Origin of the sequence: Xylophilus ampelinus (assembly GCF_003217575.1) — a bacterium.
Lineage (GTDB): Bacteria > Pseudomonadota > Gammaproteobacteria > Burkholderiales > Burkholderiaceae_C > Xylophilus > Xylophilus ampelinus.
In genome coordinates, this window is record NZ_QJTC01000018.1 from 1 (window position 1) to 87,024 (window position 87,024).

The 87,024-nt window shown below is 66.1% G+C and carries 97 protein-coding genes, 1 tRNA gene and 3 pseudogenes; 51 read left to right on the forward strand and 50 right to left on the reverse strand.

Annotated features, from left to right (window positions below):
* The first annotated feature begins 106 nt into the window (after positions 1 to 106).
* From DFQ15_RS11915 to DFQ15_RS11930, 5 genes are read left to right on the forward strand one after another with little or no spacing between them, the layout of a single operon-like run.
* Positions 107 to 2,047 carry a DUF927 domain-containing protein gene (locus tag DFQ15_RS11915; RefSeq protein WP_110466199.1) on the forward strand — a complete coding sequence of 647 codons (1,941 nt, stop codon included), beginning with the start codon at positions 107 to 109 and terminating at the stop codon, positions 2,045 to 2,047.
* The gene (locus DFQ15_RS11920) at positions 2,048 to 2,518 is read left to right on the forward strand and encodes a hypothetical protein (RefSeq protein ID WP_110466200.1); all 471 of its coding nucleotides are present in this window, start codon (positions 2,048 to 2,050) and stop codon (positions 2,516 to 2,518) included.
* A gap of 51 nt (positions 2,519 to 2,569) precedes the next feature.
* Positions 2,570 to 2,851, forward strand: coding sequence for a hypothetical protein (locus DFQ15_RS11925; protein WP_146228733.1), 282 nt, complete (start codon positions 2,570 to 2,572; stop codon positions 2,849 to 2,851).
* Positions 2,848 to 3,195, forward strand: a complete 348-nt coding sequence (locus tag DFQ15_RS17150) for a hypothetical protein (RefSeq protein WP_146228734.1) — start codon at positions 2,848 to 2,850, stop codon at positions 3,193 to 3,195. The genes DFQ15_RS11925 and DFQ15_RS17150 overlap by 4 nt, the downstream gene beginning before the upstream one ends.
* On the forward strand, positions 3,188 to 3,751 hold the full coding sequence (locus tag DFQ15_RS11930; RefSeq protein WP_110466202.1) for a hypothetical protein: 564 nt from the start codon (positions 3,188 to 3,190) through the stop codon (positions 3,749 to 3,751). Before DFQ15_RS17150 ends, DFQ15_RS11930 begins: the two co-directional genes overlap by 8 nt.
* A 1,435-nt stretch (positions 3,752 to 5,186) precedes the next feature.
* On the opposite strand, the gene DFQ15_RS17850 is transcribed toward DFQ15_RS11930, so the two are convergent.
* On the reverse strand, positions 5,187 to 5,357 hold the full coding sequence (locus DFQ15_RS17850; RefSeq protein WP_233504473.1) for a hypothetical protein: 171 nt from the start codon (positions 5,355 to 5,357) through the stop codon (positions 5,187 to 5,189).
* Here DFQ15_RS17850 and DFQ15_RS18140 point away from each other — a divergent pair.
* From DFQ15_RS18140 to DFQ15_RS17860, 3 genes and pseudogenes are all read left to right on the forward strand, one after another.
* A pseudogene (locus DFQ15_RS18140) lies at positions 5,280 to 6,844 on the forward strand (methyl-accepting chemotaxis protein). The gene DFQ15_RS17850 and the pseudogene DFQ15_RS18140 overlap by 78 nt on opposite strands.
* A gap of 194 nt (positions 6,845 to 7,038) precedes the next feature.
* Positions 7,039 to 7,245, forward strand: a complete 207-nt coding sequence (locus DFQ15_RS17855) for a hypothetical protein (protein ID WP_233504449.1) — start codon at positions 7,039 to 7,041, stop codon at positions 7,243 to 7,245.
* Between the two features lie 12 nt (positions 7,246 to 7,257).
* Positions 7,258 to 7,569: pseudogene (locus DFQ15_RS17860) on the forward strand (helix-turn-helix domain-containing protein); the annotation flags it as partial.
* Here DFQ15_RS17860 and DFQ15_RS11945 read toward each other — a convergent pair.
* From DFQ15_RS11945 to DFQ15_RS11960, 4 genes are all read right to left on the reverse strand, one after another.
* Positions 7,525 to 7,601, reverse strand: a tRNA-Arg gene (locus DFQ15_RS11945). The pseudogene DFQ15_RS17860 and the gene DFQ15_RS11945 sit on opposite strands and share 45 nt — an antisense overlap.
* A 517-nt stretch (positions 7,602 to 8,118) precedes the next feature.
* Complete coding sequence (locus DFQ15_RS11950; RefSeq protein ID WP_110466203.1) at positions 8,119 to 8,661, reverse strand: hypothetical protein; 543 nt, start codon at positions 8,659 to 8,661, stop codon at positions 8,119 to 8,121.
* Positions 8,662 to 8,674: 13 nt separating this feature from the next.
* Entirely contained in the window at positions 8,675 to 9,106 is a 432-nt protein-coding gene (locus DFQ15_RS11955) for a DUF1841 family protein (protein ID WP_110466204.1), read from the reverse strand.
* 26 nt (positions 9,107 to 9,132) lie between these two features.
* A complete protein-coding gene (locus tag DFQ15_RS11960; RefSeq protein ID WP_110466205.1) occupies positions 9,133 to 9,936 on the reverse strand; it encodes an IclR family transcriptional regulator in 804 nt (267 codons plus the stop codon).
* A 169-nt stretch (positions 9,937 to 10,105) separates the two neighbouring features.
* Here DFQ15_RS11960 and DFQ15_RS11965 point away from each other — a divergent pair, with 169 nt between their 5' ends.
* From DFQ15_RS11965 to DFQ15_RS11995, 7 genes are all read left to right on the forward strand, one after another.
* Positions 10,106 to 10,807: a 3-oxoacid CoA-transferase subunit A gene (locus DFQ15_RS11965; RefSeq protein ID WP_110466206.1), complete on the forward strand. Its 702-nt coding sequence runs from the start codon at positions 10,106 to 10,108 to the stop codon at positions 10,805 to 10,807.
* 29 nt (positions 10,808 to 10,836) lie between these two features.
* Positions 10,837 to 11,496: a 3-oxoacid CoA-transferase subunit B gene (locus DFQ15_RS11970; protein WP_110466207.1), complete on the forward strand. Its 660-nt coding sequence runs from the start codon at positions 10,837 to 10,839 to the stop codon at positions 11,494 to 11,496.
* Positions 11,497 to 11,527: 31 nt separating this feature from the next.
* Positions 11,528 to 12,733 (forward strand): 3-oxoadipyl-CoA thiolase, encoded by a 1,206-nt coding sequence (gene pcaF, locus DFQ15_RS11975; RefSeq protein ID WP_110466208.1) that lies wholly within the window; start codon positions 11,528 to 11,530, stop codon positions 12,731 to 12,733.
* Positions 12,730 to 13,554 (forward strand): 3-oxoadipate enol-lactonase, encoded by an 825-nt coding sequence (pcaD, locus tag DFQ15_RS11980; protein WP_233504451.1) that lies wholly within the window; start codon positions 12,730 to 12,732, stop codon positions 13,552 to 13,554. Before pcaF ends, pcaD begins: the two co-directional genes overlap by 4 nt.
* 76 nt (positions 13,555 to 13,630) lie before the next feature.
* Entirely contained in the window at positions 13,631 to 14,362 is a 732-nt protein-coding gene (locus DFQ15_RS11985) for an SDR family oxidoreductase (RefSeq protein WP_110466267.1), read from the forward strand.
* 211 nt (positions 14,363 to 14,573) lie between these two features.
* Positions 14,574 to 15,584, forward strand: coding sequence for a Bug family tripartite tricarboxylate transporter substrate binding protein (locus DFQ15_RS11990; RefSeq protein ID WP_110466210.1), 1,011 nt, complete (start codon positions 14,574 to 14,576; stop codon positions 15,582 to 15,584).
* A 38-nt stretch (positions 15,585 to 15,622) separates the two neighbouring features.
* The gene (locus DFQ15_RS11995; RefSeq protein WP_110466211.1) at positions 15,623 to 16,627 is read left to right on the forward strand and encodes a Bug family tripartite tricarboxylate transporter substrate binding protein; all 1,005 of its coding nucleotides are present in this window, start codon (positions 15,623 to 15,625) and stop codon (positions 16,625 to 16,627) included.
* Positions 16,628 to 16,700: 73 nt separating this feature from the next.
* Here DFQ15_RS11995 and DFQ15_RS12000 read toward each other — a convergent pair whose 3' ends face one another.
* A complete protein-coding gene (locus tag DFQ15_RS12000; RefSeq protein WP_110466212.1) occupies positions 16,701 to 17,201 on the reverse strand; it encodes a pyridoxamine 5'-phosphate oxidase family protein in 501 nt (166 codons plus the stop codon).
* A gap of 183 nt (positions 17,202 to 17,384) precedes the next feature.
* On the opposite strand from DFQ15_RS12000, the gene DFQ15_RS12005 reads away from it, so the two are divergent.
* From DFQ15_RS12005 to DFQ15_RS12020, 4 genes are all read left to right on the forward strand, one after another.
* A complete protein-coding gene (locus tag DFQ15_RS12005; RefSeq protein ID WP_110466213.1) occupies positions 17,385 to 17,969 on the forward strand; it encodes a malonic semialdehyde reductase in 585 nt (194 codons plus the stop codon).
* A gap of 425 nt (positions 17,970 to 18,394) precedes the next feature.
* Entirely contained in the window at positions 18,395 to 19,021 is a 627-nt protein-coding gene (locus tag DFQ15_RS12010) for a ParA family protein (protein ID WP_110466268.1), read from the forward strand.
* Positions 19,022 to 19,095: 74 nt separating this feature from the next.
* A complete protein-coding gene (locus tag DFQ15_RS12015; protein WP_110466214.1) occupies positions 19,096 to 19,551 on the forward strand; it encodes a MaoC family dehydratase in 456 nt (151 codons plus the stop codon).
* Between the two features lie 84 nt (positions 19,552 to 19,635).
* Positions 19,636 to 20,067: a hypothetical protein gene (locus tag DFQ15_RS12020; RefSeq protein ID WP_233504453.1), complete on the forward strand. Its 432-nt coding sequence runs from the start codon at positions 19,636 to 19,638 to the stop codon at positions 20,065 to 20,067.
* A 252-nt stretch (positions 20,068 to 20,319) separates the two neighbouring features.
* On the opposite strand, the gene DFQ15_RS18275 is transcribed toward DFQ15_RS12020, so the two are convergent.
* From DFQ15_RS18275 to DFQ15_RS17165, 6 genes are all read right to left on the reverse strand, one after another.
* Positions 20,320 to 20,622 (reverse strand): hypothetical protein, encoded by a 303-nt coding sequence (locus DFQ15_RS18275; RefSeq protein WP_445585690.1) that lies wholly within the window; start codon positions 20,620 to 20,622, stop codon positions 20,320 to 20,322.
* Between the two features lie 24 nt (positions 20,623 to 20,646).
* Positions 20,647 to 20,871 (reverse strand): recombinase family protein, encoded by a 225-nt coding sequence (locus DFQ15_RS18280; RefSeq protein WP_445585689.1) that lies wholly within the window; start codon positions 20,869 to 20,871, stop codon positions 20,647 to 20,649.
* A 59-nt stretch (positions 20,872 to 20,930) separates the two neighbouring features.
* On the reverse strand, positions 20,931 to 21,203 hold the full coding sequence (locus DFQ15_RS12030; RefSeq protein WP_146228736.1) for a hypothetical protein: 273 nt from the start codon (positions 21,201 to 21,203) through the stop codon (positions 20,931 to 20,933).
* The gene (locus tag DFQ15_RS17160) at positions 21,181 to 21,576 is read right to left on the reverse strand and encodes an acyltransferase family protein (RefSeq protein ID WP_146228737.1); all 396 of its coding nucleotides are present in this window, start codon (positions 21,574 to 21,576) and stop codon (positions 21,181 to 21,183) included. Before DFQ15_RS17160 ends, DFQ15_RS12030 begins: the two co-directional genes overlap by 23 nt.
* 5 nt (positions 21,577 to 21,581) lie before the next feature.
* Complete coding sequence (locus tag DFQ15_RS12035) at positions 21,582 to 22,301, reverse strand: acyltransferase family protein (protein WP_110466216.1); 720 nt, start codon at positions 22,299 to 22,301, stop codon at positions 21,582 to 21,584.
* 561 nt (positions 22,302 to 22,862) lie between these two features.
* Positions 22,863 to 23,288, reverse strand: coding sequence for a hypothetical protein (locus DFQ15_RS17165; protein WP_146228738.1), 426 nt, complete (start codon positions 23,286 to 23,288; stop codon positions 22,863 to 22,865).
* Between the two features lie 372 nt (positions 23,289 to 23,660).
* On the opposite strand from DFQ15_RS17165, the pseudogene DFQ15_RS17865 reads away from it, so the two are divergent.
* Positions 23,661 to 23,892: pseudogene (locus DFQ15_RS17865) on the forward strand (IS5/IS1182 family transposase); the annotation flags it as partial.
* 343 nt (positions 23,893 to 24,235) lie between these two features.
* Here DFQ15_RS17865 and DFQ15_RS12040 read toward each other — a convergent pair.
* Together DFQ15_RS12040 and DFQ15_RS12045 are read right to left on the reverse strand one after the other, a co-directional pair.
* Positions 24,236 to 24,715 (reverse strand): tRNA (cytidine(34)-2'-O)-methyltransferase, encoded by a 480-nt coding sequence (locus DFQ15_RS12040; RefSeq protein WP_110466217.1) that lies wholly within the window; start codon positions 24,713 to 24,715, stop codon positions 24,236 to 24,238.
* 43 nt (positions 24,716 to 24,758) lie between these two features.
* The gene (locus DFQ15_RS12045) at positions 24,759 to 25,466 is read right to left on the reverse strand and encodes a ComF family protein (protein ID WP_110466218.1); all 708 of its coding nucleotides are present in this window, start codon (positions 25,464 to 25,466) and stop codon (positions 24,759 to 24,761) included.
* Between the two features lie 86 nt (positions 25,467 to 25,552).
* Here DFQ15_RS12045 and DFQ15_RS12050 point away from each other — a divergent pair, with 86 nt between their 5' ends.
* From DFQ15_RS12050 to DFQ15_RS12080, 8 genes are all read left to right on the forward strand, one after another.
* Entirely contained in the window at positions 25,553 to 26,503 is a 951-nt protein-coding gene (locus DFQ15_RS12050) for a class I SAM-dependent methyltransferase (RefSeq protein ID WP_110466219.1), read from the forward strand.
* Between the two features lie 145 nt (positions 26,504 to 26,648).
* On the forward strand, positions 26,649 to 27,125 hold the full coding sequence (locus tag DFQ15_RS12055; protein ID WP_110466220.1) for a DUF2244 domain-containing protein: 477 nt from the start codon (positions 26,649 to 26,651) through the stop codon (positions 27,123 to 27,125).
* 82 nt (positions 27,126 to 27,207) lie between these two features.
* Entirely contained in the window at positions 27,208 to 28,377 is a 1,170-nt protein-coding gene (gene coxB, locus DFQ15_RS12060; protein ID WP_110466269.1) for a cytochrome c oxidase subunit II, read from the forward strand.
* A 33-nt stretch (positions 28,378 to 28,410) separates the two neighbouring features.
* Positions 28,411 to 30,042, forward strand: a complete 1,632-nt coding sequence (gene ctaD / locus DFQ15_RS12065) for a cytochrome c oxidase subunit I (RefSeq protein WP_110466221.1) — start codon at positions 28,411 to 28,413, stop codon at positions 30,040 to 30,042.
* Between the two features lie 28 nt (positions 30,043 to 30,070).
* Positions 30,071 to 30,184 carry a cytochrome oxidase small assembly protein gene (locus DFQ15_RS17870; RefSeq protein WP_233504460.1) on the forward strand — a complete coding sequence of 38 codons (114 nt, stop codon included), beginning with the start codon at positions 30,071 to 30,073 and terminating at the stop codon, positions 30,182 to 30,184.
* A gap of 15 nt (positions 30,185 to 30,199) precedes the next feature.
* The gene (locus tag DFQ15_RS12070) at positions 30,200 to 30,826 is read left to right on the forward strand and encodes a cytochrome c oxidase assembly protein (protein WP_110466222.1); all 627 of its coding nucleotides are present in this window, start codon (positions 30,200 to 30,202) and stop codon (positions 30,824 to 30,826) included.
* A complete protein-coding gene (locus tag DFQ15_RS12075; RefSeq protein ID WP_055834910.1) occupies positions 30,826 to 31,020 on the forward strand; it encodes a DUF2970 domain-containing protein in 195 nt (64 codons plus the stop codon). The genes DFQ15_RS12070 and DFQ15_RS12075 overlap by 1 nt, the downstream gene beginning before the upstream one ends.
* A gap of 72 nt (positions 31,021 to 31,092) precedes the next feature.
* On the forward strand, positions 31,093 to 31,974 hold the full coding sequence (locus DFQ15_RS12080) for a cytochrome c oxidase subunit 3 (RefSeq protein WP_110466223.1): 882 nt from the start codon (positions 31,093 to 31,095) through the stop codon (positions 31,972 to 31,974).
* Positions 31,975 to 32,049: 75 nt separating this feature from the next.
* On the opposite strand, the gene DFQ15_RS12085 is transcribed toward DFQ15_RS12080, so the two are convergent.
* Positions 32,050 to 32,271 carry a twin transmembrane helix small protein gene (locus DFQ15_RS12085; protein WP_110466270.1) on the reverse strand — a complete coding sequence of 74 codons (222 nt, stop codon included), beginning with the start codon at positions 32,269 to 32,271 and terminating at the stop codon, positions 32,050 to 32,052.
* A gap of 15 nt (positions 32,272 to 32,286) precedes the next feature.
* Here DFQ15_RS12085 and DFQ15_RS12090 point away from each other — a divergent pair, with 15 nt between their 5' ends.
* The 5 genes from DFQ15_RS12090 to DFQ15_RS12110 are packed head-to-tail and all read left to right on the forward strand — an operon-like array spanning position 32,287 to position 36,537.
* Positions 32,287 to 33,126, forward strand: a complete 840-nt coding sequence (locus DFQ15_RS12090; RefSeq protein ID WP_110466224.1) for an SURF1 family protein — start codon at positions 32,287 to 32,289, stop codon at positions 33,124 to 33,126.
* Positions 33,068 to 33,802, forward strand: coding sequence for a hypothetical protein (locus DFQ15_RS12095; RefSeq protein WP_110466225.1), 735 nt, complete (start codon positions 33,068 to 33,070; stop codon positions 33,800 to 33,802). Before DFQ15_RS12090 ends, DFQ15_RS12095 begins: the two co-directional genes overlap by 59 nt.
* Before the next feature lie 28 nt (positions 33,803 to 33,830).
* A complete protein-coding gene (locus DFQ15_RS12100) occupies positions 33,831 to 35,030 on the forward strand; it encodes a COX15/CtaA family protein (RefSeq protein ID WP_110466226.1) in 1,200 nt (399 codons plus the stop codon).
* The gene (gene cyoE / locus DFQ15_RS12105) at positions 35,027 to 35,923 is read left to right on the forward strand and encodes a heme o synthase (protein ID WP_110466227.1); all 897 of its coding nucleotides are present in this window, start codon (positions 35,027 to 35,029) and stop codon (positions 35,921 to 35,923) included. Before DFQ15_RS12100 ends, cyoE begins: the two co-directional genes overlap by 4 nt.
* An 8-nt stretch (positions 35,924 to 35,931) precedes the next feature.
* On the forward strand, positions 35,932 to 36,537 hold the full coding sequence (locus DFQ15_RS12110) for an SCO family protein (RefSeq protein ID WP_110466228.1): 606 nt from the start codon (positions 35,932 to 35,934) through the stop codon (positions 36,535 to 36,537).
* A 178-nt stretch (positions 36,538 to 36,715) separates the two neighbouring features.
* Here DFQ15_RS12110 and rpoH read toward each other — a convergent pair whose 3' ends face one another.
* Together rpoH and ftsY are read right to left on the reverse strand one after the other, a co-directional pair.
* Positions 36,716 to 37,654, reverse strand: coding sequence for an RNA polymerase sigma factor RpoH (rpoH, locus tag DFQ15_RS12115; RefSeq protein ID WP_110466229.1), 939 nt, complete (start codon positions 37,652 to 37,654; stop codon positions 36,716 to 36,718).
* A gap of 243 nt (positions 37,655 to 37,897) precedes the next feature.
* A complete protein-coding gene (ftsY, locus tag DFQ15_RS12120) occupies positions 37,898 to 39,274 on the reverse strand; it encodes a signal recognition particle-docking protein FtsY (protein WP_199399866.1) in 1,377 nt (458 codons plus the stop codon).
* 29 nt (positions 39,275 to 39,303) lie between these two features.
* Here ftsY and DFQ15_RS12125 point away from each other — a divergent pair, with 29 nt between their 5' ends.
* The 4 genes from DFQ15_RS12125 to coaD all read left to right on the forward strand — a co-directional run bounded on the left by DFQ15_RS12125 (position 39,304) and on the right by coaD (position 43,418).
* On the forward strand, positions 39,304 to 40,788 hold the full coding sequence (locus DFQ15_RS12125) for a M16 family metallopeptidase (protein ID WP_110466230.1): 1,485 nt from the start codon (positions 39,304 to 39,306) through the stop codon (positions 40,786 to 40,788).
* A gap of 17 nt (positions 40,789 to 40,805) precedes the next feature.
* Positions 40,806 to 42,149: a M16 family metallopeptidase gene (locus tag DFQ15_RS12130; protein WP_110466231.1), complete on the forward strand. Its 1,344-nt coding sequence runs from the start codon at positions 40,806 to 40,808 to the stop codon at positions 42,147 to 42,149.
* Positions 42,146 to 42,808, forward strand: coding sequence for a 16S rRNA (guanine(966)-N(2))-methyltransferase RsmD (gene rsmD / locus DFQ15_RS12135; protein ID WP_374941029.1), 663 nt, complete (start codon positions 42,146 to 42,148; stop codon positions 42,806 to 42,808). Before DFQ15_RS12130 ends, rsmD begins: the two co-directional genes overlap by 4 nt.
* 103 nt (positions 42,809 to 42,911) lie before the next feature.
* Positions 42,912 to 43,418: a pantetheine-phosphate adenylyltransferase gene (gene coaD / locus DFQ15_RS12140; RefSeq protein ID WP_110466232.1), complete on the forward strand. Its 507-nt coding sequence runs from the start codon at positions 42,912 to 42,914 to the stop codon at positions 43,416 to 43,418.
* Positions 43,419 to 43,445: 27 nt separating this feature from the next.
* Here the strand turns inward: coaD and DFQ15_RS12145 are convergent, their stop codons facing one another.
* The 8 genes from DFQ15_RS12145 to DFQ15_RS12180 all read right to left on the reverse strand — a co-directional run bounded on the left by DFQ15_RS12145 (position 43,446) and on the right by DFQ15_RS12180 (position 48,874).
* A complete protein-coding gene (locus DFQ15_RS12145; protein WP_110466233.1) occupies positions 43,446 to 44,645 on the reverse strand; it encodes a zinc-binding metallopeptidase family protein in 1,200 nt (399 codons plus the stop codon).
* Positions 44,646 to 44,768: 123 nt separating this feature from the next.
* The gene (locus DFQ15_RS12150) at positions 44,769 to 45,083 is read right to left on the reverse strand and encodes a BON domain-containing protein (protein WP_110466234.1); all 315 of its coding nucleotides are present in this window, start codon (positions 45,081 to 45,083) and stop codon (positions 44,769 to 44,771) included.
* Positions 45,084 to 45,173: 90 nt separating this feature from the next.
* The gene (locus tag DFQ15_RS12155; RefSeq protein ID WP_110466235.1) at positions 45,174 to 45,737 is read right to left on the reverse strand and encodes a ferritin-like domain-containing protein; all 564 of its coding nucleotides are present in this window, start codon (positions 45,735 to 45,737) and stop codon (positions 45,174 to 45,176) included.
* A gap of 13 nt (positions 45,738 to 45,750) precedes the next feature.
* Positions 45,751 to 46,239, reverse strand: a complete 489-nt coding sequence (locus DFQ15_RS12160) for a hypothetical protein (protein WP_110466236.1) — start codon at positions 46,237 to 46,239, stop codon at positions 45,751 to 45,753.
* A complete protein-coding gene (locus DFQ15_RS12165; protein ID WP_110466237.1) occupies positions 46,236 to 46,607 on the reverse strand; it encodes a hypothetical protein in 372 nt (123 codons plus the stop codon). Before DFQ15_RS12165 ends, DFQ15_RS12160 begins: the two co-directional genes overlap by 4 nt.
* A gap of 70 nt (positions 46,608 to 46,677) precedes the next feature.
* Positions 46,678 to 47,076 (reverse strand): hypothetical protein, encoded by a 399-nt coding sequence (locus DFQ15_RS12170; RefSeq protein ID WP_110466238.1) that lies wholly within the window; start codon positions 47,074 to 47,076, stop codon positions 46,678 to 46,680.
* A gap of 64 nt (positions 47,077 to 47,140) precedes the next feature.
* Complete coding sequence (locus tag DFQ15_RS12175; RefSeq protein ID WP_082447885.1) at positions 47,141 to 47,305, reverse strand: DUF1328 domain-containing protein; 165 nt, start codon at positions 47,303 to 47,305, stop codon at positions 47,141 to 47,143.
* Positions 47,306 to 47,533: 228 nt separating this feature from the next.
* Positions 47,534 to 48,874, reverse strand: coding sequence for a CHASE3 domain-containing protein (locus DFQ15_RS12180; RefSeq protein ID WP_110466239.1), 1,341 nt, complete (start codon positions 48,872 to 48,874; stop codon positions 47,534 to 47,536).
* A 130-nt stretch (positions 48,875 to 49,004) separates the two neighbouring features.
* Between DFQ15_RS12180 and DFQ15_RS12185 the strand changes: the two genes are divergently transcribed.
* Positions 49,005 to 49,637, forward strand: coding sequence for a response regulator (locus DFQ15_RS12185; RefSeq protein ID WP_055834854.1), 633 nt, complete (start codon positions 49,005 to 49,007; stop codon positions 49,635 to 49,637).
* Positions 49,638 to 49,717: 80 nt separating this feature from the next.
* On the opposite strand, the gene DFQ15_RS12190 is transcribed toward DFQ15_RS12185, so the two are convergent.
* The gene (locus tag DFQ15_RS12190; RefSeq protein ID WP_374941028.1) at positions 49,718 to 50,152 is read right to left on the reverse strand and encodes a response regulator; all 435 of its coding nucleotides are present in this window, start codon (positions 50,150 to 50,152) and stop codon (positions 49,718 to 49,720) included.
* Between the two features lie 242 nt (positions 50,153 to 50,394).
* Here DFQ15_RS12190 and DFQ15_RS12195 point away from each other — a divergent pair, with 242 nt between their 5' ends.
* Positions 50,395 to 51,039 (forward strand): lipocalin family protein, encoded by a 645-nt coding sequence (locus tag DFQ15_RS12195; protein WP_233504462.1) that lies wholly within the window; start codon positions 50,395 to 50,397, stop codon positions 51,037 to 51,039.
* A 27-nt stretch (positions 51,040 to 51,066) separates the two neighbouring features.
* On the forward strand, positions 51,067 to 53,094 hold the full coding sequence (locus DFQ15_RS12200; protein ID WP_110466241.1) for an AsmA family protein: 2,028 nt from the start codon (positions 51,067 to 51,069) through the stop codon (positions 53,092 to 53,094).
* Positions 53,095 to 53,130: 36 nt separating this feature from the next.
* Here the strand turns inward: DFQ15_RS12200 and DFQ15_RS12205 are convergent, their stop codons facing one another.
* The 3 genes from DFQ15_RS12205 to gpmA all read right to left on the reverse strand — a co-directional run bounded on the left by DFQ15_RS12205 (position 53,131) and on the right by gpmA (position 56,263).
* Positions 53,131 to 53,898, reverse strand: coding sequence for a HesA/MoeB/ThiF family protein (locus DFQ15_RS12205; RefSeq protein ID WP_110466242.1), 768 nt, complete (start codon positions 53,896 to 53,898; stop codon positions 53,131 to 53,133).
* A 64-nt stretch (positions 53,899 to 53,962) separates the two neighbouring features.
* On the reverse strand, positions 53,963 to 55,402 hold the full coding sequence (locus tag DFQ15_RS12210) for a S41 family peptidase (protein WP_110466243.1): 1,440 nt from the start codon (positions 55,400 to 55,402) through the stop codon (positions 53,963 to 53,965).
* 117 nt (positions 55,403 to 55,519) lie between these two features.
* The gene (gene gpmA / locus DFQ15_RS12215; RefSeq protein ID WP_110466244.1) at positions 55,520 to 56,263 is read right to left on the reverse strand and encodes a 2,3-diphosphoglycerate-dependent phosphoglycerate mutase; all 744 of its coding nucleotides are present in this window, start codon (positions 56,261 to 56,263) and stop codon (positions 55,520 to 55,522) included.
* 117 nt (positions 56,264 to 56,380) lie between these two features.
* Here gpmA and DFQ15_RS12220 point away from each other — a divergent pair, with 117 nt between their 5' ends.
* The 4 genes from DFQ15_RS12220 (at position 56,381) to DFQ15_RS12235 (ending at position 58,762) form a co-directional block, all read left to right on the forward strand.
* Entirely contained in the window at positions 56,381 to 56,788 is a 408-nt protein-coding gene (locus DFQ15_RS12220; RefSeq protein ID WP_110466245.1) for a rhodanese-like domain-containing protein, read from the forward strand.
* Positions 56,789 to 56,836: 48 nt separating this feature from the next.
* Positions 56,837 to 57,103: a glutaredoxin 3 gene (gene grxC, locus DFQ15_RS12225; RefSeq protein WP_055834837.1), complete on the forward strand. Its 267-nt coding sequence runs from the start codon at positions 56,837 to 56,839 to the stop codon at positions 57,101 to 57,103.
* A 123-nt stretch (positions 57,104 to 57,226) separates the two neighbouring features.
* Positions 57,227 to 57,700, forward strand: coding sequence for a protein-export chaperone SecB (gene secB, locus DFQ15_RS12230; protein WP_110466246.1), 474 nt, complete (start codon positions 57,227 to 57,229; stop codon positions 57,698 to 57,700).
* Between the two features lie 57 nt (positions 57,701 to 57,757).
* A complete protein-coding gene (locus tag DFQ15_RS12235) occupies positions 57,758 to 58,762 on the forward strand; it encodes an NAD(P)H-dependent glycerol-3-phosphate dehydrogenase (RefSeq protein WP_110466247.1) in 1,005 nt (334 codons plus the stop codon).
* Positions 58,763 to 58,935: 173 nt separating this feature from the next.
* Here DFQ15_RS12235 and panC read toward each other — a convergent pair whose 3' ends face one another.
* A complete protein-coding gene (gene panC, locus DFQ15_RS12240) occupies positions 58,936 to 59,766 on the reverse strand; it encodes a pantoate--beta-alanine ligase (protein ID WP_110466248.1) in 831 nt (276 codons plus the stop codon).
* A 272-nt stretch (positions 59,767 to 60,038) separates the two neighbouring features.
* Between panC and DFQ15_RS17875 the strand changes: the two genes are divergently transcribed.
* The 4 genes from DFQ15_RS17875 (at position 60,039) to pabB (ending at position 63,747) form a co-directional block, all read left to right on the forward strand.
* Complete coding sequence (locus tag DFQ15_RS17875; RefSeq protein ID WP_233504464.1) at positions 60,039 to 60,230, forward strand: hypothetical protein; 192 nt, start codon at positions 60,039 to 60,041, stop codon at positions 60,228 to 60,230.
* Positions 60,227 to 61,354: a quinolinate synthase NadA gene (gene nadA, locus DFQ15_RS12250; protein WP_110466249.1), complete on the forward strand. Its 1,128-nt coding sequence runs from the start codon at positions 60,227 to 60,229 to the stop codon at positions 61,352 to 61,354. Before DFQ15_RS17875 ends, nadA begins: the two co-directional genes overlap by 4 nt.
* A gap of 297 nt (positions 61,355 to 61,651) precedes the next feature.
* Complete coding sequence (locus tag DFQ15_RS12255; protein WP_110466250.1) at positions 61,652 to 61,933, forward strand: hypothetical protein; 282 nt, start codon at positions 61,652 to 61,654, stop codon at positions 61,931 to 61,933.
* A 53-nt stretch (positions 61,934 to 61,986) separates the two neighbouring features.
* The gene (gene pabB, locus DFQ15_RS12260; protein WP_233504468.1) at positions 61,987 to 63,747 is read left to right on the forward strand and encodes an aminodeoxychorismate synthase component I; all 1,761 of its coding nucleotides are present in this window, start codon (positions 61,987 to 61,989) and stop codon (positions 63,745 to 63,747) included.
* 48 nt (positions 63,748 to 63,795) lie between these two features.
* Here the strand turns inward: pabB and DFQ15_RS12265 are convergent, their stop codons facing one another.
* The 9 genes from DFQ15_RS12265 to DFQ15_RS12305 all read right to left on the reverse strand — a co-directional run bounded on the left by DFQ15_RS12265 (position 63,796) and on the right by DFQ15_RS12305 (position 71,594).
* Positions 63,796 to 64,164 carry a 5-carboxymethyl-2-hydroxymuconate Delta-isomerase gene (locus tag DFQ15_RS12265; RefSeq protein WP_110466252.1) on the reverse strand — a complete coding sequence of 123 codons (369 nt, stop codon included), beginning with the start codon at positions 64,162 to 64,164 and terminating at the stop codon, positions 63,796 to 63,798.
* A 176-nt stretch (positions 64,165 to 64,340) separates the two neighbouring features.
* Positions 64,341 to 64,715 (reverse strand): 6-carboxytetrahydropterin synthase, encoded by a 375-nt coding sequence (locus DFQ15_RS12270; RefSeq protein ID WP_110466253.1) that lies wholly within the window; start codon positions 64,713 to 64,715, stop codon positions 64,341 to 64,343.
* A gap of 57 nt (positions 64,716 to 64,772) precedes the next feature.
* Positions 64,773 to 65,411 (reverse strand): 7-carboxy-7-deazaguanine synthase, encoded by a 639-nt coding sequence (queE, locus tag DFQ15_RS12275; RefSeq protein ID WP_110466254.1) that lies wholly within the window; start codon positions 65,409 to 65,411, stop codon positions 64,773 to 64,775.
* Positions 65,408 to 66,685 carry an 8-amino-7-oxononanoate synthase gene (gene bioF / locus DFQ15_RS12280; RefSeq protein WP_110466274.1) on the reverse strand — a complete coding sequence of 426 codons (1,278 nt, stop codon included), beginning with the start codon at positions 66,683 to 66,685 and terminating at the stop codon, positions 65,408 to 65,410. Before bioF ends, queE begins: the two co-directional genes overlap by 4 nt.
* A complete protein-coding gene (gene bioD / locus DFQ15_RS12285) occupies positions 66,682 to 67,401 on the reverse strand; it encodes a dethiobiotin synthase (RefSeq protein WP_110466255.1) in 720 nt (239 codons plus the stop codon). The genes bioF and bioD overlap by 4 nt, the downstream gene beginning before the upstream one ends.
* Entirely contained in the window at positions 67,398 to 68,723 is a 1,326-nt protein-coding gene (gene bioA, locus DFQ15_RS12290; RefSeq protein ID WP_110466256.1) for an adenosylmethionine--8-amino-7-oxononanoate transaminase, read from the reverse strand. The genes bioD and bioA overlap by 4 nt, the downstream gene beginning before the upstream one ends.
* Entirely contained in the window at positions 68,720 to 70,318 is a 1,599-nt protein-coding gene (gene nadB / locus DFQ15_RS12295; protein WP_110466257.1) for an L-aspartate oxidase, read from the reverse strand. The genes bioA and nadB overlap by 4 nt, the downstream gene beginning before the upstream one ends.
* A 123-nt stretch (positions 70,319 to 70,441) precedes the next feature.
* Positions 70,442 to 71,266 carry a segregation and condensation protein A gene (locus DFQ15_RS12300; RefSeq protein WP_199399869.1) on the reverse strand — a complete coding sequence of 275 codons (825 nt, stop codon included), beginning with the start codon at positions 71,264 to 71,266 and terminating at the stop codon, positions 70,442 to 70,444.
* Positions 71,267 to 71,381: 115 nt separating this feature from the next.
* Positions 71,382 to 71,594, reverse strand: a complete 213-nt coding sequence (locus tag DFQ15_RS12305; RefSeq protein WP_110466259.1) for a DUF3460 family protein — start codon at positions 71,592 to 71,594, stop codon at positions 71,382 to 71,384.
* A gap of 132 nt (positions 71,595 to 71,726) precedes the next feature.
* Between DFQ15_RS12305 and DFQ15_RS12310 the strand changes: the two genes are divergently transcribed.
* On the forward strand, positions 71,727 to 72,239 hold the full coding sequence (locus DFQ15_RS12310; protein ID WP_110466260.1) for an outer membrane protein assembly factor BamE: 513 nt from the start codon (positions 71,727 to 71,729) through the stop codon (positions 72,237 to 72,239).
* A 126-nt stretch (positions 72,240 to 72,365) separates the two neighbouring features.
* Positions 72,366 to 72,614: a GlsB/YeaQ/YmgE family stress response membrane protein gene (locus DFQ15_RS12315; RefSeq protein WP_110466261.1), complete on the forward strand. Its 249-nt coding sequence runs from the start codon at positions 72,366 to 72,368 to the stop codon at positions 72,612 to 72,614.
* A gap of 31 nt (positions 72,615 to 72,645) precedes the next feature.
* On the opposite strand, the gene metG is transcribed toward DFQ15_RS12315, so the two are convergent.
* From metG to DFQ15_RS17185, 11 genes are all read right to left on the reverse strand, one after another.
* Complete coding sequence (gene metG / locus DFQ15_RS12320; protein ID WP_110466262.1) at positions 72,646 to 74,853, reverse strand: methionine--tRNA ligase; 2,208 nt, start codon at positions 74,851 to 74,853, stop codon at positions 72,646 to 72,648.
* Positions 74,854 to 74,964: 111 nt separating this feature from the next.
* Positions 74,965 to 78,597: a calcium-binding protein gene (locus tag DFQ15_RS17570; RefSeq protein ID WP_199399867.1), complete on the reverse strand. Its 3,633-nt coding sequence runs from the start codon at positions 78,595 to 78,597 to the stop codon at positions 74,965 to 74,967.
* Between the two features lie 24 nt (positions 78,598 to 78,621).
* Positions 78,622 to 79,485, reverse strand: coding sequence for a hypothetical protein (locus DFQ15_RS12340; RefSeq protein ID WP_110466263.1), 864 nt, complete (start codon positions 79,483 to 79,485; stop codon positions 78,622 to 78,624).
* Between the two features lie 102 nt (positions 79,486 to 79,587).
* Positions 79,588 to 79,734 (reverse strand): hypothetical protein, encoded by a 147-nt coding sequence (locus DFQ15_RS17440; RefSeq protein ID WP_158529063.1) that lies wholly within the window; start codon positions 79,732 to 79,734, stop codon positions 79,588 to 79,590.
* 50 nt (positions 79,735 to 79,784) lie between these two features.
* The gene (locus DFQ15_RS17170; RefSeq protein ID WP_146228739.1) at positions 79,785 to 80,291 is read right to left on the reverse strand and encodes a hypothetical protein; all 507 of its coding nucleotides are present in this window, start codon (positions 80,289 to 80,291) and stop codon (positions 79,785 to 79,787) included.
* Complete coding sequence (locus DFQ15_RS12345) at positions 80,288 to 81,040, reverse strand: alpha/beta hydrolase family protein (RefSeq protein ID WP_146228740.1); 753 nt, start codon at positions 81,038 to 81,040, stop codon at positions 80,288 to 80,290. The genes DFQ15_RS17170 and DFQ15_RS12345 overlap by 4 nt, the downstream gene beginning before the upstream one ends.
* A 24-nt stretch (positions 81,041 to 81,064) precedes the next feature.
* Positions 81,065 to 81,601 carry a hypothetical protein gene (locus DFQ15_RS17175; RefSeq protein WP_146228741.1) on the reverse strand — a complete coding sequence of 179 codons (537 nt, stop codon included), beginning with the start codon at positions 81,599 to 81,601 and terminating at the stop codon, positions 81,065 to 81,067.
* Positions 81,602 to 81,721: 120 nt separating this feature from the next.
* Positions 81,722 to 83,953, reverse strand: coding sequence for a calcium-binding protein (locus tag DFQ15_RS18065; RefSeq protein WP_110466265.1), 2,232 nt, complete (start codon positions 83,951 to 83,953; stop codon positions 81,722 to 81,724).
* Positions 83,954 to 83,963: 10 nt separating this feature from the next.
* Entirely contained in the window at positions 83,964 to 84,389 is a 426-nt protein-coding gene (locus DFQ15_RS12355; protein WP_146228742.1) for a hypothetical protein, read from the reverse strand.
* A 5-nt stretch (positions 84,390 to 84,394) separates the two neighbouring features.
* A complete protein-coding gene (locus tag DFQ15_RS17180) occupies positions 84,395 to 85,510 on the reverse strand; it encodes a hypothetical protein (RefSeq protein WP_146228743.1) in 1,116 nt (371 codons plus the stop codon).
* Positions 85,511 to 85,552: 42 nt separating this feature from the next.
* On the reverse strand, positions 85,553 to 86,698 hold the full coding sequence (locus DFQ15_RS17185; protein WP_146228744.1) for a glycosyltransferase: 1,146 nt from the start codon (positions 86,696 to 86,698) through the stop codon (positions 85,553 to 85,555).
* A gap of 139 nt (positions 86,699 to 86,837) precedes the next feature.
* On the opposite strand from DFQ15_RS17185, the gene DFQ15_RS18145 reads away from it, so the two are divergent.
* On the forward strand, positions 86,838 to 87,024 hold a 187-nt coding region (locus tag DFQ15_RS18145; RefSeq protein ID WP_324998771.1), incomplete at its 3' end, for a hypothetical protein.

An 87,024-nucleotide genomic window follows, 5' to 3' on the forward strand; every position in this document is an offset into this window, starting at 1 on the left:
TCATCTGTCATCTACGTTCCCACGTTGTGTATGTGGGAACGTAGGCTGTCAGGTCATGAGGTGTGACTCAAGGGCGTGATTAATTGACCGCGTACCGGCGTTCCCCGTGCACGAGAGTGAAGAGAACCACGATTTCAACGACATGCATCGCCAACAGGGCCTGGGCGCGGTCGCTGCGTGCATAGCGGCGGCGCTTGAGGCCTTGTCGATCGCGCCGCCGAGGGTGCCAGCCGCGGCAGAAGTCGCAGGCGACCAAACCGACGACCCGCACGACCCTTTCACTGTCGATGCTGATGGCGTGTACTACAACGGGCGGGGCCGCGATGGCGAGCCGCTGCGGCCGCTGTGGATCTGCAGTCGCATCCACGTCGATGCGCGCACACGCGATCAAGAGGGCAACGCCTGGGGCTACCTGCTGTCTTTCGCAGATCCGCTCGGCAAGCCGCGCCAGTGGGCCATGCCGGCGCGCATGCTCGCGGCTGACGGTGGCGAATATCGCTCGGTGCTGCTGAACATGGGTTTGCGGATCGCCACGTCGTCAGCCGCCCGAAACCGGCTGACCGAATACATCCAGTCGCGCCGGCCCGCCGATTTCGCGTCGTGTACAGACCGCATCGGCTGGCATCACACGCCCGAAGGTGCCGCCTACGTGCTGCCGCATGAGACGTTCGGCGACAAAGCGGAGCGCATCGTTTTTCAGAGCGACAGCCAGATGGAAAACACGTTTCGCGTTCGGCGAGACGTAGCCCTTTGGCGTGAGCGCATCGGAGCCCTGTGCGTGGGCAATAGCCGCCTCGTGTTCGCGGTGGCATGCGCCTTCGCCGGCCCCTTGCTGCGCCCCGCCGGCATGGAGTCAGGCGGCTTCCATTTTCGGGGCGACAGCTCCAGCGGAAAGACCACTGCATTGCGGTTGGCGGCAAGCGTGAACGGCGGGCCGAGCTACATGCAGCGCTGGCGCACCACAGACAACGCGCTGGAGGCCATTGCGGCCCAGCATTGCGACGCGCTGCTGATCCTCGACGAACTGGCCCAAGTAGAGGGCAGGGTGGCGGGGGAGTGCGCCTACATGCTGGCCAACGAACAGAGCAAGGCGCGTGCGACGCGTGGCGGTGCGGCACGGGCGCGGCTGTCGTGGCGTCTGTTGTTCCTCTCCGCCGGCGAGCTGGGTTTGGCCGATCACATGGCCGAGGGCATGAAGCGCGCACGCACAGGGCAAGAAGTGCGGATGGCCGACATTCCCGCCGATGCCGGCGCCGGCCTTGGCGCATTCGAGCAGCTGCACGATTTTGCGGGCGGCGCAGCGTTTGCCAGCTACCTCGCCCGTGAGGCCGGGGCCACCTATGGCGCGCCAGGCCGGGCTTTCATCGAGTGGTCATGCGCTCAATGGAGCACCCTTCCGAAGAGGCTGCGCGCCGATATTCAGGCTATGCAGACGAAGTGGGTGCCGTCCGGTGCGTCAGGCCAGGTGGAGCGGGTTGCCGCACGGTTTGCCCTGGTAGGCGCCGCCGGCGAGATTGCGACTGAGGCCGGAATGACGGGCTGGCCTAAAGGCGAAAGCGAAGCGGCCGCACGGGTCTGCTTCGAGGCGTGGCTGGGTGCTCGTGGCGGTGCTGGGAACAACGAAGTTCGCAGCATGCTTCGGCAGGTACGCCGCTTCCTAGAGGCACATGGTGAGGGTCGCTTCACTTGGTGGCACCGTGCTGCCGACGACCACAGCGCCAAAACGCTACATCGTGCGGGTTTCCGCCGAATGGTCGATGCCGATGGCAAGCCGATCAAGAACGACGCCGAGCACCAGCGGGAGTATGGAGAACGCGTTAGTCCGCTGGCTGCTGAAGGCATCAGCATCGAGTATTTCATCTTGCCCGAGGTCTTCCGGATGGAGGTCTGTCAGGGCTTCGACATCGAGGCGGTTTGCCGCGTTCTGGTAGAGCATCAGTGCCTTGTAGTCGAAGCCGGTCGGCACACGGTTAGCGCCAGGCTGCCGGGCCTCGGCAAGGCCCGTTGCTACCGCATCCCGCCGAGCATTTTCGACATGGAGCCGTAAATGCCGGGCACCAAATCGAATGATCTTGTCGCGCTTGAACATGCCGCACGGGTTGCCGCTGGCCAGGCGGATCGCGGCGATGTGCAATGGCTGCAGCGAGGGTTCGAGGCCTGGGCCAGAAGCGGGGGCGCGGTGCCGTTGGAGCGCTGTCTGCACCTTCCGCGGACAGAGGCTCAAATGCTCCGTCTGCAGCGCGATACCTGGCTGTCGACTGTTGCTGCAGAGCTTAGAACGGATCCTGCGTTGCACGACGCTAGCACCTGGCTATTGGCCCGCCGGACGGCGGAAGAACTGGACCGCTTCGTGTCGCGTGGGCCATGGCGTGAATGGCGCACTGCCGGCCTGCCTGATGGCTCCAGTCGCTTGCGGGAGGCGCTCTACCACGTGGCGCTGGCCAACGCCGGACAGGACCTGTCAGCGCGCCAGGTGCTGCGCATTCTGGGACAGGCTTCCAGCGTGCTTTGTCATTGAGGGTCGGGGACAGTACATCCACGCGGCAATAGTGCAGCGAAAAGGATGACGATGAGCGGGAAGAAATTGACGTTGGAGGAGGCTAAGCGACTCTATCCAACGGAGTACGCGGCAGCCATGGCGCAGGGCGCGCACAACGAGCGTGAGCGATGGAAGGGCATCGAGGCGGTAGCCGACGACCTAGGCCCAGGCTACGAAGCCATGGTGCAAGCCTGCAAAGCGAATGGAAACTGCACTGGCGCAACGCTTGCGCAGTTGGCTTTGAAGCAGCGGCAGGGCCAGCTCGCCGCACAGGCCGCCTACCTGCAACGCGGTGGAGTGCCCCAGCCATGAACGTCACATTCAAAGACTCCGTGTTGCACTCCGGCCGCGCCTACAAGGTGGGCGATACCGCAACGCTGCCCGACCAGCAGGCGTACCAGTTGGTGGTGAGCGGAGCGGCAGAACCCGGCGACCGTCTGGCCCGCAAACGGGTGGACGAACTTGGTGGTCTGCCGAAGCCGAAAGCCGCTGCACCCGAGCAGTCCCCATATGCGCCCATGCTCACGCCGATTCTGCGGGATCCCGCTGTTGCGGCAGCGGCACGTGCTGCCCATAACCAAGCGATGAGTGATGCAACCCGGGAACGCAAGCAAAACTCGCTCGCTCGACTTTTGAAAGGTGGCCGCAATGTTTGAAGCTATTCGCCAAGCCATCACGGGCTATGCCCGCGAACTCAAGCAGGTCCGCGATGCGATCGAACGCGCAAGCCGCGAGCGGGAGGACCTGCTGTTTGCACCGCCGTCGAAGGCTGATCTGGCCGCCGCGCTGGAGCGCTGGCATACCGCGAACGTCCAGCGTTACCGTAGCCTGGTGGCGGCCAGCTTGGCCAAGCTGCGCACCAACCGCGAAGCACTTGACGACCTCACTGCATCCGACGATCTGACGGCACTGGATACCGGGCTGCAGCACTTGAACCTGTTCGGGCTCATTCGCAGTGGCCCCGGTGGCGTGATCGCATCAGAGACCACGGCTATCGAGCAATCGATGCTGGGGCTCTTCGGTGACTCGGTGTACCGCATCCTGCTTGCAGAGGTCGACAAAATGCCGGCGCTGCCCGATGAGCTGAGCACTGCCGAGCGTTCGCGGCGCCTTACGAAGATCGATGCCGAACTGAAAACGTTACGTGCCAAGGAAGAGACGCTGGTCACGGCCGCCGAAGAGGCGGGCATAAACGTCGAGGCCGTCGGCTAAAGGTTCTGCTGCGCAGCGCGAGAGCCGATGCTCATAGCGCTGCGGGCTTGCTTCTATGGGCATCGACCGGCACCAGCCGCACCGGGCTGGTGGGCGTCGTCCGGGCATGTGGCCGTCCCCTACGGGAGGGCTGATGGCACATGCGTAAGGCGCCACCTCACTTTGCGATTCTTCGCTTAAAACGCCCTCCGGCCTTCTTGCTGCTGCGGCCCTTATCTCAACGCATCGACCTGACATCACCCCTTGGTGCGTAGGTCTCTTTGACTCTTCCATTGACCTAACCATCAGTCGAATTCCTAGGTTTTGAACAACCGGAAGATGTGTCCCCGGCCCGCATTGGTGTGGCGAGGGAGAGTCAAATTTGCGATTTCATCCGGTTAATTACAGGTTCCAAGGACGAAACTGCACAATTAACAGGCAGTTTTCTGTGGATAACGTCTTTTGTCCCCGGTGTCCCCGGTGGATAACTGTTGTCCCCGCTTGTCCCGAGGGACAAAATTATCAATACGTGACAACAACTTACGAGCGTTATGAGCGAGTGTCCCCGGTGTCCCCGCTAAAACTATGGTGTTGCCGAAAATAAGTCGAGGTCTGCCCGTCATCATTTCATCGGCCAGGCTGACCCACATCGAACCCAGATTCGGGTCTGCCGGTGAGGTCGCCTCCGGTCAGGGGTGGGGTGGCCCGATGGTCACGGGTCCTCCTGGCAGCTCTCCGTATGCGGGTAATTCGAACCCCGTTCATCCGCTGTTGCGAGGGGCGTCTAAGGGGGTTAAGTGAAGTGGGAGGGCAGGGCGGCTGCCTGCTGGAATGGACTGACAAAGGGGGCATTTGGAATGTGCCCCCAGAATTCAGAAACGTGCCCCCAAATGTGCCCCCAGATGCCCCCGGATTGCAGCAAACTACCTTGGACGGTAGTGGAAGCGAAATGAAGAGTTTTGAGAGGGAGAGCAGGGCTAAATGGACTTTAGCGGACGCTATTGGATGAAAAAATGGTGCCCCCGACAGGAATCGGACCTGTGACCTATCCCTTCGTCCCACTTCGGCTTTCGCCGCCACATGGCGTGTTCGTGGGCTGGACTATGCCTTGACCATCGGCCGCACCGTCGCCGGTACGTCCTGCAGGCCTGAGCCGTCTAGTCTCTACACCTTCCCCGGCGAGGGGCTTGGCTCGGCGTTGCCACGGGCCTGCAGCCCAGAGGGTTCACCGAATTTGACTCAATTCACACGACGGCTTTCGCGCGCCGGTGCCCAAAATTGTCTAGGAGGGGATCGCTCTATCCACTGAGCTACGGAGGCACGTGGCTAGTGTACCAAGGCGGGCGAGCGGTACTTTCCCAGCCTTGAGGGTTGCAGGGCGCGTGGCTACACTGCACACGCCAGGTCGAGGGCTGGCGAGGGCGCTACCCGGCGCAGGCGCGCTGTGGCGTTTAATCTATTTTTCACAATCAAATTGCTCGAAATGAAATCCACAAACTTGACCGTGGGCAAACGCCTTGCCATTGGATTCGGCCTGCTCCTGACCATCCTGGTCGTCGTGGCGGTCGTCGCCATCGCGAAGGTTCGCAGCATCGACGCCGCGTTGCGAGCCAATAGCGAGGAGCACACCAGCATCCAGCGCTATGCCATCAATTTCCGCGGGTCGGCGCACGATCGCGCCATTGCCACCCGCGACGTGGTGCTCGCGGCGAATGCAGCCGATCGGCAGGCAGAGGTGGAAACCATTCAGCGGCTGGCCCGCTTCTATGCGGAGTCGGCCGGTCCGCTCGAGAAATCGATAGGGCCATCGGCGACGCTGCAGAGTTGCGTCGGCTCTACGGCGCGATCCAGGCCATCGAATCCAGGACGGTGGCGACCACGCAGGCGATCGTCGATCAGGCTGCCAAAGGCGATATCGCCACGGCCCGGAATGCGCTTTGGACGCAGGCCAAGCCGCAGTACGTGCAATGGTTGGCGGCGATCAACCAGCTGATCGATTTCGAGGAAGAACGCGTTCAGGAAAAGAACAGAGCCGCGTTGGGCCAGGCATCGGGATTCCTGACGGTGATGCTGATCGCCCTGGCGATTTCCCTCGCACTGGGTGTCGCCCTCGCGTCGTGGATATCCGCGAGCATCACGCGCCAACTGGGCGCCGAGCCCGATGCGCTGGGCGAAGCGGCCCGCCGTGTATCCGAGGGTGATCTTCAGCCGGTAGCCAACGCCCAGAAGGCGCCCGCAGGCAGCGTTCTGGCGTCTCTGGCGGCGATGCAGCGCAGTCTGGCGCAGGTGGTGGGCGACGTGCGCCAGGCGTCCGATTCGATCGCCACCGGTTCGATCGAGATCGCATCCGGCAACGCGGACCTGTCCCAGAGAACCGAACGGCAGGCCTCGAGCCTCCAACAGACCTCGGCCTCAATGGAGCACATGAACTCATCGGTGCAAAACAACGCGGATACGGCGCGCCAGGCGGCGCAGTTGGCGTCGTCGGCCAGCGCGGCGGCGGCCCGGGGTGGCGAGGTCGTCGGACAGGTTGTGTCCACGATGGAAGACATCAGCGGGAGTTCGCGGAAGATCGGCGACATCATCGGCGTGATCGACAGCATCGCCTTCCAGACCAACATCCTCGCACTCAATGCCGCGGTCGAAGCGGCGCGTGCGGGTGAACAGGGACGAGGCTTCGCCGTGGTTGCCAGCGAGGTTCGAAGTCTGGCCCAACGCAGCGCGGAAGCGGCCCGGGAAATCAAGGCGCTGATCGGGGCCAGCGTCGAAAGGGTCGAAGCCGGTTCGCGGCAGGTCGCCGACGCGGGAGCGGCCATGAACGCGATTGTGGGCGAGGTGCGCCGTGTCGCTGACCTGATCAACGAGATCAGCGCGACGACTCTGGAGCAGACCAAGGGGATCGGGATGGTCAGCAGTGCGGTCGTCGAACTGGACCAGTCCACGCAGCAGAACGCTGCGCTGGTGGAGCAGAGCGCGGCGGCTGCGGAAAGTCTGCGGCTCCAGGCATCGCGCCTAGCCGAAGTTGTACGGGTGTTTCGTTTTGGAGAGGTCGCACGGCCCGGCGCGGCGGCATCTGCCCGGATGCACGACGCATCCGTTTTGCGGCTGCGGTAGCCGCCACCGTGCGGGCAGGGCCCGCAGATCGGCGGTCCGCCGGTGCCTGAGGCTGTGCGCCCTGCGACACCGCCTCGGTGTGCGGTGCTGTTTTAAAAGCCGGGGGTGGGTGACCTGCGGGTGCTCTACCCAATCGAAAATGACCGCCTGGTGGTGCTGGTGGTTGCTGTGAAACCCCGTGAAGGTGCCTACCAATGAAGACCGTTCAATTGATCGAAACCAACGGCCGCCGCGAGTACGCGGTAGTGCCCATCGACCTGTGGGAGCGCTTTGCGGATCGCGCCGAAGATCTGGAGGACAAACTGCTGTTCGACCGAGCACGGGCCGCTGATGACGGCACCCGCATCCCCGGCGATGTGCGGGCGGCGGAATTGAGTGGGAACCATCCGGTCAAGGCTTGACGCACGCGTCGTGGCATGAGCCAGCAGGCGCTGGCCGATGCGGCACAGATCAGCAAGCCCTATGTCAGCCAGATAGAGACCCGCAACCGTGCCGACACGGCCGATGTGCTGGCAACACTTGCCGAGGCGCTGGGTGTACAGATGGAACTGCTGCGGGGGGCAGCCGCTTTGACCACTGGAAGCGGTTTGCGTGGCGAAAAGTCACGCGCAAGGGTACGGCCCAGACGCTACGCACAACAAAAAAAGCCCCAGAACATCGCTGTTCCAGGGCTATCCGTTTGGTGCGGCTGGCAGGAATTGAACCCACGACCCCTTGGTTCGTAGCCAAGTACTCTATCCAACTGAGCTACAGCCGCTAAGCCTCGTATTATAGCAGCAAAAAATTGGCGCTTTTTCGAACTGCCGACAAATCTTTCTTTCCATGCGCCGAGACCCTGGCGCTGCATACGGACCAAACCTTCCTCCGAAGGAGTCGGAACGGAAATTCGGGGTGGTAGGCCGTGTTGGACTTGAACCAACGACCAAAGGATTCGGGTTCGTGCAGGTTTCCCTGCTCCCTGGACTATCTCATCGCCCGCGCCGCGACTACCCACAAGGGTGTGTCGCGCGTTCGGGCGCCGGGCGCTCGTGGGGTGCTTATCGGATCGGCTCCTCGCACCCTAGTCTCTGCACCTTCCCGCCTACCGGTCTCGCGACCTGCCTTCGGCGGGCTTGGCTCAGGATTGCCGTGATGCCTCTTGCGAGGCCGACGGTTTCCCTGAATTCACCCGGTTTTCCGCTGGCGCTCTCGCGCCAGGGTCACCATTTCGATGAGTCCTCTGCTCTAACCAACTGAGCTAACGGCCCCCCGCCGAGATTGTCGCATGGCGGCGCTCAGTGTTCGGCGACCGCGCGGCCTATCTCGGGCCAGGCCCGGTGGACCACCATCCACGCCACCAGGCCGACGCCCATCAAGCAGAGCGAGGCGGTCGCCAGCAGCACGGTCGAGTGCATCACCAGCGGTGCCAGCACGCCGGCCACCACGCCGTTCGACGCGGATCCGATGACCGCCTGCAGCGACGAGGCCATGCCGCGCCGCTCGGAATGCAGGTCGAGCACCACCAGCGTCACGACCGGCACCACCAGCGCCCAGCCGAAGGCATAGAAGGCGATCGGCCAGATGGCCCACAGTGCATGCGCCTGGAACAGCAGGTTGGCGACGAGGCCGTGGAACAGGTTCATGAAGGCGAAGCCGAACAGGTAGGCCGACAGCGTCTGCTGCATCTCCACCGGCGAGGCGCCCAGCGCCTTCGAGATGCCCGAGAACGCCGGGATGTAGGTGTCGATCGAGAACGGCCCCAGCATGCCGAGCACCGCCAGCAGCACGGCCAGCACCCACTGGGGCGCCTTCCACAAGGTCTTCGCGTCGGGATGCATCGGTGCGCCGCCGTCAGTCGCGGGTGGCGCGGCGCTGCACGTCGGCGACGTAGGCGGCGCCGTCGGGCGGGCGGCCGGAGCGCTGGCTGTCCCACAGCATGGTGCCGAGGCTCTCCATCACTTCGTGGAGCGCCTCGTGCAGCGAGCCGCGGCGCGCGGCCAGCAGCTCGACCGCCTGGCGGATGCCGCGCGGCTGGTCGATCGATGCCTGCTCGCTGATGCTGAGGTGCATCGACAGGTGCAGGAACGGGTTCTCGCGGTCGGCGCCCGCGTAGACGCGCAGCAGGGCGGCATCGACGTCGGCCAGGTCGGCGTGGTACTCCGGGTGCTCGTCGACCCAGAGGGCGGCCAGGGTCTCGATGGCTTCCATCGGCGCGCCGGTGCGGGATTTGTCGTACACCGCGCAGAAGAATCGGCGCACGTCCTGTTGGGAGGGCTGGAACATCCGTCCAGCCTAGCACGCGGGCGCCGCTAGCCGCCCCGCGCCTGCAGCCGCTGCGAGATGGCGGCCGCCGCCGCGCGCAGCGGGGGCAAGAAATCGTGCTGCAGCACCTCCAGCCCGGTGCGGTTGATCTGCCCGCTCACGTTGATCGCCGCCACCGTGCGGCCGGCGCGGTCGGTCACCGGGGCGGCGATCGAGACCAGGCCTTCCTCCAGCTCCTGGTCCAGCAGGCACCAGCCCTGACTGCGCGCCTGGCGCACCCGGTCGAGCAGGGCGTCGATGTCGGTGACGGTGTGCGGGGTGTAGGCGGTGCGGCGGGAGCCTTCCAGCCGCGCGCGGACCTCCTTGTCGGGCAGGGCGGCCAGCAGCACCCGACCGAGCGAGGTGACGCAGGCGGGCAGCCGGGAGCCGACGCCCAGGTTGATCTTCATGATCTTGTGCGTCGGCACCCGCAGCACGTAGACGATGTCGCTGCCCTCCAGCACCGCGGCCGAGCACGACTCCTTCACCCGCTCCACCAGGTCTTCCATCAGCGGCTCGGCCACGTCCCACATCGGCATCGACGACAGGTAGGCGAATCCCAGGTCGAGGATGCGCGGCGTGAGCCGGAACAGCCGGCCGTCGCTCTCCACGTAGCCCAGCGTCTGCAGCGTCAGCAGGATGCGGCGGGCGCCGGCGCGGGTCAGGCCGGTGCGGGCGGCGACCTCGGTCAGCGTCTGGCGCCGGGCCTCGGCGCTGAAGCTGCGGATCACCTCCAACCCACGGGCGAACGACTGGACGTAGCTGTCGCCCGGCTTGGGGGGAATATCACCAGATGTATCGGGGAAAACCATGGGCTATTGCCGGGCAGGGGAATACCGTGAGGGCGGATCGCGGCGTAAACTTTGAAATTCATTATACGAACATAAGTTCGCTATAAGAACATTTTGGGTTGCCACCGGCCGTGCAGGCTGCGCGGCGCCCCACATCTCGTGGCCGGCATACGGCCATTTGGAGAAACACATGATCGACAAGATCGCCGCCAGCGTGGCCGAGGCCCTGGCCGACGTGCAGGACGGTGCCACGGTGCTCATCGGCGGTTTCGGCACCTCGGGCAACCCCGACGAGCTGATCGACGGCCTGATCGCGCACGGCGCCAAGGACCTCACGGTCGTCAACAACAACGCCGGCAACGGCGACACCGGCCTGGCCGCGCTGCTCAAGGCCGGCCGGGTGCGCAAGATCATCTGCAGCTTTCCGCGGCAGGTCGACAGCCATGTGTTCGACGCGCTCTACCGCAGCGGCCAGATCGAGCTGGAGCTGGTGCCGCAGGGCAAACTGGCCGAGCGCATCCGCGCGGCCGGTGCCGGCATCGGCGCCTTCTTCTGCCCCACCGCCTACGGCACCGACCTGGCCAAGGGCAAGGAAACCCGCGAGATCGACGGCAGGCACTACGTGCTCGAGTACCCGATCCATGCCGACGTGGCGCTGATCAAGGCCGAGGCCGGCGACCGCTGGGGCAACCTGACCTACCGCATGGCCGCGCGCAACTTCGGCCCGGTGATGGCCACCGCCGCCAAACAGACGATCGCCACGGTGCACGAGATCCGCGAACTGGGCCGGCTGGACCCGGAGGCCATCGTCACCCCCGGCATCTACGTCAGCCGGGTCGTGAAGATCGACCGGGTGGCCACCCAGGCCGGAGGTTTCAAGAAATCTGCATGAAATCGGCTCCGAGCCGTCAGGAATAAACGATGAATAGCTATAAAAAACGTAGCAAAGAGGAGTTGGCCCAGCGCGTCGCCCAGGACATCCACGACGGCGCCTGCGTCAACCTGGGCATCGGCCAGCCGACGTTGGTGGCCAACCACATCCCGGCGGGCCGCGAGGTGATCCTGCAGAGCGAGAACGGCATCCTGGGCATGGGCCCGGCGCCGGCCGCGGGCGCCGAGGACTACGACCTGATCAACGCCGGCAAGGCACCGGTCACGCTGCTGCCGGGCGGCGCCTTCTTCCACCATGCCGACAGCTTCGGGATGATGCGCGGCGGCCACCTCGACATCTGCGTGCTGGGCGCGTTCCAGGTGTCGGCCACCGGCGACCTGGCCAACTGGAGCACCGGCGAGGCGGGCGCGATCCCCGCCGTCGGCGGCGCGATGGATCTGGCCATCGGCGCCAAGCAGACCTGGGTGATGATGGACCTGCTGACCAGGCAGGGCGCGAGCAAGGTGGTGCAGGACTGCACCTATCCGCTGACCGGCATCGGCTGCGTCAAGCGCATCTACTCCGACATCGCCACCCTGGAATGCACGCCCGAGGGCCTGCGCCTGGTCGACGTGGTCCACGGCCTGTCGCACGCCGAGTTGGAGGCGCTGGTCGGCCTGCCGATCGCCGCCGCGCAGGCCACCTTCTGATCCGCTTTCTTCCCGCACCGGAAATACACCCATGACCACCCACGCCTTCATCTGCGACGCGGTTCGCACCCCCTTCGGCCGTTACGGCGGCGCGCTCTCCAGCGTGCGCACCGACGACCTGGGCGCCGTGCCGCTCAAGGCCCTGATGGCCCGCAACCCGAACGTCGACTGGGCGGCGGTCACCGACGTGCTGTACGGCTGCGCCAACCAGGCCGGCGAGGACAACCGCAACGTCGCCCGCATGGCCTCGCTGCTGGCCGGCCTGCCGACCGACCTGCCCGGCGCCACGATCAACCGCCTGTGCGGATCGGGCCTGGACGCGCTGGGCACCGCGGCCCGCGCGATCAAGTCGGGCGAGGCCGGCCTGATGATCGCCGGCGGCGTCGAGAGCATGAGCCGCGCGCCCTTCGTTAGCCCCAAGGCCGAGAGCGCCTTCAGCCGCGCCAACGCGGTCTACGACACCACCATCGGCTGGCGCTTCGTCAACAAGCTGATGCAGCAGATGTACGGCGTCGATTCGATGCCCGAGACGGCCGAGAACGTCGCCGACGACTATCGTATAGAGCGCGAGGCGCAGGACCGCATGGCGTTCGCCTCGCAGCAGAAGGCGGTCGCCGCGCAGAAGGCCGGGCATTTCGACACCGAGATCGTGCCGGTCACCATCCCGCAGAAGAAGGGCGACGCGGTGGTGGTCGGCAAGGACGAGCATCCGCGCGACACCACGATGGAGACGCTCGCCAAGCTCAAGCCGGTGGTGCGCGAGGGCGGCACGGTCACGGCCGGCAACGCCAGCGGCGTGAACGACGGCGCGGCGGCCCTGCTGCTGGCCGACGAGGCCGGCGCCCGGGCGCACGGCCTGACGCCGCGGGCCCGGGTGGTCGGCATGGCGACGGCCGGCGTGCCGCCCCGGGTGATGGGCATCGGCCCCGCGCCCGCCACCCGGAAGGTGCTGCAGCTGACCGGCCTGACGCTGGAGCGGATGGACGTGATCGAGCTGAACGAAGCCTTCGCCGCCCAGGGCCTGGCCGTGCTGCGCCTTCTGGGCCTGCAGGACGACGACCCCCGCGTGAACCCGTACGGCGGCGCGATCGCGCTCGGCCATCCGCTGGGCGCCTCCGGCGCGCGGCTGGCCACCACCGCCGTCAACCAGCTGCACCGCACCGGCGGCCACTATGCACTCTGCACCATGTGCATCGGCGTGGGCCAGGGCATCGCCGTGGTGCTCGAGCGGGTATGAGCATGGTCGCCGGCTCCGGAGCCTTCACCGTCGACACCGCCGCCGGCCGCTTCCGCATCCGGCTGGACGGCCCGGCCGATGCGCCGGTGCTGGTGTTCTCCAACTCGCTCGGCACCGTGCTGGAAATGTGGGACGCGCAGGCCGAGCGCTTCGCGCGCGACTGGCGGGTGCTGCGCTACGACACCCGCGGCCACGGCGGCAGCGAGGTCACCCCCGGCCCCTACGGCTTCGACCGGTTGGGCGGCGACGTGGTCGCGCTGCTGGATGCGCTGGGCATCGCGCGCGCCAGCTTCTGCGGCATCTCGATGGGCGGCTTCACCGGGCTGGGGCTCGGCCTGCACGCGGGCGATCGGCTGAATCACCTGGTGGTGGCCAACAGCGCGGCCCGCATCGGCACCGCCGAGGGCTGGCTGTCGCGGGCCGCGCTGGTCCGCGAGCAGGGCACGGCCGCGATGGCCGAGCTGGCCGCCTCGTCGCCCGGCCGCTGGTTCACCGACGCCTTCGCCGCGGCGCAGCCCGCCGTGGTGCGACGGGCACAGGCCTGGATCGCCGGCATCGCGCCCGAAGGCTATGCCGCCTGCTGCGAAGCCCTGGCCCATGCCGATCTGCGGCCGCGGATCGCAGGCATCCGCGTGCCGACCCTGCTGGTCGCCGGAGCCGCCGACCCGGTCACCACCGTGGCCGACGCACAGGCGATGCGGGCGGCGATTCCCGGCGCGCAGCTGGTCGAAGTGCCGGCGTCGCATCTCTCCAACCTGGAAGCGACCGCCGCGTTCGACGACGCGCTGCACCGCTTTCTCCACACGCAGGCGCCCCGCTGAGGCGGTGGCGGCTGCGCCCGGTTCAGACCGCATCGCGGGCCCCGGCACGGCGCCGGGCCCGCTGGAATCCATAGACATGAATACCCCTGCTTCTCCTTCCTCCAGCCCTGTCCGCGAGCGCGTGCTGATCACCGGCGGCGCCGCCGGCATCGGTGCCGCCACCGCCGAGCGCTGCTACGCCGACGGCTACGAGCCGGTCGTCGTCGACCGCACCGGCGACGGCATCCGCGCCGATCTGTCCGACGTGGCCGCCACCGCCGAGGCACTGCGCCAGGCGCTCGCCGACGGGCCGATCACCCGGCTGGTCAACAACGTCGGCATCGTCTGCCCGGCCTCGGCCGAAGCGCAGACGCTCGACGAGTTCGACCTGGCCGTCTCGCTCAACCTGCGCTGCGCGCTGCAGTGCATGCAGGCGCTGCTGCCGGGCATGAAGGCGGCGGGCTTCGGCCGCATCGTCAACATGTCGTCGCGCGCGGCGCTGGGCAAGGAGCTGCGCACCGCCTACTCGGCCACCAAGGCCGGCCTGATCGGCATGACCCGGGTCTGGGCGCTGGAGCTGGGCGTGCACGGCATCACCGCCAACGCGATCGGCCCCGGCCCGATCCGCACCGAGCTGTTCGACCGCGCCAACCCGCCCGATGCGCCGCGCACCCGCGCGATCGTCGATGCGGTGCCGGTCAAGCGCGTCGGCACGCCCGAGGACATCGCCCACGCCGCGGCCTATTTGCTCGACGCCCGCAGCGGCTTCGTCACCGGCCAAGTGCTGTACGTCTGCGGCGGCATGACCGTCGGCGTCGCCGGGGTCTGAGAAGCTGTGAACGACTCCCGCACGCCCGCTCGTGCCGCGCAGACACACCCCCTCGGCGTTGCAAAGCCTCGCCGCAGCCCGAGCTGCGCCTGCGTTTTGCGCCTTGAGGGGCCGCGCCTGCACGTCCCGCTCGGACGCGCCGGATTCATTCATAGCTTCTAACCCGAATGCGCCGATTCCGAATTTCAACCACCATCCAGGGATACAACCAATGAAGACGCTCGCATCCACTTCTTCTCTCCGACGCCGCTCCGCCGTCCTCGCGCTGGCCGCCGGCATGGCCGGCCTCGCCGGCCTGCCGGCCACCGCGTCGGCCCAGGCCGCCTATCCGAACAAGGTGATCACCATCGTCGTGCCCTTCGCGGCCGGCGGCACCACCGACATCCTGGCGCGCCTGGTCGGCCAGGCGCTGGGCACCGAGCTGGGCCGGCAGGTCATCGTGGACAACCGGGCCGGCGCGGGCGGCAACATCGGCAGCCAGCTGGTGGCGCGCGCCCCGGCCGACGGCTACACCCTGCTGATGGGCACCGTGGGCACGCATGCGATCAACGCGGCGCTCTACCCCAAGATGCCCTTCGACCACATCAAGGATTTCGCGCCGATCTCGCGGGTGGCCAACGTGCCGAACCTGCTGGTCGCCAACCCGCGGCAGCCGTTCAAGACGGTGCCCGAGCTGATCGCCTATGCCAAGGCGAACCCGGGCAAGGTCAACTTCGGGTCGTCGGGCAATGGCAGCTCGATCCACCTGTCGGGCGAGCTGTTCAAGAGCATGGCCAAGGTCGACATGGTGCACATCCCCTACAAGGGCAGCGCACCGGCCGTGGCCGACCTGCTGGGCAACCAGATCGCGATCATGTTCGACAACCTGCCCTCGGCGATGCAGCATGTGCGCTCGGGCAAGCTGCGGCCCATCGCGGTGACCACCGCCAAGCGCTCGCCCGAGCTGCCCGACGTGCCGACCATCGCAGAGGCCGGTCTGCCGGGCTACGAGGCCACCTCGTGGTTCGGCCTGTTCGCCCCGGCCAAGACGCCGGCCGACGTGGTCGACAAGATAGACGCGGCGCTGATCAAGGTGCTGGCCTCCGCCGACCTGAAGAAGCGCCTGAGCGAGCAGGGTGCCGAGCCCTATGCCGAGAAACCCGCGCAGTTCGCCGAATTCATCGAGACCGAGACCGCCAAGTGGGGCAAGGTGGTGAAGGATTCCGGCGCCAGCGTCGACTGACCCGATTTTTTCCTCAACGAAACCACAACGGAGACAACATGGCACAAGACCACCCCTTCACCCGCCGCGCCCTGGGCTGCGCGGCCCTCGGCCTGGCGGGCCTCCTGGCCACCGGCGGCGCCTGGGCGCAGGCCGCGGCCGCCTGGCCCACCAAGCCGGTGCGGATCATCACCCCGTTTCCGGTCGGCGGCGGCCCCGACGGCCTGGCGCGGCTGGTGGCCGACAAGCTGTCGCGCAAGTGGGGCCAGCCGGTGGTGGTCGAGAACCGCCCGGGCGGCAACGGCTTCATCGCGATCGACGCCTTCAAGCGCGGCGCCAAGGACGGGCACGACCTGATACAGCTCGACAACGTGCACCTGGCCGCCTACCCGGCCCTGTTCAAGAAGCTGCCCTACGACGCGGAGAAGGATTTCGATCCGATCCTGCCGATGTTCCGCACCTACTTCTTTTTCACCGTGCCCACCTCCAGCCCGTACAAGACGGTGGGCGACCTGATCGCCGACGCCAAGAAGAACCCCGGCAAGCTCAACTACGGCTCCTGGTCGGTCGGCAATCCGGTGCACCTGGGCTCGGAGCTGTTCGAGGCGGTCACCGGCACCCAGATGGAGCATGTGATCTACAAGGAGACGACCCAGCTCTACACCTCTGTGGCGACCGGCGAGCTGGCCTTCGCCCTCGGCTCCAGCGCCACGGCCGGGCCGCTGTACCGTGCCGGCAAGATCAAGCTGCTGGCCGTGGCGGCGCCGAAGCGCACCGTCGGCTACGAGGATGTGCCGACGGTCGCCGAATCCGGCGGCCCGGCCCACTTCGAGGTGATCGGCTGGAACGCCATCGCCGCGCCGCGCGGCCTGCCCGCCGCGGTGACCGACAAGATCAAGCGCGACGTGGAAGAGGCGCTGGCCGCACCCGACGCGAAGGAAAAGTTCCTGAGCTTCGGCTACGAGCCGTTCCCGCAGACGCGCGAGCAGTTCAACGCGTTCATCGCCAGCGAATCGAAGCGCTTCGGCGACGTGATCCGCAACGCGAACCTGTCGCTGGATTGACGGGCGAGCGCCCAGCAAAAAGCCGCACGGTGTGCGGCTTTTTTCATGGCGCGGTGCGCCTACCGGGTGCGGGTCACGACACCTTCAGCGTCTTGTGCTCGCCCAGGTCCGGCGGCGTCCCGGTGACGGCGGCCTTGGCCATCTTGAGCAGCTGGACCATCTTGCTGTCGGTGACGTCCCAGTATTCGGCGTCCTCGATGCGTACTTCGAGCAGACCCAGGTCCGGGTCGTTCACGCCACCCGAGAACCAAGCCTCGGCCTGCTTGTTCCACAGACGCTCGATGGTGGCGCGGTCCTGCGAGATGCGAGCGGTGCCGGTGATCGACACGTAGCTGTCCTTGCCGGGGTGGGCATAGGCCAGGTTGACATTGCCGTCGGCGGCCACGCGGGTGGCCACCTCGCCCGACCTGGGCACGAAGAAGTAGAGCATCGCGCCTTCGTCGATCGACTGGTTCTGCGTGGTCAGCGGGTGGCTGTGCAGCTTGCCGTCGGTGTGGCGGTGGGTGAACATGCCGAACTTGATGTCTTTGATCAGGTCCCAGAGCGTGTCGTGGGCCGAGGTGTCGTTGCGCATGGGTTCTCCGTGCATTGGAACAGACGCTCAGCATCGCCGCCATCGGCAGGGCGGGCGCGTCAGCCATCGGCCAACATCGGTGTGCGGCACGGCGCACATCGCTGCGGCGGCAGGGAGAGCGGGTAAGCTCTGGCGCCTCTTTCCGAACACCCTTTCCTCCCACCCCCATACCAGGCACACACCATGACCATCGATGCTTCCGCCCTCGACCTGCTGTTCCACAACGCCCGCACCGCCAACGGTTTTCTCGACAGGCCGGTGCCGGTCGAACTGCTGCGGCAGGCCTACGACCTGGCCAAGATGGCGCCGACGTCGATGAACACCCAACCGGCGCGCTACGTGTTCCTGACGACGCCCGAGGCCAAGGCCCGGCTGGCACCCGCGCTGTCGGCCGGCAACACCGAGAAGACGCAGCAGGCCCCGGTCACCGTGATCGTGGCCACCGACACCCGCTTCTACGAGAACATGCCGCTGGTCTGGCACGCCGAAGGCGCCAAGGAAATGTTCGAAGGCAATCCCGCCATGGCCACCGCCACCGCCACCCGCAACGGCACGCTGAGCGGCGGCTACTTCATCCTGGCGGCGCGCGCGGTGGGCCTGGACGTGGGCCCGATGAGCGGATTCGACATCCCGAAGGTCAACGCGGAGTTCTTCCCCGACGGCCGCTACCAGGCCAACTTCCTGATCAACCTGGGGTATGCCGACCACAGCAAGGAGTTCAACCGCAATCCTCGGTTGACGTTCGAGCAGGCGGTTGACGTTCTTTGATTTTTTTGGGGGATTTTGTCGGTGCGGACCGGGCTCGTGCCGACGGCGTACTCTGCTCCGCGAATGTCCCCCGCGACGGGCTGCGCCCGCCGCTCCTCCTTGATTTCGCTGCGCAGAGCAGGCCATCGACGCGATCCCTTTCGGGTGCTTGATCGACGCGGATGGAGCGGCCGCCTGGGATGGGCACGGCTTCCCTCGCCCTACATCGATGCAGACACAGCACCAACGACTAGCCCTAATCGCTGATCCGACCCGCACGACGCGACGCTTCCAGGGCCGGGAGTGCCGGGTGACCCCCGCAGCGAAATAAAGGGGGAGGCCGCAGGCCGGAGGACATTCGCGGAGGGGGTCACCCGGCGATCCCGGCCTCGCACACCACCCCGCCCGCTACCATGGCCGACATTGCCACCATCGGAGATGCTCCCATGCCCATCGTCGCGGTCGCCAATCCCAAGGGGGGTGTCGGTAAGTCGACCCTCTCCACCAACATCGCCGGCTACTATGCCAGCCGGGGCCACGAGGTGCTGCTGGGCGACGTGGACCGGCAGCAGTCGGCGCGGCTGTGGCTCGGCCTGCGGCCTCCGACGGCGCTGCCGATCGGCACCTGGGAGGCCAGCGATTCGCTCGTGACCCGGCCGCCCCGCACCGCCAGCCACGCGGTGCTCGACACCCCGGGCGGGCTGCACGGCTGGCGCTCGGCCGACGTGTTCAAGATGGCCGACAAGGTGGTCGTGCCGCTGCAGGCCAGCGTGTTCGACATCTTCGCCACCCGGGGCTTCCTCGACGAGCTGGCCGCGCTGCGCCGCGGCCCCGGCGGCGGGCCGGAGATCGGCATCGTGGGCATGCGGGTCGATGCGCGCACCATCGCGGCCGACCACCTGCAGACCTTCGTCGAAAGCCTGGGCCTGCCGGTGCTGGGCTATCTGCGCAACACTCAGAACTACGTCCACCTGGCCGCCCGCGGCCTGTCGCTGTTCGACGTGGTGCCCGGCCGGGTCGAGAAGGACCTGGCGCAGTGGGAGCCGATCGGCCGCTGGCTCGACGCGGCCTAGCGAACGGCCGGCGCCCGCCCGCCTTGTCGCGGCGCTGACATGCGGCGCGCGTACGGCGCCCTACAGTGGCCCGCATGAAAACCTTCAAGACCCTGGCCGACGTGGCCGCCCTCGTGGGGCAGGAGGTCGCCGCCAGCGACTGGACCACCGTGACGCAGGAGCAGGTCCAGCGTTTCGCCGACGCGACCCACGACCACCAGTGGATCCACCTGGACCTGGAGCGCGCGTCGAGGGGCCCATTCGGCGCGCCGATCGCCCACGGTTTTTTGACACTCTCGCTGCTGCCCGCGCTGATGCGGAGCACGCTCTCGATCGAGGAGGCGCGCATGGGCGTCAACTACGGCTTGAACAAAGTGCGGTTCCCGTCGCCGGTGCCTGTCGGCAGCCGGCTGCGCGCGCGCTTCGTGCTGCAGGCCGCCGAGCAGGTCGACAAGCACGGCTGGCAGTTCACCTGGGAGGCGACGATCGAGCGCGAGGGCGGCGCCAAGCCGGTCTGCGTGGCCGTAACGCTGTCGCGGCTGTATCCCTGAGCGGATGCGAGAAAAAGCCCGCCGGCATCGCGCCGGCGGGCTTCGACCGGCAGGGCGTGGGCGCCGGCCTGCGATCAGGCGTAATTGCTCACCGGCTCCGAGTTCGTCTACGTCGATCCGCCCTGCGTGATGGACAGCCGGCGCGGAGGCAAGCTCTACCGCCACGAATACGACGATGCCGACAACGTGCGGCTGCTCGACGTGCTGGCCGGCCTGCCGTGCGCGGTGATGGTGTCGGGCTACAGCTCAACGATCTATGACAGCTCTCCCTTGGCGTCATGGAGAACCATCGACTTCGACGAGATGACGCGCGGCGGCATCGCTATCGAACGGCTCTGGATGAACTACCCCGAGCCGGCCGAGCTGCACGATATGCGCTACCTCGGCAGCAACTTCCGCGAGCGCGAGCGCATCAAGCGTAAGAAGGCCCGCTGGCAAGAGAAGCTCGCCAAGCTCGATCCGCTGGAGCGGGCGGCGATCATGGAATGCCTGGGCGAACTGGAGGCGGCCGAGTAGGCGTCGACCGAAACGGGCAATTACTCGGCTGACTTTAAAAGTCTCTTCCATCGCGCCGGCTGCGACGTGTTGTGTTATATATTTGTAACTTGCTCCGAAATTGATTGCGGCAGAGACGTTCGGAGACTTACACGGCTCCCGGTTTGCTCAATGCCACAACTCTGCCTCTGCGCATGTCAGCCGAACTGATGTGCGGCTCATTTCGCCCCCTGGGGCGAAATATTGACGATCACTCGGATTCCAACGCCTTGTTCAGCGCTCATACCCGTTTGACTTGGCTATCGCAGCATTCGGCCAACTGGCCGTCTCTGGAATGCTGTGACCCGCCGTGCGCAGCGCCACAATGCGCTCATGCACCTCCGTGTTGACTCTGCGGCCGGTGTAGCGACCGGCTTTCCTCGCCAACTCGACGCCTTGCCGCTGACGCTCGCGGCGATTCTCATAGTCGTCACGCGCCATTTGCAAGGCCAGTTTCAAAAGCAAATCCTGTATTGACTCCAGCACCACATTTGGCACGCCCTGCGCCTCCGCGGACAGGTCGGTTAGATCAACCACGCCAGTAACAGCCAGACGCGCGCCCTAGGCGCGGATCGGCGCCACTAGGCGTTCGGCCTCGGTCAGCGGCAAGCGGCCGACGCGGTCGATTTTCTCCGCCACGACGACTTCACCGGGTTGCAGATCGCCGATCATGCACAACAACTCGGCGCGATCTGCGCTAGTGCCCGAGGCTTTCTCGCGGTAGATGTCGGCGACGTAAAAGCCGTTGGCCCTGGTGCTTTCTACAATGGCGGCTTGCCTGGTCAAGTCTTGCTCGTCGGTACTAACGCGCAGCTAGATGCGCGCGACCTTGGACGTGGTTGGAATTATTCTTCATTCAGCCATCGCGCTATGCGTAGAAGCCGGCGCTCTTCCTCCGTCAAGATTTGAGGCGGCTTCACTGCCAAGTCATTCAGCTCGCCCCGCTGCTCGCAGCAAACCGTGCGAACGATCCACGCTGACAGCTCGATACTCTCTTCCTCGGTCATCCGAGCTAAGTCGTGATCGAGCATCCACATCAGACGCTCATCGTCCAATAAATCAGGCGGTAGTGTGGCTGCCAAAGCATCATTTCTCTCATATTTTTGTAGGCCAATCATGCATAGGATAATTCTTGTTTGATTTTAGCGCGAAACTCATCAATGGCTTTTCTATAAGCTTAAACCAAATTATAGAAAAAGCGATTATTAACAATGGAAATATCATAGAATATAGCACCAATGTTAATTCGGATGATTCACTAAAATATTTATATCGAATTCTCCCCATTTTATCCAGCAAATAAGGATGAATTAAATAAAGGCTGAAAGATGCATCGCCGATAACCGCCAGCCGTTTTGGCGCAGCAATATTGGAAAACTGGATGTATAACATCAAAAATAAAATGGCAATTGCAGCCAAACCAAACGTACCAAGTCTCATGAAATCAATATGATCAAAATATCCCCATGTAGTACCAATTGAAAAAGCCATTAAAGCTAAAGAAATTCCTGCCGGTAAAAAATTTCACTAGGCGGGAGTCGGCGACCCCAATTTTTAGAAACTTCAGAAATTATTGCACCAGCAATGAACTCTACCCCATAAGCTGAAAAAGCAAAATGCAAAGGCTGCTTTCCAACCTTGATCACCTCAGGTTGAAAGAGAAGCCAATATGAATTCCATAGGACTACCGCAGCGCCAGTCCATGATAAAATTTGAAGGCGGCGCGCACCCGCAAGCAAACAAATCGCTGCCAAGCACAAGTAGAAATATAATTCGTAAGTCAGGGACCACGCTGTAGGCAGCCAGTTATCAGCGCCATTAGGGTATAAAAGCAAAACGCTTTTGATAATCTGTTTTGTAGTGCGCTCAACTGAACCATGAAGCACTGCGGGAAATATTGCAAATATTGCCAGAACAGGCCAATAACCCAAATAAATTCTTAAAACCCTTCGCTTTAAGAAATTTTTAATTTGAATGTAATTAATACATTTTTCAGCAGATGAAAATACCACAAATCCGCTTAGCACAAAAAACAAGTCAACCCCAAAAAAACCAAAATGCATCGCTTTGGAAATTTTTGCGAGAGCGGGAACCGCATTCCAGTGCGGTTCCATGTGAAAATACAGCACCAATATGGCAGCAATACCTCTGAGTATCTGCAGCCATTCAAGCTTTCTTCCTGCTGCCGAAAATCCCTTACCGACTGTATCTACCATATAAGCCCAATTGCAATCTACAATAGCATGCCCATTCAGCCTTGAGCATGAATAGCGCGGATAGGCACATTTGCCCCATCCACGCTATTATTCTAATAAGTTTTAGTCAGGAGCAGCTCTTACCTGTATCGCGATGATAGCAAGTTGTGCCTGAAGCCCCCCAGCCAGGTCCAGAGGGAGGGCCTTGATTGCAAACGAATTGCACCCGCGTTGCTCCGCCACAAAAGTTTCCACCTTGCATGGTTGATACACCTGGGGAATACCAGTTAGAAACTCCCCCCGCCTTCCCTTGAATTATCTGACCCATGTATATGCCGCTGAAATACCACCGTGACGGATCAGTATCTAGCCAAACATTCATCCCTTGTTTTTTATGTCCTTTGGTAATTGCTTCAAGAATTCGGGGCAGAAACTCGAAGTTATTCCAAACATCTCCCGTGTTAATAAGCGCGCCACCACTGTTTCGCACATCGTCATCTAGGCAGAAATAATTTCCCTGTCCATTTTCATATTCTGGACACCATGCAGGATCAGGACTTTGGTTCGAAAATCTTGTGTTGCCTAAATTGATTTGAAAAATATCAGTTGCCCGCCATCGGAACTAAATATTGCAGTGACAACTTGCTGAACCGAGTCCAGCCCATTTTCACCAGCGCACCGACTGGTGGCATCAAGAAATTGAACATTCACCCCTACTCTTATTTTTATTGAGCCAACTTGGTTTAACTTTGCAGTGCCGGTAAATCCGTTATTACCATTGGGCTGCAAAAACAGCTCCATCTCGTTATTGCATTTCCATCCCGACTGAGCCAGATTATAGACGTTGGTGTAATTTCCGTACTGAGAATAAAACCGCACCGAAGCATCTGAATTTCCAATTGACCATCCACTCGCAGCCCCTGGAGCTGGCACCATATCTTGGCCAATGCCCCATTGTGCTATTCCCCATGGAATGACCCCACTGGGATAGTTGTTGTATCCAGCCACTCCCATATTTTTCGCATTTCTATCGAGTACTGTTACCGCAGACCCCAATGGAGCCAAATGCTCTGTGTATTGAGCATTAGCTGCAAAACAAGTAAATGCCAAAATTAGGCACAATAAGTTTTTTAAATCTCTCTCCTAAGTTGAAAAATTATTTTTTTGTAAAAGAAAATATAATACACCACACCTGTTCGCACATTTTTACTCAAAAAGCAACAGAATGCATATTGCGATGAGTTATATAGAGGGTTTTTGAATTTCCATCACATGGTTGGTGGGCGCGATGCCTGGTACGGCTAGTCGCTGTCTGCAGTTATCCGACAAGCTGCGAGTTCGTCTTCACTGTTCGGCTTGAGCCGTTTTTTAAGTTAGGCGATATGCGCACGAAACAAGCAAGCCCTCGGCTTGGGCACCTCCACCAAACGCACCCGCAAGCGCGAGTCCTTGGCGAGACTGGGCGCGTGGTGCCGTGGTCGGACGTCGTGTCGCTCGTGGCCCTACCTACCCAAAGGCCGGGGTGGCCGCGCGCCGTTTCCCGTCAAAGCATTGTTGCGCATCCATTTCAGTAGCAGTGGTTACCCTCGGCGACCTAGCGATGGAGGAAGCCCCATGTAATTCTTCAGGCCAATAGGGCCTACCCAAATTAACCTGCCATGATAGCACCGGCCAAAAAGTCTGAGCACCGATTCAAATTGGCCGCTCTTCAACTGGCTATCCTATTGAGCCCCTCTTGCCCTTGCAGCTATCCAAGCCACGACAAAGCGAGGTTGTCTCCGAACCCTGGAGTGCATAGCTGTCGCATCCCCGATGATTGCATAGACGAGAAACGGTATCCCCTCTTCACGGCACGCGCCGCGACGCGGCTGCCTGCGCTGCAGGAATTCTGAGCCGAAAGTGGCTGCAGCCGGCGAACGGCGCCGACCAATAGCTATCGATTTAGTAGCATCGTGTCAGGCCTGCGCCACAGCGCCCGCGAAGCCGCACTGCCGCCAGGCCTCGAACACCGTCACCGCCACCGCGTTCGACAGGTTCATGCTCCGCTGGCCGGCCCGCATCGGCAACCGCAGCCGCTGCCCGGGCGCGAAACCTTCGCGCAGCGCGGGCGGCAGGCCGCGGGTCTCGGAGCCGAAGACCAGCCAGTCGCCGGCCGCGAACCCGGTGTCGTGGACCGGGCGGGTGCCGTAGGTGGTCAGGGCGAACATCCGGTCGGGCGCCGGCCGCTCCCGGCCCAGCAGCGCCTGCCAGTCGGCGTGGCGCCGCACCGCGGCGAACTCGTGGTAGTCCAGGCCGGCGCGGCGCAGAAGCCGGTCCTCCATCGAGAAGCCCAGCGGCTCCACCAGGTGCAGGGTGCAGCCGGTGTTGGCCGCCAGCCGGATCACGTTGCCGGTGTTCGGCGGGATTTCGGGCGAGACGAGGACGATGTGGAACATGCCGGCGATTGTCGCGTGGCGGCCAGCGGCCGGCGCTCGGCGCTCAGTCGGTGCGGGCCACCGCCAGCGCGGTGACGTGCGCCGCGCCGGCCAGCCGCAGCGCGGCGGCGGCGGCGTGGAACGAGGCGCCGCTGGTCATCACGTCGTCGACCAGCACCACCCGCCGGCCGGCGACGTCGGCGGCGCGCAGCGGATCGACGGCGAAGGCGCCGCGCACGCTGGCCAGCCGGGCGGCGCGGTCGAGGCCGCTCTGCGCCGGCGTGTGGCGGATGCGCAGCAGCAGCCGGTCGTCGAAGCGCTCGGGCGCCAGGTGCCGGGCCAGCAGGGCCGCCTGGTTGTAGCCGCGCTCCTGCAGCCGCCGGGGCGACAGCGGCATCGGCAGCACCCGGTCGGCCGCCTCCAGCGCCGGCTCCACCCAAGGCGTGCTGCGCAGCAGCAGCGCCAGCCACGGCGCCCAGCCGGTCTCGCCCTGGAATTTGAAGCGGGTGATGCAGCCGGCCCAGGGGAAGCCGTAGGAGACGGCGACATGGCAGGCGTCGAGCGGCGGCGGCGCCCGCAGGCAGGCGCCGCAGGTCTCGACGCCGGACGCCACCGGCAGGGCGCAGCGGCGGCAGCGCGGCACCGGCTGTGCGAAGCGCTGCACGCACAGGTCGCAGACCGGCCGGGCCGGCCAGGCGCCGCAGACGGCGCAGCGGGCCGGTACCGCGGCGGCGGTACGGGCCATCACACCGGTCACGAGCGCGCGGAACATCGCGCCAATATACTTCCGCGGCCCCGCCTTACCGCTCCCGGCACGCGCCGGTGCCGCCCCTGCGGCGCGGTGTTCGCGCCCCCCCGATGCCCCTCGATTCCCACGACCGTCCCCCCACCATCGACCCGCGCGCCGCCCAGCGCTGGGCCCGGCGTCCGCCCGAGGCGGCATCGCCCTGGCTGCACGAGGAGATCGGCCGGCGGATGGAAGCGCGGCTGGCGTGGATCACGCTGAAGACGCGGCGCTGGGCCGACTGGGAGCCGCTGCGCGGCGGGCGCGAGGTGCACGCGCTGCTGGCCCGGCGCTTCCCCGGCGCCGCCTGCGACGTGGTCGAGGCGACCGAGGCGCGTACCGCCGCCGCCCGAGCGGCGCTGCGAGTCCCCTGGTGGCAGCGCTGGCACGGGCCGGCCACCACCTTCGCCACAGGCGGCGACGCGCTGGCGGCCGGCAGCGTCGACATGCTCTGGGCCAACATGGCGCTGCACACCGCGGCCGATCCGCAGGCGCTGATCGCCCGGTGGCACCGGGCGCTGGCGGTCGACGGCTACCTGATGTTCTCCTGCCTGGGCCCCGACACGCTGCGCGACCTGCGGGGCCTGTACGCCCGGCTCGGCTGGCCCGCTGCCGGCCACGAGTTCACCGACATGCACGACTGGGGCGACATGCTGGTCCACGCCGGCTTCGCCGAGCCGGTGATGGACATGGAACGCACCGTGCTCACCTACGAAACGCCCGAGCGGCTGCTGCAGGAGCTGCGCGAGATCGGCCGCAATCTGCACCCGGCGCGTTTCCCGGCGCTGCGCGGCCGCGGTTACCGCACGCGATTGCTGGCGGCGCTGCAGGAGCGGCTGGTGCCGGCCGGCGGGGAAGGGCGGCTGTCGATCACCTTCGAGATCGTCTACGGCCATGCCTTGAAGCCGGTGCCCAGGCTCAAGCTGGCAGCCGAAAGCGCGGTGTCGCTGCAGGACATGCGCAGCATGCTCCAGCGGCCGCGCGGCGCGCGCGCGGGCCCCTCCGGCACGGCCGGGGCAGGGTAATTCCCACCCCCCACCCGCGTTAGAATGAGGGGTTATCGGGATTTCGGGAATCCTCCCCTGCAACGCTGGGTTTTCAGCGCATGCCGCCGGCCCGCAGCGGGCCGGCGGATGGGCGTTCAACACCCCTGGTTTTGGTGAATGGACGATGTCGAATGCCGCCTATCGTTTCGCCACGGTTTCGGGCCAGAACTTTCACTGGTTCCTGAAGCGCAACTGCTCGGTGACGCCTGCCCAGCTCGGCTGGATGTACGCGTCGCTCTGCACCGTGTCGCTCGGCATCGGCGCCCTGTTCTGGTGGCAGGGCGCGAAGATGGTGATGCCGTTCGCCTGGCTGGAACTGCTGGCGGTCGGCGTGGCCTTTCTCGCCTACGCCCGGCACGCCACCGACGGCGAGCGGATCGTGCTGCAGGGTACTTCGCTGGTCGTCGAGCGCGAGACGGCCGGGCGGCTGGAGCGGACGGAATTCAGGCGGGACTGGGTCCGGGTGGAGCCGAAGGTGGGCGACCGATCCTTGATCGAGCTTTCGGCGCAGGGGCGGTCGATGGAGGTCGGGCGCTTCGTGCGGCCCGAACTGCGGCCCGCGCTGGCGAGCGAGATCCGGATGGCATTGCGGACGACCTGAGGACGGTCCGGTCGGCACGGGTGGCGTGCATGGCAGGCTTGCGTCGGAAGCGTGGTTTGGAGGCAATTAACGAATGAAGACGATGAAGCGTATTTTCAATAAGCTCGCCCACGTGTCGCTCATGGCGGCTGCCGGCATCGGATCGCTCGCTCATGCGGCCAACGACCTGCCCGGCGGCCCCTCCGTCCGCCAGCTGAACCTGCAGGCCCCCGCCACCAGGATCGCCGAAGAGCAGTATTTCCTGCATACCATGATGCTGGCGATATGTACCGCCATCTTCGTGGCCGTCTTCGCGGTCATGTTCTATTCGATCTGGAAGCATCGCAAGTCGAAAGGCTACAAGCCGGCCAACTTCCACGAATCGGTCACGGTCGAGGTCGTCTGGACCATCGTGCCCTTCGTCATCGTGGTGCTGATGGCGCTGCCCGCCACCAAGGTGCTGGTCGCCCAGAAGGACACCACCAACGCCGACCTCACCATCAAGACCACCGGCTACCAGTGGAAGTGGGGCTACGACTACATCACCGGCGAAGGCCAGGGCCTGAGCTTCGTCTCGACCTTGCTCAACGAGCACCGGGTCATGTCCAACGAAGGTGCCAAGGGCACCATTCCCGACAACTACCTGCTGGAGGTCGACAACCCGCTGGTCGTGCCGGTCGACAAGAAGATCCGCATCATCACCACCGCCAACGACGTGATCCACGCCTTCGCGGTGCCCGCCTTCGGCATCAAGCAGGACGCGATCCCCGGCTTCGTGCGCGACACCTGGTTCCGCGCCGAGAAGACCGGCGATTTCTACGGCCAGTGCCAGGAACTCTGCGGCAAGGAGCACGCCTACATGCCGATCCACGTCAAGGTGGTCTCGGCCGAGGACTACACCCGGTGGGTCGACGGCGAGCGCAAGAAGGTCGCCGCCAAGCTCGACGACCCTACCAAGGTCTGGGCGCTGCCCGACCTGGCCAAGCGCGGCGAGAAGGTCTACGCGGCCAACTGCGCCGCCTGCCACCAGGCCAACGGCAAGGGCGTCGGTTCGATCAAGCCGCTCGACGGCTCTCCGGTGGTCCTGGCCGAGAACCACAACGAGCAGATCGACGTGCTCCTGAAGGGCCGGATGGACAAGGGCATGCCGTCGTGGAAGCAGCTCTCCGACACCGACATCGCGGCGGTGGCGACCTACACCAAGAACAACTGGTCCAACAAGACCGGGCAACTCGTCCAGCCGTCCGAAGTGCTGGCCGAGCGCAGCAAGTAAACCGCAAGCGGACAGGTTCCAAAGGAATGCAAGATGAGTGCAGTTCTCGACCCCCAAGGCCACGGACACGACGACCACTCCCACGACGAGCACCACCACGCGCCGACCGGCTGGCGCCGATGGGTGTTCGCGACCAACCACAAGGACATCGGCACGCTCTACCTGCTGTTCAGCTTCACCATGCTGATGGTGGGCGGCGTGCTGGCCCTCGGCATCCGCGCCGAGCTGTTCCAGCCGGGCCTGCAGCTGGTGAACCCCGAGCTGTTCAACCAACTCACCACGATGCACGGGCTGATCATGGTGTTCGGCGCGATCATGCCGGCCTTCGTCGGCTTCGCGAATTGGATGATCCCGCTGCAGATCGGCGCGTCCGACATGGCCTTCGCCCGGATGAACAACTTCAGCTTCTGGCTGATGATCCCCGCCGCGCTGATGCTGGTCGGCTCGTTCTTCATGCCCGGCGGCGCGCCGGCGGCCGGCTGGACGCTCTACGCGCCGCTGACGCTGCAGATGGGCCCGTCGATGGATGCCGGCATCTTCGCGATGCACATCCTGGGCGCCTCGTCGATCATGGGATCGATCAACATCATCGTGACCATCCTCAACATGCGCGCCCCCGGCATGACGCTGATGAAGATGCCGATGTTCGCCTGGACCTGGCTGATCACCGCCTACCTGCTGATCGCGGTGATGCCGGTGCTGGCCGGCGCGATCACCATGACGCTGACCGACCGCCATTTCGGCACCAGCTTCTTCAACCCCGCCGGCGGCGGCGATCCGGTGATGTACCAGCACATCTTCTGGTTCTTCGGCCACCCCGAGGTCTACATCATGATCCTGCCGGCCTTCGGCATCATCAGCCAGATCGTGCCGGCCTTCGCCCGCAAGAAGCTGTTCGGCTACGCGTCGATGGTGTACGCCACCTCTTCCATCGCGATCCTGTCCTTCATCGTGTGGGCGCACCACATGTTCACCACCGGCATGCCGGTGACCGGCCAGCTGTTCTTCATGTACGCGACGATGCTGATCGCGGTGCCGACGGCGGTCAAGATCTTCAACTGGATCGCGACGATGTGGCAGGGCTCGATGACCTTCGAGACGCCGATGCTGTTCGCGGTGGGCTTCATCTTCGTGTTCACCATGGGCGGCTTCACCGGCCTGATCCTCGCGATGGCCCCGATCGACACCCAGCTGCAGGACACCTACTACGTCGTGGCCCACTTCCACTACGTACTGGTCGCCGGCTCGCTGTTCGCGATGTTCGCCGGCGTCTACTACTGGATCCCCAAGTGGACCGGCGTCATGTACAACGAAGGCTGCGGCAAGCTGCATTTCTGGTGGTCGCTAATCTCGTTCAACGTCACTTTCTTCCCGATGCACTTCCTGGGCCTGGCCGGCATGCCGCGCCGCTATGCCGACTACTCGATGCAGTTCGCCGACTTCAACGCGCTGGCGTCGGTCGGTGCCTTCTTCTTCGGCTTCGCCCAGGTCTACTTCTTTTTGTTCATCGTGCTGCCGTGCATGCGTGGCAAGGGCGAACCCGCACCGCAGCGTCCGTGGGAAGCCGCCGAAGGCCTGGAATGGGAAGTACCGTCGCCGGCGCCGTTCCACACCTTCGAGACCCCGCCCAAGCTGGACGCGACCGCGACCCGCGTGATCGGCTGATCCCGTCGCCCCTCGCCGAGCCCCCGCCATGACGCCCGAACAGAAGAAGAACAACCGCCGCCTCGCGCTGATCCTGGCGTCGATCGCGCTGGTGTTCTTCATCGGCTTCATGGTGAAGATGACGCTGCTGTCGCAGCGCTGAAAGACCGGGCCGCCGATGCGCATGCGACGTGAAAACCTGAAGATGGTCGGCAAGCTGGGCGTGGTCACGCTCGGCATGTTCGCCTTCGGCTACGCGCTGGTGCCGCTCTACAACGCGATCTGCGAGATGACCGGCATCAACGTGCTGGCGATCACCGAGCGGCAGGTGCCGGGCAACGGCACCGCCGGCCGGGACGTGAAGCTGCCCGCCAATTCGCAGATCGACCGCAGCCGCACGATCACCGTCGAGTTCGATTCCAACGCCCGCGGACTCTGGGATTTCCAGCCGGCGGTGCGGTCGATGCAGGTGCATCCGGGCGAGCTGGCCACGGTGATGTACGACTTCCAGAACACGCAGAACCGCCGCATGGCCGCCCAGGCGATCCCCAGCTATGCGCCGCGCGAGGCCGCGCCGTATTTCAACAAGCTCGAATGCTTCTGCTTCACCCAGTACACGATGGATGCGGGCGAGAAGAAGCAGTGGCCGGTGGCCTTCGTGATCGATCCCAAGCTGTCGAAGGACGTGACCACGATCACGCTCTCGTACACCTTCTTCGAGGTCGGCGGCAAGACGCCGCCCGCGCCGGCGTCCACCCCCACCGCCGATGCGGCCGCCCACCTGCCGTCGGGAGTGGGATCGTGATGGCCGCACCGCAGCCGCGCGGTTCCCTGCTGCGCACCGTGCGGGCGGTGGCCTGGTCGTTCCTGGGCCTGCGCCGCGGCAGCGGGCTGGAGCAGGACGCCCGGCTCAACCCGGTCCATGTGATGGTCGTCGGCCTGGTGGCCGTCTTCCTGTTCGTATTGGCGCTGGCGGCCCTGGTCCACTGGATCGTCTAGCCCCCCGCCCCCGCTCCGCATCCGGCACCGCAGACACGAGAAATTCCAGAAGAGAGAGATTCAGGAGAAGCCATGAGTTCGACCCACACCAGCGCGACACCGTACTACTTCGTGCCCGCCGAATCGCGCCATCCGGCGATGGCGGCGGCCGGCCTGTTCTTCGTGATCCTGGGTGCGGGCCAGTGGGTCAACGGCCATACCTGGGGCATGTACTCGCTCGCGGTCGGCATGGTCTGGTGGCTGACGGTGCTGTTCCAGTGGTTCCGCGACTCGATCCGCGAAAGCGAGGGCGGGCTCTACGGCTACAAGATCGATCTGTCCTACCGCTGGAGCATGGCCTGGTTCATCTTCTCGGAGGTGATGTTCTTCGGCGCCTTCTTCACCGCGCTCTGGTGGGCCCGCGCCCATTCGGTGCCGGCTCTCGGCAGCCTGGACAACGCGCTGCTCTGGCCCGATTTCAAGGCCGTCTGGCCCAGCCTGGCCGCAGGCGTGACCGCGGCGCCGGCCGGCCACATCGAGCCCTTCCAGACGGTCGGCCCGTTCTGGCTGCCGACGATCAACACCGCGCTGCTCCTGAGCTCGGGCGTGACCCTGACCATCGCCCACCACGCGCTGCGCGAGAACCACCGCGGCCGCACCATCTCGTTCATGTGGGCGACGGTGGTGCTGGGCTTCGTGTTCCTGGTGGTCCAGGGCTACGAGTACCACCACCTGTACGCCGAGTTGAACCTCAAGCTCACCTCGGGCGTGTACGGCTCCACGTTCTACATGCTGACCGGTTTCCACGGCTTCCACGTGTTCATCGGCATGCTGATGCTGTTCTTCACCACGCTGCGGCTGCAGAAGGGCCACTTCACCGCGGAGCGGCATTTCGGCTTCGAAGGGGCGGCCTGGTACTGGCACTTCGTCGACGTGGTGTGGCTCGGCCTCTACGTGCTGGTCTACTGGCTGTGATCCGGCCGTCTTGCCGGCACGCAGCAAAAAGGCGCCGCGAGGCGCCTTTTTGCATCTGCCCGGCCCGGGTGCCGCTCAGCGCGCCACCGGCAGGCCGGTGGCGCGCACGTAGCCCAGCTTCCACGCCACCAGGATGCAGACGAACAGCAGGATCGACAGGCCGACCCGCAGCGCCAGTGCGCGGGCCATGTTGCTCGTCTTCGCCTTGCCGTTGCGGCCGTCGCGCATCATGAAGAACAGCGCCGTGCCCAGGCTGCCGAGGATGCCGACGAACGCGAGCAGGACGATGGTTTTCATGACCCGCATTATCCTGTGAGCGCCGCGTTGCATCCCCTCGGCCGGCGTTTCGTGCTGGCCACCGTGGCGGCGGTGGCGGGCGTCGCCGTCACCGTGTCGCTCGGCAACTGGCAGCTGTCGCGCGCGGCGCAGAAGGAGGCGATCCACGACGCGATCGCCCGGCGGCGCGCCGAGCCGATGCTCGACGGGCGCAGCCTGGCGGCCCTGCCGCCGCCGGAGCGAACCGTGCCCGCGGCAGCTGCTGTGCCGCCGGCTGCATCACCGGCACCTTCAGCCGACACGGCCGGCGCGGCCGCGCGCGAGGCGCTGGTGTACCGCCGCATCGCGCTGCGCGGCACCTGGCTGCCGCAGCACACCGTCTACCTCGACAACCGCCAGATGGACGGCCGGCCCGGCTTCTTCGTCGTGACGCCGCTGCAGATCGATCCGGGCGTGGCGGTGCTGGTGCAACGCGGCTGGGTACCGCGCAACTTCCAGGACCGGACCCGGCTGCCGCCGGTGGAGACGCCCACCGGCCCGGTGGAGATCGAGGGGCGCATCGCCGAGGCGCCGTCGAAGCTGTTTTCCTTCGCGGGCGGCGACCCCGGCCAGGGGTCTTCCCGCATCCGGCAAAATCTGGACCTCGCGGACTACCGGCACGAGACCGGTGTGCCGCTCGTCTCGCTGTCGGTGCTCCAGACCGGCGCGCCTGGCGAGGGTCTGCAACGGCGCTGGCCCGAGATCGCCAGCGGTGTCGAAAAACACTACGGCTACGCGTTTCAATGGTTCGGGCTGGCCGCCCTCATCGCAACCCTTTATGTCTGGTACCAACTTGTCCGACGCTTCGTTTCCCCGCGCCGGCGCACCCGCTCCTGAGCCGGACGGCGACCGGCCCCTGGTGCTGACGGTCCACGACATGCCCCGGCCCGCCGAGGCCGGAGCGCAGCAGCGCACGGTGCACGGCCGCTGGAAGATGCTGGCGGTGATGCTGGTCTGCGCGGCACCGGTGATCGCCTCGTACTTCACCTACTACGTCGTCCGTCCCGAAGGCCGTCGCAACTACGGAGAGCCGATCGCGCAACAGCCGCCGCTGCCCGACGTGCCGGCCACCGCGCTCGACGGCACCGTCCGCAGCCTGGCCGCCCTCAAGGGCCAGTGGCTGCTGGTCAGCGTGGCGGGCGGCGCCTGCGACGCGCAGTGCGAGCGGCACCTGTACCTGCAGCGCCAGTTGCGCGAGAGCCTGGGCCGCGAGAAGGACCGGCTCGACTGGGTCTGGCTGGTGTCCGACGACGCCCCGGTGCCCGCGCCCCTGGCCCGGACCGTCGGCCAGGCCCGGGCCACCGTGCTGCGGGTGCCGCAGGCCGCGTTGTCGGCCTGGCTGGCGCCCGCGGCCGGGCAAGCATTGCCCGAACACCTCTACATGGTCGACCCGATGGGCCGCTGGATGATGCGCTTCCCGGCGGCGATGGACACCGCCGGTGCCGCCAAGGCCAAGCGCGACATCGAGCGCCTGCTGCGCGCCGCCGCTTCCTGGGACGAACCGGGCCGCTAGGGCCCGCCGCGCCCCGACGATTTCCGCCATGGACCACCACTCGCTCTACGACCTGTCCCCCGCGCTGCAATTGCTGCTGGGCGGGCTGCTGATCGCCTGCGTGCCGCTGGGCTGGCTGTGGCTGCGCAACCGCCATGCTTCCGGCGCGCGCCGGCTGCAGGCGCTCACCGTCCTCACGCTCTTCCTGACCTTCGACCTGGTGCTGTTCGGGGCCTTCACCCGGCTGACCGACTCGGGCCTGGGCTGCCCCGACTGGCCCGGCTGCTACGGCCACGCGAGCCCGGTCGGCGCCCGCAGCCAGATCGCCGCCGCCCAGGACGCGATGCCCACCGGCCCGGTGACCCACGGCAAGGCCTGGGTGGAGATGGTCCACCGCTACCTGGCCACCGGTGTCGGCGGGCTGATCCTGGTCTCGACCATCGCCAGCGGGTGGCTGGCACGGCGGGCCCGGCGCGCAGGGCAGGGCGGCCTGGCGGTGCATCCGTGGTGGCCGACCGCCACGCTGCTCTGGGTCTGCCTGCAGGGGGCCTTCGGGGCGCTCACGGTGACGATGAAGCTGTTCCCCGCGATCGTGGTGATGCACCTGGCGGGCGGCATCGTGCTGCTGGCGCTGCTCTGCGTGCAGGCGGTGCGCCACGCGCAGGCCGCCGGCCGGCCGGTGGTGCGGCTGCGGCCCGCGCTGTGGCGCGGCATGGCGGTGGTGCTGGGGCTGGTGGCCCTGCAGATCCTGCTGGGCGGCTGGGTCAGCACCAACTACGCGGTGCTGGCCTGCGCCCAGTTCCCCACCTGCCAGGACAGCTGGTGGCCGGCGATGGACTTCGCCCAGGGCTTCCAGCTCTGGCGGCCGCTGGGACTGCTGCGGGACGGCGGCAACATCAGCTTCGCCGCACTGACCGCGATCCATTACGTCCACCGCCTCTTCGCCTATGTCGTCTTCGCCGCGCTCGGCCTGCTGGCCTGGCGGCTGTGGCGCGTCGCGGGCATGGCCGCGGCCGCCCGCTGGCTCGCCGGTCTGGCGCTGTGGCAGTTCGCGACCGGCCTCTCCGACGTGGTGCTGGACTGGCCGCTGGTGGCCGCGGTGTCGCACACGGGGGGCGCCGCCGCACTGGTCGTGGCCCTCACCTGGGCGCTGTGCGACAGCCGCGCCGCCCGGCGTGCCACCGCCCCTGTTCCGGGCAGCGCCGGTGCGCGCCCCGCCGATCCCGGCGTTTCCGGATTCTCTGCATGACCGTCGTTTCTTCCGCCCTGCCGTCTTCGCGGTTCCAGCAGTTCTACGCGCTGACCAAGCCCCGGGTGGTGCAGCTGATCGTCTTCTGCGCCCTGATCGGCATGGTGCTGGCCGTTCCCGGCCTGCCCACCTGGGCCGAGGTGCGGCTGGCGCTGGTGGCCTGCGCCGGCATCTGGCTGGTGGCGGGCGCGGCCGCGGCGTTCAACTGCCTGGTCGAGAAGGGCATCGACGCCAAGATGCGCCGCACCGCCTGGCGCGCCACCGCGCGGGGGGAACTGTCGGACCGGCAGGCGCTGGGTTTCTCGGCGGTGCTCTGCATCGCCGGCTCGCTGCTGCTCTACCACTACGTCAACCCGCTGACGATGTGGCTCACCTTCGCCACCTTCGTCGGCTACGCGGTGGTCTACACCGTGATCCTGAAGCCGCTGACGCCGCAGAACATCGTGATCGGCGGCGCCTCGGGCGCGATGCCGCCGGTGCTGGGCTGGTCGGCCATGACCGGCGACGTCGGCCCCGAGGCGCTGATCCTGTTCCTGATCATTTTCCTGTGGACCCCGCCGCACTTCTGGGCGCTGGCGCTCTACCGGGTGGAGGACTACCGCAAGTCGGGCCTGCCGATGCTGCCGGTCACCCACGGCAACGAGTTCACCCGGCTGCAGGTGCTGCTCTACACGCTGATCCTGTTCGCCGGCTGCCTGATGCCTTTCATCTACGGCATGAGTTCGTGGATCTACCTGGCGACCGCGGTGGTGCTGAGCACCGGTTTCTGCCTCTACGCCTTTCGACTGTGGCGCTCCTACTCCGACGCGCTGGCGCGGCGCACTTTCCGTTTCTCGTTGATCCACCTGAGCCTGCTGTTCGCGGCGCTGCTGGTGGACCACTACGTTCTCTAGGAGCCGCCGTGCCTCTCGACCGCCGCACCCTGACCGTCGCCGCCCTCGCGACCCTCGTCGCCGGGCTGTCCGCCTGCTCGAAGCCTGCCCCGAAGGCCGCTTTCAATGCGGTCGATGTGACCGGGGCCGACTATGCCCGCGACTTCGCGCTGACCGACCAGCACGGCAGGGCCCGCACCCTGGCCGACTTCAAGGGCAAGGTCGTCGCCGTCTTCTTCGGCTTCACCCAGTGCCCGGACGTCTGCCCCACGACCCTGGCCGAGCTGGCCGAGGTGAAGCGCCAGCTGGGCGCCGACGGCGACAAGCTGCAGGCGGTGCTGGTCTCGGTCGACCCGGAGCGCGATACGCCCGAGCTGCTGTCGGCCTACATGGAGAACTTCGACCCGAGCTTCGTCGGCCTGCGGCCCACCCTGGAGCAGCTTCCGGTGGTGGCCAAGGACTTCAAGGTCTACTACAAGAAGGTCGAAGGCAAGGCGCCCGGCAGCTACTCGATGGACCATTCCGCCGGCACCTACCTGTTCGATCCGCAGGGGCGGCTGCGGCTCTACAGCCGCTACGGTTCGGGCAAAGCGGCATTGCTGGCGGACATCAAGCTGCTGCTGTCGGGCGCCTAGTCGGTTTGCTATGAAATCGATAGCTTGAGGTCGGCGTCCCGCGCCGGCTACAGCTACGAAACGCTTGCAAAGTACACGATTCGCGCACCCGGTCGAAACGGGCCCTGAATGACGAAAGGGCTGCCCGCAAGACAGCCCTTTTGCATGGAGCCAGACGCCGATGGCACCACCGGTATCGTCAGGCGTATTCGGCCAGCGTCTTGCGCATCTTCTTCATCGCCGCCGTCTCGATCTGGCGAATCCGCTCGGCGCTGACCTGGTATTCGGCGGCCAGTTCGTGCAGCGTCATGCCGCCCGATCCGTCGTCGTTCACGTTCAGCCAGCGCTGCTCGACGATGCGGCGGCTGCGGGCGTCCAGCGCTTCCAGCGCGGTCGCGATGCCGTCGGTCGCCATCACGTCGCGGTCGCGCGATTCCAGCATCGCGGTCGGCTCGTGGGCGCCGTCGGCCAGGTAGGCGATGGGGCCGAAAGTCTGCTCGCCGTCGTTCGAAGGAGACGGATCGAGCAGCACGTCGCCGCCCGACATGCGGGTTTCCATCTCCATCACGTCTTCGCGCTTGACGTTCAGCCGCTCGGCGACCTTGTCGACCTGCTCGGGGCTGAGGGTGTCGCGCGGGACCACGTCGGCCTCCAGGCCGGCATTGGCCTTGAAGGACTGCTTCATCGACCGCAGGTTGAAGAACAGCTTGCGTTGCGACTTGGTGGTCGCCACCTTCACCATGCGCCAGTTCTTCAGGATGTACTCGTGGATCTCGGCCTTGATCCAGTGCATGGCATAGCTCACCAGACGCACGCCCTGGTCGGGGTCGAAGCGCTTGACCGCCTTCATCAGGCCGATGTTGCCCTCCTGGATCAGGTCGCCCTGGGGCAGGCCGTAGCCGATGTACTGGCGCGAGATCGACACCACCAGGCGCAGGTGCGACAGCACCATCCGGCCGGCGGAATCCAGGTCGTTGTCGTTGCGCAGCTTGCGGGCGTAGGTTTGCTCTTCCTCTGGCGTGAGCAAGGGCAGGCGGTTGATCGCCGAAATGTAGGCGTCCAGGTTGCCCAGCGGGGGCACCAGGGACCAAGGGTTCGCAGCCGCGACCGCCGTGGCGTTTCCAGTTTGAAGATTCATACCAGAAGTCCTTTCCTCTTGACTTTCATATTAGCACTCGATTGGAGAGAGTGCCAAAGCACAAGTTCCACGGCAGCCGCAATTCACGCTATCGGGTCGATAGCTGCGGCGTTTGCCGATGACCGGGCGCCATCGCCGGTCAATCCAGTGCTCGAACCTGCTACCCAGCTTAGAACCCGTGCCGCATGCACCGTGTCGGACAGCCCCAGGCTGCCGCTGTCGGAGGGCGCGACGCGGAAGGTCTCAATCCAGCAACGCCTGGGCGAACTCCCGTGCGTCGAAGGTTTCCAGGTCTTCCAGCTTCTCGCCCACGCCGACGAAGTACACCGGAATCGGCCGCTCCTGCGCGATCGCGGCCAGCACGCCGCCCTTGGCGGTGCCGTCGAGCTTGGTGACGATCAGGCCGGTGAGGCCCAGCACGTCGTCGAATGCGCGGACCTGGGCCAGCGCGTTCTGGCCGGTGTTGCCGTCGATCACCAGCAGCACCTCGTGCGGCGCGGTGCCGTCGGCCTTCTGCACCACCCGCTTGATCTTGCGCAGCTCTTCCATCAGGTGCAACTGGGTCGGCAGCCGGCCGGCGGTGTCGACCAGCACCACGTCCTTGCCGCGGGCCTTGCCGGCGGTGACCGCGTCGAAACTCACCGCCGACGGGTCGCCGCCCTGCTGGCCGACGATCTCGACCAGGTTGCGATCGGCCCACACGCCGAGCTGCTCGCGGGCCGCCGCCCGGAAGGTGTCGGCGGCGGCCAGCAGCACGCTGGCGCCCCCGTGCGCCAGGTGCTTGGTCAGCTTGCCGATCGAGGTGGTTTTGCCCGCGCCGTTGACGCCGGCCACCATGATCACCGTGGGCGTGTGCTCGCCGATCACCAGCGGTTTTTCCAGCGGCTCGAGCAGCGCCGCGATGGCGTCGGCCAGCAGCGCCTTCACCGCCGAGGGCTCTGTGGCGCGTGCGTCCTTCACCCGGCGCTTCAGGTCGGCCAGCAGGAATTGGGTGGCCTTGACGCCGGTGTCGGCCATCAGCAGGGCGTCTTCCAACTCCTCGTAGAGCGCGTCGTCGATCCTGGTGCCGGTGAAGACGGTGGTGATGCTGTCGCCGGTCTTGCGCAGGCCGGTCTTCAGCCGGCCCAGCCAGCCGGCACGGGCGGCTTCCGGGGTCGCACCCGGGGCCGCCACGGGCGGGCCTGGAGGCGCCGGCGCAGCCGGTGGCGGCGCGAAGGCCGGTGCGGGTGGCTTCGGCCGGGCCGCGGAAGGTGGGGCCTTCGGAACGAACGCGGCGGGTGCCGATAGTGCTGCCGTAGGAGTCGGCGGGGACGCGGGTGCCGGCGGTGCGCCTGTGGCGGCATCGCCGGGCAGGGCAGGGCGTGGAACGGCCGGCGCCACCGGTGGGGTCGCGTCGGACCATGGTGCCGACGCGGGGGGCGCTTCCCCAGGCTCTACCGGCGTCGCCACGCCGAACTGGGTCTTGAGCCAGGCCATGGCCGACCCGGTGACGCCGGCCGGTGCAGGAACCGGTGCCGGCGGCTGCACGGCGGCGGTCGAGGGCGGTGGGGCGGCGTCCGGCGGAGCGGTCGTCGCGGGCTCAGCGGAAGTCGGTGCTTTTTTCTTGAAGAAACTGAACATTGGAGCCGTTCTTAGAATCGTACCATTCTATGAAACGCGCTATTTCCCTTCTCGGCCTGCTGGCCGCGTTCGGCGCGGGTGCCCAGCTGCCCCCGACCGGCGATCCCACTCCCACCCCGGGCCCTACCTCTCCCACCGGCCCTTCGGACGCCATCCCGGGCGGCGCGGCGCCGGCGGGGGCCGAGGCGGTGCAGCAGTTCACGCTGGCCAACGGCATGTCGGTGATCGTCAATCCCGACCGGCGCGCGCCCACCGCGGTGCAGATGGTCTGGGTGCGCGTGGGCTCGATGGACGAGGTCGACGGCACCTCGGGCGTGGCCCACATGCTGGAGCACATGATGTTCAAGGGCACGCCCACCGTGCCGGCCGGCGAATTCTCGCGCCGGGTGGCCGCCCTGGGCGGCCGCGAGAACGCCTTCACCAACCGCGACTACACCGGCTATTACCAGCAGATCCCGGCCGGCCGCCTGGCCGACGTGATGAAGCTCGAATCCGACCGCTTCGCGAACAACCAGTGGGCCGACGGCGAGTTCCTCAAGGAGCGCCAGGTCGTCACCGAGGAGCGCCGGATGCGCACCGACGACAACCCGCGCGCCCGGATGGGCGAGGCGCTCAACGCGCAGATCTATCTGGCCTCGCCCTATCGCCGGCCGGTGATCGGCTGGATGAGCGATATCGCGGCCTACACCGCCGACGACGTCCGCGCCTTCCACCAGAAGTGGTACGTTCCGGCCAACGCTGTGCTGGTGGTGGCCGGAGATGTGGATCCGGTGGAGGTGCGGCGCCTGGCCGAAGCCACCTACGGCCAGATCCCCGCCCGCCCGGTGCCCGCGCGCAAGCCCCAGGCCGAGCCGGAGCAGGTCGGCCTGCGCCGCTTCGAATTCAAGGCGCCGGCCGAGCAGGCGTATGTCGCGATGGCCTTCAAGGTGCCCGGCCTGGAGTCGCTGGCCGCCGATGCGCCGCCGGCCGACGACGCACTGGCGCTGACCATGCTGTCGGCGGTGCTCGACGGGTACTCCGGCGCCCGCCTGGGCCGGTCGTTGACGCAGGGCCCGAACCGCGTGGCCGACCGCGTCGGCGCCTATCACGCGCTGGTCGCCCGCGGCCCCAAGACCTTCATGCTCTACGGGCTTCCGGCCCAGGGCCGCACCGCGGCGCAGGTCGAGGCCGGCCTGCGGGCCGAGGTGGCCAAGGTGGCCGCCAGCGGCGTGACCGAGGCCGAACTGCGCCGCGCCCGCACCCAGTGGATGGCGGGCGAGGTCTTCAAGCGCGATTCGGTCTTCGAGCAGGCCAACGAACTGGGCAACAACTGGATCCAGGGCATGCCGCTGGACGCCGACGAGCGCGTGCTGGCGCGCCTGGAGAAGATCACGCCGCAGCAGGTGCAGGACGTGGCCCGCCGCTACTTCGGCGACGACCAGCTCACCGTCGGCACGCTGGTGCCGCAGCCGATCGACCCCGCCCGCGCCCGCCGCGCCGCCGCCGCCCAGGCCGCCGGCGGCGATCTGCGCTGACACCCGACAGGAAATCGATGTTTGCTATTAAAACCATAGCTATAGGTCGGCTTATCGCGCCGGCTGCGGCCCTTTTTTGCTTGAGTCCCGCCTTTGCGGCCCTGCCGATCGAACACTGGACGCAACCCGCCGGAGCCCAGGTCTACCTGGTGCAGAGCAAGGCGGTGCCGATGGTCGACGTGCAGATCGACTTCGACGCCGGCGCCCGGCGCGATCCGGCGGCCCAGGCCGGGCTGGCCGCCGTCACCGCCAGCATGGGCGAGAAGGGCGTGCGCGCCCACGGCCGCGAGCCGGCGCTCGACGAGAACGCGATCGACGACGCCTGGGCCGACCTGGGCGCCAACTTCGGCGCCGGCGCCACCAGCGACCGGATGAGCTTCACCCTGCGCTCGCTGACCGACGCCGCGCTGCTCGACCGTGCCGCCCGGCTGGCCGCCCGCCAGATCGGCGAGCCGTCGTTTCCCGACGCGATCTGGCAGCGCGAGCGCCAGCGCATCGCCGCCGCGCTGAAAGAGGCCGACACCCGGCCCGCCACCCAGGCCGGCCGCGCGTTCCAGCGCGCGGTGTACGGCGGCCATCCGTACGGCCAGCGCACCACGCCGCAGACGCTGACGGCGATCGGCGTGGCCGACATGCGGGCGCTGCAGGCCCGCGCGCTGCGGTCGTGCGGCGCCAAGGTCAGCATCGTGGGCGCGCTCGACCGCGCCCAGGCCGATCGGCTGGCCACCACGCTGCTGGGTCGCCTGCCGACGGGGCCGTGCGCAACCTTGCCCGCGGTGGCCGAGGTGCAGCCGCTGGCCGCGCCGCAGGACATCCGCATCCCGTTCGACTCGGCCCAGGCGCACGTCTACATCGGCCAGCCGGGCTTCCGGCGGGCCGATCCCGACTACTTCGCGCTGACGGTCGGCAACTACATCCTGGGCGGTGGCGGCTTCGTCTCGCGTCTGACCGAGCAGGTGCGCGAGCAGCGCGGTCTGAGCTACAGCGTGCAGAGCTGGTTCGAGCCGGCCCTGCACGCCGGCGCCTTCACCATCAACCTGCAGACCCGGCCCGATCAGGCCGCGCAGGCGGTCGACGTGGCGCGGGCGGTGCTCGACCGCTTCGTGGCCGACGGCCCGACGCCGCAGGAACTGCAGGCCGCAAAGGACAACCTGATCGGCGGCTTCCCGCTGCGGATCGACAGCAACGCCAAGCTGCTGTCGAACGTCGCCAACATCGCCTGGAACGGCCTGCCCCTGGACTACCTCGACACCTGGACCGCCGAGGCGCAGAAGGTGACGGCCGACGACATCCGCGCCGCGTTCGGGCGCAAACTGCGGCCCGACCGGATGGTGACCGTGGTCGTCGGAGGCAAGCCTTGAAGCCGGTCGATTTCCGCAGCCGCAGCCGCAGCGGCAGCGAGGCACCGGCGCGAGTGCCGGCCGCGCCACCTGTGCCCAGGCACCGCGGCAAGGGCGAGGTGCGGATCATCGGCGGGCTCTGGAAGCGTACCCGGCTGCAGGTGCCCGATCTGCCCGGCCTGCGGCCGACGCCCGACCGCGTGCGCGAGACCCTCTTCAACTGGCTCGGCCAGGACCTGACGGGATGGCGCTGTCTGGACGCCTTCGCCGGTACCGGTGCGCTGGGGCTGGAAGCCGCGTCGCGCGGCGCGAAGCAGGTGATGCTCTGCGAGCGCCAGCCGGCGCTGGTAGACGCCTTGCGCGCCGCCTGCACCAGGCTCGAGGCCACCGCCGTCGAGGTGCGCCGGACCGACGGCATCGCCGCGCTGCGCGACGCCGCGCCGGGCAGCCTCGACCTGGTACTGCTCGATCCGCCGTTCGATGCGGGTTTGTTCGATGCGGCCCTGGCGGCGGCCGCGCGCGCCGTATCGCCCACCGGCAGGATCTACCTGGAAGCACCGCGCCCCTGTACCGAGGCCGACCTGCGGCCGCTGGGCCTGGCGGTGTCGCGCCACCTGCGCGCGGGTGCGGTCCATGCGCACCTGCTGGTCGTCGCGGCGTCGGAGCCGGCCACCGCATAATCCGGCGCATCCGCACGGCCGGGCCCGCCGGGTCCGGCCTTCGCCGGTAAGCGCAGGACACGCACCGGCGTACCGGCCGACCCGCTTCGAGGAGTTCAGTCGCATGGCCCGCAACATTGTCGCCGTCTACCCGGGTACTTTCGACCCGATCACCCTCGGCCATGAAGACGTGGTGCGCCGCGCGACCCAGTTGTTCGACCGGGTGATCGTGGCGGTGGCGGCCGGCCACCACAAGAAGACGCTGTTCGACCTGCAGGAGCGGATCGACATGGTGCGCGAGGCGGTGCGGGCCTATCCGCAGGTCGAGGTCGAGAGCTTCTCGGGCCTGCTGCGCGACTTCGTCGTGTCGCGCGGCGCCAAGGCGATGGTGCGCGGCCTGCGGGCCGTCACCGATTTCGACTACGAATTCCAGCTGGCCGGCATGAACCGCAGCCTGATGCCGGAGGTGGAAACCGTGTTTCTCACGCCCAGCGACCGTTACCAGTTCATCTCGAGCACCTTCGTCCGCGAGATCGCGATGCTGGGCGGCGAAACCGACAAGTTCGTCTCGGATGAGGTACACGCGTGCCTGCAAGGCAAGGTGCGCAGCCTGCGGCCACCCACGGCCTGACGGTGCGCCGCCGGCGGCCGGTGCCGGCTACGGCCCCAGAGGCCGCGGTTCGGAAGGACCGACGGTAGGATCGGCGTCGGATACCGGTGGCTGCGGGTGGGCCGGCTGGCGCATGTCGTCGTGGTCGTCGACCAGCGGTTTGTCGACGCACCGGTGGATCACGTCGTGCACGAAGCGCAGCTTGCGCAACGCGCCGTTCGACAGCGCGAACGGGTAAGCGTCGTTCTGTCCCAGGCTGCGGTTGAGGCTGTTGAGCATCAGCGTCACCGGCACCCACTGGCGCACCAGTTGGTCGAAATCGGTCTCGCGCGATTCGAACGGGTTCGACACGCCGTCGGGCGGCAGCGCGGCACCGCCGGGCACGACCACGTTGGTGTGGTACGCCGCTGCCGTCTCCAGCAAATCGACCATGTGCAGGTAATGCGCCCAGGTCTCGGCCCAGTCCTCCCACGGATGGGCGGTGGCATAGGCACTGACGAAATCGTTCTGCCAGTCGTTGCCGGAGTGGTCGGTGGCGTAGTGGCGCTCGAGCGCCGCGCCGTAGTCCTGCGAATCGTCGCCGAACACCGCACGGAAAGCCTGCAGCCCGTTTTGCGCCAGGATCAGGCGGTCCCAATAGTAATGGCCCGATTCGTGCCGCAGATGGCCCAGCAGCGTGCGGTAGGGCTCGTGCAACTGCAGCTGGCGGCGGGCCCGTTCGTCGTCGTCGGCCTCGGCGATGTTGAGGGTGATCAGTCCCTGGTTGTGGCCGGTCATCACGTTCGGCGCGCCGGGCAGATCGGCCAGGAACTGGTAGACCGGGCCAGGAACTTCGTTCGGACCCGGCTCGGTGGATGCCAGGCCCAGCCGCGCGAGCGTATAGAACAGCCGTTTCTTGGCGACCTCGATCAGGTACCAGCGGTGCTGGTTGGCCGGGATCGAGAGGTCGGGCAGCAACTGGGTCTGGCGGCAGGAGACGCAGAGCAGGTGCGGATCGTGCGACGGCACCGCGAAGTTGCAGGCATGGTGCAGGCGATTGTTGATGCACATGCGGTACGTCTGCGTGGAACGGGCGTAGGGTAGACGCTCCAGCAGTTCCTCGCCGCTGCCGTCGGTCAGCCGGGAGCTGCGCAAGGCGGCCATCGACAGGATGTCCGGCAGGAACGCGAGGCGGCTGCCGCAGTTGAGGCAGGTGACGTTCTCGAAGAAGACAGGATGTCCGCAATTGTCGCAGTTGAATATCTTCATGGGATCCGACCGACCTGCTTTGCCTCTGCTCCATAAGCAAAGGCAGGGTCCGGGGTGTACCCCGGACCCTGCCTCTCCCCGTAGACCCGGCCGCGGTTCACGCGACGGGCATGCTGTCGATCCTTACGGACGAACGACGATATTGTTGCGAACTTCGCGCACGTTCTTGGTGTTGCGTGCGATCGTTTCCGCGGCGTTCTTCTCGGTCTGCGACTTGGCGAAGCCCGACAGTTGAACCGTGCCGTTGAGGGTTTCGACGCTGATCGCGGTGGCGGCGACGCTCTTGTCTTCCGCCATCTTGGCCTTCACTGCAGCGGTGATGGCGGCGTCGTCCACATAGGAGCCGACGGTTTGCTGGTGACGTACGAGAGAGCAACCGGCCGTAACGACGGTGATGCCTGCGAGAGCGGCCAAAGCCAGCGCGCGAACGTATTTCATGATGATTCCTCGGATGTAGTTGGATTGGGAAAACACGGTGCGAGAGTGGAAATTCCGCCGACGGTGCACGACTCCGGTCGGCGGCGGTGGTCAACGGTGGAGCCAGTCCTTCAGCTCGTCGGCATGCTCTTCTTCCTGTGCCAGTATGCCTTCCAGCATGCGGCGGGTCGTAGGATCCTTGTCGCCCACCAGATGGATCATCTGGCGATAGGCTTCGACGGCGATGCGTTCCGCGACCAGATTGGCACGGACCATCGATTTCAGGTCGGTCGATTCGTCGTACTCCGCATGGCTGCGGGTCAGCAGCGTGCCGGGCGAGAAATCGGGGCTGCCACCGAGCTGGACGATCCGCTCGGCGATCAGGTCCGCATGCGCCGATTCTTCGTTGGCATGCACGAGGAACTCGTTGGCGATGGCCGGCGACTCTACACCGTCGGCGGTGAAATAGTGGCGCTTGTAGCGTAGCACGCACACCAGCTCGGTGGCCAGCGCGTCGTTGAGCAGCTTGACGATAGCGTCGCGGTGCGGACCGTAGCTGGGGGTGACGGCGCCGTCGTCCAGGTTGCGGGTGGCGGCCGCATTCAGTGCGGATTCGTCGAGCACCATGCTCTCGCTGCCGAAGTCTTGCGAAACGGGGTTGGAAAGATCGTTCATCGGGGGTGTCCTTCTAGGGTTGTTTCTTGGATTGCGTGATCAGGGACAGCACGAAGCTGGAAGCTTGCGAAGACTTGAGGACCGCCACCGCAAGACCGCCGATGGATACCAGCCGCCACGGCTTCGCCACCACCACCGTAGCGCCGACACCGGCGGCGATACCGAGCAGGCGAAACGGTCTGCGTTCGGCGTAATCGGCCAGGAGCGGCTCGGCGACGGCGCCCGCGGCGCGAACGGGATGGAACTCCCACCATGCGCGAACGCCGTACTTCGCAGCCGACCAGATATTCACAGCCCGTTCGCGGACCGACACCTGTTTTACGGGTGGCGATACCTGTTCGCCGCCGATGCGCTCGTCGAAATCGACGCTCGTATCGCCTCGTTGAGCTGGTGCTGCAATGCGGCTCGGCTTCTTGGGCTTGGTCAATTGGTTGACCAAGGCTTCGCGCGAAGCCTGCAGCCTCTCCTTGGCGCTGCGCTCGTCTTTTTCGGCGGCGGTCATTTCTGCTCTCCTGCAATGCGCAGAGCCATGACGTCCGCATCGAGCTGGGCCTTGATGTCTTCGAAACGCTTGGCGGTGTTGGGCCTGCGCGCGAGGAACAGTGCGATCAGCATCACCAAGAAGACGGTGCCCGGAACCGCCAACAGCGCCCAATGGAAGCCGTGCAGCGCACCCAGCATCAACGCCACACCGGACAATACGAGAAACACACACCCCATCACCAGCACCACACCCCAGGCAGCCACCTTGACGGCGACGCCGGTCCCCATGCTCGTGAGCTCTTCCTGCAGCAAGGCGACGTAGCCGGAGACGTGTTCGACCAGAAGCTCGGGCTTGCGGATCAACACGGTGAACAGGGGATGGAGCATGGATCGCAATCAGGTCGAGAATCGGAAAGTGCCGATGAGGGCTGCACCGGACGGGGCAGCAGGGATTCGATCAATAACGGTTGCGCTTAGGGGCGTCGTTGCGTGTCGCGATCAGGATCAGGGCTGCGATCGCCGCACCGGTAGCGGCGGCGATCAGGACCGAGCGCACGGGCTGGTCGGCGACATAGCGACCGGTGGCGTCGGCGTACTGCGACAGGCGCTGCTGGGCCCTGTACTTGGCGTCGGATGCGTACTCGATGCCGCGGTTGGCCAGTTCCTGCGCGCGGGCGGTGATCTGTTCCACCAGAGGATCGACGTTCTGCCGCAGCTCGCGGACCTTGTCGCCGGCCTTGTCGATCGAATCGTTCGCGAAGTTGCGGGTCGATTCGAGGGCCTTGTCTGCGCTCTGCACGACGTCGTCGGAGATGTTGCGAGCGGAGCTTGCGGCCTTGTTGGTATTGATCGTCATGGTGGTATTCCTTTGCGTGGTTGAAAACTGATGGTGGATGTCCGCCTGCCCGCAAGCCTCGACATCAACCCTTGCGGCCGCGGCCGACGAAGAAACTTACGATCGCCATCACGGCGAAGATGAAGAACAGGATCTTGGCGATGCCGACCGCGCTCGCGGCAACGCCACCGAAACCGAAGACCGCCGCAATCAGGGCAATCACCAAGAACACCACCGTGTAATGCAGCATGAAAAGTCCTTTCTTCCGCGTGGCAGCGGGTGTCCGACGATCGGAACGCCCCCCTGGAAAGCTGACAGCAAGGGTATGCAGACAGGGGCCCAGGACCGATCAGCAGCCGGCCCGAGGCGGTGTCAGTACGCGAGGGCCGTGTCTGTAGGAATCGGCCGACAAAGTGGAGCAATCACTGCCGACATGGAACGGGTGCCGGTCCACGCAGCAGGCGCCGTGCCGAAAAGCTCAGCCGTGGGTCGGCAGCAGGGCCGATACGACCGTGCCCTGTCCGGGTTCCGAGCCGATCGTCAGCTGCCCGCCGGCGGCCTCGACCCGGTGCCGCATGCCGGCCAGCCCGTGCGACGCCGGTGCGATCGAATCGACCGGAAAGCCGCGCCCGTCGTCGCGCACTTCGACCCTGGCGAAGCCCGGAATCGCACGGAGCGACAATGTCACGTGGCGGGCGTCCGCATGCTTGCCGATGTTGGTGAACGACTCCTGCACCAGTCGGTAGGCCGTCAGTTCCGCCGTATCGTCGAGCTTGACCTCCTCGAGGTCGGCCGAGATCGCGAAGCCCAGCTGGTCGCCGGATTCGCGGGCGAGGATCTCCAGCGCCGCGACCAGGCCCAGGTTGGAGAGAGAGGAGGGCCGCAGGTCCTCGATAATGCGGCGCTTCAGCGCGATGCCGCTGTTGAGCGTTTCGGTCAGGTGCAGCATGCGCTCGTTGAGTTCGGGCGACTCGGTGCCCACCCGCGACTTGATGCGGGCCACGTCCAGCTTGGCCGCCGTCAGCAGCGAGCCCAGCTCGTCGTGCAGTTCGCGGGCCAGGTGGGCACGCTCTTCCTCGCGGACCTGCTGGAGATGGGTGGCCAGCTCGGTCAGGCGCGCGGTGCGTTCGCGCACCTGCAATTCCAGCCCGTTGCGCTCCTGCTCCAACAGGTCCTTCTGTCGGCGATGCGAGGCCTTCAGGGCCGTGGTCTGCCGCAGGTACATCGAGAAGGCCAGCAGCCCGGCCAGTGCCACGCCCGCGATGCCCAGCCGCGACAGCTGGAGCGCGCGCACCACCTGCTGCTGCCCCGCGTCGACCGCGTCGTGCGTTTGGGCCATCAGCGTGGAGGTGAGGCCCCGGATCGCATCCATGTGCTCGCGGCCGATGTCGGTCAGCAACACGAAGCGCCACGCATCCTGGTTACCTTGCTTGCGCAGGGTCACGGCGAGGTCGATCTCCGCAAGCTTCCGGGTGAGCTCGCGATTCAGATCTTCCAGGGTGGCGGTGCGCTCCGGGGTGGTGCCATAGAGCTGTTGCAGCTCTTCCATCGTCTGGCCGATGCCAGAGAAGGCTTTGTCGTACGGTTCGAGGTAGCGGGTCTCTCCGGTGAGAAGGTAGCCGCGTTGCCCGGTTTCGGCATCGAGCACCTGCGTCATCAGCTTGCCGAGCGTGGTACGGATGCTCTGCGCCTGCGCGATTTCCTGCAGGGCCTCATGGGAGCGGCGGTAACCGGTTTCGTTGATGCCGATCAACAAAGCGGCCGCCAGAACGGCCGCCGGCAGGCGCAGCAGCAGACCGGGTATCGAAAACCTTCCCATGCGAACTCCGGTGGGCAGAATAATTCGTCAATAATCCAAGACGCAAATAGAGACCCCGCAGCCGGCCGCCGAAAGCTTTGCGTGGGGCATTGTGCTCCCGCCCGGCAGCCCGACGCAGAAAGACACGGAAATGATCAAAATTGGAATTGTGGATGACCATGCCATCGTGCGATCCGGACTCAAGCAGTTCTTCTCCGACCATGTAGACCTGCGTGTCGTGGGAGAGGCCGGCAACGGACGCGAGGCCATCGACTTGATCCGCAACACCGAGATCGACGTGTTGGTGATGGATCTGTCGATGCCCGGCCAGACCGGTCTGGACGCGCTCGGCATGATCCGCGCCAAGGCTCCGGACGTCGGCATCCTGATCCTCAGCGGCTATCCCGAGGAGCACTATGCGATGAACCTGATTCGCCAGGGCGCGAGCGGCTACCTGAACAAGGAATGCGAGCCGATCGAGATCGTCAACGCGATCCGCACCATCTCGCTCGGCCGCCGCTACATCACGCCCGCCGTGGCGGATCTGCTGGCCCAGCAGCTCAACCGCAAGGACGACGCGCCTGTCCATGAATCGCTGTCGGAGCGGGAATTCCAGGTGTTCCTGAAGCTCGCCAAGGGCGAAACGGCGGGCGACATCGCCAAGTCGCTGTCGTTGAGCGTGAAAACGGTGAGCACCTACCGCACCCGCCTGATGGAGAAGATGAATCTCGCCTCCAACAGCGACCTGACGTACTACGCTCTCAAGAACAAGCTGATCGATTGATCTGCCGGCAGGACGCGTTGCCCGGCTTGCGGCCGGCGCGCGGTCGATGGCCGGGCACAGGGCAGGCTCGGCCAGAGTCCCTACCGGCCGCGGATGCTGCCGGCGGTCGGGCGAAAGTCGACTCGTGCCTGCGCCTTGCCCTGCAGAAGGCAGTAATCCACCAGGGCGTCGATTTCGTTGGATTTGTCGAATACCGCGTCGGCACCGAGTTGCGTGCACCGCGCGCGGATATCGCTCGTGGCGTAGTTGCTGAGTACCACGACCCGCTGATGGCGGGCACGCTCGCGACAGGCAGCGAGCAGTCCCAGTCCGCTGCCCTGCTTCAGGAACAGGTCGACGATCACCATGGACCACTGGTCCGCACAGGCCCGAAGCCACCGCGTACCCTCGGACTCTGCCTCTGCCATTCCCACCACCTGGATACCTGCAAGCTCTTCCAGCGTTCCAATCAGGTTTTCGCGAATGGTCGCGTTGTCTTCGACGATATAAGTCTTGAATCCCAAAATGGTGTCCATATGGCGTTGGCGTTCCAGAACCAACGCCTCCATCGGGACGTTTGGCAAGCCGGGCCAAGCGACTGTACGCACGAATCCGCGGAGGTGGTGCCAGCCATACCACAGGCGTTTTGTCGGGCATGTCCTACGAGCCCAAGGCGCTCCGCGGCGTCTGCGTCCGGTTCCGAGCTGTAGGCAGGGGCTGACCCGGAGTGACGGACAGAGCTGACGGCCGCACGGGCCTGAACTGCATACATTTCCTAATGCCACAATCTTTCAGCAGCCTGCACGGAAACAGTGTGTTTTCGGTCCGTCAACCGCTGGTAGCCCGCATCCGCCGCATGGTGGCTTCGGCCATGGTCGCCTCGTTTTTCGGGGGCCTCGCATACGCAGCGGAGGATGCACCTGCTCTGTCCGCCGTCGCATCGGTCGACCTGCTGCGTTATGCAGGCACCTGGTACGAAATCGCCCGCATTCCCAACTTCTTCCAGCGCAAATGCGTCTCCGATGTGAGCGCCAACTACGCGCCGCAGACCGATGGCACGGTGACGGTCACCAATCGCTGCCGCCGGGCCGACGGCGAAGTCGAAGCCGTGGTTGGCCAGGCCCGACGGCCAAGCGTGCGCGGCGAGCCGATTCCCGACGAGGGCAAGCTCCGGGTCCGGTTCGCGCCCCGCTGGCTCGCCTTCATTCCGGCCGTGTGGGGCGATTACTGGATCCTCTCGCTCGATCCGCAGTACACCATGTCGCTGGTCGGCACACCCGACCGCCATTACCTCTGGCTGTTGTCGCGCTATCCCACGGTCGGCCCGGACGTGGTGGACGAGTGGCTCGCCAGGGCGCAGGCATTGGGTTTCGACATCACCCACGTCGTGCGCGCCGCGGCCCCTACCGATACCCCCGATTGAGGCGCGCATCCGCAGGCCGAAAATTCCATGAGCAGCACCACGACACCGATTTCCTCCGCCCTGCCGACGCTGCGGCCCCACCGGCGCCGGACGCGCCGCGTGTTGGCCATCTCGCTCGCCATCGTCGTCGCCCTGGTGCTCCTGGTCGTCTTTTTCCCGTGGGACTGGTTGCGTGGACCGGTCAACCGTTATGTCAGCGAGAAGACGGGCCGCAAGTTCGAGATCACCCGCCACCTCGACGTGGAACTGGGCCGGACGACGCGCATCGTCATGGACGGCATCGAGTTCGCCAACCCGGCCTGGGCGCGTGAGCCCTACCTGGTCAAGGCGGAGCGGGCCGAGGTCGGCATTCGCCTCTGGCCGCTGTTGAAGAGGCAGGTGGTACTGCCCTTCGTGGTCCTGAAGCAGCCCGCGGTGAACCTGCAGATGCAGCCAGACGGCCAGCGCTCGTGGGCCTTCGGCGACGACACCGGCTCCTCGGGGACGGCGCCGGACGTGGGGCATCTCGAACTCGACAACGGCAGCCTCACCTATTTGGCTGCCGACAAGGGTGCCGACATCGCGGTGCGTTTCCAGTACGACGGCGACACCAAGACCACCGGTGCCGACGTGCTGCCGCTGAGCTACGACGCCACCGGGCAGTGGCGCAGGCAGCCGTTCTCCGCCAAGGGCCGCACCGGCAACGTGCTGCAGCTCTCGGCGGAACAAATCGCGCCGTTCCCGGTCGAGATCGAAGCCAGGGCCGGCGCGACGCGTCTGGTAGTCAAGGGCAGCATCGGCAACCTCGAGAAGCTGGAGGGCATCGACGCCGAAGCCCGCATGCAGGGTCAGAACCTGTCGGACCTCTACGAGTACATCGGCGTGGTGCTGCCGTCCACGCCGCCCTATGCCCTCAAGGCACGGGTGAAGACGCAGCACGATGTCTGGGCGGTCGAGCAGCTGCAGGGCAAGATCGGCAATTCCGACCTGGTCGGCGACCTGAAGTTCGACAAGACCGGGGCGGTGCCCCTGCTGACCGGCGACGTGCGCTCGCAGACGCTGGATTTCGACGATTTGGGCCCGTCGATCGGCATGTCGCCGTCGTCCGCGGACGGCGGCAACACGTCGGTGGCGGGCGACACCCCGGCGGTCGACAAAACGCGTGCCCGCAAGCCAGTGCCGAAGGGCGGAAAGGTTCTGCCCTCGACGCCGCTGGATTTCAGTCGCCTGAAGGCGATGAACGCCGACGTTCGCTACGAGGCCCGGCGGATCCAGCACATCAAGGAATTGCCGCTCGACAGCGCCCAGGTGCATGTGGTGCTGAAGGACGGCGCGCTGGCGCTCGATCCGCTGCGCCTCGGCGTGGCCGGCGGCACCCTGGCGGGCGCGGTACGGGTCGATTCGGGCAAGTCGCCGGCGGCGGTGACGGCCAAGCTGGAGGCGCGGGTGATGAAGCTGCAGCGCCTCTTTCCGGCGATCGAGAAGACCAAGGGCAGCTTCGGAAACGTCACCGCGCGGATCGACCTGGCGATGCAGGGCAACACCGTCGCCGGGATGCTGGGCCACGCGTCGGGCGACGTCGGCGTGCTGCTGGGTCGCGGCGAGTTCAGCAATATCCTGCTCGAATTCATCGGCCTCGACGGCGGCGAGGTGCTGAAATTCTTTCTGGAGGGCGACCGCAACGTGCGCCTGCGCTGCGGCGCTGCCGCGTTCGACGTGAAGGACGGCCTGATGACCAGCAAGGCGATCGTGGTGGACACCACCGATACGGTCGTCAACGGCGAGGGCACGATCAACCTCGGCACCGAGGCCCTCCACATCGTCCTGAAGCCGCAGCCCAAGGACAAGAGCATCCTGAGCCTGCGCTCGCCGTTGATCGTCCAGGGCACGCTGGGCGATCCGTCGGCCTTCCCCGACAAGGGTGCGCTGGCCGGGCGAGCGGCGCTGGCGGTGGTGCTGGGCGCGATCAATCCGTTCCTGGCCCTGGCCGCCACGATCGAGACCGGCCCGGGCGAAGATGCGGATTGCAAGCAGGTGCTGTCCCAGCCCCCGGCCCCTGCGCCCAAGCCGCAGTAAGACGGACAAGCGCCGAGAAAACCGAAGCCGCCTCGATCAGCCGGCTGCGCGCCGTGTGGGCCCGCAGACCGGGCATTGGGGATCGCAGGCCGTCCGGATGTCTGTCCATTCCATGTGCAGGCCGTCCAGCATGCGCAGCCGCTTCGGCAGTGCCCGGCCACGGCCCAGCAGCACCAGCAGTGCATCGGCCGCCTGGGCGGTGCCGACCATGCCCACCAGCGGCGCGAAGACGCCCATCGTCGCGCAATCCGCTTCGCCGACCCGGGCGTCGGGCGGGAACAGGCAGGCATAGCAGGGTGCGTCGCTGCCCGCGCTGGGATGGTAAGTGGCCATTTGGCCGTCGAAGCGCAGCGCGGAGCCCGAGACCAGCGGCTTCCGGTGCGCGACGCAGGCCGCGTTGATCGCGTGCCGGGTCGAGAAGTTGTCGGTGCAGTCGAGCACCACGTCCGCCCGGGCGACTTCCGCGTCGAGCAAGGCGCCGTCGGCCCGGGCGCCGATGGCGAGGAACCTCGCCATCGGATTCACGCCCGCCACCGCCTGCTGCAGCGATTCGACCTTGCGTTGGCCTATCCGATCCGCCGTGTGGCCGATCTGCCGCTGCAGGTTGGTCAGGTCGACCACGTCGTCGTCCGCCACCGCCAGCGTTCCGACGCCCGCGGCGGCCAGGTACAGCGCCGCCGCGCAGCCGAGCCCTCCGGCGCCGATGATCAGCACGCGGGCCCGGCCGATCGCCTGCTGGCCCTCGATGCCGATCTCGTCGAGCAGGATTTGGCGGGAATAGCGGAGGAGGGTGCTGTCGTCCATGCGAAAAAAAGCCCCGCCCGGCGGGAGGCGCCGGCGGGGCGTGGCGCCGCGTGCGGCGTCGGGGTCAGTTGTCTTTCTTCTCGTCCTTGCGCTCGACCGTCAGGGTCTTGCTGGCGACGACGGGCTGGCCCTTGAGGCGATTGAGCGCCTGCGCCAACTGGAAGTCCTTGTCGGTGCCGAATTCCGGCGGACGCGGCGGCGTCTTGCGGGCCTCGGTCTCGGCTTCGAGGCGCTTGCGGGCTTCCTCTCGGGCCTTCTCGCGGGCTTCGTCCTTCTTCTCTTCGCCCTGGCCGCTGTTGAGGTGCTTTTCCAGGTCGGCCTCGCGGGTGCGCAGGGCGGCGAACAGGTTGCCTTCCAGCGTCTCGTCGACCATCACGTCCGGCACGATGCCGGTCGCCTGTATCGACTTGCCGCTCGGGGTGTAGTAGCGGGCGGTGGTGATCTTCAGGCCGGTGTCGGGGCCGAGCGGACGCACCGTCTGCACCGAGCCCTTGCCGAAGGTCTGGCTGCCCATGATGGTGGCGCGCTTGTGGTCCTGCAGCGCGCCGGCGACGATCTCGCTGGCCGAGGCCGATCCTTCGTTGACCAGCACCACGATCGGCACCGTCTTGATCGCGGCCGGCAGGCTGCGCAGCGGGTCGGGGCCGGAGCGGCGCACGTAGAACTCGGGCGACGCCTTGTAGGTCGACTTGCTCTCGGCCAACTGGCCGTTGGTGGTGACCACCGTCACGTCGGCCGGCAGGAAGGCGGCGGACACGGCCACGGCCGAGTCGAGCAGGCCGCCCGGGTCGTTGCGCAGGTCCAGCACCAGGCCCTTCAGGTTGGGTTCCTGCTTGTAGATCTCGTCGATCTTGGCGACGAAGTCGTCGACCGTGCGGTCCTGGAACTGCGAAAGCCGCAGCCAGGCGTAGCCCGGCTCGACCACCTTGCCGCGGACCGACTGGGTGCGGATTTCTTCGCGTGTGATGGTGACCGGGAAGGTGCGCGATTCGTCCTTGCGGAACATGGTCAGGGTGACCTTGGTGCCGGGCTCGCCGCGCATGCGCTTGACCGCGTCGTTGAGGGCCAGGCCCTTGACGGCCGTCTCGTCGATCTTGGTGATCAGGTCGTTGGTCTTGATGCCGGCACGGAAGGCGGGGGAGCCTTCGATCGGCGAGACGACCTTGATCAGGCCGTCTTCCTGCGTGATCTCGATGCCGACGCCCACGAAGCGGCCCGAGGTGCCTTCGCGGAATTCTTTGAAGGTCTTCTTGTCGAAGTACTGCGAATGCGGATCGAGGCTGGCCACCATGCCGGAGATGGCGTCGGTGATCAGTTTCTTGTCGTCGACCGGCTCGACGTAGTCGGTCTTGACCATGCCGAAAACCGCAGCCAGCTGCTGCAGTTCCTCGAGCGGCAGGGGGCTCATGGCACTGCGCGCCACGGTCTGCAGGGACACCGTGGTCAGCGCACCGGCGAACACGCCCACGGAAATCCAGCCAGCGATTCTCAGTTTTTGGCCCATACAACCTTTAGTAAGCCGAATCAATATACACGTTGGAAGCACTTGGGCCGAAAGGGTTCCGTACTTGCCACAGGATGCGCCGGGGACATGCGCCGGCGGCAGCGGCCCGCTTCCTGATCAGCCCTTGCCCTGGGCGGCCATCGCGGCGGCTGCGCGGGCGGCCGCTTCCGCATCGCCCAGATAGTAATGGCGCAGCGGCTTCAGGCCCGCATCCAGTTCATACACCAGCGGAATGCCGTTGGGAATGTTGAGCCCGACGATGTCGCTCTCGGACACGTCGTCGAGGTACTTGACCAGCGCACGGATCGAGTTGCCGTGCGCCGCCACCACGATCCGCTTGCCGGCGCGGATCGCCGGGGCCATCGCCTCGTTCCAGAAGGGCAGGACCCGCTCGACGGTGTCCTTCAGGCATTCGGTCAGGGGCAGCTGGCCGGGCTGGAGCTTGTCGTAGCGGCGGTCGCCGCTCTCGCCGCGAGGGTCGTTCGGGGCGAGCGGCGGCGGCGGGGTGTCGTAGCTGCGGCGCCACACCAGCACCTGGGCGTCGCCGTACTGCTTGGCCATGTCGGCCTTGTTCAGGCCCTGCAGGTCGCCGTAGTGGCGCTCGTTCAGGCGCCAGCTGTGCACCACCGGCAGCCAGGTGCGGTCCATCTCGTCGAGGGTGTGCCACAGGGTGCGGGTGGCGCGCTTGAGCACGCTGGTGTAGGCCACGTCGAAGTCGTAGCCCTCGGCCTTCAGCAGGCGGCCGGCCTGCTTGGCCTGCTCGACGCCGGTGGGCGTCAGGTCGACGTCGGTCCAGCCTGTGAAGCGGTTCTCGAGGTTCCAGGTGGATTCGCCGTGGCGGATCAGGACGAGCTTGTACAAGGGGTGCCTTTCGGTGGGGTGGGAAGCGCCGGCAGGGGATTGGCGATGCGCATGCAGCCCGCCATTCTAAAATCGCGGGCCGTGCCTCGCCGACCTTCCGGCATCCCAAGGAACCCTGTGAAATTCATCATCGACAACTGGTCGCTTTTTCTCATCGCCATCGCCTCGGGTGGCCTGCTGCTGTGGCCGCTGGTCAAGGGCGCCGGTGCCGGCAACCTGACGCCCGCCCGTGCGGTGCAGCTGATCAACCGCGAGAAGGCTGTGCTGATCGACGTCAGCGAGACCGAAGAGTTCGCCCTTCAGCACGCGGGCGGCGCCAAGAACGTCCCGCTGGCCGACCTGGAGACGCGCCTGCCGGCCGTCGTCAAGAACAAGGCGGTTCCGGTGATCCTGGTCTGCCCCACCGGCGGCCGCGCCAACCGGGCGCTGGCCACCGCCAAAAAACTCGGCTACGAGCAGGCCCAAGTGATGGCGGGCGGGCTCAAGGCGTGGAAAGAAGCTAACCTGCCGGTCGACAAGGCCTGATTCGCGCGCTCAGGCGCCAGGCACCTTTACCACCTTCCCGCGAGCCCCATGCAACCTGTCACGATGTACACCACGGCCGTTTGCCCCTACTGCATCCGCGCCAAGCAGATCCTGAAGTCCAAGGGCGTCGAGGCGATCACCGAGATCCGCATCGACGCCGACCCCGCCGCCCGCAGCGCCATGATGGAGCGCACCGGCCGCCGCACCGTGCCGCAGATCTACGTGGGCGACACCCACGTGGGCGGCTGCGACGATCTGATCAGCCTCGACGGCCGCGGTGCCCTGGCACCGTTGCTGGCCGGCACGCCCGCCTGACATCGGCCGCGCCGGGCACGCGCACGGACGCGACCCGGCCGCCAGCGATAATCACCGTCCAGCGCCTGCTGCGGGACCTTCCCCGGCAGGCTTTGTTTTGACCTTTCGCACCGACTGACCACCATGGCCGAAGCCCCCGAAACCGTCCAGCAGGACCCCGTGTTCCAGATTCAGCGCATCTACCTCAAGGACGTGTCGCTCGAGCAGCCCAATTCGCCCGCGATCCTGCTGGAGCAGGAGCAGCCCAGCGTCGATATCCAGCTCGGGGTGGACGCGCAGCCGGTGGCCGAAGGCATCTTCGAGGTGAGCGTCACCGCCACCGTGCAGACCAAGATCAAGGAGAAGACCGTGTTCCTGGTCGAGGCCAAGCAGGCCGGCATCTTCGAAATCCGCAACCTGCCCGACGACCAGGTCGGCCAGATCCTGGGCATCGCCTGCCCGCAGATCGTCTACCCGTACCTGCGCGGCAACGTGGCCGACATCATCCAGCGCGGCGGCTTCCCGCCGGTGCACCTGGCCGAGCTCAATTTCCAGTCGATGTACGAGCAGCAGCAGCTCGCCGCCACCGCCGGTGAACAGGGCGGCCTGCCGCAGTAAGCCGAAGATCTCGCATCGAATCGGGCGCGAGCCGTTATTCGGTATGGACCCGATGCTATGAAAATCGTAGTGATGGGCGCGGGCGCCTGGGGCACGGCGGTCGCCGTGGCGGCCGCCGGCTCTGCCGAGAACGCCGTCACCCTGTCGGTGCGCGACCCGGTGGCCGCCGCCGCGCTGGTCGCCGACGGCCAGAACCGCCGCTACCTGCCCGATGTGCCCTTGCCGGCCGCGCTGGCCGTGTGTGCGGGCCCGGCGGCGCCGTTCGTCGCGCAGGCCGACCTGGTGGTGATCGCCACCCCGATCGCCGCGCTGCGCGGCATGCTCGCACCGCTGGTCGGCCACGCCGGGCCGGTGGCGTGGCTTTGCAAGGGCTTCGAGCCCGGCCGCGACGGCGCCCCCGGCCTGCTTCCCCACGAAATCTGCGCCCGGGCGGCACCAGGGTTGCGCGCCGGCGCCCTCAGCGGCCCCAGCTTCGCGCTGGAGGTGGCGCGCGGCCAGCCGACGGCCCTGGTCGCGGCCAGCGCCGATGCCGGGGTGCGCGCCGCGCTGGTGGACGCCTTCCACGGCCCGGCGCTGCGCGTCTACGCCAACGACGACGTGCCGGGCGTCGAGGTCGGCGGCGCGGTGAAGAACGTGCTGGCGATCGCGACGGGCCTGTGCGACGGCCTGCAGCTGGGCCTCAACGCCCGTGCCGCCCTGGTCACCCGCGGCCTGGCCGAGATGACCCGCCTGGGCCTGGCGCTGGGTGCGCGGGCCGACACCTTCATGGGCCTGTCGGGTATGGGCGACCTGGTGCTGACCGCCACCGGCAACCTGAGCCGCAACCGCCGCGTCGGCCTGCTGCTGGCCGAGGGCCGCACGCTGCAGCAGGCGGTCGATTCGCTGGGCCATGTGGCCGAAGGCGTGTACTGCGCCCGCACCGTCGTGCAGCGGGCCCGGGCCGTGGGGGTGGAGATGCCGATCGCCGAGGGCGTGGTCGCGCTGCTCGACGGGCAGGCGCGGGCCGACGAGGTGGTGGCCGCGCTGATGGGGCGGGGGCCGGCTGACGAGGTGGGCGGCTGAGGCTGGCGGCTGAGGCTGGCGGTGGAAGCGCCGTCCATGCCCTGTTCATTCACGAACAGGTCCGTAGCCGTCATGTGACGCCGGCCACTAGCTATCAAAAAAGTAGCAGACGCATCGAATAGGGGTACTCCCAGTTGCGCTACCCGAGGCGGTCGCCCGGCGCCTTCGCCGGCTCAGGTGTCGATCTCGAGATTGTCGATCAGCCGCGTGCTGCCCAGCCGGGCCGCGCCCAGCGCCACCAGTGCGTCGCCCGGCAGGGGCGTCAGCAGGTCGCTGCGGCGGCGCAGTGCCAGGTAGTCGGGCTGCCAGCCGCGCGCGGCCAGTGTCTCGGTGGCGCGCCGCTCGATCGCCGCGAGATCCCGCTCGCCGGTCCGCACCGCATCTGCCATGCCGCGCAGCACGACCGAGAGCTGCACCGCCTCGGCCCGCTCGGCGGCCGACAGGTAGCCGTTGCGAGACGACAGCGCCAGGCCGTCGGCTGCCCGCACCGTGTCGCAGGCGACGACCTCCACCGGCATGGCCAGCTGCCGCACCATGTGTCGCACCACCATCACCTGCTGGTAGTCCTTGCGGCCGAACAGCGCGGCGCGCGGCTGCACGCAGTGAAAGAGCTTGGCCACCACGGTGCAGACGCCGGTGAAGAAGCCGGGGCGAAAGAGGCCCTCCAGGATGTCGGCCACCGCGGGGTCGGGGTACACCTTGCAGGTCTGCGGCTCGGGGTAGAGCGCTTGTTCGTCGGGGGCGAAAAGCAGGTCGCAGCCGGCCGCCCGCAGCTGGGCGCAATCGGATTCCCAGGTGCGGGGATAGGTGTCGAAGTCCTCGTGCGGCAGGAACTGCAGCCGGTTGACGAAGATGCTGGCGACCACCGCCCGGCCGTGGTGGCGCGCCTGGCGCACCAGGGCGATGTGGCCCTCGTGCAGGTTGCCCATGGTGGGCACGAAGGCGACGCCGCCGAGCGGCGCCAGCCGGGCGCGCAGGTCTTCGAGGGTGCGGGCGATGTGCATCGGGTCTGTCTTTCTTCGAAGGACGGCAGCGGGCGCAGCCAAGCGTGCGGCAGGTCGTCGGAAAAGCTGCCGTCCTTCACCGTCCGCACATCGGCGGCGAAGGCGTCGGCGATGCCGGGCGCATCCTGCGGACCCGACATGCTCCATGGCCGAGGCACCCGCAGAAAGCGAAGGAATGAATGTGTGCCCGGTCGGGGTCGGGTACGCGAAATGGCGCGCAATGTAGCACGCATGCCGCAGGATGCCCCGCGCTGCCGTTATCCTGCACAGCCATGACGAATCCCTTCGATTTCTCCTCGGCTCGCATCGCGGAGCAGGCCCGGGCCGACGTGGCGCGTGCCCCGCGCAAAAACGTGGGCGTCAGCGACCTGACCGCAACCGGTGTCGACCGCCTCTCGGTCGTTGCCCTCATCAAGGACCTGAAGGCCGTCGATTTCTCGATGCGTTTTCTCCGAACCCCATGAACACCAGCCCTTCCTGTATCGCGGTCGAATACGAACAGCCCCTGGCGCAGGCCGAAAGCGCCGCCTGCGCCACCCGCCATGCCTGGGCTCGCGTGCCTCCCGAGCCGGCACCGGCCACGCGCGCCGCGCTGAAAGACCGCATCCGCCGACTGCTGCAGGAAAAGAACGCGGTCATGGTGTCGCATTACTACGTGCATCCTGACCTGCAGGACCTGGCCGAGGAAACCGGTGGTCTGGTCAGCGATTCGCTCGAAATGGCGCGCTTCGGCCGCGATCATGCAGCGCAGACGCTGGTCGTCTCGGGCGTGCGCTTCATGGGAGAAACGGCCAAGATACTCTCGCCCGACAAAACCGTTCTGATGCCCGATCTGGACGCCACCTGCTCGCTCGACCTGGGCTGCCCTGTCGACGCCTTCGGCGCTTTCTGCGATGCGCATCCCGACCGCACCGTGGTCGTCTATGCCAACACCAGTGCGGCGGTGAAGGCGCGTGCCGACTGGCTCGTCACCTCGGGATGCGCGCTGGAGATCGTGCGCGCGCTGCATGCCGCCGGCCACAGGATCCTGTGGGCGCCCGATCGGCACCTGGGCGCCTACATCCAGCGCGAGACCGGTGCCGACATGCTGTTCTGGAACGGTGCCTGCGTCGTGCACGACGAGTTCAAGGCTTTCGAGCTGGAGGCGCTGAAGGCCGAGCATCCCCAGGCCCGGGTGCTGGTGCATCCCGAGAGCCCCGCCGACGTGATCGCCCTGGCCGATGCGGTGGGCTCCACCAGCGCGATCCTGAAAGCCGCGCGCGAGATGGAGGCGCGCGAATTCATCGTCGCCACCGACAACGGCATGATGCACAAGCTGCGCGCCCAGAACCCCGGCAAGACATTTTTCGAGGCGCCCACGGCCGGCAGTGGCGCCACCTGTAAAAGTTGCGCGCACTGCCCCTGGATGGCGATGAACGGTCTGGCCGACCTGGCCCGGGTGCTGGAGACGGGCGCGAACGCGGTACACGTCGACGCCGCGTTGATCCCCGGGGCGCGCCGGCCGATCGACCGCATGCTGGCCTTCACTGCGGCCCTGAAAGGCGGGCAGGCCGCGGGTGCGCTGGTGCCGCATATCGGCGCCGCCTGAAAGACGCTGTCGCGCGGCCCGGGACCGTCCCCACCGCCCGCCAGCCTCTCCGAGCAACCGGAATTCGCACGATGAACCCTTCGACCGATCAAGAACTCACAGCGCTGCTGAACGAGACGGAAAGCGACCGCGCCGAACGCAAGGAAAGCCGGAGCGGCAGCGCACCCGACAAGGACGGCAGGCCATCTGTGCCTTTGCGAACGATCCGCCCAACCATGGGCGACCCGGCGTGCAGTTCGTGGGTGCCAAGGACGATGGCAACCCCACGGAGACACCTTCGGCGTCACCGATCAACTGTTGTCGACGCCCGCCGACATCAAGACCGAAGGAAAAATCATTCCTCCCCCCACCATGACCGCGGCCCGGCACAGTTCGAAGGGGCATGACATGGCGGTGGGCACGGTCTGGCCCGCAGACGCGCCGCCTGTGCGCTTCGACGGACGTATCTGGATTCGCAGCGGCCCACGCCACGGCCAAGCCACGGTGCAGCACGCGCGCATCCTGAACGAGAAGCGGCGCTATCGGGACCGCGGCTTCGACACCCATCCTGTGCATGGATGCGGCCGGGGCCTGTCGTGAGGGTTGGAAACGTTGTCGCCGGCGTGCCGGAGGTGCATCGGCCGCGTGGTGCGTTGATCGACTTCTCCGACCCGCGCGACCGCACCGCGCCGCGGCTGCGCCATGCGTTCGGCACGCCGCGCGCCCTCTGGGTCGCGCGTGCGCACGACGAGGTGCGCGGGGTGCTCGACGCGGTCGAGGCTGCCGCCCGCGGGGGCGCATGGTGCCTGGGTTACCTGCGCTACGAGGCCGCCGGCGCGTTCGACGCCGCGCTGGTCAGCCACGCGGCCGACGGGCCGCTGGCCTGGTTCGGTGTGTTCGACACGCCCCTGCCGTGGCCGGACGATGCGGCCGCCCTCGCCGCCGACGCGCCCACGATCGACTGGCACACGCAGCCGGACCGCCGGGCTTTCGACGGCGCGCTGGCGCAGCTCCACGCGTCCATCGCCGCCGGCGAGTTCTACCAGGTCAACTACACCGCGCAGCGGGCCGGCCGCCTGGCCGGGGAGGGGGGCGCGGCCGCCGCGCAGGCGCTCTTCGCCGCGCTGCAGCGGGCCCAGCCCGGCGGCTATGCGGCCTGCATCGACACCGGCGACGAGCAGGTGCTGTCGGTCTCGCCCGAGCTGTTCTTCGAATGGCGCGGCGGCCGCCTGCTGGCCCGGCCGATGAAGGGCACCGCCCCGCGCGGCGCCACGCCGGAGGCGGATGCGGCGCAGGCCGCCGCGCTGCGCGCCTCGCCCAAGGAGCGGGCCGAGAACGTGATGGTCGTGGACCTGCTGCGCAACGATATTTCCCGCATCGCCGAGCCGCACAGCGTGCGGGTGCCGTCGCTGTTCCACACCGAGCCGCTGCCGGCGGTCTGGCAGATGACCTCCGACGTCGAGGCCCGCACCCGCGCCGGCACCACGCTGGCCGATGTATTCGGCGCGCTGTTCCCCTGCGGCTCGATCACCGGCGCGCCCAAGGTGCGGGCGATGCGGGCGATCCGCGCGCTGGAGCCGGCGCCGCGCGGCGTGTACTGCGGCGCGGTGGGCGTGGTGCGGCCCGACGGAGAGGGCGGCGTCGCGGCCACCTTCAACGTGCCGATCCGCACGGTGACGCTGCGCGGGCGCTCGGCAACCAGTGGTGTCGGCAGCGGCATCACCTTCGGCTCGCAGGCGCAGGCCGAGTGGGACGAGTGGCGCCACAAAGGCGCCTTCCTGGTCCGGGCCAGCGCGCCGTTCGATCTGCTCGAAACCCTGGCGCTCGACGGCGGCGTGCTGCGGCACCGGAGCGAGCACCTGGCGCGGCTCGCGGGCAGCGCGGCGCATTTCGGCCACGCGTGGGATGCCGGCCGCGTCGGTGCCTGCCTGGACGCACTGGCCGCCGCGCATCCGCAGGGCCTGTGGCGCGCGCGGTTGCTGCTCGACAGCACCGGCACCCCGCGCGCCGAGGCCTGGGCGCTGGTGCCCGCGGCCGGGCCGGTGCTGTTGCGGCTGGCCGACCGGCCGCTGGAAGAGGCGCACGGCGAGTTCGTGCGGCACAAGACGACCCGGCGCGCGCACTACGACGCCTTCGCGCCGACGGAGGAAGGCGTGTTCGACACGCTGCTGTGGAACGCCGAGGGCGAGATCACCGAATGCACCCGCGGCAACATCGCCGCGCTGCTGCCGGATGGCCGCTGGATCACGCCGGCGCTGGGCTGCGGGCTGTTGCCGGGCGTGGGGCGCACGCTGGCCTTGCGGCAGGGGCGGGTCGTGGAGGCAGTACTGCCGCGGGACGCGGTGCCGCAGGTACGGGCCTGGGCTTTCCTCAACAGCCTGCGGGGGTGGGTGGAGGCGTCGCTGCGGGTGTGAGGGCGTCGCGGTGCGACGGCGCGGCCATGGCGGATCGACCGGCGCCTGTCAGGCCTGCGGCAGCTTTTCCTTGACGTAGGAGTCGCGATCCATGTCGACGACCTCGACGCTCAGCTGGACCATCATGCCGGCCGGGCGCGGGGTGCGGGCGCGCAGGACGACGGCGATGCGCTCGGCCAGGGCCTTCTTGGCCTCGGGCGTGCGGCCGGCCAGCAGGCGAAGCTGCGCATGCACGAAGCCGCAGGCGCCGCCGGCGATGCCGATCCGGACCGCGTCGAGGGCGATGGCGCGGGATTTCAGGTCGGATTCGGCCTGGACTTCGCCGCTCTCGAACAGGGCTTCGTTCAAGGCCAGCAGCGTGTCGCCGACGGGCAAGCCGTCGAGGTTGCGGGTGTATTCGAGGGTCAGGTGGGGCATGGCGGTCTCCGGGGATGGGGGAAGGGTAGGTCGGTCGCGGTTCGTCCGGCTCAGAAGGTGTGAAAGAACCGTAGCGAGCGGCCCGAGTGTGCGGCGAGGACCGCAACCGTACTGTGCGGTACGGTGGGGACCACAGGCGCGCAATCGGGCCGCGCAGCAGGTCCTCTCACACCTTCTCAGGCGCCGGGTACCAGGTCGAGTGTGCAGGCATCGCCCATCGCGTCGCGCCAGACGCGCACCTGGCTCGGCACCGGCTGCAGGTCGGCCAGCGCACGGGCGATGAACAAGCACAGATTCTCCAGCGTCGGCGTGCCCAGGCCGGGTACCTCGTCGAGCAGGTGGTGGTCGAGCTGGTCGCGTACGCCCTGCAGCTTGGCGCGCAGGTGGCCCAGGTCGACCACCATTCCCGTTCGCGGATCGCGCGGGCCGCGCACCGCGACTTCGGCATGGTAGGTGTGGCCGTGGATACGGCGGCTGCCGGCGGCGTCGATCGCGCGCTGCAGGGTGTGGGCGGCTTCGAAGAAGAAGCGCTGGTGGACGGTGAACTGCATTGAGGCGACGGCGCGGCGAGAGCGGACACGGAAAGAAGGCGGAAGGGAAGCGGATTTTCAGCGAATCCCGGTGAGCTTGTGCGTCTGCAGGCTCAGGCGCCAGGCGGGCCGCGCCAGGCAGGTCGCGATGCAGCGTTCGATGTTGGCGGCCTGGTCGGGGCCGTCCATCGGCTGCAGGAAGCGGTGCCGGAAATCGGTCCGCGATTCCAGCACCTCCAGGTCGAAGCCCGGTTGCGGCCAGACCAGCTTCAGCTCCTGGCCACGCGTCTGCACCCAAGGTGCGCCGGCCTTGGGGCTGATGCAGAGCCAGTCGATGCCCTCGGGCGCGGCCAAGGTGCCGTTGCTCTCCACCGCGATGCGGAAGTCCTGCGCATGCAGCGCATCGACCAGGGCCGCATCGATCTGCAGCAGGGGCTCGCCGCCGGTCAGCACCACCAGTCTGTGGCCACGGTCGTGCGCGGGCCAGAGGGCGGCGATCTGCGCGGCCAGGGCCTCGGGGGTGGCGAATTTGCCGCCCAGCGTGCCGTCGGTGCCGACGAAATCGGTGTCGCAGAAGCGGCAGACGGCGGTGTCGCGGTCCTGCTCGCGGCCGCTCCAGAGGTTGCAGCCGGCGAAGCGGCAGAACACCGCCGGCGTGCCGGCCTGGCCGCCTTCGCCCTGCAGGGTGTAGAAGATTTCCTTGACGGCGTAGCTCATCGGGTGTTTTCGATCGAGGGCTGCACGCGGTGCGCCGGCGGTGCGGGGTGGGGCGTTGCGGAGGGTGCGGGCGCGAGTGCGGCGAGGGCCTGCAGCAGCCGGTCGACGTCGGCTTCGGTGTGCGCGGCCGAGAGCGCGATGCGCAGCCGTGCGGTGCCCTCGGGCACGGTGGGCGGGCGGATCGCCGGCACCCACAGGCCGCGCTGCCGTAGGCCTTCCATCGCGGCCAGGGCCTCGTCGTTGGCGCCGATCACCACCGCCTGCACCGGAGTGCGCGAAGCGCCCAGGTACCACCCGGTGCCGTGCAGCAGGGGCGCCAGACCGTCGCGCAACCGTTGCACCATTCGGGCGAGGTGGGTGCGCCGCCCGTCTTCGGCTTCGATCAGCGCCAGGCTGGCCTGCAGCGCGCGTGCCAGCAGCGGCGGCGCGGCGGTGGCGAAGATGTAGCTGCGCGTCTTCTGCAGCAGCCATTCGACAAGGGACCCGTCGCCGGCGACGAAGGCGCCTGACACGCCCGCGGCCTTGCCCAGCGTGGCCATGTAGAGCACGCGGCGCGAGGCCTGCGCGCCGGTCAGGCCGGCCTCTGCCAGCGCGCCGCGACCCTGCGGGCCGAGCACGCCGAAGCCGTGCGCGTCGTCGAGCAGCAGCAGGGCGTCGTGGCGCTCGCACAGCGCCAGCAGGGCGCGGATGTCGGCCACGTCGCCGTCCATGCTGAACACCGCGTCGGTGATCACCAGCTTGCGGCATGCGGGGCTGGCGGCCAGCGCCGCGTCGAGCGCGGCCAGATCGGCGTGCGGATAGCGGTGGATGCGGGCGCGCGACAGGCGGGCGCCGTCGATCAGGCAGGCGTGGTTGAGCGCATCGGAGAACAGCGCGTCGCCTTCGCCCACCAGCGCCGGCACGATGCCGATGTTGGTGGCGTAGCCGGCGTAGAAATACAGCGCGCGCGGCAGGCCGACGAAGCGGGCCAGATCGGCTTCGAGCGCCGCATTGGCCGCGCTGTGGCCGCTGACCAGCGGCGATGCGCCGGCGCCCACGCCGAAGGTGCGGGCACCGTCGCAGGCGGCCTCGGCCAGCGCAGGATGACAGGCCAGGCCCAGGTAGTCGTTGCTGCAGAAGCCGAGCATCGGCACGCCGTCGACCACCAGGTGCGCACCGTTTTGCGGCACCACGGTGCGGCGGGTGCGGCGCAGGTGGGCCGCGTCGAGCGCGGCGATACGCGCGGGAAACTCGTCGAGCCAGGATGAGGGGCAGGAGGATGGGCTGGCGGTCATGCGGTCCATGCGGCGGGAAGGTCGAAGTGAAGGGCGCGGATGTCGGGCGCGGCCTGGTGGGGAATGTCGGCCAGCAGCGGTGCGCGCAGCCGCTGCGCGAGCCAGCGCAGGTTGTCGTCCGGTGCCAGCATCAGCGGATCGATCCGGTTGGCGATCCAGCCGGCCAGCGGCAGGCCCCGCGCGCGCACCGCGTCGGCGGTGAGCGCGGCGTGGTTCAGGCAGCCCAGGCGCATGCCCACCACCAGCACCACCGGCAGGCCGAGCGCCCGGGCCAGGTCGGCACCGGTGTCGGTATCGGACAGCGGTACGTGGAAGCCGCCCGCGCCTTCGACCACCACCGCGTCGGCCATCGCCGCCAGCGCACGGTAGCTGCGCACGATGTGGGCGATGTCGATCCGCGTGCCGGCGCGCCGGGCGGCGATGTGGGGCGAGAGCGGATCGGGCAGCAGCACCGGATTGTCGAGCGCGGCCGGCACTGCCAGGGTGGAGGCGGCGCGCAGGGCCAGCACGTCGTCGTTGGCCCAAACGCCGCCGTGCGGCTCGGCGCCGGCCGCGATCGGCTTCATCCCGACGACGCGCGCATGGTGCCGCGCCAGCGCATGCAGCAGGCCGGCCGAGGCCAGCGTCTTGCCTACGCCGGTGTCGGTGCCGGTGACGAAGCAGGCGAACCTCGGCCGCGGCGCGGCCTCGGCTTCCGGGGTCGATGCGTCGGTCATGGTGCGGTTTCCTCGGCGAGCGTCGCTTCGAGCGCGGCGAAGGCGGCGTCGCCCAGGTGCTGCACCGCCTCGTCGTCGAGCACATAGGGCGGCATCGCGTAGAGCGTGGTGCCGATCGGCCGCAGCACCAGGCCGCGCGCCATCGCGTGGCGGTGGTAGCGGCGGGAGAAGTCGGGCAGGGTGGTCTGCAGGTCCCAGGCCCAGACCATGCCCCGCCGGCGGGCGTGGCGCACCCGGGGGTGCCGCGCGATCGGCGCGCAGGCCGCGTCGATGCGCCGCGCCAGCGCCGGGTTGTGCGCCAGCGGATCGAGCCGTTCGAACAGCTCCAGCGTGGCCAGGGCCGCGCGGCAGGCCAGCGGATTGCCGGTGTAGGAGTGCGAATGCAGGAAGCCGCGCGCCACGTCGTCGTCGTAGAAGGCGGCGTACACCGCGTCGGTCGTGAGCACCGCCGACAGCGGCAGCGTGCCGCCGGTCAGGCCCTTCGACAGGCAGACGAAATCGGGTCGGATGCCCGCCTGCTGGTGCGCGAACATCGTGCCGGTGCGGCCGAAGCCGGTGGCGATCTCGTCGACCACCAGGTGCACCCGGTAACGGTCGCACAGCGCGCGGGCCCGGCGCAGGTAGTCGGCGTCGTGCATCGCCATGCCGGCGGCGCACTGCACCAGCGGCTCGACGATCAGGGCGGCGGTGGTGGCGTGGTGCTCGGCCAGCCAGTGCGCCAGCGCATCGGCCGCGCGCCGGGCCACGTCGGCGGCGCTTTCGCCGGGCAGGGCGCCGCGCGCGTCGGGGCTGGGCACGGTGGCGGCCAGGCGCACCAGGGGGGCGTAGGCCTCGCGGAACAGGGCGATGTCGGTCACGGCCAGCGCGCCCACCGTCTCGCCGTGGTAGCCGCCGGCCAGGCCGACGAAGCGGCTCTTGGCCGGCTGCCCGGCGTTGCGCCAGTGGTGGGCGCTCATCTTCAGCGCGATCTCGGTGGCGGTGGCACCGTCGCTGCCGTAGAAGGCGTGGCCCAGGCCGGTGAGAGCGCCCAGGCGCTCCGACAGCTCCACCACCGGCGCATGGGTGAAGCCGGCCAGCATCACATGGTCGAGCCGCGCCAGCTGGTCGGCCAGCGCCGCCTGGATATGCGGATGGCCGTGGCCGAACAGGTTGACCCACCACGAGCTGATGCCGTCCAGATAGCGCCGTCCGTCGGTGCCGTGCAGCCAAGGCCCCTTCGCACGGTCGATCGCCACCGGCGGATCGGCCTCGTGCCGCTTCATCTGGGTGCACGGGTGCCAGACGCTGGCGAGGCTGCGGGCTGCGAGGGTGTCGGTGGTCATGCGGATCCGGAAGGGGCGGTCGGGGCACCGCGGTCGTGCGGTGCGAGGACGGTAGGCAGGGCGATCTCGGCGGTGGCGGGATCGTCGACGCTGTAGTGCAGGCCGCGGCTTTCGCGGCGCGCCTGGGCCGAGCGCACGATCAGGTCGGCCACCTGCACCAGGTTGCGCAGCTCGAGCAGATCGCGGCTCGGGGCACGGTGGGCATGGGCAGCGTCGATCTCGGCGGAGAGTTGCGCGATGCGGTCGGCCGCGCGCGCCAGACGCGGGCGGCTGCGCACGATGCCAACGTCGTGCCACATGCAGCGGCGCAACGCGTCCCGGTGGTGGGCGAGGGGGCCGCCAGCGCCGGCATCCGGGGCGTTCGAGCCGTGCCGGGATGCGATCGCGGCCGGCGGCCGGGCCGGCGCGGCATCGATGGCGTGCGCGGCGGCTCGGGCGAAGACCATGCATTCGACCAGCGAGTTGCTGGCCAACCGGTTGGCGCCGTGCAGGCCGGTGCAGGCGGTTTCGCCGATGGCGTAGAGGCCGGCGAGGTCGGTGCGGCCGCAGAGGTCGGTCTGCACGCCGCCGCAGGTGTAGTGGGCGGCCGGCACCACCGGGATCGGCTGCCGGGTGATGTCGATGCCCAGCGCGGCGCAGCGCGCCAGGATGGTGGGGAAGTGGGCCTGCAGGAAGGCGGGGCTCCGGTGCGAGGTGTCGAGGTACACGCAGTCGAGGCCGTGCCGCTGCATCTCGTGGTCGATGGCGCGGGCCACGATATCGCGGGGCGCCAGCTCGGCCCGCGGGTCGTGCGCGGGCATGAAGCGGGTGCCGTCGGGCAGCAGCAGCCGGCCGCCTTCGCCGCGCACCGCCTCGCTGATCAGGAAGGACCGGGCCTGCGGATGGTGCAGGGCGGTAGGGTGGAACTGCATGAACTCCAGGTTGGCCACGCGGCAGCCCGCGCGCCAGGCGCAGGCGATGCCGTCGCCGGTGGCGCAGCCCGGGCTGGTGGTGTGCAGGTAGACCTGGCCCGCGCCGCCGGTGGCCAGCACCACCTGACCGGCGGCGAAGGTGCGCACCGTGCCGGTGGCGGTGTCGAGCGCCTGCAGGCCGCCGCAACGGCGCAGATCACCCGCGCCTCGGGTGACCAGATCGACGAGCACATGGTCCTCGAACACCGCGATGCCCGGCGTGGCCCGCACCGCGGCCACCAGGGCCTGCTGCACCGCCGCGCCGGTGGCGTCGGCCACGTGCACGATGCGGCGCTGGCCGTGACCGCCTTCGCGCGTCAGGTGCAGCACGCCGTCTTCCTGCGAGAAGGGCACGCCCAGCCGCTGCAGCCAGGCGATCGCGGCGGGCGCCCCTTCGACCACCCGGCGCACCGCCGCCGCATCGCACAGGCCGGCGCCCGCGACCAGCGTGTCCTGCAGATGCTGCTCGACGCTGTCGCCTGCCGCCAGCACCGCCGCGATCCCCCCCTGCGCCCAGCCGCTCGCCCCCGCGCCCAGCCGCTCTTTGGTCAGCAGCGCCACCCGGTGCCGCGGCGCCAAGTGCAGCGCCGCCGACAGCCCCGCCAGCCCGCTGCCGACGATGAGGACATCAAAATGGTCGTGCATCCCGTTCAATCTCGAAAGTCGCTGCAGTTTTTCCGGAACACCCGGGAGCCGGCTTCGCCCGTCCCCCGGCGTCGCCCGCGAGGGGGGGCGACGAGGGCGCGAAGCGCGCGGCCCGGGGGCGCGTCAAGCCGGTGTGTAGGCGAGCCGTACATAGATCGGCGCGAACGCCTCGGCCTGGGTGATCTCCACCAACGTTTCCTTGGCCAGCTCCAGCAGCGCGATGAATGTCACCACCAGCACGGTCGAGCCTTTCTCGGGCTGGAACAGTTCTTCGAACTCCACGAAGCGCCGGCCCTGCAGGGTCTTCAGCACCATGCTCATGTACTCGCGCACGCTCAGTTCCTCGCGGGTGATCTTGTGGTGCTGGACCAGCTTGGCGCGGCGCAATATGTCGCGCCAGACGGATTGCAGATCGCCCACGTCCACATCGGGAAAACGCGTCTGCAGGCTTTGCTCGACGTGTACCTGGGCCTTCAGGAAATCGCGGCCCGCCTGGGGCAGGGCGTTGATCGCGGCGGCGGCCAGCTTGGTCTGCTCGTACTCCAGCAGGCGGCGGACCAGCTCGGCGCGCGGGTCCTCGGGCTCCTGGCCCTCGGCCGCCTTCTTGGGCGGCATCAGCATCCGCGACTTGATCTCGATCAGCATCGCGGCCATCAGCAGGTACTCGGCCGCCAGCTCCAAGTTGCGGGTGCGCACCTCGTCGACGTAGCTCAGGTATTGCCGGGTGAGGCCGGCCATCGGGATGTCGAGGATGTTGAAGTTCTGCTTGCGGATCAGGTAGAGCAGCAGGTCCAGCGGGCCCTCGAACGCTTCCAGAAAGACCTCGAGCGCATCGGGCGGTATGTAGAGATCGGTCGGCAGCGCGAACAGCGGCTCGCCGTAGAGCCGGGCCAACGCCACCTGGTCGATCACCTCGGGCGACAGGCCGCCCGCCGGGTCCAGGCCCATGCCCGCTTGCGGGGCGTCTTCGGGGGGCACGGCCCGCGCTGTCTCCTGCATGCTGGTTTGCTATAAAAAAATAGCTGGAAGTCGGCGCGGATCGCCGGCTGCAGCTGCTTTTCACTCAGAATTTGCTGGCGTCCGTCTGGTAGACGTAGGGCTTCTGCGCCACGTCGCCCGCGTCGTAGTCCTGCCAGGCGTCGCGATCGACCTTCTTGTCCCACAGCAGGGCACGGCCGGCACGCTGGCCTTCTTCGATCGCCGGGTTGTCTTTTTTCAGCTGGTCGATGAACCGGGTGGTGTCGGAGGTGTAGTGCGCGCGGTTGAAGAAGGGCATTGTGGAACACTCGGCAGAAGGGGGAGGGGCCGGCAGGGGCCGGACGGGTATTTTACCGGTGGCGCCCGGTGCCGCATGATCGAGGGGGTGGCCACCCGCGCGCCGCCGCCTTCTTTCGCACCCAGGAGACCCATGCACGCCTTCATCCGATGGACCACCCGCGCCGCCGCCGCTTGTCTTTTGCTGGCCGCCCTGGCGGGCTGCGACCCGCAGCGCATCGAGTCGCTGGAGGAGGGCGTGGCGACCGAGGCCGACGTGCGTCGCGCCTTCGGCGAGCCCGAGCGCATCTGGCCCGAGGCCGACGGCGCCCGCACCTTCGAGTACAACCGCCAGCCGGCGGGCTTGCGCAACTACATGATCACCGTCGGCACCGACGGCAGGATGCGCGACCTGCGCCAGGTGCTGACGCCCGCCAACTTCGCCCGCCTGCAGCCCGGCATGCCGGCGCTGGAGGTGCGCCGCCTGCTCGGCCGGCCGATGCAGGAGACGCCGTTTTCGCGCACCACCGAGACGGTGTGGGAGTGGCGCTACCTGGCGCCGCCCAACACCTCGATGGTGTTCAGCGCCACCTTCGGCGCCGACGGGCGGCTGCTGCGCAGCGGCAGCCAGGTCGATCCGCGGTCGGAGGCGCAGCGCGCCGGCTAAAGGGCCTGCGAGCGGGTGGAGGCGGCGCCCCGGTTCGCTTACACCGGGTCACACGTCCGCCACCGGCCATCCCTATAACCACCGCATCGGCAATGTCTGCCGGCCATCACTTTAGGGAAAAACCCCATGTCCATCATCGGAACCATCCTCGTCGGCCTGATCGTCGGTCTCATCGCACGGGCCATCAAGCCCGGCAAGGACGCCATGGGCTGGATCATGACGATCATCCTGGGTGTCGCCGGTTCGTTCCTGGCGGGCTATGTCGGCCAGGCCATGGGCTGGTACGCGGTCGGCGAGCCGGCCGGCTGGATCGCATCCATCGTCGGCGCCATCGTGCTGCTGGTGCTCTACAACCTGGTCGCCAAAAAGCGCTGAGCGGCGCTTCCGGGCCGGGTGCGGCTGGCGCTCACCGCACCCGCATGCCCGGCGCGGCACCCTGCCATGGCTCCAGCACATGGATGCCGGTGTGGGCCTTCTCGTCGCCGTGGCTCGCGGCCAGCACCATGCCTTCGCTGAGGCCGAACTTCATCTTGCGCGGCGCCAGGTTGGCGACCACCACCGTCAGCTTGCCCACCAGCTGCTCCGGCCGGTAGGCCGAGGCGATGCCGCTGAGGACGTTGCGGGTGGTGGGCCGGCCGTCGGCGCCGGATTCGCCGACGTCGAGCGTCAGCTGCAACAGCTTCTTCGAGCCTTCCACCGCCTGGCAGGCGACGATCCTGGCGATGCGCAGGTCGATCTTCGCGAAGTCGTCGATGGTGATCGTCGGGGCGATCGGCTCGCCGCCGGGATGCTGTGAGGCGGTTGCTACGGTTTCGATAGCGTCTCGTCGGCTTTCCGCTAGGGCTGGTGCCTCGAACAATGCATCGAGCTGCTTGATGTCGACCCGCTGCATCAGGTGCTGGTAGGTGCCGATGGCGTGGCCTGCAGGAAGAGTTTCCCAAACGTCCTTCCATTCCAAAGGCGTAATTCTTAAAAACTGCTCAGCCTGATCTGCAATTGCGGGCAGGATCGGCTTGAGGCAGAGAGTCAGAATGCGGAAGGCCTGAATCACTACGCTGCACACCTCGTGTAGCAGTGCGTCATTTGCAGAGTCTTTGGCTAACAGCCACGGCTTGCTTAGGTCAACATAAGCATTTACCTGGTCGGCTGCTGCCATGATGTGCCGGGCTGCAGCTGCAGTGTTTCGGACTTCGTACTCGGCACTCGAAGACTCGGCGGCGTCGGCTAGCATTTGTGCCAAGACAGACTGATTCTGCTGAGCTTCGTGCGATTGAATATCTACGTTCGCTTCGCCGTTTTGCCCCTTGGTTTTTGCATACAGCAAGGCTTGATCGAATATTGGCGTAGTCGCTAGCTTTCCTTCGAACTTTTTGTGAATAAATCCGGCTGCACGACTGGCAATATTCACGTATTTGCCCACCAGGTCGCTGTTGACCCGCGCCATGAAATCGGCCGGGTTGAAGTCGATGTCCTCGTTGCGGCCGTTGAGCTTGGCGGCCAGGTAGTAGCGCAGCCATTCGGGGTTCATGCCCAGCGACAGGTACTTGAGCGGGTCCAGGCCGGTGCCGCGGCTCTTGCTCATCTTCTCGCCGTTGTTGACGGTGAGGAAGCCGTGCACGCAGATCTTGTCGGGCGTCTTGCGGCCGCTGAACTCGAGCATCGCCGGCCAGAACAGGGTATGGAAGGTGACGATGTCCTTGCCGATGAAATGCACCTGCTCCAGCGCCGGGTCGGCCATGTAGGCGTCGTAGTCCTCGCCGCGTTTTTCCAGCAGGTTCTTGAGCGAGGCCAGGTAGCCGACCGGCGCGTCCAGCCAGACGTAGAAGTACTTGCCCGGCGCGTCGGGTATCTCGATGCCGAAGTAGGGCGCGTCGCGGCTGATGTCCCAGTCGCCCAGGCCCTCGCTGGTGCTGCCGTCGGGGTTGGTCCGCACGGTGAACCACTCCTTGACCTTGTTGGCCACCTCGGGCTGCACGTGCGTGCCGTTCTGCGTCCATTGCTCCAGAAATTCGACGCAGCGCGGGTCCGACAGTTTGAAGAAGAAATGCTCCGAATGCTCGAGCACCGGCGGCGTGCCCGAGAGGGCCGAATAGGGCGCGATCAGGTCGGTCGGCGCATACACCGTGCCGCAGACCTCGCAGTTGTCGCCGTACTGGTCCTTGGCGTGGCACTTGGGGCATTCGCCCAAGATGTACCGGTCGGGCAGGAACATGTTCTTCTCGGGGTCGAAGAACTGCTCGATGGTGCGCGTCTCGATCAGGCCCGCGGCCTTCAGGTCGCGGTAGATGGCCTGGGCCAGCTGGTGGTTCTCGGGCGCGTCGGTGCTGTGCCAGTTGTCGAAGGCGATGTGGAAGCCGTCGAGATAGGGCTTGCGGCCGGCCGCGATGTCGGCCACGAACCGCTGCGGCGTCTTGCCCGCTTTTTCGGCCGCGATCATGATCGGCGCGCCGTGGGCGTCGTCGGCCCCGACGAAGTTCACCGCCGCGCCCTGCATCCGCTGGAACCGCACCCAGATGTCGGCCTGGATGTACTCCATGATGTGGCCGATGTGGAAATTGCCGTTGGCGTACGGCAGGGCGGTGGTGACAAAAAGGGTGCGGGCAGGAGACGGCATCGGGAATCGGCTTTCGGGCAAGGGCGCGCCGCAGAAGGGCGGGCCCGCGATTTTAGGATGCCGTTCGCCGCCCGCCCCCTGGCGCCCGCGGCAGTTCGGGTTGTCGCGCCCTCAGGACAGGTAAGCGCCGGCCGCCAGCTGTGCGTACGGCGGTTTCTCCAGGTACGGCATGCCGGCCGTATCGGCCGCGGGAGCCGGGTTGAACGCCGCCATGGCCTCGATCAGCAATGCCGTGCTGGAAAAAGCGGGGTAGGGCTGCGGCGCAGCACCCGCCCAGGCGGCGTCCTCCCGGTACGGCAGCAAGCTCGCGATGACGAGCGAGCTGTCGTGCACCAAAGCGTTCGATGCGGTGATGTCGGCGCTTGCAGCGCTCATCTGGGTGCTGCCGAGGGTCTGTTGGGGGGTGTCGAGCTTGGCCTGGATGTCGGCTAGGCCCCAGACGGTGCCGTCGTCGAACGCGACCTGCTGGACGGGATTGGACTTGTTGGCGGGATCGTTGCCGTTGAAGAAGTAGCGCACCGTCACCTTGTCGGTGGTGCCGGCGATCGACAGCACCAAGCTCTCGTAGCCCGAATCGTAAATGCGCTGGACGTTCACTTCCGAGGGCGCCACGCCGCTCTTGAACCTGATCGTGTTGAGTTTGGCGGCCGTCTCGTCGTAGTAACCCTGGACGATGTCCTGGCCATCGCCCCTGCCGAACAGGTAGACGTTGTTGCCGGTGCAACCGGTCAGGCTGTCGTCGCCGGCGCCGCCGATAAGGGTGTCGTCTCCTGTGCCACCGAACAGCGTGTCGTCGTCCGCGCCGCCATCGATGCTGTCGTCGCCATCGCGCCCGTAGATGGTGTCGTTGCCGCCCAAGCCGGTGATGGTGTCGGCCGCTCTGGTGGCGGTGATGGTGTCTGCAGTAGCAGTGCCCGTCAAAAACTTGGCCACGATCGTGGCGGTGTCCCACACCGTGCCGTCGTCGAAGCGAAGGTTCTCGAACGCGCAGCCGGTGGTGGCGTCCTGATCGAAGTAGCTCTGGATGTCGAGCCGGTCGTCTGTGCCCTTCAAGGAAATGACCAGGTCGTCGCCGGACCGCGCGAGAACGACATCGGCGATGCCGATGCCCTCGCCGAGCTGTACGGTATCGGCATCGGTGCCGAGCGCGTACGAGTCGTAGTTGTAGACCGTGTCCTGTCCCGAGCCCTTGCCGAACAGGTAGGTGTCGCTGCCGGAGCCGCCGCCGAGGTAGTCGTTGCCCGCGCCGCCGTCGAGCGTGTCGTTGCCGTCCTCGCCGCTCAGGTAGTCGTTGCCAACGCCCCCCAAAATCACGTCGTTGCCCGCGCCGCCGTAGAGAGTGTCGGCACCTTCCGCGCCCCGCAAGCTGTCATCCCCCGCGCCCGCGGAAAAACTGTCGTTGCCGCCGCCCAGATAAATATCGCCCTTGTCGGAGCCGGTGTCGGTGCCTTCCAGGTAAATATTCAAACTGGAGAGTTCCGCCCGCAAGGAAGAGTCCGCGGACAGACGCTCGGTCCACTGCGCAAGCGTGCCCAGTCCGTCGAAGCCCACTGCTGTCAAAGTGGCGTTTTCGTAACGGTCGAGATCGACCAGATCCAGCAGGGCATCGCGCGCGTTGGCCGCCCTGTGGGTTTCCAGCATGGAGGCCAGTGCGGAGGTGTCGAAAGAAATTCCTTTCTCGTCGACCACTAAACTAACCGTATCGAGGTAAGGCTTCAACCGGGTTTGGGAGACGAGCGCGCCATAGACACCCTCCCGCAGCGACGCATACGCTTGCCCGAGAAGCTTGTTGACCGGTTCGGGCAAGAAAACCGCATAGCCATCTACACCGGTGGTATTGCCCATCGAACTGGCAGCCACGAACCGGTCCAGCACCGTATCGCCGTTGAATGCTTCGAGTGCAGCCACCTCCGGACGGTTCTGGAGGAATTTATCGGCAGCGCTCACCGACCAGGTAGAAAATTCATTTTGACCCAGGTTCCCTCCTGCGCCGCCGAAGAAATAGCCTTTGATCAGGCCGGCACCCATGAGCATTTTGCCCAGAGCATCCGCCCGGACCGAAGGCGCGCCAGAAACACTCCGCCAGTCCAGATGCTGCGCATCCAAGGCAGCACCAAAGGTCCTTTCAAATCCGGGATCGTCCGTGATAAAGCCGAAATCCGTCCGGAAATTGGAACCTGACTGCAACCGGTCCGCACTGCCCGGCACCCGCTTCGCCGTATCGGCCCATGCGCTGATCACACCATCCAGCAACGCCATTTGCGCATCGCGCGTCGTGGCCGCCGCATACAGCGCCACCTTCTCACGCAGCACCGCCGCCTTGTCCCCGGGCAGGCTCATCGCCTGCTGCAAATCCCGCACCCAGCCGCTGCCCCCCACCTGCGGCAAAGCCGCCGCCGCCGCCGTCACGGCCGGATCGTCGGAAAACTTCCGATAAAAGTTATTGCTCGCCAACAGCAGACTGCCCGACACCTCCGCCACCCCGCTCGTGCCCCGGCTGCCGTCGGTGCGGGTGAAACTGCCGGTCCAGGGCTGCGTATTGCCATGGCCCAGGTCCACCGTGCTGGCCTGGCCCGCCACATTGATGCTGGCGACCCCCATATCCGCCAAGGTATGCAGCTCGCCCGCCTGGCTGATACCGTCCTGGTTCGTGTCCTTCCAGATCCGCAGCTGCGCATACACCGCGTCGTTGGCATCGATCGCGCCGTCGCCATTGGCGTCCTGCGCGGCCAGGGCCTCGTAGCCGTTGGCATAGGTGTGCGCCTGCCCGTCGCCGGTATCGGGCTTCAAGGTCTGGTCGCCGAACAGCTCGCGGCCCGAATCGATGGCCCCGTTGCCGTTGCGGTCCAGCACCACGAAGCCGTCGTCCGGGCCGATCCAGCCGGTCGCGTTCCTGGTGCCGTCGCCGTCGTGGTCGAACAGGATCGGGTGGGCCGGGTCGATCCCCACCGCTTCGATGCCGTCGCCGTCCAGGTCCAGCACCAGGGGGTCGCGGGGTGGGGTCCAGCCGCGGGCGGCGTTGAAAAGGTCATTGACGGTCCGCGCCATCGTGCGGCCCCAATCGCCCAGCGTGCCGGACCATGCGTTCGACACCGCGTTGGCGAAGCGCCCCATCTGGGCCCAGTTCGCCACGCCCGGCACCTGGTCGATCCAGTCTTGCGCCATCTTCCGGAGAGCCGCATCCGGCGATACGCTCGCATGCCCCACGGTATTGGCCAGCCCGGCGCTGACCATCAGCGCATCGATGCCGCTGCCGCCTGAATCCCGGATGCGGGCCCAGGCGTCCTCCACCGCCTGGTCGCCTCGCTGGCGGCGGATGATCTCCATCGGGACGTTCAGCGTCCAGTTGTCGAGGGTGAGGTGGTTTTTTTCGAAGGCTTCTTTATGGAAAGCGGCAGTTTCCTTGAATTTCACATCGCGGCTCAAAATGCCATTTTCATTCTTTGCGATTCCAATCAATTTATTGATATATCCAAGCGCCATGTCCATGCGGATATTGTCGACCTGCGCGGGCGTCAGATTGCGACAGGCATCCCCGCCGAGCCCGATCATGGCCGTGCCGCTGAGATAATCCAGCGCCGACTGTCCCGTGATGCTGTTGCCGGTGGCCACGCCCAATGCCCAGCCTGCGTAGTGGTAGCCCTGGGAATTCAGATCGGCGTACACCGTTCGAGCGGCGTCCATGCCTCCAGATTTTATGGCACCACGGTACGATATCAGTTGCGAAACTGTGAGATTGTTCATGATTGATTTTTGGTAATGAATAAATTACTTTTGCGCATTCACTGCAAAACCCAAGACGGTATTTTTGACCTTTTCTTGAATCTGCTGCCATTCGGGGAGTAGGCCCCGGCGATAGCCAACGGTGACTGACGTATGCATCTCTGGTTCCAGGTCAAAGTGTTGCTCGCATGGCGCTGATGGAATTTGCCGATTGCTGCAACTGATGTAGGTGGTTATTTTCCCATCGCCTCCCCTTTTGATAAATACATCTTCGGCATCTTTATCCTCGCGGGCAGGCTTGCCTTCTTTGGGTTCCACGCCCACAAGGGCGTATACCTCCAGTCCATATTCGTTCTCCTTCAACTTTTCATATCGATCAAACCAGTAGCCAGATTTTGAATTGATAGTGCCATTCCCTATTCGGTCAGCACTCCCGGCGCCTCTATATATTTCGCCAGAATTAAAGCCAACATCAAGCCATTGGTCAGTCGCCAGCCTCCTTTTTCTATAGTCCTCCCATAATTCAGGCGTGCTCTTGCCTGCCATGTCGGGATAGCGCACGTCAAAGCCAAAACTCGCGATCCTGGACTCCGGCGTCCTCACAGGCTTCGGCCCCTTTCGCTTTTCCCCCCAGCCCGGGTCGCCGTCGTATTCCACGTACTCCGCGAAATACGGCGGGATCGCCACGGGCACCCCGCCCAGGTTCGCGCGCACCGTGCGGTCGGTGTATTGCGCCGCCGCCATGTCCGGCGACTGAAAGCCCGCGGCCAAGGCGTTGAGACCGAGGCTGGACCATCGCCAGGTCGCGTACCCCATGACCAGGACCATGGCCAGTACCACGACCACCAGCGGGACGACGATCCACCGCCCCTTGTGCGGTACCCTGCTTTTCTTTGCAGCCAGATCCATTATCCGAACTCCCTTTCACGTCGAAATAACACCGAGAAATCCATTTTTTAGGTCAATTGCGGGCCGTATGTCTGCGGCTTTTTTCCGGCCAGATACGCAGCTTCAGTCCATATGAATGGCTTCCCGCAAATCCCGCACCCAGCCGCTGCCCTTCATCTGCGGCAATGCCGCCGCCGCCGCCGTCACGGCCGGATCGTCGGAAAACGCCCGATAAAAGTTATTGCTCGCCAACAGCAGACTGCCCGACACCTCCGCCCCGCATTAATGTAAGTGTTGGATATATTTTTCATAAATTCCCCTTAATTTACTAAAGAAATATTTTCACGAGTGAGAATGGCATCACGAGCTAGGTAATTGTCAGTACATCCCCCGCTAAATAACATTGGGCGACGCGAACCCATACTTAGAGGCGTATGGCGCATTAGCCACCCACCGTATGCGAAATAGTCCTTGTGATGAATCACGACTTCACCACTATCTACGTCGCGATAAACATGCTCCTTTATCGATCCAGGCATAAGTGTTCCGCTCAGTGGTCGACTATCTCCCAATTCAAGCTTCACCCGCTTGCCCCGTGCCTTAGATACATCCGCTCTTTCAATACCATTGGCCTTGCACAGTGCTTCAAACTGGTACTTTCCGATGACCTCATCTGCGAATGTGGATGCCAGTAGAGCAAGAAAAACTCCGAATTTCACAGCGCTACGCCAGGCCAGGTTAGGCACCAAATTGCCCAGTGTCTTTGCCAACCATGCGCAGCCCCAAAGGCATAATGCCAAAGCTGTCAGAAATATTAAGCCACTCATGCGGAAAACCTCATGTTCGGGTTGTTTGCAGGTGTGGCGTAAAATCTATCTGTAGACAGGTTAAAGTATTTTTTTTGCTCGGTGCCGTTGGGAAAGCGGGCAAGACCGAGATCGGCACCCAAAAGCTTCTGCAGGCTGGCGAATACCGCTTCGCTGCCCGGTGCGAAACCGGCGCTATTGAACGTACTCGTGTGCGACACGTTGGCTTGCTTGCCGAACAAGCGGGTGAAGGCGCTGGCGAGATAGCCCCCCAGGCTGTGGCCGTTCACTTCGACGCCCGCGGCCAGGTCGGATGCGGTGACCAGCCCTTGCCCTGGAACCGATGGCGCCAGTACGTACAGCGAGCCCAAGGCTTGGATTTGCGTTGCGTTTTGCCCTGCGGGCGTCGAAACCCGAAGCCACCAGTTGATCATGTCCGTCACCTGGGCGCGAGCATTCCCGGTCAGGGCCAAATCGCCATCGACCAGGAAATCTGTGAGCTGCTGCGTACCGCGCATGGACACATAGACCTTGCCATTCGCGTCTGGTGTTCCATCTGCGTGATTGGCTCTCCAGACGGTCGCGTCGAAGCTGCTGAGGGAAGATTCGGTTTGTGTGACTACGCTGAAGTTTTCGCTGATGTACTCGGCCAGGGGTTGGGTCATGCGCTTTGTGAGCGCGTTGCTCAAGTTATTGGCTATTTTTAATCCGTCAATATATGAAGCATTTGCCAATAGTGCATTTGTGTAGGCGTCGCTAATTTTTGTCATATCGTCTTCCTTGCTTTTTAAAAATCAATAAACTAATTTACCGATTGGTTCTATCGACTTGGGTCTTTCGACTTCAGTAAATCCAAGATTACCAAGAAAACCCTTGTCAAACGTGCCGGGAGGATGGCATTCGCCCTTGAAAGTAAGCGGGTCATGACCTGAATCGAAGCCGGGGAAAAGATGTCCGCCTTCAGCACTATACTGATCGAAACTTACAATCGGGGCATTGTTTTCTACGTCCAAATAACGAAAGGTCGTCTTCCAAATTTTTACCCAAGTTCGGGATACCGGAATTCGATAGCTGCCAGGCTCTCGATAAACACTTTTCCCGCGTGCAGCCTCTTCGTTGACCCACACCACATTCGCCTCACACAATTTCTTAAACTGCCACCCACCCACAATCTCATCGATCAAAGGCAGCGGCAATAACAGGGCGAATATGAGCCACGTGACCCAGACGCGCCACGGTCGGTCGGGCAGCTTGCCCGCGATTTTTCCGACGATCCATTTGAGGATGTAGAGCCACAGCGCTACGACTGCCAAAAACATCAACCCACCCATGTCGCCGACCTCCGGTGAGAGTTATTCACAGGCGTGGCATCGAATCGCTTTCCGGTCGCCGCTGTGCTTCGGCATGATGCTATTTTTTTAATAGCAAATAATTCTGTGCGCGTGATGCCTTCACCGGCATTGGCAGCGAATATGGGGCCGCCATTGGTCTGCCTGCCCATACCGTCCTTGCCACCGACACCCAGGTCGATGCCCTCGTGGTCGATGCGCAGCATCGCACCCGAGCCGATCACGGAGGGATCGCCGAAGGCGGTGGAGAGCCCATTGACGACCAGCGGCGCGGTCCCCCCCCGCATACCCCGCGCCCACGGACAAGCCACCCGCGTTGCCGTCCGCAAAAACAACGTCCTCTCCCGCGCCGCCGACCATGGTGTCGTCGCCCTGGCCGCCGAACAGCACATCGCGCCCGTCGCCGCCGACCAGCACATCGTCGCCCTCCCCACCATCGAGCACCATGCGGCTGGTGGCGAGGGCCTGGGTGGCGGGATCGTCCCCGCGCGCGATCGCGTCCTGCAGGGAGGCGAACGTCGTCGCGTACAGCCGGTCGTCGCCGGCCCGCCCGTCGATGAGGATGTCGGTCGCCGGCCCCGTGGCGCCGCCCTCGATCACATCGTCGCCGCGCCCCCCGCTGGCGCCGCTGCTGCGCAGCATCGGCTCGCCAGGGGCGCCCATGTCGCGAGGCGTGGCCACGTTGTGGATCTGCAGCCCGTCCGCGTTCTGCCAGGGCCGGTCGTGGGTATAGGCATCGCGCCCCGCCGCGGTGCCGAGGTCGTACACCTGGCCCTGCGCCGAGGGCTGCGTGGCAGGCGCCGCGCCCTCCAGGGTCAGGCCCAGGTCGCCCGGCTTCCAGTTGCGCACCGTGATCGAGCCGCTGGCCGACGTCCCGTGGGGCGCGATGATCAGATCGCCGCCGCTCAGCGTATACAGCACCCGCTGGTCATCGGATCGCCAGGTACCGTCGGCCAGCCGCTTGCCGCCCGTCAGCGCCGCCGCACCGGCATCGCTGCCCAGCACGATCCGGCCCGCCCCGTCGCTGTCGAGGACCGTATCGTTGCCGAAATCCCCGTCGAACCGGTAGGTATCGGTGCCCGCGCCCCCCAGCAGGGTGTCGTTGCCCGCACCGCCGATCAGCACGTCGTCGCCCGCATCGCCTTCGAGATAATCGTTGCCACCCCGCCCGTCCAGCACGTCGTTGCCGGCACCGCCGTAGAGGTGGTCGGCGAAACCCTGGCCCTCGACCGTGTCATTGCCCGCGCCCCCGAACACGTTCTGGATGCGCTGCGCGCTGCCCGCGCCCACCAGCACCTGCGTCTTGCTGCCGGTATCGATATAGGCGATGTTCTGGCTACCCGGCAGAATGCCGCCCCCGCGCTGCTGCTGCTCGTAGTAGCGCGTCGTGAACGCGGCCCGGTCCGTGATCCACTGCGCGCTGAGCTGGCCGGTGCCCGTCGCGGGATCGTAGAGGCTCACACTGGCCGCGACATCGTCGCTGACCTGCACCCCCACCACACTCAGCGCCGCGAGCGCGGCCCGGGTACTGGCACCTTCGGCGGTATCGGCCAGGGCCTTGCGCGCCAGATCGCTGGCCGACAGCGGCATCAGCTCGGCCTTGAGCGCCTGCAAATCGGCGGGGCCGAGCGCGCCGAAGAAGGTTTGGGCGCGGGTGGCGAACTGCGCGTCGCTCGTCGTGCTGCCGATCAGATTCTTGCCTTGAACGACCCCCATCAGCATGTCGAGGAATGTGCGCGGGCCGATATCGGCAATCGCATTCACGACCGGGCCGATGGTCGGCGTGCGGGCGGCCACATCCTTGACCAGCCCCAGAATGTTGCCGCTGCTGACCATGACGGCGACCTGCGCGGCCAGAGGGCCTGCGTTGTCATGGGGCCAAGCGCCGGTCTGAGCCGCATACAGACTGGCCGCCACGTAGTTGACGAAATCCGCGCCGCCCTGGGCCACCCCCGCCGCCAGTGCCTTGCCGTAAGAATCGACCGCGAACAGCAGGTTCTTGAAATCGTCAAGGGTGTTGACGGTGCCCTGTTTGGGCACATCGCCCGTGGCCGGATCGTTCAGCAGGCGCCATGTCTCGAAAGGCGCCTCGCCTCCGAGTAAATTGAAACCGAGCGCGCCCGACCATGCGGAATTGGAATCGACGGCGTCGTCCCCCGTCGCCAAAGGCTGGGACGAACCCGGACCGAAAAGATTGCGCCCGATGGAGCTGGCGTCGGCTCTGGCAATGGTGCTGATCGCGGGAACGGTCCAAGGAACCATGTCCGTATTTCCACTGCGACCCGTGATATCGAGATAGAAATTCAGCGCGACGCCGTTGGAGGATTTCTGCATTTCCGCTTCGCTAAGAGCGGCTAACACAACCCAGCGAAGCGGTTCTGGCTAGGCGCCGCATCGCAGACAGTACGAGTAGTACGACAAGGTGCGGCAACGACGCCAGAAGGGTTGTGTTAGCCGCTCTAAATGCACTGCCGCGCCGCAGTTCGCCTTGCCGGTTGGTGTAGGCACGGATGAAGGCACTGTGCATGCCCGTCCCGGCATTGGCACCGATGGCGACATCCAGCCACAGCTTGGCGCTTCGGAAATTGCTCTGGTCGGTGGCATCCAACTGCCCCTCGGCAAGGTGCTTGCCCAGCATGTTGGACAGGGTTGTATAGAAGGGGACCCAGTTGCCGTCCGCTTTTACATCGCGCGGATCATCGCCCGAAGCACTTTGAAGTCGCGCGGCCTCGATATCAGCACGTTCTTGTTCATTGAAAAAGTATGTCATTTTATTTACTCCACGGTTAATTCAGAAAGATGCCTTGCCAATGCCTTGTATATCTTGTCGATATCTTTTACCAGGACTCCGGGAACATCCACCATTGCCGCGATGGATTTTCCATTGTCTGCGCTCACATATCCTCTGCATGTGTTGCCTACCATGTCTTCTTCATAGGTTTTAGCCTGAATAAGCCAAGCAATATCCCTTGCTTTTGTTGCCTCCAGCGAATAATCATTCTTATATCTTTCCGGTGGTGACTTCATACTGCAAAATGTTGTATTCGGAAACCCGCTTGCCGCGTTCTTGGTGCCGCGAACCGCCCAATACACGGTTGGTTTGGTCTTGATTGGTCCAATGCCTGCGTTGGGATCGGGAGCATCCAGCCCGAAGTTCGGTAGCAAATCAAGGGGATAAAGCTTATGAGGTATGGCGGGCTGGAACCACCAGTCGATGGATGGTTCTATCTTTTTATCCCATTCTTCGGTTCCAAATTTAATGCGGATGGGGACGAACGGAGAATAATCTTTCGACCATTTTCCTTCACGAAGCAATGCAGCGTACTCCTTGGTGGTAAACAATTTTCCTTCGCGCCAATAAAAATTGTCGCGCCCAGCGTTGACAAATTTTCGTTGGTAAGGGTCTTTGCTATCCGGCTTGCTAGCACAAGCCCAGATTGGAAAGCTCTCTTTCAAGTAAATCCCATTGAGAGACTGAAAAACCCGCTGGCCATTGTGCTCGAAAACCTGCACGGTCTCTTGGCAGCTGGGCTCTGGCTTGTATTTCTTGCAGGCGGTCAATGCTAAAAGTACCACTAGCACACCCACTATTTCTATCGCTCTGCGCATAAATAATGTTTCTTGAAAGACGAATGGGTTTAAGTCCGCTCGGACATGGGGCTGAAGTCGATTGCCGCTCGAGACGACGAAGAGCCGGTTTTGCGGACAAAGTTTTTGCCCTTGCCCTTGCCCTTGCCCTTGCCCTTGCCCTTGCCCTGGAACGGATGCCAAATCGGACTTTCGGCCAGGCTGTGGATCGGCAATTCGCTTCTGTATAAGCTGCCGTGCCTTTTGGCATGCCGCCCATGATGGCGCCGTCGCCCGCGTTGCCTTCGAGATAATCGTTGCCAACGCGCCCTTCCAGCGTGTCGCTGCCGGCGCCGCCGATGTAGATTAATTCCATATCGAATTTTTCATTTTCCCCGCAGTGAGTTCCACCAGGAATTCTTTTCTTTTTATTAAAAAATGCTCTTCATCGTAATTTTTTGAAATGTCGACCGCGCTCTTGAGCAAAGCCTGGGAATTTATTAGTGCCATAATCTCTTCTCGGTATGGAATTTTTTTGTTGTGAACAATGCCTGCCCCACGTTTTGCGACTTTCTGGGAAATTATTATTTTCTCCATATCGTTTGGAATCATGAGTTGTGGTTTGCCCATCAGCAAAGTCTTATTAACCGTGGCTGCAGAGCCGTAGTTAATTACGGCGTCTGCAATTTTTATGGCCTGGTGCATATCCAGTGGATCCCGAAAAACTCGCACACAGGCTGTGCAATGCCCAATCAACTCGTCGTCGGGTAGATCAGGCCACACGCAAACAACGTCTGCTTCGCAGGCACAAATGGCAGCGAGGAGTTCGCTGGGATCTGGTATTCCACGTAGATAGGCAAAAATCTTGTGTTTTTTGGACGGCAAGGGGGTGTCTGACCAAGGATCTTGCTGGGCTTTCGATTTTTCGATACTAGCTACAAGCGGCCCTACATATATTCCGTCGGTTCGCGGCGAATAAGGGTCGGCCTCTTGTATGCAATCGTATATTTTCCTGGGGTAAGAAAAATACTCGGCCAAACTTTTGGCTTTTTTATCGAACGATAGGCCCTTCAGCGCTGCCAGGTTGGAGGCCAGAGTTTCGATAGCCTTCGCATTTTTGCTTTCTATGTAGGGGCCGCGAACAGAAAATCCAAAAACAGGGCACTCGGGCGGTGGCGCGTCGAATCCATTCGTTATTTGAAATGACGCGATTCTCAAAAATAAAGCGGCCAGTTGGGCGGCAGGAGCGTAGTCCAAGACGATGCGATCGGGGCGGATACGCGCGATCAGGGCCATCCACGCCTCAACATGGGTTTCGAGGGCTTGCCGATCAGCAAAACCTAACTGCAACAAAATATCAGCGAACGAATCGACCCGAGCTGTTCGATTGGGGGGACTTCGTTGTACCAAAGGCCCGGCGTGCACCTCACAACCTGAATCCCTTACAGCCTGCGCGTGGAGGTAAGAGGGAGGTACGACCCATACGGGCGTACTGCCATGCATTTCGATCATCCTGGAAACCGCCCGCATGCGCGAGATGTGTCCCAAGTTTCGGCCGTGCTCCCAAGCCAACAAGATTCGCCTGCTCATTTCTCACCGCTCGCGCAAGCTCTCACTCCCCGCCCTTTGAATCGGAGACAGCAGAAACTCGATGACCCTGCGCTTCCCTGTCTTGATTTCCGCAGTCAGGTTCATGCCCGGGGCCAGGCGAATCTGCTTGCCATCGACGGCGATGGCGGACTGGTGTTGCGTGGCTTCCGTCCTGCATGCGCCAGAGGTGGGCGTACAGGCCCTGGGGCCGCTGCGCGAGCGCGTCGTGCGACCCGGCCTCTACGATC

Bases quoted from the DNA above. Each gene is read 5' to 3' on its own strand.
- pcaF (WP_110466208.1), top strand. From the start codon at position 11,528: ATGACCACCCACGCCTTCATCTGCGACGCGGTTCGCACCCCCTTCGGC.
- DFQ15_RS12340 (WP_110466263.1), bottom strand. From the start codon at position 79,485: ATGGATCTGGCTGCAAAGAAAAGCAGGGTACCGCACAAGGGGCGGTGG.
- DFQ15_RS12040 (WP_110466217.1), bottom strand. From the start codon at position 24,715: ATGTTCCACATCGTCCTCGTCTCGCCCGAAATCCCGCCGAACACCGGC.
- DFQ15_RS12165 (WP_110466237.1), bottom strand. From the start codon at position 46,607: ATGCTCCATCCCCTGTTCACCGTGTTGATCCGCAAGCCCGAGCTTCTG.
- DFQ15_RS11995 (WP_110466211.1), top strand. From the start codon at position 15,623: ATGGCACAAGACCACCCCTTCACCCGCCGCGCCCTGGGCTGCGCGGCC.
- metG (WP_110466262.1), bottom strand. From the start codon at position 74,853: ATGCCGTCTCCTGCCCGCACCCTTTTTGTCACCACCGCCCTGCCGTAC.
- DFQ15_RS12170 (WP_110466238.1), bottom strand. From the start codon at position 47,076: ATGACGATCAATACCAACAAGGCCGCAAGCTCCGCTCGCAACATCTCC.
- bioD (WP_110466255.1), bottom strand. From the start codon at position 67,401: ATGACCGACGCATCGACCCCGGAAGCCGAGGCCGCGCCGCGGCCGAGG.
- DFQ15_RS12150 (WP_110466234.1), bottom strand. From the start codon at position 45,083: ATGAAATACGTTCGCGCGCTGGCTTTGGCCGCTCTCGCAGGCATCACC.
- DFQ15_RS11955 (WP_110466204.1), bottom strand. From the start codon at position 9,106: ATGTTCCAGCCCTCCCAACAGGACGTGCGCCGATTCTTCTGCGCGGTG.
- DFQ15_RS11990 (WP_110466210.1), top strand. From the start codon at position 14,574: ATGAAGACGCTCGCATCCACTTCTTCTCTCCGACGCCGCTCCGCCGTC.
- DFQ15_RS12265 (WP_110466252.1), bottom strand. From the start codon at position 64,164: ATGCCCCACCTGACCCTCGAATACACCCGCAACCTCGACGGCTTGCCC.
- ctaD (WP_110466221.1), top strand. From the start codon at position 28,411: ATGAGTGCAGTTCTCGACCCCCAAGGCCACGGACACGACGACCACTCC.
- DFQ15_RS17875 (WP_233504464.1), top strand. From the start codon at position 60,039: ATGACGAATCCCTTCGATTTCTCCTCGGCTCGCATCGCGGAGCAGGCC.
- DFQ15_RS17175 (WP_146228741.1), bottom strand. From the start codon at position 81,601: ATGGGTGGGTTGATGTTTTTGGCAGTCGTAGCGCTGTGGCTCTACATC.
- DFQ15_RS12190 (WP_374941028.1), bottom strand. From the start codon at position 50,152: ATGGACACCATTTTGGGATTCAAGACTTATATCGTCGAAGACAACGCG.
- DFQ15_RS12000 (WP_110466212.1), bottom strand. From the start codon at position 17,201: ATGCGCAACGACACCTCGGCCCACGACACGCTCTGGGACCTGATCAAA.
- DFQ15_RS12045 (WP_110466218.1), bottom strand. From the start codon at position 25,466: ATGTTCCGCGCGCTCGTGACCGGTGTGATGGCCCGTACCGCCGCCGCG.
- DFQ15_RS12070 (WP_110466222.1), top strand. From the start codon at position 30,200: ATGCGCATGCGACGTGAAAACCTGAAGATGGTCGGCAAGCTGGGCGTG.
- DFQ15_RS12095 (WP_110466225.1), top strand. From the start codon at position 33,068: ATGTCTGGTACCAACTTGTCCGACGCTTCGTTTCCCCGCGCCGGCGCA.
- DFQ15_RS12145 (WP_110466233.1), bottom strand. From the start codon at position 44,645: ATGAAGATATTCAACTGCGACAATTGCGGACATCCTGTCTTCTTCGAG.
- DFQ15_RS12100 (WP_110466226.1), top strand. From the start codon at position 33,831: ATGGACCACCACTCGCTCTACGACCTGTCCCCCGCGCTGCAATTGCTG.
- cyoE (WP_110466227.1), top strand. From the start codon at position 35,027: ATGACCGTCGTTTCTTCCGCCCTGCCGTCTTCGCGGTTCCAGCAGTTC.
- ftsY (WP_199399866.1), bottom strand. From the start codon at position 39,274: ATGTTCAGTTTCTTCAAGAAAAAAGCACCGACTTCCGCTGAGCCCGCG.
- DFQ15_RS12205 (WP_110466242.1), bottom strand. From the start codon at position 53,898: ATGGACGACAGCACCCTCCTCCGCTATTCCCGCCAAATCCTGCTCGAC.
- DFQ15_RS11960 (WP_110466205.1), bottom strand. From the start codon at position 9,936: ATGGTTTTCCCCGATACATCTGGTGATATTCCCCCCAAGCCGGGCGAC.
- DFQ15_RS11970 (WP_110466207.1), top strand. From the start codon at position 10,837: ATGAATAGCTATAAAAAACGTAGCAAAGAGGAGTTGGCCCAGCGCGTC.
- DFQ15_RS12195 (WP_233504462.1), top strand. From the start codon at position 50,395: ATGCCACAATCTTTCAGCAGCCTGCACGGAAACAGTGTGTTTTCGGTC.
- DFQ15_RS12085 (WP_110466270.1), bottom strand. From the start codon at position 32,271: ATGAAAACCATCGTCCTGCTCGCGTTCGTCGGCATCCTCGGCAGCCTG.
- coaD (WP_110466232.1), top strand. From the start codon at position 42,912: ATGGCCCGCAACATTGTCGCCGTCTACCCGGGTACTTTCGACCCGATC.
- DFQ15_RS11985 (WP_110466267.1), top strand. From the start codon at position 13,631: ATGAATACCCCTGCTTCTCCTTCCTCCAGCCCTGTCCGCGAGCGCGTG.
- grxC (WP_055834837.1), top strand. From the start codon at position 56,837: ATGCAACCTGTCACGATGTACACCACGGCCGTTTGCCCCTACTGCATC.
- secB (WP_110466246.1), top strand. From the start codon at position 57,227: ATGGCCGAAGCCCCCGAAACCGTCCAGCAGGACCCCGTGTTCCAGATT.
- bioF (WP_110466274.1), bottom strand. From the start codon at position 66,685: ATGACCGCCAGCCCATCCTCCTGCCCCTCATCCTGGCTCGACGAGTTT.
- DFQ15_RS12315 (WP_110466261.1), top strand. From the start codon at position 72,366: ATGTCCATCATCGGAACCATCCTCGTCGGCCTGATCGTCGGTCTCATC.
- DFQ15_RS12075 (WP_055834910.1), top strand. From the start codon at position 30,826: ATGGCCGCACCGCAGCCGCGCGGTTCCCTGCTGCGCACCGTGCGGGCG.
- DFQ15_RS17150 (WP_146228734.1), top strand. From the start codon at position 2,848: ATGAACGTCACATTCAAAGACTCCGTGTTGCACTCCGGCCGCGCCTAC.
- DFQ15_RS12155 (WP_110466235.1), bottom strand. From the start codon at position 45,737: ATGAACGATCTTTCCAACCCCGTTTCGCAAGACTTCGGCAGCGAGAGC.
- DFQ15_RS12125 (WP_110466230.1), top strand. From the start codon at position 39,304: ATGAAACGCGCTATTTCCCTTCTCGGCCTGCTGGCCGCGTTCGGCGCG.
- DFQ15_RS12160 (WP_110466236.1), bottom strand. From the start codon at position 46,239: ATGACCGCCGCCGAAAAAGACGAGCGCAGCGCCAAGGAGAGGCTGCAG.
- DFQ15_RS12050 (WP_110466219.1), top strand. From the start codon at position 25,553: ATGCCCCTCGATTCCCACGACCGTCCCCCCACCATCGACCCGCGCGCC.
- DFQ15_RS12305 (WP_110466259.1), bottom strand. From the start codon at position 71,594: ATGCCCTTCTTCAACCGCGCGCACTACACCTCCGACACCACCCGGTTC.
- panC (WP_110466248.1), bottom strand. From the start codon at position 59,766: ATGCACATCGCCCGCACCCTCGAAGACCTGCGCGCCCGGCTGGCGCCG.
- DFQ15_RS12180 (WP_110466239.1), bottom strand. From the start codon at position 48,874: ATGGGAAGGTTTTCGATACCCGGTCTGCTGCTGCGCCTGCCGGCGGCC.
- DFQ15_RS17170 (WP_146228739.1), bottom strand. From the start codon at position 80,291: ATGAGTGGCTTAATATTTCTGACAGCTTTGGCATTATGCCTTTGGGGC.
- DFQ15_RS11920 (WP_110466200.1), top strand. From the start codon at position 2,048: ATGCCGGGCACCAAATCGAATGATCTTGTCGCGCTTGAACATGCCGCA.
- DFQ15_RS12270 (WP_110466253.1), bottom strand. From the start codon at position 64,715: ATGCAGTTCACCGTCCACCAGCGCTTCTTCTTCGAAGCCGCCCACACC.
- DFQ15_RS12005 (WP_110466213.1), top strand. From the start codon at position 17,385: ATGACCATCGATGCTTCCGCCCTCGACCTGCTGTTCCACAACGCCCGC.
- DFQ15_RS17570 (WP_199399867.1), bottom strand. From the start codon at position 78,597: ATGAACAATCTCACAGTTTCGCAACTGATATCGTACCGTGGTGCCATA.
- DFQ15_RS17160 (WP_146228737.1), bottom strand. From the start codon at position 21,576: ATGGCTTTTTCAATTGGTACTACATGGGGATATTTTGATCATATTGAT.
- DFQ15_RS12310 (WP_110466260.1), top strand. From the start codon at position 71,727: ATGCACGCCTTCATCCGATGGACCACCCGCGCCGCCGCCGCTTGTCTT.
- DFQ15_RS12055 (WP_110466220.1), top strand. From the start codon at position 26,649: ATGTCGAATGCCGCCTATCGTTTCGCCACGGTTTCGGGCCAGAACTTT.
- DFQ15_RS18065 (WP_110466265.1), bottom strand. From the start codon at position 83,953: ATGCAGAAATCCTCCAACGGCGTCGCGCTGAATTTCTATCTCGATATC.
- DFQ15_RS17870 (WP_233504460.1), top strand. From the start codon at position 30,071: ATGACGCCCGAACAGAAGAAGAACAACCGCCGCCTCGCGCTGATCCTG.
- DFQ15_RS11930 (WP_110466202.1), top strand. From the start codon at position 3,188: ATGTTTGAAGCTATTCGCCAAGCCATCACGGGCTATGCCCGCGAACTC.
- DFQ15_RS12185 (WP_055834854.1), top strand. From the start codon at position 49,005: ATGATCAAAATTGGAATTGTGGATGACCATGCCATCGTGCGATCCGGA.
- DFQ15_RS12175 (WP_082447885.1), bottom strand. From the start codon at position 47,305: ATGCTGCATTACACGGTGGTGTTCTTGGTGATTGCCCTGATTGCGGCG.
- DFQ15_RS12300 (WP_199399869.1), bottom strand. From the start codon at position 71,266: ATGGGCCTGGACCCGGCGGGCGGCCTGTCGCCCGAGGTGATCGACCAG.
- DFQ15_RS17185 (WP_146228744.1), bottom strand. From the start codon at position 86,698: ATGATCGAAATGCATGGCAGTACGCCCGTATGGGTCGTACCTCCCTCT.
- DFQ15_RS12030 (WP_146228736.1), bottom strand. From the start codon at position 21,203: ATGATTGGCCTACAAAAATATGAGAGAAATGATGCTTTGGCAGCCACA.
- DFQ15_RS11925 (WP_146228733.1), top strand. From the start codon at position 2,570: ATGAGCGGGAAGAAATTGACGTTGGAGGAGGCTAAGCGACTCTATCCA.
- DFQ15_RS12015 (WP_110466214.1), top strand. From the start codon at position 19,096: ATGAAAACCTTCAAGACCCTGGCCGACGTGGCCGCCCTCGTGGGGCAG.
- DFQ15_RS12235 (WP_110466247.1), top strand. From the start codon at position 57,758: ATGAAAATCGTAGTGATGGGCGCGGGCGCCTGGGGCACGGCGGTCGCC.
- DFQ15_RS12210 (WP_110466243.1), bottom strand. From the start codon at position 55,402: ATGGGCCAAAAACTGAGAATCGCTGGCTGGATTTCCGTGGGCGTGTTC.
- coxB (WP_110466269.1), top strand. From the start codon at position 27,208: ATGAAGCGTATTTTCAATAAGCTCGCCCACGTGTCGCTCATGGCGGCT.
- nadA (WP_110466249.1), top strand. From the start codon at position 60,227: ATGAACACCAGCCCTTCCTGTATCGCGGTCGAATACGAACAGCCCCTG.
- DFQ15_RS12355 (WP_146228742.1), bottom strand. From the start codon at position 84,389: ATGACATACTTTTTCAATGAACAAGAACGTGCTGATATCGAGGCCGCG.
- DFQ15_RS12035 (WP_110466216.1), bottom strand. From the start codon at position 22,301: ATGGTAGATACAGTCGGTAAGGGATTTTCGGCAGCAGGAAGAAAGCTT.
- nadB (WP_110466257.1), bottom strand. From the start codon at position 70,318: ATGCACGACCATTTTGATGTCCTCATCGTCGGCAGCGGGCTGGCGGGG.
- bioA (WP_110466256.1), bottom strand. From the start codon at position 68,723: ATGACCACCGACACCCTCGCAGCCCGCAGCCTCGCCAGCGTCTGGCAC.
- queE (WP_110466254.1), bottom strand. From the start codon at position 65,411: ATGAGCTACGCCGTCAAGGAAATCTTCTACACCCTGCAGGGCGAAGGC.
- DFQ15_RS17855 (WP_233504449.1), top strand. From the start codon at position 7,039: ATGAAGACCGTTCAATTGATCGAAACCAACGGCCGCCGCGAGTACGCG.
- DFQ15_RS12345 (WP_146228740.1), bottom strand. From the start codon at position 81,040: ATGACAAAAATTAGCGACGCCTACACAAATGCACTATTGGCAAATGCT.
- pcaD (WP_233504451.1), top strand. From the start codon at position 12,730: ATGAGCATGGTCGCCGGCTCCGGAGCCTTCACCGTCGACACCGCCGCC.
- DFQ15_RS12200 (WP_110466241.1), top strand. From the start codon at position 51,067: ATGAGCAGCACCACGACACCGATTTCCTCCGCCCTGCCGACGCTGCGG.
- rpoH (WP_110466229.1), bottom strand. From the start codon at position 37,654: ATGAATCTTCAAACTGGAAACGCCACGGCGGTCGCGGCTGCGAACCCT.
- DFQ15_RS12130 (WP_110466231.1), top strand. From the start codon at position 40,806: ATGTTTGCTATTAAAACCATAGCTATAGGTCGGCTTATCGCGCCGGCT.
- DFQ15_RS11950 (WP_110466203.1), bottom strand. From the start codon at position 8,661: ATGCATCCCGACGCGAAGACCTTGTGGAAGGCGCCCCAGTGGGTGCTG.
- DFQ15_RS11965 (WP_110466206.1), top strand. From the start codon at position 10,106: ATGATCGACAAGATCGCCGCCAGCGTGGCCGAGGCCCTGGCCGACGTG.
- DFQ15_RS12080 (WP_110466223.1), top strand. From the start codon at position 31,093: ATGAGTTCGACCCACACCAGCGCGACACCGTACTACTTCGTGCCCGCC.
- DFQ15_RS12010 (WP_110466268.1), top strand. From the start codon at position 18,395: ATGCCCATCGTCGCGGTCGCCAATCCCAAGGGGGGTGTCGGTAAGTCG.